The organism is Pseudomonas sp. Irchel 3E19 (assembly GCF_900187585.1).
Lineage (GTDB): Bacteria > Pseudomonadota > Gammaproteobacteria > Pseudomonadales > Pseudomonadaceae > Aquipseudomonas > Aquipseudomonas baetica.
Window position 1 is genome coordinate 1 of the sequence record NZ_FYDT01000029.1, and the last position, 88,189, is coordinate 88,189.

48 protein-coding genes and 3 pseudogenes are annotated in these 88,189 nt (G+C 60.6%); 30 read left to right on the top strand and 21 right to left on the bottom strand.

All coding sequences use genetic code 11. The annotated features are described in order from the left end of the window. Positions 1 to 497 precede the first annotated feature (497 nt). The 6 genes from CKW18_RS18420 to CKW18_RS18445 all read left to right on the top strand — a co-directional run bounded on the left by CKW18_RS18420 (position 498) and on the right by CKW18_RS18445 (position 6,652). Positions 498 to 704, top strand: a complete 207-nt coding sequence (locus tag CKW18_RS18420; RefSeq protein WP_095190111.1) for a 4-oxalocrotonate tautomerase family protein — start codon at positions 498 to 500, stop codon at positions 702 to 704. A gap of 94 nt (positions 705 to 798) precedes the next feature. Next, positions 799 to 1,509, top strand: coding sequence for an SDR family NAD(P)-dependent oxidoreductase (locus CKW18_RS18425; RefSeq protein WP_095190112.1), 711 nt, complete (start codon positions 799 to 801; stop codon positions 1,507 to 1,509). A gap of 113 nt (positions 1,510 to 1,622) precedes the next feature. Beyond that, the gene (locus CKW18_RS18430) at positions 1,623 to 2,546 is read left to right on the top strand and encodes a LysR family transcriptional regulator (protein WP_095190113.1); all 924 of its coding nucleotides are present in this window, start codon (positions 1,623 to 1,625) and stop codon (positions 2,544 to 2,546) included. 96 nt (positions 2,547 to 2,642) lie between these two features. Then, the gene (locus CKW18_RS18435) at positions 2,643 to 3,149 is read left to right on the top strand and encodes a sigma-70 family RNA polymerase sigma factor (protein ID WP_095190114.1); all 507 of its coding nucleotides are present in this window, start codon (positions 2,643 to 2,645) and stop codon (positions 3,147 to 3,149) included. Continuing rightward, positions 3,146 to 4,114 (top strand): FecR domain-containing protein, encoded by a 969-nt coding sequence (locus CKW18_RS18440; RefSeq protein ID WP_095190115.1) that lies wholly within the window; start codon positions 3,146 to 3,148, stop codon positions 4,112 to 4,114. Before CKW18_RS18435 ends, CKW18_RS18440 begins: the two co-directional genes overlap by 4 nt. A gap of 99 nt (positions 4,115 to 4,213) precedes the next feature. Continuing rightward, positions 4,214 to 6,652: a TonB-dependent receptor gene (locus tag CKW18_RS18445; RefSeq protein WP_095190116.1), complete on the top strand. Its 2,439-nt coding sequence runs from the start codon at positions 4,214 to 4,216 to the stop codon at positions 6,650 to 6,652. Positions 6,653 to 6,709: 57 nt separating this feature from the next. Here the strand turns inward: CKW18_RS18445 and CKW18_RS18450 are convergent, their stop codons facing one another. After that, positions 6,710 to 7,294, bottom strand: a complete 585-nt coding sequence (locus tag CKW18_RS18450) for a TetR/AcrR family transcriptional regulator (protein ID WP_095190117.1) — start codon at positions 7,292 to 7,294, stop codon at positions 6,710 to 6,712. A 210-nt stretch (positions 7,295 to 7,504) separates the two neighbouring features. Between CKW18_RS18450 and CKW18_RS18455 the strand changes: the two genes are divergently transcribed. The 12 genes and pseudogenes from CKW18_RS18455 (at position 7,505) to CKW18_RS18510 (ending at position 18,322) form a co-directional block, all read left to right on the top strand. After that, a complete protein-coding gene (locus CKW18_RS18455; RefSeq protein WP_095190118.1) occupies positions 7,505 to 8,182 on the top strand; it encodes a type 1 glutamine amidotransferase domain-containing protein in 678 nt (225 codons plus the stop codon). 118 nt (positions 8,183 to 8,300) lie between these two features. After that, complete coding sequence (locus CKW18_RS18460) at positions 8,301 to 9,425, top strand: alkene reductase (protein ID WP_095190119.1); 1,125 nt, start codon at positions 8,301 to 8,303, stop codon at positions 9,423 to 9,425. 186 nt (positions 9,426 to 9,611) lie between these two features. Beyond that, a pseudogene (locus CKW18_RS31085) lies at positions 9,612 to 9,695 on the top strand (DUF393 domain-containing protein); the annotation flags it as partial. Positions 9,696 to 9,779: 84 nt separating this feature from the next. After that, positions 9,780 to 10,334 (top strand): GTP cyclohydrolase I FolE, encoded by a 555-nt coding sequence (gene folE, locus CKW18_RS18470; protein WP_095190120.1) that lies wholly within the window; start codon positions 9,780 to 9,782, stop codon positions 10,332 to 10,334. Between the two features lie 125 nt (positions 10,335 to 10,459). Next, positions 10,460 to 11,002, top strand: a complete 543-nt coding sequence (locus CKW18_RS18475; protein ID WP_095190121.1) for a DUF3833 domain-containing protein — start codon at positions 10,460 to 10,462, stop codon at positions 11,000 to 11,002. Next, positions 10,999 to 11,707 (top strand): annotated as a pseudogene (locus CKW18_RS18480) (SDR family oxidoreductase). Before CKW18_RS18475 ends, CKW18_RS18480 begins: the two are co-directional and overlap by 4 nt. Before the next feature lie 14 nt (positions 11,708 to 11,721). Continuing rightward, the gene (locus CKW18_RS18485; protein WP_095190122.1) at positions 11,722 to 12,024 is read left to right on the top strand and encodes a DUF6482 family protein; all 303 of its coding nucleotides are present in this window, start codon (positions 11,722 to 11,724) and stop codon (positions 12,022 to 12,024) included. Positions 12,025 to 12,052: 28 nt separating this feature from the next. Further along, positions 12,053 to 13,591: a cryptochrome/photolyase family protein gene (locus CKW18_RS18490; protein WP_095190123.1), complete on the top strand. Its 1,539-nt coding sequence runs from the start codon at positions 12,053 to 12,055 to the stop codon at positions 13,589 to 13,591. 124 nt (positions 13,592 to 13,715) lie between these two features. Then, entirely contained in the window at positions 13,716 to 15,887 is a 2,172-nt protein-coding gene (locus CKW18_RS18495; protein ID WP_095190155.1) for a hybrid sensor histidine kinase/response regulator, read from the top strand. 7 nt (positions 15,888 to 15,894) lie between these two features. Continuing rightward, entirely contained in the window at positions 15,895 to 17,139 is a 1,245-nt protein-coding gene (locus tag CKW18_RS18500; protein ID WP_095190124.1) for an MFS transporter, read from the top strand. 185 nt (positions 17,140 to 17,324) lie between these two features. Next, positions 17,325 to 17,588: a hypothetical protein gene (locus tag CKW18_RS18505; RefSeq protein WP_095190125.1), complete on the top strand. Its 264-nt coding sequence runs from the start codon at positions 17,325 to 17,327 to the stop codon at positions 17,586 to 17,588. Beyond that, entirely contained in the window at positions 17,585 to 18,322 is a 738-nt protein-coding gene (locus CKW18_RS18510; RefSeq protein ID WP_095190126.1) for a Fic family protein, read from the top strand. The genes CKW18_RS18505 and CKW18_RS18510 overlap by 4 nt, the downstream gene beginning before the upstream one ends. A gap of 96 nt (positions 18,323 to 18,418) precedes the next feature. Here the strand turns inward: CKW18_RS18510 and ycaC are convergent, their stop codons facing one another. After that, positions 18,419 to 19,051, bottom strand: a complete 633-nt coding sequence (gene ycaC / locus CKW18_RS18515) for an isochorismate family cysteine hydrolase YcaC (protein WP_095190127.1) — start codon at positions 19,049 to 19,051, stop codon at positions 18,419 to 18,421. A 370-nt stretch (positions 19,052 to 19,421) separates the two neighbouring features. Between ycaC and CKW18_RS18520 the strand changes: the two genes are divergently transcribed. After that, complete coding sequence (locus CKW18_RS18520) at positions 19,422 to 20,171, top strand: LuxR C-terminal-related transcriptional regulator (protein ID WP_095190128.1); 750 nt, start codon at positions 19,422 to 19,424, stop codon at positions 20,169 to 20,171. Between the two features lie 114 nt (positions 20,172 to 20,285). Here CKW18_RS18520 and CKW18_RS18525 read toward each other — a convergent pair whose 3' ends face one another. From CKW18_RS18525 to CKW18_RS18545, 5 genes are all read right to left on the bottom strand, one after another. Beyond that, entirely contained in the window at positions 20,286 to 22,244 is a 1,959-nt protein-coding gene (locus CKW18_RS18525) for a MacB family efflux pump subunit (protein WP_095190156.1), read from the bottom strand. Positions 22,245 to 22,246: 2 nt separating this feature from the next. Further along, positions 22,247 to 23,395 (bottom strand): macrolide transporter subunit MacA, encoded by a 1,149-nt coding sequence (gene macA / locus CKW18_RS18530; protein ID WP_095190129.1) that lies wholly within the window; start codon positions 23,393 to 23,395, stop codon positions 22,247 to 22,249. 65 nt (positions 23,396 to 23,460) lie between these two features. Then, positions 23,461 to 41,322: a non-ribosomal peptide synthase/polyketide synthase gene (locus CKW18_RS18535; RefSeq protein WP_095190130.1), complete on the bottom strand. Its 17,862-nt coding sequence runs from the start codon at positions 41,320 to 41,322 to the stop codon at positions 23,461 to 23,463. Then, complete coding sequence (locus tag CKW18_RS18540) at positions 41,319 to 54,335, bottom strand: non-ribosomal peptide synthetase (protein WP_095190131.1); 13,017 nt, start codon at positions 54,333 to 54,335, stop codon at positions 41,319 to 41,321. The genes CKW18_RS18535 and CKW18_RS18540 overlap by 4 nt, the downstream gene beginning before the upstream one ends. Before the next feature lie 169 nt (positions 54,336 to 54,504). Next, positions 54,505 to 60,915 carry a non-ribosomal peptide synthetase gene (locus tag CKW18_RS18545; protein ID WP_095190132.1) on the bottom strand — a complete coding sequence of 2,137 codons (6,411 nt, stop codon included), beginning with the start codon at positions 60,913 to 60,915 and terminating at the stop codon, positions 54,505 to 54,507. Between the two features lie 477 nt (positions 60,916 to 61,392). Here CKW18_RS18545 and CKW18_RS18550 point away from each other — a divergent pair, with 477 nt between their 5' ends. The 7 genes from CKW18_RS18550 to CKW18_RS18580 all read left to right on the top strand — a co-directional run bounded on the left by CKW18_RS18550 (position 61,393) and on the right by CKW18_RS18580 (position 68,066). Then, positions 61,393 to 62,187, top strand: coding sequence for a helix-turn-helix transcriptional regulator (locus tag CKW18_RS18550; protein WP_095190133.1), 795 nt, complete (start codon positions 61,393 to 61,395; stop codon positions 62,185 to 62,187). Between the two features lie 60 nt (positions 62,188 to 62,247). Further along, positions 62,248 to 63,642, top strand: coding sequence for an efflux transporter outer membrane subunit (locus CKW18_RS18555; RefSeq protein WP_095190134.1), 1,395 nt, complete (start codon positions 62,248 to 62,250; stop codon positions 63,640 to 63,642). Positions 63,643 to 63,798: 156 nt separating this feature from the next. After that, positions 63,799 to 64,404: an SCO family protein gene (locus CKW18_RS18560; RefSeq protein ID WP_095190135.1), complete on the top strand. Its 606-nt coding sequence runs from the start codon at positions 63,799 to 63,801 to the stop codon at positions 64,402 to 64,404. Next, the gene (locus CKW18_RS18565; RefSeq protein ID WP_095190136.1) at positions 64,404 to 64,883 is read left to right on the top strand and encodes a copper chaperone PCu(A)C; all 480 of its coding nucleotides are present in this window, start codon (positions 64,404 to 64,406) and stop codon (positions 64,881 to 64,883) included. Before CKW18_RS18560 ends, CKW18_RS18565 begins: the two co-directional genes overlap by 1 nt. A 151-nt stretch (positions 64,884 to 65,034) precedes the next feature. After that, positions 65,035 to 65,409, top strand: coding sequence for a hypothetical protein (locus CKW18_RS18570; protein ID WP_095190137.1), 375 nt, complete (start codon positions 65,035 to 65,037; stop codon positions 65,407 to 65,409). Beyond that, the gene (locus tag CKW18_RS18575) at positions 65,406 to 65,603 is read left to right on the top strand and encodes a helix-turn-helix transcriptional regulator (RefSeq protein WP_095190138.1); all 198 of its coding nucleotides are present in this window, start codon (positions 65,406 to 65,408) and stop codon (positions 65,601 to 65,603) included. Before CKW18_RS18570 ends, CKW18_RS18575 begins: the two co-directional genes overlap by 4 nt. Positions 65,604 to 65,855: 252 nt before the next feature. After that, the gene (locus tag CKW18_RS18580; protein ID WP_095190139.1) at positions 65,856 to 68,066 is read left to right on the top strand and encodes an LTA synthase family protein; all 2,211 of its coding nucleotides are present in this window, start codon (positions 65,856 to 65,858) and stop codon (positions 68,064 to 68,066) included. Positions 68,067 to 68,127: 61 nt separating this feature from the next. On the opposite strand, the gene CKW18_RS18585 is transcribed toward CKW18_RS18580, so the two are convergent. The 3 genes from CKW18_RS18585 to CKW18_RS18595 form a co-directional block, all read right to left on the bottom strand. After that, positions 68,128 to 68,532 (bottom strand): hypothetical protein, encoded by a 405-nt coding sequence (locus CKW18_RS18585; protein ID WP_095190140.1) that lies wholly within the window; start codon positions 68,530 to 68,532, stop codon positions 68,128 to 68,130. A 197-nt stretch (positions 68,533 to 68,729) separates the two neighbouring features. Then, complete coding sequence (locus CKW18_RS18590; protein ID WP_141233118.1) at positions 68,730 to 69,110, bottom strand: hypothetical protein; 381 nt, start codon at positions 69,108 to 69,110, stop codon at positions 68,730 to 68,732. Positions 69,111 to 69,145: 35 nt separating this feature from the next. Then, positions 69,146 to 69,529 (bottom strand): hypothetical protein, encoded by a 384-nt coding sequence (locus tag CKW18_RS18595; RefSeq protein ID WP_095190142.1) that lies wholly within the window; start codon positions 69,527 to 69,529, stop codon positions 69,146 to 69,148. Positions 69,530 to 70,093: 564 nt separating this feature from the next. On the opposite strand from CKW18_RS18595, the gene katG reads away from it, so the two are divergent. After that, positions 70,094 to 72,364 carry a catalase/peroxidase HPI gene (gene katG, locus CKW18_RS18600; RefSeq protein ID WP_095190143.1) on the top strand — a complete coding sequence of 757 codons (2,271 nt, stop codon included), beginning with the start codon at positions 70,094 to 70,096 and terminating at the stop codon, positions 72,362 to 72,364. 1,478 nt (positions 72,365 to 73,842) lie between these two features. Here katG and pepN read toward each other — a convergent pair. The 6 genes from pepN to CKW18_RS18630 are packed head-to-tail and all read right to left on the bottom strand — an operon-like array spanning position 73,843 to position 80,359. Then, on the bottom strand, positions 73,843 to 76,500 hold the full coding sequence (gene pepN, locus CKW18_RS18605; protein WP_095190144.1) for an aminopeptidase N: 2,658 nt from the start codon (positions 76,498 to 76,500) through the stop codon (positions 73,843 to 73,845). Positions 76,501 to 76,510: 10 nt separating this feature from the next. After that, positions 76,511 to 77,341 carry a DUF2797 domain-containing protein gene (locus CKW18_RS18610; RefSeq protein ID WP_095190145.1) on the bottom strand — a complete coding sequence of 277 codons (831 nt, stop codon included), beginning with the start codon at positions 77,339 to 77,341 and terminating at the stop codon, positions 76,511 to 76,513. Next, positions 77,338 to 77,598 carry a YeaC family protein gene (locus tag CKW18_RS18615; protein WP_060540507.1) on the bottom strand — a complete coding sequence of 87 codons (261 nt, stop codon included), beginning with the start codon at positions 77,596 to 77,598 and terminating at the stop codon, positions 77,338 to 77,340. The genes CKW18_RS18610 and CKW18_RS18615 overlap by 4 nt, the downstream gene beginning before the upstream one ends. 33 nt (positions 77,599 to 77,631) lie before the next feature. Further along, positions 77,632 to 78,501 carry a rhomboid family intramembrane serine protease gene (locus tag CKW18_RS18620; protein WP_095190146.1) on the bottom strand — a complete coding sequence of 290 codons (870 nt, stop codon included), beginning with the start codon at positions 78,499 to 78,501 and terminating at the stop codon, positions 77,632 to 77,634. Next, positions 78,498 to 79,472, bottom strand: a complete 975-nt coding sequence (locus tag CKW18_RS18625; protein ID WP_370872657.1) for a metallophosphoesterase — start codon at positions 79,470 to 79,472, stop codon at positions 78,498 to 78,500. Before CKW18_RS18625 ends, CKW18_RS18620 begins: the two co-directional genes overlap by 4 nt. Further along, complete coding sequence (locus tag CKW18_RS18630) at positions 79,469 to 80,359, bottom strand: NAD(+) kinase (RefSeq protein WP_003224174.1); 891 nt, start codon at positions 80,357 to 80,359, stop codon at positions 79,469 to 79,471. The genes CKW18_RS18625 and CKW18_RS18630 overlap by 4 nt, the downstream gene beginning before the upstream one ends. 115 nt (positions 80,360 to 80,474) lie before the next feature. On the opposite strand from CKW18_RS18630, the gene CKW18_RS18635 reads away from it, so the two are divergent. After that, positions 80,475 to 81,425 (top strand): DUF1853 family protein, encoded by a 951-nt coding sequence (locus tag CKW18_RS18635; protein ID WP_095190148.1) that lies wholly within the window; start codon positions 80,475 to 80,477, stop codon positions 81,423 to 81,425. A 130-nt stretch (positions 81,426 to 81,555) separates the two neighbouring features. On the opposite strand, the gene CKW18_RS18640 is transcribed toward CKW18_RS18635, so the two are convergent. Further along, complete coding sequence (locus CKW18_RS18640) at positions 81,556 to 82,839, bottom strand: arsenic transporter (RefSeq protein ID WP_095190149.1); 1,284 nt, start codon at positions 82,837 to 82,839, stop codon at positions 81,556 to 81,558. 170 nt (positions 82,840 to 83,009) lie between these two features. After that, positions 83,010 to 83,567: an NADPH-dependent FMN reductase gene (locus tag CKW18_RS18645; RefSeq protein ID WP_095190150.1), complete on the bottom strand. Its 558-nt coding sequence runs from the start codon at positions 83,565 to 83,567 to the stop codon at positions 83,010 to 83,012. A gap of 182 nt (positions 83,568 to 83,749) precedes the next feature. Between CKW18_RS18645 and CKW18_RS18650 the strand changes: the two genes are divergently transcribed. Beyond that, positions 83,750 to 83,986 (top strand): hypothetical protein, encoded by a 237-nt coding sequence (locus tag CKW18_RS18650; RefSeq protein WP_095190151.1) that lies wholly within the window; start codon positions 83,750 to 83,752, stop codon positions 83,984 to 83,986. 85 nt (positions 83,987 to 84,071) lie between these two features. After that, positions 84,072 to 84,965: a LysR substrate-binding domain-containing protein gene (locus CKW18_RS18655; protein ID WP_095190152.1), complete on the top strand. Its 894-nt coding sequence runs from the start codon at positions 84,072 to 84,074 to the stop codon at positions 84,963 to 84,965. Here the strand turns inward: CKW18_RS18655 and CKW18_RS18660 are convergent. The 3 genes and pseudogenes from CKW18_RS18660 to CKW18_RS18670 form a co-directional block, all read right to left on the bottom strand. Continuing rightward, entirely contained in the window at positions 84,931 to 85,545 is a 615-nt protein-coding gene (locus tag CKW18_RS18660) for a GNAT family N-acetyltransferase (protein WP_095190153.1), read from the bottom strand. The two genes, CKW18_RS18655 and CKW18_RS18660, sit on opposite strands and share 35 nt — an antisense overlap. 14 nt (positions 85,546 to 85,559) lie before the next feature. Beyond that, positions 85,560 to 87,815: an Orn/Lys/Arg decarboxylase N-terminal domain-containing protein gene (locus tag CKW18_RS18665; protein ID WP_095190154.1), complete on the bottom strand. Its 2,256-nt coding sequence runs from the start codon at positions 87,813 to 87,815 to the stop codon at positions 85,560 to 85,562. Positions 87,816 to 87,986: 171 nt separating this feature from the next. After that, a pseudogene (locus CKW18_RS18670) lies at positions 87,987 to 88,189 on the bottom strand (IS110 family transposase); the annotation flags it as partial.

Genomic DNA, 88,189 nt, shown 5'->3' on the forward strand with positions numbered 1-88,189 from the left:
TGGAAAAACGCTATGAATCAGTTTGCGATTTTGTACGGAGATCGATTCATCAGGTCAAACTGGTGAAATGAAGGCCTGCCTAACGGCAGGCCATTACCAGCCCGCACACAAAAAATCTGACACTCTCTCAGGTATCAAACTCCGTGCCAGACTCTCAAAAGCCCTTTCCCATCAAAGTGTTAAACAAACGTCTGCCGCGATCGCCAAAATTCAACCACGTCAAACCACGAAAAGTGCGCAACTTCTTGCGCAGTACTGTGCAAGAAGTTGCGCACTTGGCTGGAAGCCACGCATCACAAGGCCTGCAACGATTTTGACTGATAAAAACACCGAGGGCACTGCGCAACTTCTTGCGCACTTCGCCGAATACTCCCATTTGATACACCGCATCACAAATGAAGTACCTCAAGCCCTATTTATCAATCGTCAGCCACTTCTTAAAGTTCTCTCCAACAGCAGCCCATCATCCCGACAGGCCTGCGACTGGAGATATCCCAATGCCTTTCATCAGCGTACGCATAACCCGTGATGGCGTCACTCGGGAGCAGAAAGCCCAGGTGATCAAGGAAATCACCGAAACAATGCAAAGGGTGCTGAACAAGGATCCGCAACTCACGCACATCGTCATCGAAGAAGTCGACACGGACAACTGGGGTTATGCCGGCATGACCACCACGGAGTACCGCAAAACCCGCATCGATTAACGCCAGCCGTTCCGTCAGGCAGCACCGTTATCGCCCACGTCTGGCGTTCGAAAATCTGTTCACTCAATTCATTTCGATTACATGAGGAATCATCATGAGCACGTCCAATAAAGTCGTAGTGATTACCGGCGCATCGCAAGGCATCGGCGCTGGCCTGGTCAAGGGTTTCCGTGATCGCGGTTATCAAGTGGTCGCCACTTCCCGCTCCATCAAACCGTCTACCGACCCGGATATCCTGACCGTGGCTGGCGACATCGCTGATCCTGAAACCGCCGAGCGTGTTATCCGCGAAGCCGTCGCCCGCTTCGGTCGGATCGACACGCTGGTCAACAATGCGGGCATCTTTGTCGCGAAGCCGTTTACCGCTTACAGCAAAGAAGATTACGCCCAGGTCGTGGCCACCAACATGAGCGGCTTCTTCCACATCTCGCAACGGGCGATTGCCGAAATGGAAAAGCACAGCAGCGGCCACATTGTCAGCGTGACCACCAGCCTGGTGGATCATGCCATCGACGGCGTACCGTCGGTGCTGGCCTCGCTGACCAAGGGCGGCATCAACGCGGCAACCAAATCGCTGGCCATCGAGTACGCCAAGCGCGGCATTCGGGTCAACGCCGTGTCGCCCGGCATCATCAAGACGCCGATGCATGGCGTGGAGACTCACGCAGCGCTCGGCAGCCTGCACCCGGTTGGCCATATGGGTGAGATCGATGACATCGTGCAAGCGATCCTCTATCTGGACAGTGCGAATTTCGTGACCGGTGAGATTCTGCACGTCGATGGCGGTCAGAGCGCGGGGCATTGATTGCGCTATTGTCCCTGCAACAAGGAAACGGCGCCGTCGGTGTATACCGGCGGCGCCGTTTCATGTAGTAAACACCGGGATGAAATGTCTGTTGAGACTCGGTGTCCTCCCTTATGAAACGCCACTTTGATGACTTGCAATTGGGCAGTATCGAACTGTTTTGCCTCGCCGCTGAAGCGGGTAGCTTCACCGCGGCCGCGCAGCTTGCCGGGGTGACGCCGGCAGCGGTGAGTCGGTCGATTTTGCGTCTGGAACAACGGTTAGGCTCTCGGCTGTTTACCAGAACCACGCGCAGCATCCGCTTGACCGATGCAGGTCGAAACTTTTTCGTCCAGTGCAGCCAGGCGCTGACGCAATTGGTCGAAGCCCAACAGCAAGTCATGGGCGCGCAGACCACCGCGTCAGGGCGGTTGCGCATCAGCCTTCCGACCACTTACGGGCATCACCGCATCCTGCCGCTGCTGCCGAAGTTTCGCGCGCTGTATCCCGAAGTGACCGTGGATATTCACTTGGGTAATCGCAACATCGACTTCGTCGCGGAGGGCTACGATCTGGCGATCCGCGTCCGGGCACAACCAGACTCGACGATGATTGCGCGCCTGCTGGAGGACGCGCAACTGGTGGTGGTTGCCTCCCCGGACTATCTGCACAAGGCGGGTACGCCGCTGACGCTCGAAGACCTGGATCAGCATGAGTGCATCCAGTTCGAACTGCCCAGCAGCGGGCGACGGATCTCCTGGCTGTTTCAGGAAAAGGGTCAGGATCGTGAGGTGTTTTCCAACGGTGGTTACGCCTGCTCAGACGATGTGCTCGGCGGCGTCACGCTGGCCAAACATGGTGCGGGGCTGTTTCAGACCTACCGATTCATTGTCGAACAGGAACTGGCGGACGGCCGCCTCGTCGAGGTGCTTCAGCCCTATGGCGGTCGCTCAAGGCCTTACACCTTGCTCTACCCGCACGGTCGCTATGTGCCGCAACACGTACGGGCCTTCGTCGATTTCCTCCTGCAATACCGGGATCAATGGGCGGCGCTTTAGCAACAAATACGCCGGACACCAGAGAGCGATTGCACTGGCTCTGGCCACGCAGGTAGTATTGAGAGAGATTCTCACTAACATCTGGAAAGCCCACCAGTGCACCCTTCTTCGTCCAGCAAGCTGGGATTCTTTTTCAGCGATCATCATCGATGGCTGCTGCAGCACATCAACCGGCAGGTGCGCAATCACGCGGACGCCGAAGACACCGCCGCCGATACGTTTTGCCAGTTGCTGGCGACGCGTGTCGACCCCGACAGCATCGAGCAACCCCGCGCTTATCTGTCGACCATTGCGCGCCGATTGATCTTCGACCGCCATCGCCGGCGCAAGCTGGAACTGGCTTATCTTGAGCGTCTGTCGGCCCTGCCCGAAGCATTGGCGCCCTCCCCTGAAGAACAACTGCAATTGATCGAAGCGCTGGTGGCCATCGACCGCGCCATCGACGGCTTGCCGTTGATCGTCAAGGCCACGTTCCTCTACAGCCAGCTGGATGGGCTGAGCTACGTGGCGATTGCGCAGAAACTGGGGCTGTCGGAACGCACCGTCAGTCGCTACATGAAACAGGCCTTGCGCCAGTGTTATTTGTGCGAAGTGGCGCCATGAGCCCGCCACGCCTGGACCCGGTCAGCGAACAGGCCATCGACTGGATGGTCAAGCTTCGCGCCGGCACGCCCGACGCTGCATTGCAACAGCGCTTCGACGCCTGGCTGGCCAAGGATCGGGCGCACAGCCAGGCGTGGGAAACCTTGCAGGAGCGCCTCGGCGGCTCGTTCAACACGGTTCGCGCGCTGGATCGACGCTTGCCCGGTCAGGCGGGTGAGGCTCGTCAGGTGTTATTGCAGCCACAGGCTTCGCGCCGCGACGCCTTGCGGGTGATTGCAGGCCTCGGTCTGCTGGGTGGCAGTCTGTTTCTGGGTAGCAAAACCCGCTTGGGTGAAACGCTGCTGGCTGATCTGCACACCCGGCGCGGCCAGCGGCAGACGTTCAATCTGGCCGATGGCAGCCGCCTGAGCCTGAACGCCGACAGCGCGGTGGATTTGCGTTTCGATGATGCACAACGCGTGGTCATCCTGCGTCACGGCGAATTGGTGATCGATGTCGCGCCTGACTCGCGCCGCCCGCTGATCGTGCGTACTGCCGAAGGCGAAATGCGAGCACTGGGCACACGTTTTCTGGTCTCCCAGGAACCGGACGCCAGCCGCCTCGTGGTGTTGCAGCATTCGGTCCAGGCGCGCTTGTTCGATGACACCACGCAAGTGGTTCGTGAAGGTCAGGCGGTCGTCCTTACCTCGCGCACGATCACTTTTGCCAGCGACGACGAACGCCGGCGCGCCGACTGGTTGAACGGAAAGTTGAATGTGCTGGATGAATCACTGGAGCGCGTGGTCGATGCGCTGCGCCCTTACAGTCGCGGCTTCGTGCGCGTGGCCCCCGAGGTTCGGAGCTTGCGTGTTCAGGGCGTGTTCCCGCTGGATGACGCCGATCGCACCTTGAGCGCGCTGGCCGAAACCCTGCCGATTCGCGTCAATCGCTACAGCCCGTGGCTGACCTTGATCAGTAAAAAGTGAGGGATGAAAAGTTTTTTTGAAAATCGTTCTTGTTTGTGTCCGGTTTTCATTTCTCATCCCTCCTATCTCCTGACACTTTCATAAAAACAGGAGATTGTTGTGCTCAACACGTGGCCCCGTACCCTTTCCGTCGCCGTTGCTCTGACAACGCTGGCGAGCTCAGCACTGGCGCAAGACCTGAGCTTCAACCTGCCGGCTGGCCCCCTCGCCAATACGCTCAATGCGATTGCCGGCCAGAGCGGGCAAATCATTTCGCTGGAACCATCGCTGGTACAGGGCAAACAGGCACCGGCGGTGATCGGCCAGATGCCGGCCGAACAAGCGCTGCAAAAGGCGCTGTCGGGCAGTGGTTTGCAGCTACGCGTCACGGGGCAAGGCAACTTCAGCGTCGAGCCGGCCAGCGCCAGCAACGCGGTGCTGCAACTGGGAGCCACCAACATCGTTGAGCGCAGCTTCGATGCCACCACTGAAGGTTCCGGTTCCTATGCCGCACGGGCTGTGACCATCGGCAAAGGCACGCACACGCTCAAGGAAATCCCGCAGTCGGTCACTGTAATGACCCGCAAGCAAATGGATGATCAGGGTCTCACCGACCTCAAAGACGCCGCCAACAAGACCACCGGTCTGGTCGGCGTCCAGGGCGTCGGCAAAGGCATGATCCTCACCTCACGTGGATTTCAGATTGACGACTGGCAGTACGACGGCGTGCCGATCCCGCGCAACACCTACGCGCTGGGCAACTGGGCGACCCAGGACCTGATCTTCTTCGATCGTCTGGAAGTGCTGCGCGGCGCATCCGGCCTGCTGCAAGGCGCCGGCAGCCCCGGCGGCGCGGTCAACCTGGTGCGCAAACGCGGCCAGAACGCCCCGACCGTGACCATCACTGGCAAGGCCGGCTCTTGGGATCACTATGGTTTGCAACTGGATGCCGGTGGGCCACTGAATGCCACCGGCACGGTGCGTGGGCGTTTCGTCGCCGACGAAGACCAGAGCCAGTCGTTCGTCGATTACGAATGGAGCAAGACTCACTCGCTGTACGGCGCACTGGATTTCGACCTGAGCGACGACACCACGCTGGGCGTGGCGGTCAGCCACTCCGACGGCGAGTCGCGACCGATGATCCGCGGCCTGCCGCGCTACACCGACGGCAAACCGCTGAATGTGCCGCGTTCCACCTACGGGGGCGCACGCTGGAACCATTTGGACATCGACGTCACCACGCTTTATACCGATCTGGAGCACCGCTTCAACGACGACTGGGCGTTCAAGGCCGGCGCCGTGCGCATGAGTGAAACCAACAAAGGCAAAAGTCAGCGGCTGCAAACCAGTGGCGACGGAATCAAGCCCGATGGCAGTGGTATTCAATACGCCGACTTCGTGACCGATTTCGACGCGACCAAGCTCGGTCTGGATACCAACATCACCGGCCACTTCGAAGCCTTGTCGATGGAGCACGAAGTCATGCTGGGCGGCAATTACGCCAAGTACACCTCCGACGATAAAATCGCCCGAACCTTCAACAACAATGCCACCGACACGATCTTCGGCATCGACCACGACCGTCAGCAAATCAGCTACGAAGGCTTGCTCAATACGCCGGGCGGCCGTGCCACGCCGAGCAAATACGAGATCAGCCAAAAAGGTCTGTATGGCAGTTGGCGAGTCAAACCGATCGAACCGTTGACCCTGGTGCTTGGCTCGCGGGTGAGCTGGTATGACTACAACTACCAGTCCGCGGCCCAAGTGGCTTTCAGCGACGTCGTTACGCCCTTCCCGGATAGCACCGCCAAGGAAACCGGTGTCGTCACGCCCTACGCCGGCATCATTTACGACCTGAGCCGCGAATGGGCGGTGTATGCCAGCTACACCGATGTGTTCGAACCGCAAACCAACCGCGACGCCAGTGGCCAGACGCTCAAACCGGTGGTGGGCAGCAACTACGAGGTCGGCCTCAAGGGCGAATTGATGGATGGCCGGGTCAACACGTCGTTGGCGCTGTTCCGCTATGACCAGGAGAACCGTGCCGTCAACGACCTCGCGTCAGGGATGATCTGCGACGGCTGGTATTGCTCCTCGCCGGCCGGCAAAGTCCGCAGCCAGGGGATCGAAGCCGAGATCAGCGGCGAAGTCCTGACCAATCTGCAACTGTTTGCCGGCTATACCTACAACACTACCAAGTACCTGGATGATCCCGATAACGAGGGCAAAGTCTTCAGTACCTGGACGCCGAAACACATGCTGCGGGTCTGGGGTGCCTACCAGTTCAGCGGCGACTGGGAGCGTGTCAGCACCGGCCTGGGTTTCACCACCCAAAGCCATACGCTGGGTTATGAACACACCTACGACGTCGCCGGTTACACCGTGTGGAGTGCGCGGCTCGGTTACCAGTTGAGCAAGGAAATCGGTCTGGCAGTGAACGCCAACAACCTGTTCGACAAGCGCTACTACACCGCTGCCTACAACCAGCTCAACGGCAACAACAACTTCGGCGACCCGCGCAATGTGATGTTCAGCGTGAAGTACACGCCGCAGTTCTGAGGCCTTTTTGCCACATCTATCCGCCGGATGTTGGTCTTCGGCGGATCAACCTGAACATCAGACAGCCAGCAGTTGCCGAGTGGTCGCCATCGACGTATTGAGCGACTGCCCCGTGCGTTGCAGCTTGTTCAACAAGCTGGCACCCAGCCACAGCTGATACAGGGTTTCCGCCAAGTGCCGCGCGTCCCCCGCAGGCAGACTCTGTTCAGCCTGGCCCTGCTCGATGCACAAGGTGATGCGAGCCACCACTCGTTCGGCGCCATCACGCAAGGTGAGGCGCATGGACTCGGACAGGTCGGCCACTTCGGCGCTGAGTTTCACCACCAGACACTCATCGCCATGCCCTTCAAGGGTGCAACGGTTCTGCCAGCCCTGCCAGTAATTCATCAGCCGCTCATAAGCCGTCAGCCCGGGCAACGTCAGACGCCGCTCCATGTCAGCCAGATAACCGACAAAGTAATCCTCGAGCAAGGCCTGGCCGTAAAGCTCCTTGGACTTGAAGTAGTGATAGAACGAGCCCTTGGGCACGCCGGCGGTTTGCAGGATTTCATTGAGGCCGACACTGGTGAAGCCCTTCTCGGCCATCATCCGGTGGCCGGTGTCGAGCAAGTGTTGGCGGGTATCGTCGTAGGTCGGTTTCATGGGGCGCAAAGTACCAGACAATAGACCAGTCGTATATTTCAAAGGAACGCAAGTTTGCCACACCTGTCACTGAAAAAGCTTCGGATAAAAAATTACTAGACGACTGGTCTAATTGGACTCTATGCTGCGCTCCGACAACTCATCTTCCGGTGTCGCCACTGCGCAAATCCGTTGCGCAGCGACGCCACCCGATCAACCCCAGGGTGCTCTATGAAAATCTTGATGGTTCTGACTTCGCACGATCAACTCGGCAGCACCGGCAAGAAAACCGGTTTCTGGCTGGAAGAGTTCGCCGCCCCCTACTTCGCCTTCAAGGACGCCGGTGCCGACGTCACGCTGGTGTCCCCGGCCGGTGGCCAGCCGCCGCTGGATCCGAAAAGCGACGAGCCCGACGCGCAGACCGCCGAAACCGATCGCTTTCGCAATGACCCGGCGGCGCAACAGGCGCTGGCCAACACCGGTCGCCTGGCGGATGTCAACGCAGACGATTTCGATGCCGTGTTCTACCCAGGTGGCCACGGCCCACTGTGGGATCTGGCCGAAGACCAGCAGTCGATCGCGTTGATCGAAGCCTTCGACCGCGCCAACAAGCCCCACGGTTTTGTCTGCCATGCGCCGGGCGTGTTGCGTCACGTCGTCAAGGCAGACGGCAAGCCGCTGGTTCAGGGTCGCGAAGTCACCGGTTTCACCAATTCCGAAGAAGCGGCTGTCGGCCTGACGGATGTGGTGCCTTTCCTGATCGAAGACGAGTTCCAGCGCCTCGGTGGCCGTTACTCCAAAGTCGCTGACTGGCAGGTGCATGTGGTGGCCGATGGGCAACTCGTTACCGGCCAGAACCCGGCCAGCTCCGCCGCCGTTGCCGAGAAACTGTTGAAAATGCTCGGCTGATGCCAGCCGCCCTGCTCTGCTCATAAAGAGCCGCCCGAACGCCGTGTACGTGTCACACGGCGTTCTTTTTAACCCGATTAATAGTCGACTGGTCTAATAAACCGTCACAAGGTCATCCATGAACAACAGCGTTTACTTCAATCCCGCCAAACTGGGTCTGCACACCCTGAAAAACCGCATCGTCCTGCCGCCCCTCACCCGCCAGCGCAGTACTCAACCGGGCAACATTGCCAATGAGCTGATGGCCGAGTATTACCAGCAGCGGGCCGGCGCCGGTTTGCTCGTCACCGAAGGCACGCAGATCGAACCCCGTGGCCAGGGTTATGCGTGGACACCGGGCATTCACACGCCCGAGCAAATTGCCGGATGGCGCAAAGTCACCAAGGCCGTGCATGCCGTCGACGGCGTGATCTTCGCCCAGCTCTGGCACGTCGGCCGTGTGTCCCACACCGCGCTGCAACCTGACGGCGCAGCGCCGGTGTCGGCTTCCGCCGTGGCCACTGATCGAGTCAGCGTGTTCATCGAAACCGCACCTGGCACCGGCGAACTGGTACCGCCGTCCGCTCCTCGCGCACTGAGCACCGATGAGGTTCAGGCACTCGTTCAGCTGTATATCCAGGCTGCGCGCAATGCGATGGAGGCCGGATTCGACGGCATCGAACTGCACTGCGCCAATGGCTACCTGGTGAACCAGTTCATTTCCGCCCACAGCAACCTGCGCACCGATCAGTACGGTGGTTCGCTGCACAACCGCCTGCGTTTTCTGCGCGAAGTGGTAGCCGGTGTCGCCGAGTGCATCGGCAAGGAAAAAGTCGGCGTGCGTTTCGCGCCGCTGTTCAGCACCACCGATGAAGCGCGGACTTACCTGGGCATGGTCGAGGAAGATCCGCACACTACTTACATCGAAGCGATCAAAGTGCTGGAAGAGGTGGGCATTGCCTATCTGTCGATTGCCGAAGCTGACTGGGAGAATGCGCCCGCGATGCCAAAGTCATTTCGCCAGGCGGTGCGCGCCACCTTCAGCGGCGCGATCATTTACGCCGGGCGCTACAACGCCGAGTCTGGCGCGCAGTTGCTCGATTCTGGCCTCGCTGACTTTGTCGCCTTCGGACGACCGTTCATGGCCAACCCGGACCTGCCCGCGCGAATCGCCAATGACTGGCCGCTGAACGCACTGAACCCGGCCACGGTGTATGGCGGCAATGCCGAGGGTTATGTGGATTACCCTGCTTACCCCGCCTGACGCAAAGATCTCGACAAAGTGCTCCCGCTCCTGCGGGAGCACTGCTTTACGTCGTCCAATCCGTCTCCCGTTCTGAGAGGCGACTGGATGTAACGCCTTCCCATCTTCACAAAAAGAAAGACGCGCCATTGTCAGCTCGATTATTTCGGCCTATCTTTATTAAAAACCTATACAAGGCATGCCGCAATGTATAACTCAGAGCCGTGGCCGCTGACGCTTTATTTTGACGGTGAATGCCCGCTCGCTGCGCGAGAAATCAAGCAGTTGCGCCAACCCTGACGGCAGCCGTCGTTGTCACGCCAGCCACAACTGTTGTCGCACTCCTGTCCTGTCGCAACGCCGCGAGAAATCCGAATGACTCAATCATTAGCCAATCAGTACCGTGAAATTCTTCTCGGCGTCGGTGAAAACCCCGACCGCGAAGGACTGCGGGACACGCCCAAGCGTGCCGCCAAAGCCATGCAGTTCCTGTGCGACGGCTACACGATGAACCTGGAAGGCATCATCAATGGCGCGTTGTTCGAGTCACAGAACGATGAAATGGTCATCGTTCGCGACATCGAACTTTATTCATTGTGCGAACACCACATGCTGCCCTTCATCGGCAAGGCCCATGTGGCCTACATCCCCACTGGCCGGGTGTTGGGGCTGTCGAAAGTGGCCCGGGTGGTCGACATGTTCGCGCGCCGTTTGCAGATCCAGGAAAACCTGACCAGACAGATCGCCGACGCGATCCAGCAAATTACCGATGCCGCCGGTGTGGCCGTGGTCATTGAAGCCAGGCACATGTGCATGATGATGCGCGGTGTGGAAAAGCAGAATTCGATCATGACGTCATCGGTCATGCTCGGCGCCTTTCGAGAGTCCTCCTGCACGCGTCAGGAGTTTCTCCAACTGATCAGCCGATGAGGTTGATTTCGTTGCGGGTTTGTCGAGTCAAATACGCCGGTAAACCTGTACAAGCATAGATAGCTGTACAAGCAATTTTATGGAATGTCCTCCACCTTGACCTGTGTATTCAGGGAGTAAAAACAATGACCCGTTTTTTGGTTTTACTGGCTCTGGTACTCAGCCTTTCGAGCTGTGGCAGCGTCGATGTCGGCCACTATGCCGACCAGCAACCAGCCTTCAACCTGGAGAAGTTCTTCAGCAAACCGGTGAAAGCCTGGGGAATGTTTCAAAAACGCTCTGGCGAAGTCGTCAAGCGCTTCGAGGTCAACATCGAGAGTCGCCGCGAGGGCAATAACCTGATTCTCGACGAGCGTTTCCTCTACAGCGATGGCACTCGCGAACGCCGCGTCTGGACCCTGACCCCGGAGGGTGCGGGCAAATGGCGCGGTCGCGCTGGCGATGTGGTCGGCGAGGCAGAAGGTCAAGTGGCCGGCAACGCCTTGCGTTGGCGCTACATCCTGAGCCTGCCGGTCGATGGCTCCGTTTATGAGGTGAGCATGGACGACTGGATGTACCTGATGGACGAGGACACCTTGATCAACCGCACCACCATGTCCAAGTTCGGTGTCGAGATCGGCCAGGTGACCTTGTTCTTCCGTCGCCAGAGTGCGGGAGACAATCAATGACTGATTCGCTCAGCATGAACTCCCTGGGCGACGGCTACCGCGCCTTGGTGATCGGCGCCAGCGGTGCGCTCGGCACGGCATTCTGTGACTGGCTGAAGCAGGACCCTCGGTGCGCAGCAGTTCGCGAGCTGGGGCGTAAAACAATTCCCGCACTTGATCTCGAACACCCGGAGACGATCGCCAGCGCCGCCGCCGAATTGGCGACAGAAGCGCCGTATCAGTTGATCGTGCACGCCGCCGGCCTGCTCCACCGCGACGCGATCAAACCGGAAAAAAGCTACAGCGCGCTGGAAGACGCAGCGCTCCAGGCCGTCTTTCAAGTGAACACGCTGGGGCCGGCGATGGTCTTGCGCCACTTCCTGCCACTGCTCGATCCCCAAGGTGCGATGGCGATGCTCTCGGCCAAGGTCGGCAGCATCGGCGATAATCTTGGGCGGCTGGTACACCTATCGCGCCTCCAAGGCTGCGCTGAACATGCTGATCAAAACCGCGGCCATCGAACTGGCCCGCACTCGCCCGCACAGCCGCTTGCTGAGCCTGCATCCTGGCACGGTCGTTTCGGCGCTGTCGCAACCTTTTCGCGGTGCATCGGCGGCCCGCCCCGCCAGCGTTGCCAGCCATGAACTCTTGACCCTGATCGACCGGCTGACGCCAGCCGACAGCGGCCATTTCTTTGCCTACGACGGAGAACGCCTACCCTGGTAGGCAAGGAGTTATCGATGAATCTGCAAACGCTCACCGAACGCGCCGCCAACAGCGAAATACGTGAACTGGAACTGCTGTCGCTGGAAGGTGGTTTTTATCTGGCGCGCATCCGCATGGATGACGGCCAGTTCACCTTGCTCGACGATGCCGCCAAACCCATGCGCCTGCGTTCAATCAGTCATCTGCGGGACTTGCTGCAAACCGTTCCGGCATTTCCCTGCGTGTTGGTGCAGCAATGTGTCCACGACGAAATGTGCGGTCGGGATTCAGGCCCGGTCGAAGAGTTGCGGCTGCCTTTTTCGCTGACAGCAACTTGATGAACCGCACGCTGCCGGAATGTTGCCAATGAGCAAGGTCAATCGCTTGTGCCTGATCCTCGGTGATCAGCTGTCGTTTGACCTGGCTTCACTGCAGGGGCTCGACCCCGAACAGGATGCGGTGCTTATGGTCGAGGTGATGGAGGAAGCCAGCCATGTGCCTCATCACCCGCAAAAGATCGCCCTGATCTTCAGTGCCATGCGTCACTTTGCCAAGGCGCTGCAAGCCCGAGGCATGCGTGTGGAGTACGTCACGCTTGATGACCCGCTCAATAGCGGATCAGTGCCAGGCGAATTAGGTCGCTGGCAGACACGCCTGCAACCGGAAGAACTGCACGTAACTGAATGCGGCGACTGGCGCCTGGAGCAGTCTCTGCAGGACTGTGAGCTAGCCATTCATTGGCATGCCGATACGCGTTTTCTGTGCAGTCGCAGCGAATTCAGCACGTGGGCGTCGGGTAAAAAACAGCTGCGCATGGAGTACTTCTACCGCGAGATGCGCCGCAAGAGCGGCCTGTTGATCAATGGCGACGGCACGCCGGTCGGCGGCGCCTGGAACTTTGATGCCGAAAACCGCAAAGCCTTGCCCAAAGGGGTGAAAGCCCCCTATCCGACTGGTTTCGCCAACGACGCCATCACCCTCGAAGTCCTCGCACTGGTCAAGGAACGCTTCAGCCAACACTACGGTTCTCTGGATGACTTCAACTATCCCGTGACCCATGCCGACGCTCAATCGCTGTGGCATTACTTCCTCGATTATGGCCTGGCCGGGTTCGGCGATTACCAGGACGCCATGGCCAGCGATGAACCCTTTCTGTTCCATGCGCGGATCAGCGCGGCGCTCAATATCGGTCTGCTGGATTTGCGCCAGTTGTGCAGTGACGTGGAGTCGGCTTACTGGTCAGGCGGTATTGCGCTCAATGCCGCCGAGGGATTCATTCGGCAATTGATCGGCTGGCGCGAATACGTGCGCGGAGTTTACTGGCTGAAGATGCCTGACTATGCCCAAGGCAATTCATTCGGTAACCAACGGCCCTTACCGGAGTTCTACTGGACGGGCGAAACGCAGATGAACTGCATGCGTCAGACGATCGGGCAAAGCCTGAAACACGCCTATGCTCACCATATCCAGCGGTTGATGGTGACGGGGAACTTTGCCTTGCTCGCCGGCATTGCACCGAGCCAGATCTGCGAATGGTATCTGGCCATTTACATGGATGCCTTCGATTGGGTGGAGTTGCCCAACACCCTGGGGATGGTCATGCACGCCGATGGTGGCTATCTCGGTTCCAAGCCTTACTGCGCCAGCGGCCAGTACATCAACCGGATGTCTGACTACTGTCGCGATTGTGCTTACAAGGTCAGCGAAAGCACCGCTGACAACGCCTGCCCTTTCAATGCGCTGTACTGGCATTTCCTGATGCGCCATGGCGATCTTCTGCGCAGCAACCAGCGCATGGGGATGATGTACAAAAATCTCGATCGCATGCCTGAAGCCAAACAACAGGCACTTTGGCAACGAGGCCAAAAGTTGCTTGCCACACTGGATAACGGCGAGTCGTTATAAAACGGCGCGTCTGCGCCACTACGGGTGCAACTTAACCGTCAGGCGGCGTGTCAATGTGAGGATTCCCGGTGTTCGATTGAACCGAGTTGAATGAACTCAAACAACAATCAAGAAGGCTCGATTGGTGGAAATTCTGAAGCATCTTACCCGCGAGGAGCTTGAGGCAGAGGTGATGCGCCTGCGCCTGGCTCTGGAGAGTGGCGCGGCTGCAACCCCGGATATGGCCGCACAGCTTGCCGCCAGTCGAGTGGCGCTCGCCAATAGCGAGGCGCGCTTCAGTACCATTCTGGAAACCATCGAGGCCGCATTCGCCATCGTCAAAGTCAAATTCGACGCCGACGATCGCCCCGTGGATTACTACTTCGTCGAGGCCAATCCGGCGTTCGAACGTCAGTGCGGCGTCAACTTGCGGGGCAAATGGGTCACCGAGTTTGCGCCTAACCTTGAGCGTTTCTGGTTCGAGACCTATGGCCACGTGGCCAAGACCGGCGAGCCGGCAAACTTCGAAAACTACGCCAATACCTTTGAGCGCTGGTTCGATGTGCGTGCGGTGCGGGTCGGCGATCCTGCCGACCGACAGATCGCGATCTTCTTCAGCGACGTCACCGCCCGCCGGGATGCCGAGGAGCGGCTGCGTATCAGCGAGGCGGTCGCGCGGGAAAACGTCGAGCGCGTGCAACTCGCCCTCGCGGCCGGCGCCATTATTGGCACCTGGCACTGGGATCTGCCGACCGATCGCTTCACCGTGGACGAATCCTTTGCGAAGATTTTTGACCTTGACCCCAAGCTGGGCCGCCATGGCCTGAGCCTGGAACAAGTGGTGATGTCCGTACACCCCGAAGACCGGGATGGACTCACCTGTGCAATCAATGAAGCAATTGCCCGCGGTGGCGCCTATTCGCATCAATACCGGGTTCGCCGCGCGGATGGAAAATACAACTGGATCGAGGCCAACGGACGCGTCGAATGCGCAACTGACGGTACCCCGCTGCGCTTTCCCGGCGTGCTCATCGATGTTGAGCACCGGCGCAATGTCGAGGAGGAACGCGACCGCGCCAACGCCGCGTTACGTGCACTCAACGACACTCTGGAGCAGCGGGTATTGGCACGCACGGCCGATCTCATGCAGGCCGAAGAGAAACTGCGCCAGTCACAGAAAATGGAAGCGGTCGGCCAACTGACCGGAGGCCTGGCCCATGATTTCAACAATCTTCTGGCCGGCATCTCGGCCGCCCTGGAACTGATGCACAAGCGCATTGCTCAAGGCCGTTTCAAGGATGTCGACAAGTACATGGTGACCGCGCAAGGCGCGACCAAACGTGCGGCGGCCCTGACGCATCGCCTGCTGGCCTTCTCCCGTCGCCAGACCCTCGACCCACGGCCGACTGACGTAAACAGCCTGATCGTCGGAATGACCGAGTTGATCCAGCGCACCGTCGGCCCGAGCATTCGTTTGAATACGGTGGCTGCACCCGGCCTCTGGAACGCGCTCGTGGACGCCAGCCAACTGGAAAACGCCCTGCTGAATCTGTGCATCAACGCCCGCGATGCGATGCCCGATGGCGGACGCATCACGGTGGAAACCGCCAATCGTTCGATTGAGAGCGAATCAGCCCGCGCCCTGGATATGCCCGCTGGCGAATACCTTTGCCTGTGTGTCACGGACACCGGCACCGGCATGAGCGCTGATGTCATCGCCAAGGCATTCGACCCGTTTTTCACCACCAAGCCGCTCGGCCAAGGCACGGGGCTGGGGCTGTCGATGATCTACGGGTTCACCAAGCAATCTGGCGGTCAGGTGCGGGTGCATTCGCAAGTGGGCCAAGGCACAGAGATGTGCATCTACCTCCCTAGGTATCGCGGCCATGCTCTACAACAGCAGGATCCTATGGGCAGCACTACAACGCCGCTGGCCAAAACAGGTGAAACCATCCTGATTGTCGACGACGAACCGACGGTGCGGATGCTACTCAAAGACGTGCTCAGCGAACTCGGCTACAACCTGCTGGAAGCGGCCGACAGCATCGAAGGGCTCGAAGCGTTACGCTCCAGCGCCCACATCGACTTGCTCATCACCGATGTCGGTTTGCCCGGCGGCATGAACGGGCGGCAGATGGCCGATGCGGGCAAACAGATCAGGCCGAGATTAAAAACCCTGTTCATCACCGGCTATGCCGAAAACGCCGTGATCGGCAGCGGCCAACTGGGGCCCGGAATGCAAGTGCTGACCAAGCCGTTTGCCGTCGATACCCTGATTACCCGCGTGAGCAACTTGATGTCCGCCAAACTGGAATGAGGCTGCCGTGAGCAATCATCTGGATCGCCGCAATAACCTGTCGCTGGACAGCCTCAATTTTTTCCTCGCGGATGTGCGCGACGGCCTCGGGCCCTATCTGGCGATTTACCTGTTGGCGGTGCATCACTGGGACCCGGCCAGCATCGGCGTAGTGATGACGATTGCCGGGGTCGCGGCGCTCATCACCCAGACGCCCGCCGGCGCGCTGGTCGACAGTACCCGAGCCAAACGCGCATTGATTGCGATCGCAGCGCTGCTGGTGACGGGAAGTTGCCTCGCGTTGCCCTTCGTGACCTCCTTCAGCCTCGTAGCGCTGACCCAGGCCCTGAGCGCTGCAGCGGCTTCGATCTTCGCCCCGGCCATTTCCGCCATCACCCTGGGCATGACGGGACCACGGGCGTTCACGCGACGAACCGGGCGCAATGAAACCTTCAACCATGCCGGCAATGCCTGCGCCGCACTGCTTGCCGGCCTGTTCGCTTATCTGTTCGGCCCCGTCGCGGTGTTCTATTTGATGGCGGCCATGGCGCTGGCCAGCGTCATCGCCATCAACTTCGTGTCGGCACAAGCCATCGACCATGAACTGGCCCGCGGCCTCGAACCGGCGAACGCAGGCCACGGCCAGCCTTCCGGGTTTTCCGTGCTGCTGACCAACAAATCGCTGCTGCTGTTTGCCGTGTGCTGCGCGCTGTTTCACCTGGCGAACGCGGCGATGCTGCCATTGGTGAGTCAGAAACTCGCGCAAACCAATTTGCAGATGGCCACACCGCTGACCTCCGCCTGCATCGTTGCGGCTCAACTGGTCATGGTTCCGGCGGCGTTACTGGTCGGCGCCAAAGCCGACGTGTGGGGACGCAAGCCACTGCTGCTGGCAGGCTTTGTGATCCTGCCGATACGCGGCGTGCTCTACACGTTGTCCGACGATCCGTATTGGCTGGTCGCGGTGCAAATGCTCGATGGCGTTGGCGCGGGTCTGTTCGGCGCGTTGTTCCCTGTAATGGTCAAAGACCTCACCCACGGCACCGGGCATTTCAACATCAGCCTCGGCGCACTGACCACCGTGTTCGGCCTGGGCGCGGCGCTAAGCAATGGCCTCGCCGGGTTTGTCGTGCAAGGGGCTGGCTACAGCGCCGCGTTTCTGACATTGGCCGCGATTGCGGCTCTGGCGGTAATCCTGCTTTGGGTGGGGGTACCGGAAACGTTGCGTGAAAGGGAGCGTCACTCACAAAACCCTGTAGGCACTGTCGAGTAAAACGAGGCTGCGATCTGTTGATCTTGATAAAACCAAGATCAACAGATCGCAGCGTATTGCAGCGCGAAACGCTACGCACAAACCGTTACTAGATCGGCGATAATGATCTGCTTGCGACCGGCCGCCACAATGCTTACGAAAATGACGCCATGCTATGCTCTGAAAGAGAACATAAGGGGTTCCCAATGACCAGATCAGCCACTGGCAGCGTTGCGACTGAAGTTCGCCAACTCGCCAAAGAAAATGAGATTACCGCCGAGCGCGACAGCCTAAGCCGTATGGCCGCTACGATTACGCGCTTGGCCGGTGATGCCGTGGAACTGGATAGCATTGAGCAACTGCTCGTCAACCTCAAAAGAAAAGGTGTTCTGAGCAAGACAGAAATCATGGCTCTGCAAGGCCGCTATCTGCAGGAAAAGAGGCGTTGCGAAAAGCAGATCAGCGCATGACTTTCGACCCTTTCGGCGATTTTGAAACTGAAGGCTATCTTCAAAACTCGCTCAAACTCAAAGACCCCATTGAAGTAAAGGAATCGGAGCACCTCGCCTTCGAAGCCAGCATCGACGACGCTCTTGCCTATCTCGCCAAGAAAAAGCCAATCGACTACAACGCCGTCCTCAAAACACACGAAATCCTTTTCTCCGGTTTTTACCCTTGGGCAGGGAAAGACAGAAATGAACTGGTCCCCCATTTGGCAGTTTTCAAGGGCACGAAGGATGACCCGCATCACACGATATTTGAGCGTCCCGAACTTATCAAAAGGTCCATCGAATATGCCCTTGAACTGGCGGCAAATCAAAAACGCTTCCGGACCCGTCCTGGCGAGGTGATGGGACAACTGGCATCTGCGCACCCTTTTCTCGATGGTAATGGCCGCACCATCCTGCTCGTTTACATGGAACTGTGCTTTCGGACCAAATTCGCTATCAACTGGTCAAAGACGAGCAAGGATGACTATTTGCGGGCACTCAGCGACGAAATCAGAGATCCTTTTCAAGGCCATCTGGATAGTTACCTGAAACCTTTCATCACCGATATCTTTAGCCGCGACGAATGGCCGGAAATGATTGGCGGCATAAAGGGGTTGGATGGACTGGATAAAGAAGGCATCACTTACGAGAGTCTGGACGATCCAGAGGTTCAGCAGCTTTATAAAACGTATCGTGCGATGCCTCTCGAATAGCCCATACTCCCGATAAATCTGCGCAGAATGTAAATTCCGACGTCAACGAACAAAAGCCTGCTTTTCAGGGCAGGCTTTTCGATTGGCGGCTTCGGCTTATTTTTGCTGAGCCGTGAGCGCCGCATAGCCATTCATCAAGTTGCGGTAGTTCGGGATGCGCTGCGACAGCAAGTTGCCCAAGCCTTCAATGTCGTTGCGCCAGTCGCGGTGCAGCTCACAGGCAACCGAGAACCAGTTCATCATCTGTGCGCCGGCCTGGGTCATGCGATTCCATGCGGCTTGTTGCACGGTGGTGTTGAAGGTGCCGGAAGCATCGGTCACCACGAACACATCAAAGCCTTCCGCCAGCGCCGACAGGGTCGGGAACGCTACGCAGACATCCGTCACCACACCGGCAATGATGATCTGCTTGCGACCGGTCGCCTTGATTGCATTGACGAAGTCTTCGTTGTCCCAGGCGTTGATCTGGCCTGGGCGAGCGATGTACGGCGCATCCGGGAACATCTCTTTCAACTCCGGCACCAGCGGGCCGTTCGGGCCTTGTTCGAAACTGGTGGTGAGGATGGTCGGCAGTTCGAAGAACTTGGCCAGATCGGCCAGCGCCAGCACATTGTTCTTGAACTCGTTCGGCGAGAAGTCCTGCACCAGAGAAATCAGACCGGTCTGGTGGTCGACCAGCAGAACCACGGCGTCGTCTTTGTTGAGGCGGTTGTAGGTTGGAGTGTTCATCTGTGCATCCCTTTATAGTTGTGGAAGTTCGTTTGCGTTCAAGATGGGCACAGATTACGGGTACTCCGGTGAGGGATAAATCGGCTGAAAAGCGTTTCACCGTCAACTGATACAGGACAATCCAGCGCTCATGAATGTTGATTCCGACCCCACCCCGAGCGTCCCTGCGATCCTCGTCATATCGTTGCCTGGCGTGACGGCTGAAACGGCAGGCGAAGCCATTCGGTTATGAGTTAATAACGCCTTCATTAAACGGTCGCTCAAACGTTGTACTAGCATAGGATCCAATGCTGCGATTTTTCGTCGTTCAAGGACACCGTCGACGACGCCGCAATAGCTTTATACCCAAGTAAATTCATGGATGACGTAGATGAATTCATATCTGTTCCCGCACATCGGCAAGGTTATCGCGAGCACCGGCAGCCGGCATTTCCCGCGCATGCTGCATGACCTGATCCTCACCCAACTGGCGGTCGACGCCACGCACATCCGGCAGGTGCGCCTCGAACCGGTCGGCCGCTCGGTCAATCGCAGTGAGCACGAGCCGATGCAAGACCCGGCACTGCTGGCCGAAACGGTGTATTCCGACCGCAGTGTCGCGACGGCCGACAATCTGCCGAACGCAGAATCATCGACTACTGCCGATGCCTCGCAACTGCACCTGACCCGGCGCAAGGACGGTTATCGCTATGTGATCTCGGTGTACCGCAACGGCCATTCGCAACGTTTTTCCGCACAGGAACGCAGCCTGTTGCAGGACATCTCCCCGGTGTTGTTGCCGATGGTGGAAAAGCACATCGATGCCCTCCAACCGGCCAGCCCTGGTGCAGAAAGCCCGGCCGAGCCTCGCGAAGGCACAGGGCTGGAAACCCTGCGAATGCGCTTTACCGAACGCTTGCAGCAATTGGGGCTGAGCCTGTCGAATCGCGAAACCGAAGTGTGCATCGGCCTGCTCGCCGGGCGCACGGCACCGGAACTGGCCGGGCATTTGCAGTTGAAGGTCAATACGGTGGAGAGCTATCTCAAGCGGGCGGCGATCAAGTTGGGGATCAGCGGGCGGCATTCGTTGATGCGCTGGATGTATTCGCCGCAGGAGGCTGCGACCTCGACGGCGGCCTGATATATCACCCCTGTAGGAGCTGCCGCAGGCTGCGATCTTTTGATCTTGTTTTTAAAAGCCAAAGTCAAAAGATCGCAGCCTTCGGCAGCTCCTACAGGGGATCGGTGAGCACCATCAGTCGCGAGCCAGGGCCTGGATCGGATCCAGCCGCGAAGCATTCCGTGCCGGCACGAATCCAAACACGATGCCGATCAATGTCGAGCAGACCACCGCAGTCAGTACAGAGGCCAGCGAGAACACCATCTCCCACTCTTTGATAAACACTGAAAACAGATGGCCGATGGCGTAGGACAGCGAAATCCCGATGGCCCCGCCCAACAGACAGACCATCACCGCCTCCACCAGAAACTGCTGACGAATATCTGACTGGCGCGCGCCAACCGCCATGCGAATGCCGATCTCGCGAGTACGCTCGGTGACCGAGACCAGCATGATGTTCATCACCCCGATACCGCCGACCACCAGCGAAATCACCGCAATCAACGACAACAACAACGCCAGCGAGCGACTGGTTTTCTGCACCGTCTGCAAGACGCTGTCGAGGTTGTTGGTGAAGAAGTCCTTGGTGCCATGGCGTTGTAACAGCAACTGGGTGACGTGATCTTCCACAACCTTGCTCGGCTGACCGTCCTTCATCCGCACACTGATACTGTCCAGATAGCGCTGGCCCAACACCCGCCCGGCAGCGGTCTCATACGGCACCCAGACGTTGAGGGTCTTGCCCGACGCGAAGAGGTTTTTGTTCTCCGCCGCCACGCCGATCACCGTACAAGGCAGATTGCCGATCAGGATGACCTGTCCCAGCGGATCAACGCCTGCGCCGAATAATCGCTGGCGGGTGTTGTGATCGATCACTACCACCTGGGCCTGGCGCCGTGCATCGCTTTCGCTGAACGCGATACCCTCGGCCATTTTGATCCCGCGTACCTGGAAATACTGGTGACTGACGCCGTTGACCTGAGCGTCCAGGTCGATATTGCGATAGCGCAGCAACAGACTGCGGCCGATCATCGGCGTAGCACTGTCGACGTAATACAGTTGATTCAGCGCCGTGACATCGGCGGGTGACAGGGTTTCGATCGTCGCGGCACGCTTGTCGCCAAAACTGCTGCCGGGGTAGATATCGATGGTGTTGCTGCCAATCGCCGCGATGTCCTTGAGCACGTAGTTCTTGGCGCCCTCGCCCACCGCCGAGATCGACACCACCGAAGTAATGCCGATGACGATGCCGAGCATGGTCAGCAAGGTGCGCATGCGATGCGATACCAGCGCGACCCAGGCCATGCTGAACGCCTCTTTGAACAAGCCGAGGCTGGCCACCATCCGGCGTGAGGCGGTGGCTTTGGGCGTCACCGAGGCTTCATCGGGCAGTTGGGCCGTGTCACGCACGTTGCTGCGGTCGCTGAGGATTTCACCGTCGCTGACCTCGATGATGCGCTCGGCATTGGCCGCGACTTTCGGGTCGTGGGTCACCAGAATCACCGTGTGCCCAGCGGCGTGCAGCTCCAGCAGGATGTTCATCACTTCCTTGCCGCTGGCAGTGTCGAGCGCGCCGGTCGGCTCGTCGGCGAGAATCACTTCACCGCCGTTCATCAAGGCCCGGGCGATACTGACCCGCTGCTGCTGACCGCCTGACAACTGGCTCGGCCGATGAGCCAAGTGCCCTTCCAGCCCCAGTCGAACCAATAGCTCACGCGCCCGGGCATGCCGTTGCGCCTGCGGAGTCCCCGAATAAATCGCCGGAATCTCGACGTTGTGCATCGCGCTCAGGTGCGGCAGCAAGTGATAACGCTGGAAGATGAAACCGAAGTAGTCGCGACGCAATTCAGCCAGCGCCTGATTGTCCAGGTCGCGGGTTTCCTGGCCGTTGATCCTGTAGCTGCCGGCGGTGGCGTAATCGAGGCAGCCGAGGATGTTCATCAAGGTCGATTTACCGGAGCCCGACGCGCCGATGATCGCAACCATTTCGCCGGCATTGATTGTCAGGTTGATGTTTTTCAGCGCCAGAAATTCACGGTCACCGGCGGTGAAACTACGGGTGATGCCGGTGAGCTGGAGCAGTGGTTGAGTCATGCTCATGCCCCCGCCACGTTGGCCACTGGATCACCAATCACTACGCGATCCCCCTCGGCCAGCCCCACATTGATCTGCACCTTGACGTTGTTGTTGATCCCGGTATGCACATTGCGCGACTGCGCGTGGCCCTTGGCGTCCAGCACCCGTACCGGAAAACTGCCATCGGCATTGCGCGGCCCGAGCGCCGCCGCCGGCACGGTCAGCACCGACTTGGCGGTGTCGAGGATAATGCGCACCTGCGCGGTCATCGATATGCGCAAACGATGGTCGGGGTTCGGCACCTCGAACAAGGCGTTGTAGAACACCGCGCTGCTTTGCTTCGGCGTACCGGCGGGCGGCGTTTCAAGAAAGTTCTGTGGCGCCGGGTCCGTGCCGCGCAGTTTCGCGTAGTAACGTTTGTCCTCGCCGAGAATGGTGAAATACACCTCCTGCCCCGGGGCGATGTGAATCACATCGGCCTCGGAGACCTGCGCCTTGACCGTCATGGTGTCCAGATCCGCCAGTTTCAGCAGGACCGGCGCCAGTTGGCTGGCGATGACCGTTTGCCCTTCCTGCGTCACCACGCCGACCACATCGCCATCGATCGGCGCAACAATCCGTGTGTACGCCAGATTGACCTTGGCCGTGTCGATCTGGATATGCGCACTTTTGATCTGCGCATCCAGCGACATCAGATTGGCCTGCTGCACCTGATAGTCAGACTCGGCGGTTTCAAAATCCTGGCGCGAGATCGACGCGTCGTCCTGCAAGTTCTTGTAGCGCTCGTAAATCGCTTTAGTCTGCCTCAGTTGGGCCTGGGTGGCGCGTTTCTGCGCTTGCAGGTTTTCCTCATCGACCTGGGCCTGACGCAGCGTGTTCTGCAACACCAGCGGATCAATTTCCGCCAGCCACTGCCCTTTCTTCACCTTGTCGCCAACCTTGACCTTTAGCGACTTCAATTGCCCAGACACCTGCGCACCGACGTCCACTTGTTTGATGCCTTCGAGCAATCCGGTGGCCAGCACCGCGTTTTCAATATCACTGCGTTCAACCGGAGCGGTCAGGTATTGCGGCGCCTCGGCCGGCGCCTGCACCGTGTAGAACGCCAATCCCGCTACCACCACCAACGCCAAACCCATACCGACTTTGCGCAACTTCGACTTTTCCATAAATGACCACAAGTCCGTTCAGGGGTGAGCCCGGCTTAACGCCGGGCTCCAATTGAAAACAACATTCACGACAACACTTGGCCGGCCGGCACTTTCAGGCCGTCATGCCACCACGCCGCGAGACTGAAGACATTGGGTGCCTTGAGAATCGTGAAGTGGTTGCCCGGCCCGTACCACACCGCCAGATCCGCAACCTGGCGTTGCCAGCCCTCGACCATCGCCGCTTGCTCGCGCTGATTGCCCCAGGCATCCAGCGTCGGGTCGTCGACCAGCGCCAGCCGCACCGGCCCGGTGTAGGCCCGTTGCGGTTGATAGACCGTGCGCAGCGCGGTGGCGAAGGTGCGGACCGGGCCGTGCATGGCCTGCGCTGACGAACGCGCAGACAACACACCGGCGCGCACCATGCCCTCGTGCAACAGGCGCATTTGCGTGGTGTCGTCAGCCTCGGCGAACACCAGCGGATCGATGCCCAACGACTTGCCGCTGGACAGTTGCAGCGTCTCGATCAAGCGTTCCAGCGCGGCAGTCGTTGTGTACGGTTTGCCCGCTGTGCCGTTGCCGCCTGGGGATTCGCTGTCGATCAGGGTCAACGACGCCACCTCCCGCCCAGCCGCCTGCAACAGCGCGGCCATGGCATGCGCGACCCAACCGCCGAACGAATGGCCGATCAGGTGCACCGAGCCTTGCGGATACAACTGTTCAACGGCTTGCAGATAACACCTCGCCGCCGCTTCCACCTGACTGTGCGGCACGCCCTGGCCATCGAGTCCGCGCGGTTGCAGACCGTAGATCGGCCATTCCGGGCCAAGCGCTTCGGTCAAGTGAATGAACCCGGTGACACTGTCGCCCGCCCCCGGCACGCAAAAGATCGGCGCATGCCCGGCGTGCCCGCTCTGGATCGTCAACACGGGCTGATACGCCTGTGGTTGCGGGGCCTGCGCAGCGGCCATCGCCTGACTCAAGGCCTGGCCGAGTGCCTGGACATCCGGGTTTTTCATCATGCTGCGGTGATCCCCCGGCACATCGATGCAGCGCAGCAAACCTGTACCGACCTTGTTCTCCCAGCCACGAGTCGGATTCGGTTGTGCCTGCCCCGGCATCAGTGCCTGAGCGCGGAACAAGTGCACCGGCTGGCTGGCCGGACTGACCCGATATTGCGCCAGCGCCAGACCATGAGCGGCCTCACGATCAAAGTAACTCCAGGCCTGCGCCGGCGTCAGTGCGGCCAGTTCCGGGTCGGGCAATTGCTGTTCGCAGCAGCGCTGGAACAGCTCGTCGAAGGCGATCAGTTCGACTTCAGCCTCAAGCTTCTCTACGTCGGCCAACTCTGGCAGCCCTTCTGCCCCCCGCATCTGCGAACGCGCGCGGCAGTGTTCAAGCAATTGACGCTTGTCGCGATGCTCACCGCTCCAGCGGGTTTTATCCTGGCTGGCCGGATGTGGCGCGTAGGTATCGAGCAGGCCGACAAACGCCACGGCCTCATCGAGACCGAGCAATTGCTGCGCGATTTCATACGCGAGCAAGCCGCCGAACGACCACCCGGCCAGACGATACGGCCCATGCGGCTGCACCGAGCGGATGATCCCGACCATCCGCGTGGCCATACATTCAAGGGTATGCAGTTGCGGCTGCCCCAACGGCACACCGGGCAAACCGTAAATCGGAAACTGCCCCTCGATGTGCATCCCCAATGCCGGGAAATACACGTCCCGACCGCTGAATTCATGGATCAGGAACAGCGCATTGCCGCCCTCGCCCGGTCGCACCACGACCAGTCCTTGCGGATGTTCGGGCAATGCGCTGCGCTGACTGAGCAGTGCCGCCAGCGACTCGACACTCGGACGCTGGAACAGCTCCGCCAGCGTCACCTGCTGCCCCGCACGTTGCAGCAGGTTGACCAGACGAATCGCCAGCAACGAATGGCCGCCCAATTCGAAAAAGTTGTCGTGGCGGCCGAGCTGCTCGACCTTGAGCACCTCGCCCCACACCTGCGCGAGCAAGCTTTCGACCTCGCCTTGCGGAGCTTCGTAGTGTCGGCTGAGCACGGCGTCGATGCCCGGCGCCGGCAGCGCCTGACGGTCGATCTTGCCATTGGGACTCAAGGGCAAGGCGTCAAGCACAACAAACGCGCCCGGCACCATGTACTCGGGTAATTGTTCTAGGATGAACGCGCGCAGCGTGTCGATCGCGGGCGCTGCACTGCCCTCGCGCACCGTGAAATACGCGACCAGACGCTCGTCGCGCATCAGCACGACCACCTCGCGCACATCCGGGTGCTGGATCAACCGCGCTTCGATTTCACCGAGTTCCAGACGCAAGCCATGCAGCTTGACCTGGAAGTCGTCGCGCCCGAGGAATTCGAGGTTGCCGTCGGCGCGGTAACGCACCAGATCGCCGGTGCGGTACAAGCGATCACCGGCCACGAACGGGCTGTCGATAAAGCGCTCGGCCTGCATCTGCGGCAGTCCCATGTAACCACGCGCCACGCCGATGCCGCCAATGTGCAACTGGCCAATGACGCCCAACGGCACCGGTTGGTCATGCACATCGAGCACATACAGACGCGTGTTGCAGATGGCTTTGCCGATCGGCAATTGCGACGTTGGCACCGGCATGTGCGGTTCCAGTGTCCATGCCGTGCTGTCGACCGTGGCTTCGGTCGGGCCATATACGTTATGCAGGCGCACCCACGGCAGGTGCTGGCGCACGGCAGCGGCCAGCGCCGCCGTGAGTTCGCCGCCACCGCAGAAAATGTCGGTGAGGCTGGTGCATTCACTGACCTTCTGCAGTTCAACAAACTGCTGTAACAGCGCCGGCACAAACTTGACCACGGTAATCCGTTGCTGACGAATCAGTTGTGCCAGATACGCCGGTTCCCGATGGCCGCCCGGCCGTGCCAGCACCAGGCGCACACCGGCCGTCAGCGGCCAGAAGAACTCCCACACCGAGCCATCGAAACTGAACGGCGCTTTCTGCAACAACGCGCTCTCCGGAGTCGGTGGGCAGATCTGCGATCCCCAATGCATCAGATTGCACAAGCCACGATGTTCCAGCATCACGCCTTTTGGCGTACCGGTCGAACCTGAGGTGTAGATCATGTACGCCAGATTCGCAGGGTTCAGGCCAGGCACCTGCGGATTGCCCTCCGATTGCGCGTGCCAGCTGCATTGGTCAAAGTCGATCACAGCTACGTCGGTCCCGGCAAACAGCGATCGGGTGGCCGTGTGAACCAGCACTGCCACCGGCGCGCAGTCCTTGAGCATAAAGTCGAGGCGCTCTGCCGGATAAGCCGGATCCAGCGGTACGTAGGCACCACCGGCCTTGAGAATGCCAAGCAGCCCCACCACCAGATCGAGTCCGCGTTCGACGCACAGCGCCACCCGCGCATCCGGCCCCACGCCCTGCTCGCGCAGGTGATGCGCGAGGCGGTTGGCACGGGCATTCAGCTCGCGATAGGTCAGGCTGTGTTCGCCCGACTGCACGGCGATGGCGTCCGGCTGACGCTGCACCTGCGCTTCGAACAGGCTCTGGATCGGTTGCTCGACCGGGCAATCAACTGCCGTCGCGTTGAAATCGCCGAGCAAGCGCTGCTGTTCATCCGCCGCAAGCAGATTGACCTGCGCCAACACCGCTTGGTCATCGGTGACCAGCGCCGTCAGCAAGCGCTGCAAGTAACCGCTAAAACGCCGCACGGTCGACTCATCGAACAACGCCGTGGCATAGCGCAGTGCGCCACGGATGCCTTGCGGGTTTTCGCCGAGGCTCAGCGACAGGTCGAACTTCACAAAGTGATTTTCCCCGGCCAGACCTTCCAGCGTCAGACCGCCCAACGCCAGGGCGGGCGCGACGCTGCTGTCCCAACTCACCAGGGTCTGGAACAACGGGGTGTGGGAAAGGCTGCGCAGCGGTCGGGTGATTTCCACCACGTGTTCGAACGGCAGATCCTGATGCGCCTGTGCCGCCAACGTCTGCGCCTTGACCCGCGCCAGCAGCGCCGCAACGGTCAGATCGCCGGAGGTATCGATGCGCAGCGCAAGGGTGTTGACGAACATGCCGATCAACCCTTCGATTTCGGCGCGGGTACGGTTGGCCACCGGCGAGCCAATGACCACATCGGACTGCCCGGACAGGCGCGCGAGCAACAGCGCCCACGCGCTCATGAGCACCATGTATGGCGTCACTGCGTGGCGCTGACACAACGCCTTGAGACCGGTGCTGGTCTGCGCGTCAAGCACGATCTCGACACTGCCGCCGTGGTGATCCTGTTGTGCCGGACGCGGGCGGTCGGTTGGCAGGCTCAACAATGCCGGGGCACCGGCCAGGGTCTGCTGCCAGTAATCGCTCTGGCGCTGCAACACCTCGCCGCTGAGCCAGCGCCGTTGCCATACCGCGTAGTCGGTGTATTGCAGGGCCAGCGGCGGCAGCGGGTCGTCCTCACCGTGACTGAACGCTTGATACAGCGCCATCAATTCACGGGTCAGCACACCCATCGACCAGCCGTCGGAAATGATGTGGTGCATCGTCAACAAGAGCACATGGTGCTCATCGGCCAGACGCACCACCCGACCGCGAATCAAAGGATCGTCCTGCAAATTGAACGGTCCGCGCGCTTCAGTTTCGACCAGCGTGCGCAAGGCCTCGTGGGTCTGCGGTTGTTGCCGCCAATCTTCCACAATCAGCGGCAGGCCAGTGTCGACCGGGGCAATCAGCACCTGCGCTTCATCGTTCAATTGCGCGAAACGACTGCGCAGGCTTTCGTGACGCGCGACGATCCGCGCCAATGCCCGTTGCAGGGCCACAGCGTCGAGTCGGCCGCGCAAATGCAGGCCCAAAGGAATGTTGTAGGCGGTGTTGCCGCCGTCCATCTGCGCGAGGAACCACAAGCGTTGCTGGGCGAACGACAATGGCAGCGCCTGATCGCGCGGCGCCGGCAGAATCTCCGGCAAGCGGCTGCGTTCGGCCTGACTCAACACCTCGGCGACTGCCGCCAGTTCCGGGTTGGCAAACAGATCGGCCAGTGCCAGCTCCACATCCAATTGCTGGCGCACCTGGGAGAGCATGCGCATGGCCAGCAATGAATGGCCGCCGAGTTCGAAGAAGTTGTCATGGCGCCCAACCTGTTCGACCTGCAACACCTCGGCCCAGACCTGCGCCAGACTTGCTTCCAGTGGATTGGCCGGTGCCTCGTAGATCCGACTGAGCAGCGCCTCCTGAGTCGGTGCTGGCAGCGCCTTGCGGTCAACCTTGCCGTTGTTGTTCAGCGGCAATACCTCGAGCTGCACCCACGCCGTCGGCAGCATGTATTCCGGCAGACGGGCATGCAATTGCGCGTGCAGTCCGGCGCTGTCCAACAGTCCCGCGTGCGCCGTGTAGTATGCCACCAGACGCGGGCTGTCCTGACCGTCACGGCGCGCCAGCACCACTGCTTCCTTGATGCCCGGGCAGTTCAGCAAACGGTTTTCGATTTCTCCCAGCTCGATGCGGAAACCACGGATTTTCACCTGATCGTCGTTGCGACCGATGCAATCGAGTTGCCCCGGCGCCAGCCAGCGCGCGAGGTCACCGGTGCGATAGAGCAACGCGCCCGGCGTCTCGCTGAATGGATCGCGGAGGAATTTCTCGGCGGTCAGATCCGGCCGGTTCAAGTAACCCAGCGCCACGCCCTGCCCGCCGATGTACAACTCGCCGGTGACGCCCATCGGCACCGGTTGCTGATACGCGTCGAGCACGTACACCTGCGTGTTGCCGATGGGGCCGCCAATAGGCACGCTTTCGGCGTCGTCTGCCACTTCCTGCACTTCGAACGTGGTGGCATAGGTGGTGGTTTCGGTCGGGCCGTAGCAATGCACGATGCGCAAAGCCGGAGCCTCGGCCAGTAGCCGGCGGAACGCCGCCGGATCACCACGTTCACCGCCACACAAGAGGATGCGCAAGCCCTTGAGCGCCTGCGGAATCAGTTGCACGTACTGGTTGAACAGCGCGGTGGTGACGAACAGGATTGTCGCGCCACTGGCACGCAGTTCGCGGCCGAAGGCATTCGAATCGAGCAAGGTTTGATGGTCGATGATCACCACACGACCGCCATTGAGCAACGGCCCCCAGATGTCCATGGTGCTGGCATCGAATGCCGGGTTCGAGGCGAAGACCACCCGATCCTGCGCATTGAAATCAGCGTAACCGTTGTTGATCACCAAGCGGCCGATGCCCCGGTGCGGCACCATCACCCCTTTCGGCGTGCCGGTGGAACCCGAGGTGTACATGATGTACGCCAGCGACTCGGACGACTGCAGCAGGTTTGGATTGTGCGTCGGCTGGCCGCTAAGGGTCAGCGTGTCGAGGTCGATACGCGGTGCGGCGTAGTCGATGACTTCGCCGCTGAGGGTCAACAGCGCCACCGCCTGACAGTCCTCGACCATGAACGCCTGGCGCTCGCTCGGTGCATTAATGTCCAGCGGCACATAGGCCGCCGCGCATTTGGCAATGGCCAGTTGCGCCACCAGCAACTCCAGCGAACGCGGCAGCAGGATCGCCACGTGATCGCCCGGCTGTACGCCCTCTTCGGCGATCAGGTGATGGGCCAGACGGTTGGCCTGAGCGTTCAGCTCAAAGTAGCTCAGCGAATGTGCGCCATGCACCGCCGCCACAGCCTTGGGATGCGCGGCGGCCTGATGTTGGAAAATCCCGTGCACGGTCAGCGTTTGCGGGTAGTCACGCGCGGTGGCGTTGAAGTCGCCGAGCAAGCGCTGACGCTCATCCGCCGCCAGCAACGGCACGCTATCCAGCACCACTTGATCACTGGCAATCATTGCTTCGAGCAGGCGTTCGAAGTAACCGATGTAACGCACAATCGTCGGTGCATCGAACAGTGCCGTGGCGTAGTTCAGCGCGCCACGAATCACCCCGTTGACCTCACCCAGTGTCAGCGTCAGATCAAACTTGGCGACCTCGCCCGGCCCGGCAACGCCCTCCAGGGTCAAATCGCCCAACGCCAGTTGCGGGCCAACGCTGCTGTCCCAGTTCAGCGTGGTCTGGAACAGCGGGCTATGGGCCAGGCTGCGCACCGGCCGGGTGATTTCCACCACCTGCTCGAAAGGCAGATCCTGGTGCGCCTGCGCCTCAAGTGTCCGCGCCTTGACCTGTGCCAACAGCGCTTCGACGCTCGGTGCGCCCGAGGTGTCGATGCGCACGGCCAGCGTATTGACGAACATGCCGATCAGGCCTTCGACTTCAGCGCGGCTGCGGTTGGCCACCGGCGCGCCGATCACCACATCGGATTGCCCGGACAGGCGACTCATCAGCATCGCCCAGGCACTCATCAGGGTCATGAACAGGGTCGCGCCGTGACGCTGGCTCAGCGCTTTGAGGCCGGTACTCAGACGCTCGTCCAACCGCACTTCGACGTGGCTGCCGGCATAGTCCTGTTGTACCGGTCGCGGGCGATCGGTGGGCAGGGTCAACAAGGCCGGCGCGCCGTCGAGGGTCTGCTGCCAGTAGTCGCTTTGCCGCTGCAGCACGTCACCGCTGAGCCACTGACGTTGCCACACGGCGTAGTCGCCGTATTGCAGGGTCAGTGGCGGCAGCGGATCAGGCTGACCGTGGCTGAACGCTTGATACAACGCCATCAACTCAGCGGTCAGCACGCCCATCGACCAGCCATCGGCAACGATGTGATGCACGGTCAACAGCAGCACATGATGATCGTCGGCCAGACGTACCAGTTGTCCGCGAATCAATGGATCGTTCTGCAGATCAAAAGCAGTCGAGGTTTCCTGCGCTATCAATGTCTGCAAAGTCTGTTCGGCATGCAGCTGTTGACGCAGGTCGTCAACGCGCAACAGCAAACCGCTATCGACCGGGGCAATCGATACGTGTGCGCTGTCGGCGAGGCTGATGAAACGGCTGCGCAGGGTTTCGTGACGGGCAACGATCCGTGCCAGCGCCGCTTGCAGGGCATCAACGTCGAGGTGGCCGCGCAGGCGCAAGCCGAGGGGAATGTTGTACGCCGAGTTGCCACCCGTCATCTGCGCCAGGAACCACAGGCGCTGTTGGGCGAAGGACATCGGCAACGCTTGATCACGCGGTGCCGGCACAATGTCCACAAGCGCACTGCGTGCGGCGTGGTTCAATACTTCAGCGACGGCGCTCAATTGTGCGTCGGCAAACAGATCACTCAATGCCAGTTCGACGCCGAGGCGCTGACGGATCAGCGAGACCATGCGCATCGCCAACAGGGAATGGCCGCCGAGTTCGAAGAAGTGATCGTGACGGCCGACCTGCCCGACCTGCAGCACTTCGGCCCAGATCTGCGCCAGAGCGATTTCCAGCTCGCCTTGCGGCGCGGCATATTCGCGGGCCGGCAGCGCGGTAAGGTCCGGCTTCGGCAAGGCTTTGCGGTCGACCTTGCCATTGGCCGTCAGTGGCAAGGCATCAAGCCGGACGAACGCTGCCGGGACCATGTAGTCCGGCAGTTGCGTCAGCAACTGGGCACGCAACTCGCCCACTGCCAAGGGTTCGACGGCATCTTGTTCGGTGAAATACGCCACCAGTCGCGGTTCACCGGGCTCGTCCTCGCGAGCCAGCAACACTGCTTCGTTGATACCGGGGAGCCGACTGAGCCGGGTCTCGATTTCACCCAATTCAATGCGCATGCCACGGATTTTCACCTGATCGTCGTTACGCCCCAGATAGTCGATGGCGCCGTCGTCACGCCAGCGTGCAAGATCGCCGGTGCGGTACATGCGCGCATTCGGCGCGCTGCTGAACGGGTCATGCAGGAAGCGTTCGGCGGTCAACTCGGCACGGTTCAGATAACCGCGAGCCACCCCCGCGCCGCCAACGTACAACTCACCCATGACGCCCATCGGCACCGGGCGCTGCTGCTCGTCGAGCACGTAGACAGAGGCGTTCGCCACCGGTTTGCCGATGTGCAACGCCGCGCCGACATCGACACGCCCCGAAGTGGCGACCACAGTGGCCTCGGTCGGACCGTAGTTGTTGATCACTGCGAACGACGGCTGGCGATTGAACTGGCGCAAACGGTCGCCGCCGATCAGCAGCGTGCGCAGCGTCGGGTGATCAAGATTCTGGCTGAAGGCGTATTCGGCAATCGGTGTCGGCAGGAAACTCACGTCCAGCGGTTGCCCGCGCCACCAGTCGAGCAGCGCGTCGATGTCTTCGCTGCCGTCGTGTACCGGCGCCAGATGCAGAGTCGCACCCACACACAACGCCGGCCAGACTTCCCAGGCCATGGCATCGAAGCCGAATCCGGCAAGGCTTGAGGTGTGCCCTTCGGCGCGCAGATCGAACGTTTCGCAGTGCCAGTCGACCAGATTCGACAACGTCTGATGCTCGACCATCACGCCTTTTGGCAAGCCGGTCGAACCCGAGGTGTAAATCACGTAGGCCAGATGCGCCGCGCTCAGCTCCGGCACCACGGGGTTTTGCTGCGCCTGCGCCGGCCATGCGCACAGGTCGAGATCGATTGTCGGCACGGCCAAGGCCGGCAGGCGCTCGCGCAGATCGCTGTGGGTCAGGATCGCGACCGGCTCGCAGTCATTCAGCAAATAGCTGATCCGCTCGGCAGGGTGCGCGGGATCGACCGGTACATAGCCGGCGCCAGCCTTGAGGATGGCGACCAACCCGACCAAGGTGTCCAGACCACGGCGGGCAACGATGGCCACGCGGTCATCAGGTTTAACACCCAGTTCGATCAGGTGATGCGCCAAGGCATTCGCCTGGCGATTGAGTTGCAAGTACGTCAGTGGCTGATCGGCAAATATCGCGGCCACTGACTGCGGACGTTCGGCGACCTGCGTTTCGAAACGCTGGGCAATCGTCAGCCCACTTGGGTAGTCAGCCTCGGTCGCATTGAAGCGCACCAGCAACTGTTCACGTTCTTGCGCCGGCACGACCGACAACCGGTCAAAACCCATGTGCGGCGTATGCTCCAGCGCATCGAGCAGTACGCTCAACGCACTGCGCATGTAGGCGCAAATGCGTTGCGCATCGATGCCGGTATCGGCCAATACCTTCAGGCTGAAATCTTCACCGAGATCGTCAACGCTAAGGGTCAGGCGATAGTTGGTGTGCTCCTCGGCCTTAAGTAATTGCATACCCTGCCACGCCGCTTGCACCTCGGCCGATACCGGGCCGGCCGGTGCACTGTGACGATAGTTGAGCAATGTGCTGAACAGCGGCGTGCCCGATGGCATCGCACTGCACTGTTGCACTTGCGCCAATTGCGCATGTTCGTGGGCCAGCAGCTGACTGAGGCGTTCATGAGTCGCCAGCGCCGCGCCTTTTACGCTGTGTGCATTCAGTTCGATGCACAGCGGCAGGGTATTGATGAATACCCCGAGCGCCCGCTCAGCCCCTTCACCACCGTGCAGTCTGCCGAGCAAAACCGTGCCGAACACCACGGCTTCGCGCCCTGACAACTGCGCCAACACTTGCGCCCACGCGAGGTGCATCAGACTTGCAGCGCTGACGCCCAGACGCCGTGCCTGCTGACGGATGCTATGGCTCAGAGTGCTTTCCAGGGTCAGTTGCGCCTGTTGCGCAGGTGCTTCTGGCGAAGAGCCTTTGTCCGCCAGATTCTGGCCATACGGTAACGTCGGTTCACTGATATCGCCGAGCATCTCGCGAAAGAACTTTTCGTGCTCTTGCTCACTCAGCCCGGAACGGGTGTGCGCCACGTAATTGCGGTACGGCACCGGATTGCTCAAACACTGCGGCTGATCAAGCAGAAACGCCTGCATCTCGTGTTGCAATACTTCCAGTGCGACGTGATCCATTACCAGATGATGGAACAGCAGCAAGGCCACCACGCGTTGATTGACCGCATCCCGAGCGTGCACCACACGCATCAGCGGTGCTTCGGTGACCGGCATGCGGTAGTTGTCGACGGTGAATCGTGCGCGCAACTGGCTCAGGACATCGCCCGAATCAGCGTCTAGCGCCAGCGCCTCGCAAGCAAGCGAAGCCTGACGCCAGACCACTTGCACCGGGTCTTCCAGCCCCTCCCAGAACAGCGCTGTCCGCAGAACGTCATGCCGTTCGATCACGCTTTGCAGGGCATCGACAAAGGCCTTTAACCGTTGCTCATCGGCAAAGGCAAACTGCGCCTGCAAGACATACGGATCGCCCTGAGCGGCCGACACGTGATGGAACAGAATGCCGGTCTGCAACGGCGCCAGCGGATAAATATCCTGAACGTTGAGGGCTCCGCCGGGAACACTGGCAACGACTCTGTCGATCGTCGCTTGATCCAGTGCCACCAACGGCAGCAGATCGGGCGTGATGCGCGTGCAGTTGCGCGGGATGAGGTTCGAAGCAACCACGGCTTCAGGCGCACCGCCCACTGCGGCAGCCAACGCGGCCAGCGTCGGTTGGCCAAACAACACACGAATATCTGCCGACAGACCGGCCCGGCGCATACGCGCAACCAGATTGACCGCCATCAACGAGTGACCGCCCAGTTCGAAGAAATGGTCGTGACGCCCTACCCGCTCGACCTTCAACAACTCGGCCCAGAGACCGGCAATGACCGTTTCGACTTCACCGACCGGGGCTTCGTATTCGCGGCTCAACAGCGCTGTCTGGCCAGGCGCCGGCAAGGCCTTGCGATCCAGTTTGCCGTTGGGGCTCAACGGCAAACTGTCCAGGTGTACAAACACGGCGGGCACCATGTAGTCCGGCAGATGCTTGAGTAATTCGGCGCGTAACTGATCGACCTGCAGAGGTTCGCCGCTGTAGTACGCCACCAGGCGCTGATCGCCCGGCACGTCTTCGCGGGCCAGCACTGCCGCTTCGCGCACGCCGTTGATGTGCACCAGATGCGCCTGAATCTCACCCAGTTCGATACGCAAACCACGGATTTTGACCTGATCGTCGTTGCGCCCCAGGTACTCGATATTGCCGTCGGCCCGATACCGCGCGACGTCGCCGGTGCGGTACAAGCGTGCGTGCGGTTGATCACTGAACGGATCGCTGAGGAAGCGTTCGGCGGTCAGCTGCGGCCGATTCAGATAACCCCGCGTCACTTGCATGCCGCCGAGATACATCTCGCCGACGACACCGAATGGCACCGGTTGCTGATAAGCATCAAGGATGTACACGCGGGTGTTGCACAGCGGTTTGCCGATCGGCGGCGTGCCTTGCGGTACCGGCGAATTCGCCTCCAGCGTCCATACGGTGCTGTCGACGGTGGCTTCGGTCGGGCCATACACGTTGTGCAGTCGCACCCGCGGCAGACGCTCGCGGGCGCTGCGCACCAACGCGGCGGTCAGCTCACCGCCACCACAGAACACATCGCTCAGGCTGCTGCATTCACCGACTTCTTCCACTTCAAGAAATTGCTGCAACAGCGCCGGTACGAACTGGATGACATTGACCTGTTGCTCACGAATCAGTTGCACCAGCGCGGCTGGATCGCGGTGGTCATTCGGGCCGGCGAGAACCAGGCGCATGCCGCAGCTCAACGGCCAGAACAGCTCCCACACCGAGGCGTCGAAACTGAACGGGGTTTTCTGCAGCAGCGCGGCGCCGGTAGAAAGCGGGCACAGCCCGGCGCTCCAGTGCAGCAGATTGCCCAGGTTACGGTGCTCGACCATTACGCCTTTCGGCGTGCCGGTGGAGCCGGAGGTGTAAATCACATAGGCCAGATTTGCCGCGCTCAATTCCGGCACCTGCGGATTGCTCTGCGCAAGGTCTTGCCAGGTGCACTGGTCGAAATCGACCCGCACGCCCGCCCACTCGCCGATCAGCGCACGCGTCGGTGCATGCACCAGCACCGCCACGGGCGCGCTGTCCTCAAGCATGTAGGCCAGACGTTCGGCGGGATAACCCGGGTCGAGCGGCACATAAGCGCCGCCAGCCTTGAGAATCGCCAGCAGACCGACCAACAACTCCGGCCCACGCTCGACGCAGATCGCCACCCGCGAATCGCGATCGACACCGCACTGGCGCAAGTGATGAGCGAGTTGGTTAGCGCGGCGGTTCAACTCGGCGTAGCTCAAACGCAGCTCACCGGCCACCACGGCATCAGCGTCAGGCGTGCGCAACACCTGCGCCTCGAAGCGACCATGAACGGTCTGCTCGAGATCGTGGGCGACGGCGGTTGCGTTCAGATCGAACAGCAGATGCTGACGCTCGTCATCTGCCAACAGCGCCACCTGCTCCAGTACCGCTTGATCGTTGTTGACCATTACCTGCAACAGTCGCTGGAAGTAACCGACATAACGCTCAATGGTCGATTCGTCGAACAGGGCAACGGCGTACTCCAGCACACCGCGAATCCCGCCCGGCGCGTCTGCCAGCGTCAGCGACAAATCGAATTTGGCAAAGTGGCTCGGCTCGGCGACGCTTTCCAGCGTCAGCTCGCCCAGGCTCAGGCTGGCGCCGTGGCCGCTGTCCCAACTGAACATCGCTTGAAACAACGGACTGTGCGCCATGCTGCGCAGCGGCCGGGTGATTTCCACCACTTGCTCGAACGGCAAATCCTGATGCGCCTGCGCTTGCAGCGTGCGCGCCTTGACCCTTGCCAGTAGCGCCTCAGTGCTCAACTCGCCAGAGGTGTCGATGCGCAGGGCCAGCGTGTTGACGAACATGCCGATCAGGCCTTCGATCTCGGCGCGGGTACGGTTAGCCACCGGTGAACCGATGACCACTTCCGATTGCCCGGACAAACGACACAACAGGCTCGCCCAGGCACTGAGCATGAGCATGTACATCGTCACGCCATGTCGCTGAGCCAAGGCCTTGAGTGCGGCGCTCAAGCGTTCGTCGAGCACCACCTCGACGGTGTTGCCGGCGTAATCCTGCTGTGCCGGGCGCACGCGGTCAGTCGGCAGGGTCAGCAGCGCTGGCGCGCCGGCCAAGGTCTGTTGCCAGTATTCACTTTGGCGCTGCAACACCTCACCACTGAGCCAGCGTCGCTGCCACACCGCGTAATCGCTGTATTGCAGCGCCAGCGGTGGCAGCGGATCCGGCTGACCGTGGCTGAACGCCTGATACAAAGCCATCAGCTCACGGGTCAGAACCCCCATCGACCAGCCATCGGAGATGATGTGGTGCAAGGTCAGCAACAGCACGTGATGATCGTCGGCGAGGCGCACCAACCGACCGCGAATCAGTGCATCGTCCTGCAAATCGAACGGCCCCGAGGCTTCGCCCTGAATCAGCGCCGCTAAGGTTTCGTCGGGTTGCGGGTGCTGGCGCAAATCTTCAACGCGCAACAGTAGACCGCTGTCGACCGGGGCGATCAGCACTTGCGCCTCGTCATTGAACTGGGCAAAACGGCTGCGCAGGGTTTCATGCCGCGCGACGATGCGCGCCAAGGCTTGTTGCAGGGCCGGTTCATTCAACTGCCCACGCAGGCGCAGGCCGATGGGAATGTTGTACGCGGTATTGGCGCCTTCCATTTGTGCGAGAAACCACAAGCGCTGCTGAGCGAACGACAACGGCAAGGCGCCGTCACGGGCCACCGCAACTATTTCCGGTTGCGTGCTGCGCCCGGCCTGCGCCACCGCCTCGGCAACCGCTGCCAGTTCGGCATTGGCAAACAGATCGCCCAGTGCCAGCTCCACGCCAAGGCGCTGGCGAACCTGGGACACCATGCGCATGGCCAACAGCGAATGGCCGCCGAGCTCGAAGAAGTGATCCTGACGTCCTACTCGCTCGACCTGCAGCACCTGTGCCCAGATCTGCGCCAAGGCGCTTTCCAGTTCGTTGTGCGGTGCCTCGTATTCGCGGGTGAACAGCGCCGCACGCTCAGGTTTTGGCAGGGCCTTGCGGTCGACCTTGCCGTTGGCGGTCAACGGCAGTGTGTCGAGTTTGACGAAGGCCACCGGCACCATGTACTCCGGCAACTGAGTCAACAGGTGCGCGCGCAACTCGGCCACGGCCAGCGGTTCGACCTGACTCTGCTCGGTGAAATACGCCACCAGGCGCGGCTGGCCGGGTTCATCTTCGCGCGCCAGCAACACGGCTTCCTGAATGCCGGGCAACTGATTGAGGCGAGTTTCGATTTCGCCGAGCTCGATGCGCACGCCGCGGATTTTCACCTGATCGTCGTTACGCCCCAGGTACTCGATCGTGCCGTCCGCACGCCAGCGTGCGAGGTCACCGGTGCGGTACATGCGCGCATTCGGCATGGAGCTGAACGGGTCATGAAGGAAGCGCTCGGCACTCAGATCGGCACGGTTCAAATAGCCGCGAGCGACCCCGGCGCCGCCAACATACAACTCGCCCATGACGCCAATCGGCACCGGACGCTGCTGTTCATCCAGCAGGTACACCGTGGCATTGGCCACCGGTTTGCCGATATGCAAGGCATCGCCTGCCTCGATTCGTCCAGAGGTGGCGACCACGGTGGCTTCGGTCGGGCCGTAGTTGTTGATCACATCGAATTGCTGGTTGCGGCTGAACTGGCGCAAGCGGTCGCCACCGATCAGCAGCGTGCGCAGCGTCGGGTGTTCAAGGTTCTGGCTGAACGCGTATTCGGCGACCGGTGTCGGCAGGAAACTCACGTCCAGTGGCTGCGCGCGCCACCAGTCGAGCAGCGCATCGATGTCCTCGCTGCCCTCGTGCGTCGGTGCCAGATGCAGGGTCGCGCCGGCACACAACGCCGGCCAGACTTCCCAGGCCATCGCGTCGAATCCGAACCCGGCAAGGCTGGAGGTGTGGCGACCGGCGCACAGATCAAACGCGCTGCAATGCCAATCGACCAGATTCGACAAGGTGCGGTGTTCGACCATCACCCCTTTGGGCAGGCCGGTGGAACCGGAGGTGTAGATCACGTAGGCCAGATGTGCGGCCGTCAGGCCCGGCACCTGCGGATCAAAGGTCTCGCTCAGCGGCCAGGTGCGCGGGTCAAGATCGATCACCGGCACCGCCAGCGCCGGCAAGCGCTCCCGCAGATTGTTTTGGGTCAGCACAGCGACGGGGCCGCTGTCGCTGAGCAAGTAATGCAGACGCTCGGCCGGGTGCGCCGGGTCAACCGGCACATAACCGGCGCCCGCCTTGAGAATCGCCACTAGCCCGACCAGCGTATCGAGGCCACGACGGGCGACGATGGCGACGCGATCATCGGGCTTGACCCCCAGTGCGATCAGATGATGGGCCAAGGCATTGGCATGCCGGTTGAGCTCGGCATAACTCAGTTGCTCACCGAGGTATTGCGCGGCCACGGCTTCGGGCCGCTGCGCCACTTGCGCTTCGAAACGTTGGGCAATGGTCAACGTTGCCGGGTAGTCAGCGTGAGTGGCATTGAACGCCAACAGCACCTGCTCGCGCTCGGCCGCCGGCAGAATCGGCAACTGGTTGAGTGCGGTATCGGGCGCCTGCTCCAGCGCCAACACCAGACTTTCCAGGGCGCAATGCAGGTAAGCGCAGATGCGTTGTGGATCGACCTCGGTGGTGGCCAGCAAGGTCAGGCTGAAGGCATCGCCGAAATCATCGACGCTCAGGGTTAGCGGATAATTGGTGCGTTCTTCGGAACTGATCGTGCTGATGCCTTCCCAGGCGGCAAGCGTCTCGGCGCTGGCCGTTGCCGCCGTGTGGCTGTGCCGGTAATTGAGCAAGGCACTGAACAACGGCGTCGGCGCGACCACGCCACTGCAACGCTGGGCCAATGCCAGCGGCGCGTGCTCGTGGCGCATCAGCGTGGTCAGGCGTTTGTGCGTCGCCTCCACCGCCGCACGCACGCCCTGCGCATCGACATCGACCCGCAGCGGCAAGGTGTTGATGAAAATCCCCAGCGCCCGTTCGGTGGCTTCGGCGCCTTGCATACGGCCCATCAGCACCGTACCGAACACGACGTTTTGTTTACCGGTGAGCACCGCCAGTACCTGCGCCCAGCCCAGATGAAACAGGCTCGCGGCACTCACGCCGAGCTGCCGCGCCTGCGCCCGCAGACGCTGGCCGAGCAACGGGTTGATCGGCAGGCTCAGCTCGGTGATGCCGAGGCCGTCACCCTGCACATCCTGCAACCCGTAGGGCAGCGTCGGCTCGGCAATGTCAGCGAGCATCTCGCGGAAAAAAACCTCGTGTTCGGCTTCGCTGATGCCCAGCCGCGCTTGCGCGACGTAATTGCGAAACGGCACCGGGCGCCCGAGCGATTGATCGTCGCCGGTGAGGCAGGCGAGCAGTTCGTGACGCACCACGTCGAGCGCCGAGTGGTCCAGGGCCATGTGATGGAACAACAACGTCGCGACCACGCGCTGACCGTCCTCGTCCCACGCGTAGGCCAGACGCATCATCGGCGCACACCGGACGTCCAGTCGGAAATGCCGTGCATCGAAACGTTCGTGCAGTTGCTGCAGCGCATCACTTTCGCCGTCTGCCAGCACGACCTCTTCCATCGGCAACTGTGCCTGACGCCAGACCACTTGCAGCGGCACGTCCAGCCCCTCCCAATGCACCGCTGTGCGCAGGATATCGTGGCGATCAATAACCTTTTGCAACGCCTGGGCGAAATCCTGCAGACGCTCGCGACTGCTGAACGCAAAATACGATTGCATGACGTACGGATCGCCCTGCTCGTTGCTGGCGTGGTGATAGAGAATGCCTTCCTGCAACGGCGCCAGTGGGTAGATGTCCTGCGCATTGGCGGCGCCGCCCGGTACCTCGGCGATCAAGCGGTCAAGGGTCGGCTGATCCACCTCGGCCAGGGTCACCATCGCTGGCGTGATGTACGTGCTGCCGGGGAGAATGCCGTTAGCCGGAACGTCGATCTGGCCGACACGGGTGGCTGAGTATTGGCCGGCCTTGATCAGTTCGATCAGCGCTGGTTTGTGCTCGCGCAACGCGGCCAGCAGCGCCGGGTCGCTCAACGCCTGTTTGTTGCCATTGACGCGCAATTGCTCATCGGTCACCGCCAACTGAATGTCTTTTGCCTTCAGGGTTGCCAATAGTTCGAGCACATTCACAGGACGATCTCCATTCTTTCCGTAATTGCGGCGTAGCCGGCCAGGGTCGGTTGTTCGAACAACGCCCTGACATCGGCTTCCATGCCTTCCTGACGTAACCGGCCGATCAGACTGACCGCCAGTAATGAGTGACCACCCAGTTCAAAGAAGTGGTCGTGGCGCCCTACCCGTTCGACGTTGAGCAGCTCGGCCCAGAGCCGTGCGAGGGTGATTTCGACTTCGCCCACCGGGGCTTCGTATTCGCGGGTTTTCAGCGACTGCTGATCCGGCGCCGGAAGCGCCTTGCGGTCGAGCTTGCCGTTGGGGCTCAGCGGCAAGGCGTCGAGATGCACGAACACGGCTGGCACCATGTAGTCCGGCAAGTGCTCCAGCAGTTGACTGCGCAGCAGGTCGATTTCCAGGCGTTCGCCGGTGTAGTACGCGACCAGACGTTTGTCGCCCGGCACGTCTTCACGGGCGACCACCACGACTTCTAGCACACCTTCGATCTGGGCCAGGCGCGCCTGAATTTCGCCCAGTTCAATACGCAGACCGCGAATCTTCACCTGATCATCGTTACGCCCCAGGTACTCGATATTGCCGTCCGGCCGATACCGCGCAACGTCGCCGGTGCGATACATGCGCCCGCCAGACTGGAACGGATCGTTGAGGAAGCGCTCGGCACTCAGCTCAGGCCGGTTCAGATAACCGCGCGCCACCTGCACGCCAGCGATATACAACTCGCCGATCACGCCTTGTGGCACCGGCTGTTGTTGCGCATCGAGGATGTACATGCGGGTGTTGGCGATCGGTTTGCCGATCGGCGTGTTATCCGGGGTCTGCTCGATGGACCCGGCGCAATCCCACGCCGTCACGTCGACGGCCGCTTCGGTTGGGCCATACAGGTTGTGCAAACCGCTACCCGGTAATTGCAGTTTGAAACGCCGCACCAGACTGCCCGGCAACGCCTCACCGCTGCACATCACCTGACGCAGGCTGTCGCAGCGTGTGGTGTCACTGTTGGCGAGGAACACATCGAGCATCGACGGCACAAAGTGCAGCGTGGTGATGTGTTCGCGCTCGATTACATCGCTGAGGTATTGCGGATCCTTGTGCCCGTCGGGCCGCGCCATGACTAGGCGTGCGCCGGTCATCAGCGGCCAGAAGAACTCCCACACCGACACGTCGAAGCTGAACGGGGTTTTCTGCAACACCGAATCGGCAGCGCTCAGGCGATAGGCGTCCTGCATCCACAGCAAGCGGTTGACCACACCTGCGTGTTCGTTGACCACGCCTTTCGGTTGGCCGGTCGAGCCGGAGGTGTAGATCACGTAGGCGCTGTGTTGTGGCGTCAGCGCCGGGATCTGCGGATTGTCGGTAGACAGGGATTGCCAAGTGTTTTGGTCAAGATCGACCACTGCCGCTTTGACATCCCCCAGCAACCCGCTGGTAGCACCGTGCACCAGCACCACGGCCGGTGCGCTGTCCTCGAGCATGTAGGCCAGGCGCTCTGGCGGATAAGCCGGGTCGAGCGGTACATAAGCGGCACCGGCCTTGTTGATCGCCAGCAGACCGATGACCATTTCCAGGCTGCGTTCGACACAGATCGCCACCCGCGAATCCACCTGCACACCGAGACTGATCAAGTGCCGGGCCAAGCGGTTGGCGCGCCCATTCAACTGCGCGTAGCTCAATGCCTGCTCACCGGCGACTACGGCCACAGCCTGTGGCGTACGCCGCACCTGCGCTTCGAACAAGCCGTGCAGCGTCTGCTGCAAATCGTAATCGACGTTGGTGTCGTTGAAGTCATACAGCAGAGTCCTGCGCTCCTCCTCCGGCAGGATCGGCAGACTGTTCAATGCTGAGTGTGGGTTTTGCTCCAGCGCCGTCACCAATCCCTGCAGAGTCGTCAGCATCATGTTGCAAATCCGCGATGCCCCCACCCCAGGGTCAGTCAATGCCATCACGCTGAAAGCGTCACCCAGATCATCGACATTCAACGTCAACGGGTAGTTGGTGCGGCCGTCATGATTTAGCGTCTCTATACCTTGCCAGGCCTGCTCAAGCAGTTGCTGTTGCGCGCGCCGGTCGCTGTGGCGGAAGTTGAGCATCGAGCTGAACAACGGCAACGGCGCCGCCACGCCACTGCAACGTTGTGCCAACGCCAGCGAGGCGTGCTCATGCCCGAGCAATACGCTCAACCGCTTATGAGTGTTGCGCACGGCGGCGCGCGCCCCCTGATCATCGACATCGACCCGCAACGGTAATGTATTGATGAACACGCCTAACGCCCGGTCTGCCCCCTCGCCGCCCTGCAAGCGCCCGACCAATACGGTGCCGAAGACCACATTGTGGCGACCGGTCGTGGCGGCGAGCAGTTGTGCCCAGCCGAGGTGAAACAGGCTGGCCGCACTGACACCGAGCGTGCGCGCCTGTGCGCGCAGCCGTCGGCTCAATTCATCCGGCAACAGCAGCCGATGCTCTTCGATAGCGCTGCCATCCCCCTGCACGTCCTGTAAGCCGAACGGTAGGGTCGGCTCGTCGATGTCAGCCAGCATGTCGCGGAAAAACGCTTCGTGTTCCTGCTCGCTGACTCCCAGCCGCGCCTGCGCGACGTAATTGCGGTACGGCATCGCCACGCTCGGCGGAGCTATCTGTCCGAGCAAGTACGCCTGCATTTCCTGACGCACCACATCAAATGCCGTGTGATCCAGCGCGATGTGGTGAAACAGCAACACCGCCACCACGCGCTGGTGCAACGGATCCTGCGCATACATCAACTGGATCAGCGGCGCCTGGCTGATGTCGATCCGGTATTGCCGGGCATCGAAACGGTCCTGCAAACGCGCTCTGGCATCGCCCTCCATCGGATCCAGCAAAACCTCCTGCACAGCCAGTTGTGCCTGACGCCAGACCACCTGCACCGGCTGATTCAAGCCTTCCCAGATCACGCCAGTACGCAAAATGTCGTGACGCTCGATCACCCGTTGAAAGGCCTCGGCGAAGCGTTGCAATCGCTCAACACTGTCGAACGCCAACTGCGAGTGCAGCAAGTACGGATCGCCTCGCTCGGCGGTGATGTGGTGATACAGAATCCCCTCCTGCAACGGCGCCAGCGGATAAATATCCTGCACGTTGGCCGCGCCACCCGGCACCGTGGCGACGATGCGTTCGAGGCTGGCTTGGTCCAGTTGCACCAGCGGCAGCATGTCAGGGGTGATGTGCGTGCAATCGGCCGCAATCAGATTGTCCGGCACTGCGACCTCGCGGCCACTGCCCACCGCTGCCGCCAGCGCGGCCAGAGTCGGCTGGCTGAACAGCACGCGCACGTCGGTGCTCAGATCGACCTGACGCATGCGTTCGATCAGCGTCACCGCCAGCAATGAATGCCCGCCCAGTTCGAAGAAGTTGTCGTGACGGCCGACCTGTTCAACGTTCAAGACGTCCGACCAGATCTGCGCCAGCGCGATTTCCACCGAACCTTGCGGCGCGGCATATTCGCGGCTCAGCCAAGCAGTCTGATCAGGCTCCGGCAACGCCTTGCGGTCGAGTTTGCCGTTGGCGGTCAGTGGCAGTGCTGGCAGGCGCACGTAAGCGGCGGGCACCAGCGCTTGCGGCAAATGCGTTTGCAGATGACTGCGCAAATCCTCGATCTCGACGCTCAGGCGCTCGGTAAACCACGCCAGCAACTGGCCGTCGCGCACCAGTACCACGCAATCCTGCACGGCCGCGTGACCGCTCAACGCCGCTTCGATTTCGCCCAACTCGATACGCACACCGCGCAATTTCACCTGATCGTCGTTGCGCCCCAGGTATTCGATAGTGCCGTCGGCCAGCCAGCGTGCAAGGTCGCCGGTGCGGTACATGCGCGCCTGCGGTTCGTCGCTGAACGGGTCTTCGAGGAAGCGTTCGGCGCTCAGCTCGGGCCGGTTCAGATAACCGCGCGCCACGCCGGCGCCGCCCACGAACAACTCACCCGCAACGCCGACCGGCACCGGCCGCTGTTGCTCGTCGAGCAGATACACCTTGGCGTTGGCCATCGGTCGACCGATATGCAACGTCTGCCCGGCCTCGACCGCGCCAGACGTGGCGACCACCGTCGCCTCGGTCGGGCCATAGTTGTTGATCACCGCGAAGGTCTGATTGCGAGGCAATTGCCGCAACTTGTCACCACCGATCAACAGCGTGCGCAAGGTCGGGTGACCGAGGTCGCGACTGAAGGCATATTCGGCCACCGGCGTCGGCAGGAAACTCACCTGCAACGGCTGCGCGCGCCACCAGTCGAGCAAGTCATCGAGGTGTTCGTTGCTGATCGACTGCGGCGGCAGGTGCAGGGTCGCACCCACACACAGCGCCGGCCAGATTTCCCAGGCCATCGCGTCGAAACCGAATCCGGCGACACTCGCGGTGTGGCTGCCGGCCTGTAGATCGAACGCCTCGCAGTGCCAGTGCACAAGGTTTTCCAAGGTCGCATGCTCGACCATGACGCCTTTCGGCTCACCGGTTGAGCCGGAGGTGTAGATCACATAGGCCAGATGCGCAGGGGTCAGCGTCGGCAGTGACGGGTTGGTCCCGGACAAGTGCTGCCAGGTGGCGTTGTCCAGATCGATCACCGGCATCCGCCCCAGCAGATCGCGGGTCGAAGCCTGTGCGAGCACCGCCACGGGATCGCTGTCCTGCAACAGATAGGCAATGCGCTGCGCGGGATACGCCGGATCGACCGGCACATAACCTGCCCCGGCCTTGAGGATCGCCAGCAACGCTACGAGCATGTCCGGGCTGCGGCGCAGGCACACGGCGATGCGGTCATCGGGCTGCACGCCGAGACCGAGCAAGTGATGGGCCAGGCGATTGGCGCGCTGATTGAGCTGAGCGTAGGTCAACTGCTGCGCGCCCTGAACCACTGCCATTGCATCTGGCTGCTGCTCGGCCTGCGCCTCCACCAATAGATGGATCGTCGCGCCACGCGGATACGCCGCTGAATGCTGATTGAAGCCGACCAGCAGGTGCTCGTATTCCGCGACCGAGAGAATCGGTAAACGGTTCAGCGGACGTTGCGGCGCCTGCTCGAGCGCTGTCACCAGATGTTCGAGCGCGGTGTGCATGTAGCTGCAAATCCGTTGCGCGCCGATCTCTGCGACCGCCAGCACGTCGAGGGCAAAACCTTCGCCCAGATCATCCACGGATAGCGTCAATGGATAATTGCTGCGTTCCTCGCCACCGAGCATGCGCACGCCCTGCCAGATACCCTGGCCGTCGCGCGGCTGCTGCTCGACGGCGCTGTGCCGGTAATTCAGCAACGCACTGAACAACGGTGCGGAACCGGCCATGGCGCTGCAACGCTGGGCCAGAGCCAGCGACGCGTGCTCATGGCCGAGCAGCGCCGTCAGCCGTGCATGGGTGGATTTCACCCCGGCGCGCACGCTTTCACCCAGATCAACGCGCAGCGGCAAGGTGTTGATGAACACCCCCAGCGTACGGTCGGCGCCCTCGCCGCCCTGCATCCGTCCCATCAGCACGGTGCCGAAGACCACGTCGCGACGTCCGGACAACACGCCCAGCACCTGCGCCCAGGCCAGGTGCATCAGGCTCGCCGGGCTGACGCCCAGTTGTCGCGCCTGTTCGCGCAGGCGCAGATTCAGACCGGCATCCACTGGCTGCAGCGCTTCTTCAATGCCGCGACCGTCGCCCTGAACATCCTGCAAACCGAAGGGCAAGGTCGGCTCGTCGATATCGCCGAGCATCTCGCGAAAGAATGCCTCATGCGCTTGCTCATCCGCGCCCAAACGCGCCTGCGCCACATAGTTGCGGTATGGCATCGGCGGCGTCAGCGTGTCGAATTGATCGAACATCAGCGCGTGCATTTCGCGGCCGATCACGTCCATGGCGGTATGGTCGAGAATCGAGTGATGGAACAGCACGATCGCCACCACTTGCTGCTGCAACGGGTCCTCGGCGTAGACCATGCGGATCAACGGTGCCTGATTCAGGTCGAGGCGGTAATGCCGCGCATCGAAGCGTTCATGCAACTGCGCGAGTATGTCGCCGTCCTGTGCCGCCAGAGGCACGTGTTGCACGACCAGTTGCGCCTGGCGCCAGACCACTTGCTGCGGGCTGGGCAGGCCTTCCCAGACCACGCTGGTGCGCAGAATGTCGTGGCGTGCGATGACTTGCTGCAAGTGCTCGGCGAAGGCCTGCAAACGTTCGAGGTTGTCGAAGGCCAGACGCGATTGCAGTAGATAAGGGTCGCCCTGTTCGGCGCTCAGGTGGTGATAAAGAATGCCTTCCTGCAACGGTGCCAGCGGGTAAATATCCTGCACATTCGCCGCGCCGCCCGGCACCGTGGCGACGATACGCTCGATGCTGGCCTGATCCAGTGTGGTCAGGGTCAGCATGTCCGGGGTGATGTGCGTGCAACCGGGCGCAATCAGGTTGGCCGGCACTTCAATTTCACGCCCGCTGCCCAAGGCACGCGCCAGCGCCGCCAGGCTCGGCTGGTTGAACAGTACGCGCACATCGGCGCTCAAACCGATCTGGCGCATGCGCTCAATCAGGCTCACCGCCAATAGCGAGTGCCCACCCAGTTCGAAGAAATTGTCGTGGCGGCCGATGTGTTCGATCTTCAGCACGTCGGCCCAAATCTGCGCCAAGGCGATTTCGACCGCACCCTGCGGTGCCTCGTATTCGCGGCTGAGCCAGGCCTGCTGGTCAGGCTCGGGCAAGGCCTTGCGATCAAGTTTGCCGTGGGCAGTCAGCGGCAAACTGTGCAGTCTTACATACGCCGCCGGGACCAAGGTGTCCGGCAGGCGGCTTTGCAAGTGATGGTGCAAGTCGCCGGTCTCAACGCTTGCGACTTCGGTGAACCAGGCAACCAGACGCCCGTCACGCACCAGCACCACGCAATCCTGTACGCCGGGGTGAGTGCTCAGCGCCGCTTCGATTTCACCGAGTTCAATACGCACACCGCGCAATTTGACCTGGTCATCGTTGCGCCCCAGGTATTCGATATTGCCGTCGGCGAGCCATCGCGCAAGGTCGCCAGTTCGGTACATCCGCGCGTGCGGATCATCACTGAACGGGTCGTCGAGAAAGTGTGCGGCGGTCAGTTCCGGGCGATTCAGATAGCCACGCGCCACTCCGGCGCCACCGACATACAACTCACCTTGTACACCTGCCGGCACCGGTTGTTGCTGGCGATCGAGCAGGTAGATTCTGGCGTTGGCGATGGGCCGACCGATGTGCAGAATCCGTCCGGGTTCGATCAGGCCGGAGGTCGCCACTACTGTAGCCTCGGTTGGCCCATAGTTATTGATCACGGCAAACGTCTGCTCACGCGGGAATTGCCGCAACTTGTCGCCACCGATCAGCAGCGTGCGCAGGGTCGGATGCCCCAACCCACGGCTGAAGGCATATTCGGCCACCGGGGTCGGCAAGAAGCTCACTTGCAACGGCTGCGCGCGCCACCATTCCAGCAGCTCATCGAGGTGTTCATTACGGATCGACGGCGGCGGCAGGTACACGGTGGCGCCGACGCTCAGCGCCGGCCAGACTTCCCACGCCATGGCATCAAAACCGCAACCGGCAACGCTGGCGGTGTGACTGCCTGCGTGCAGATCAAAGGCTTCGGCGTGCCAGTGCACGAGATTTTCCAGGGTCCGGTGCTCGACCATCACGCCTTTCGGCTGGCCGGTAGAGCCCGAGGTGTAGATCACGTAGGCCAGATTCGCCGGGGTCAGCCTCGCCAGTTGTGGATTGGTGTCCGGCAGGTGCTGCCAATCACTGGCGTCCAGATTGATCACCGGCACGGCGCCGAGCAGATCCTGCGTCGACGCTTGTGCGAGCACCGCTATCGGGTCGCTGTCCTGAATCAAGTAGGTGATACGCTCCGCCGGATAATCCGGGTCAATCGGCACGTAACCGGCGCCAGACTTGAGCACGGCCAACAATGCCACGAGCATCTCCGGCCCGCGACGCAGGCATACGGCGACGCGATCATCAGCCTGCACACCAAGGCCGATCAAGTGATGGGCCAGGCGATTGGCGCGTTGATTCAGTTCGCCGTAGCTCAGCTCCAGATCGCCCTGCACCAGCGCCAACGCTTCGGGACGCATCACCACTTGCGCTTCGAACAAGCGCTGCACGGTCTGCGCCACCGGGTATTCACGACCGCTGATATTGAAACCGACCAGCACCCGCTGGCGCTCGCCCGGTGACACGATCGACAAGTGCTGCAATGGCACCGCCGGCGTGTACTCCAGCCCCGCGACCAGACTGTGCAACGCAGTTTGCAGGTAATCACAAACCCGCGCGCCGTCCACTTGCGGCACAGCTTGCACGCTCAATCGGAAACCTTCGCCGAGGTCGTCGACACTGACCACCAACGGATAATTGCTGCGCTCGCGGGAGCTGAGAATCTGCACGCCCTCCCACGTGACCGCAGGCGATTGCGGGGCACTGTGACGGTAGTTGAGCAAGGTACTGAACAACGCCTGCGAACCCGCAACACCGCTGCAACGCTGGGCCAACGCCAGCGAGGCTTGTTCATGACCCAGCAACTGCGCCAGACGCGCATGGGTGGCACGCAAGCCGTCCTGCACCGAGCCGGCACCAACGCTGATGCGCAAAGGCAAAGTATTGATGAACATGCCCAGTGCCCGGTCAGCGCCTTCGCCGCCCTGCATGCGCCCCAGCAACACGGTGCCGAACACCACGTCTTGCTGGCCGGAAACCTGTGCCAGCACTTGCGCCCAGGCCTGATGCACCAGGCTGGCGACGCTGACGCCGAGTCGACGCGACTGCTCACGCAAGCGTTCGCCGAGGCCGGGGTCCAACTCAGCATGACTGTCGACAATGTCGCTGCCGTCACCGTGCACATCCTGCAAACCGAACGCCACGGTCGGCTCGTCGATGTCGCCGAGCATCTCGCGGAAAAAAGCCTCGTGCGCCTGCTCATCAACGCCGAGCCGCGCCTGCGCCACATAGTTGCGGTATTGCACTGGCGTCGGCAGATCGACGCTTTGGTCAAGCATCACGTCGTTCATTTCCGCGACCAGCCCGTCCAGTGCAGTGTGATCGAGGACGATATGGTGCAGCAGGAGCATACCGATCCAGCGCTGGTTCGGCTGATCCTCGGTGTAGGCAAAACGCATCAGCGGCGCGCGTCTGAGATCGAGGCGATAGTGACGCGGATCGAAGCGCGCCTGCATTTGCTCCAGCACATCGCCGTCGAGTTCATCGGCGTCGACCCGCTCCAGCGCCAGCGGCGCCTCGCGCCAGACCACTTGCACCGGCTCTTCAAGGCCTTCCCACACCACGCCGGAGCGCAAAATATCGTGACGGGCAATCACTGCATTCAACGCACGGACGAACGCCTTGATCTGCGGCAAACCATCGAAGGCGAACTGCGCCTGCAACACATAAGGATCACCGGCGCTGGTCGCCAGATGGTGATAGAGAATCCCTGCCTGCAACGGCGCCAGGCCATAAATGTCCTGCACATTGGCGATGCCGCCCGGCACGCTGGCAATAACACGATCAATCTCTGCTTGATCGAGATCAGCCAACGGCAACATGGCCGGAGTGATGCGCGAGCAACCGGGTTCGATCAGGTTGCCTGGAACGAGAATGGCACCCGCGCTGCTCAAGGTCGCCGCCAGCGCCGCCACGCTTGGCTGACCGAACAGAACCCGTACATCGCAATGCAAATCCTGTTGGCGCATGCGCTCGATCAGCTTCACCGCCAACAGCGAATGCCCACCCAGTTCGAAGAAATTGTCATGCCGGCCGACCTGTTCGACACCCAGCAAGGTTTCCCAGAGCCCGGCGATCAGCGTTTCCACGGCCCCGACCGGAGCCTCGAAACCGCGATGGGCGAAGGCCTCGCTGTCGGGTTGTGGCAAGGCTTTACGATCGAGTTTGCCGTTGGCGGTCAGCGGCAATGCCTCCAGACGCACGAACGCGTTTGGGACCATGTACTCGGCCAGTGAAACCAGCAGTTGATCGCGCAAGTGCGCAACGTCAGGTGCAACGCCGTCGTCGGCCAGCCAGTACGCCACCAGACGCTGATCGCCGGGGCTGTCTTCACGGGCAATGACCACCGCTTCGCGCACACCCTCACAGGCAGACAGGCGGGCTTCGATCTCGCCTAACTCGATGCGGAAACCGCGAATTTTCACCTGATCGTCATTGCGGCCCAGGTAGTCGAGGCTGCCGTCGGCGGCCCAGCGCGCCAGGTCGCCGGTTTTGTACAGTCGCGCATCGCCGCGCCGGCTGAACGGATCAGCGATAAAGCGCTCGGCTGTCAGTGCTTCGCGATTCAGATAGCCGCGCGCCACACCGGCGCCGCCAACGTACAACTCGCCAATCACCCCGGCCGGTACCGGCTCACGCTGAGCATCGAGAACATACAGTTGCAGGTCAGGAATGCGCACGCCAATCGGGCTGACGCCAATCAGTTGCGCGTCGGCGGCATGCAGCGGCCGATAGGTGACGTGCACGGTGGTTTCAGTGATGCCGTACATGTTCACCAGCCGCGTACCGGCGTTACCGACTCGCGCATACCACGGTTTAAGCAACCCCGGTTCCAACGCTTCGCCACCGAAAATCACTTCCCGCAGCGAGTGCTGCAACGTGCTGCGACCCTGGGCGGCGATCAGTTGACGAAAGGCACTCGGCGTCTGGTTGAGAACGGTCACGCCGGTGTTGCACAGCAGCGCATAGCAATCATCTGGCGAGCGGCTGACCGCTTGCGGCACCAACAGCAGTTGCCCGCCGAACGCCAGCGCCCCCCAGATTTCCCACACTGAAAAGTCGAATGCGAAGGAATGGAACAACGCCCAGATGTCTTGTTGATTGAATTGAAACCACTCGTGGGTGGCCGAAAACAGCCGCGCAACGTTGCGATGCTCGACCATCACGCCCTTGGGCAAACCGGTGGAACCCGAGGTGTAGATCACGTACGCCAGATGCGCCGCCGTCAGCTCGGGAATCTGCGGGTTCACGTCGAGTTCTGCCTTGAGGTGGCCGCTGTCGAGGTCCACCTGCGGGAGGTCGAGACCGGCAACGCACTCTTGTGTTGCCGCGTGCACCAGCACCGCCACCGGGGCACTGTCTTGCAAGGTGAAGCGGATTCTGTCGAGCGGATAGGCCGGATCGATCGGCACATAGCCGGCGCCGGCCTTGAGCACGCCGAGCAGACCAATGATCATTTGCGGCCCGCGCTCGACGCAGATGGCGACGCGATCGTCAGGGTGGATGTTCAGCGCGAGTAAATGGTGGGCGACCTGGTTGGCGCGGCGATTGAGCTCGCCGTAACTGAGCGTCTGCCCCTCGAAAATCAACGCCGCCGCGTCAGGTCGAGCCTGCGCATGGGCTTCAAATTGCTGGTGAATCAGCGGGGTGTCGAGGAACTGCGTCAGCGGTAAATTGCTGCCGCGCAGCAGGTGTTCACGTTCGCTGGCCGGGAGGATTTGCAGCGTTTGCAGCGGCACATCGGTGCTGATTTGCAGCGCCGCGACCAGACTCTCCAGCGCCGTGTTCAGGTAAGCGGCCATGCGCTCGGCCCCCAGCGCTGCATCCGCCAGCGCGGTGATGCGCAGGTCCACGCTGAGGTCATCGATGTTGATGGTCAACGGATAATTGGTGCGCTCGCGGGCGCCGAGCACCTGCACACCGGGGGCAATGTCGACCACGTCAGCGACTTCTTCGACGCTGCTGTGCCGGTAGTTGAGGATCGCGCTGAAGAGCGGCGTCGGCACCGCGACGGCGCTGCAGCGTTGTGCCAGGGCCAGTGACGCTTGCTCGTGCGCCAGCAGCGCGGTCAGTCGCCGATGCGTTGCCAGCACGCCGGCGCGCACGCTGTCTTCACCGACATCGACTCGCAGCGGCAAGGTGTTGATGAACATGCCCAACGCCTGCTCGCCGCCCTCGCCCGCGTCCATCCGCCCCAGCAGCACGGTGCCGAACACGACCGCCGTGCGCCCGGACAGTTGCCCCAATACGCGCGCCAGCGCCAGATGCATCAGGCTCGCAACGCTCACGCCGAGCTGCCGTGCCTGTTCGCGCAACTGCCGGCTCAAGCGGCTGTCGAGCATTACCGAGGCTTCCTCGATGGCGTGGCCGTCACCCTGCACATCCTGCAAGCCACACGGCAGCGTCGGCTCTTCGATGTCGGCGAGCATGTCGCGGAAGAACGCTTCTTGCGCCTGTTCGTTGCCGGCCATGCGCGCCATGGCCAAATGATCGCGATACGGCACGGGCGCAGCGACCTGCGCAGTCTGCCCGAGCAGGCAGGCCTGAATTTCCCGGCGCAGCACATCGAGCGCGACGTGATCCATGATCATGTGATGAAACAGCAGCAACGCCACCACACGGCCCTGCGCCGGATCCTGCGCGTAGACCATGCGCAGCAACGGCGCCTGCTGCATATCCAGGCGGAAATGCTCCGGGGTGTGCTGTTCAAGCAGTTGCGTCAGGACATCGCTACGGTGATCGACAGTGATCTCGTGGCAAACCAGCGGCGCCTCGCGCCAGACCACCTGCACGGCTTCATCGAGGTATTCCCAGACGAACGAGGTGCGCAGAATGTCGTGACGTTTGACCACCCAACGCAACGCGTCGGCGAACGCGTCCAGTCGCTCCTGGCTGTCAAAGACGAAGCGCGCCTGGGAGATGTAGGGATCGCCGGCAGCGGCCGAGAGATGGTGATAAAGCATGCCCTCCTGCAACGCGGACAGCGGATAAATGTCCTGCACATTGGCCGCGCCACCCGGCACGGTGGCGACGATACGGTCGATGGTTTCCTGACTCAGTTGCACCAGCGGCAACATGTCCGGCGTGATGCGGTACGCCGGGCTCAACCAGTCGCCGCCGTGTTCGGCGACCAGCTCCAGTAGCTGCGACTTATGTTCGGCGAGGCTGTCCCACAACGCATCATCCAGCGCGTCGTCGCTGCCCAGAATGACCAAGTCTTCATCTTCCTGTTGAAGGCGGATCGCATGGGTCGAAATAACAGCCATCAGTTCGCTGAAATGCATGAGATAACCTGCTGTAAATACGAGAAAAAGGAGCGCGCAACAGCGAGTCCGTGCATGTGGCGCGCAGCCTGGAAAAACTAAAACATCGGGGCATGGGTGTCTGACATGGGAAGCGGGGACAAGCCGCTGGCTTGAGCACCGCAGCCCCTACAGGGTTTGCGTCCAGCGGTCAGAGGCGGCGTTTGCGGTTGAGGTTGGGGATGGTGGTCCGGGCGATTTCCAGCTGTTTTGCCTGGCGTGTGGTTTGCGCTGCCAGCGCTGCCAGCGTCGGTTGGCTGAACAGCGTCCGTGCATCGACATGCAGCCCGGCCTGACGCAAGCGTGCCACCAGGCTCACCGCCAGCAGCGAATGCCCACCCAGCTCGAAGAAGTTGTCATGGCGCCCGACCTGCTCGACCTTGAGCACTTGCGCCCAGATCTGCGCCATCATGTTCTCGACTTCGCCTTGCGGCGCCGCATAAGGCCGATTGAGCAACGCCTCCGCCCCCGGCTCAGGCAGTGCCTTGCGGTCGATTTTGTCGTTGGGCGTCAACGGCAGCGCCGCGAGCAGCACGTAGGCGCCGGGCACCATGAATTCCGGCAGGCGCTCCAGCACGTGCGCGCGCAATGCATCAAGACTCGGCGCCGCTACCCCTGCCCGCACGCTGTAATACGCCACCAGACGCTCGTCGCGCACCAGCACCACCGCTTCGCGAATGGCCGGATGTTCCAGCAGCCTTGCCTCGATCTCACCGAGTTCAAGACGTACCCCGCGCAATTTGACCTGAAAGTCATTACGACCGAGGAACTGCAGATTGCCATCGACGTCGTAACGCACCAGATCACCAGTGCGATACAAGCGGTCGCCAGCCACGAACGGACTGTCGATAAAGCGCTCGGCCTGCAATTGCGGCAGCCCCAGATAACCCCGCGCCACACCGACACCGCCAATGTGCAAGTGACCGCTGACGCCGAACGGCACCGGTTGATCGCAGGCATCGAGGACATACAGCCGGGTATTGCTCAAGGCCTTGCCGATCGGCACCAGCGTTTCCGGTACAGGCACGTGCGGCTCCAGCGTCCAGCCACTGCTGTCGACCGTGGTTTCGGTTGGCCCGTAGACGTTATGCAGGCGCACCCACGGCAGGCGCTCGCGTACTTGCTGCGCCAACGCGACGGTCAACTCGCCGCCACCATTGAGCACATCGGTGAGACTGGTGCACTGACTGACATCGTCCTGCTCGATGAACTGTTGCAACAGCGCCGGCACAAACTTGACCACGGTGATTTTCTGCTCGCGAATCATCTGCGTCACATAAGCCGAATCACGGTTACCATCGGGGCGCGCCAGCACCAGACGCATGCCCGAGCACAGCGGCCAGAAGATCTCCCACACCGAACTGTCGAAACTGTAGGGAGCCTTTTGCAGCAGCGCACCGTGTTCGGTGGGCGGTGACAGCTGCGAGCCCCAGTGCAGCATGTTGCAGGCGCTGCGGTGTTCGATCATGACGCCTTTGGGCGTGCCGGTGGAGCCGGAGGTGTAGATCATGTAGGCCAGATTCGAAGCGCCAAGGCCCGGAACCTGAGGATTTTCGTGGGGATGGTCGCGCCATGCGCCGAGATCGAAATCAACCAGCGGCACGTCAGGATCGCCGAGCAAATCGCGCGTCGCGCCATGCACCAGCAGCGCCACCGGCGCGCTGTCCTGCAGCATGTAGTTGAGGCGTTGCAGCGGATAATCAGGATCGAGCGGGACGTAAGCGCCACCTGCCTTGAGAATCCCTAGCAGTCCAATCACCAGCGCCGGCCCACGCTCGACACAGATCGCCACGCGTGAATCCGCCTGCACACCCAATTCGCGTAGATGATGCGCCAAGCGGTTGGCCTGCTCGTTCAGCTCGCGATAGGTCAGCCGCTGCTCGGCGAACTGCACGGCGATGGCGTCCGGTCTGTACCGGACCTGTGCTTCGAACAAGGCCTGAATCGGCTGGTCCAGCGGGCAATCGGCTTCAGTGGCGTTGAACTCGATCAGGAGCCGATGCAACTCCGCTTCTGGCACGATCGGCAGACAATTCAGCGGCCGTTGCGGCGTGTTCTCCAGCGCCTCGACCAAGCCACTCAACGCCAACTGCACATAGGCGCAAATCCGTAGCGCGCCAACGCTTGCCAGGGTTCTGCTGATCACGCGCGCGCCCGTGCCGAAATCATCGACACTCAAGGTGAACGGGTAATTGGTGCGTTCCTCGTTGGCCAGGGTTTCGATACCCTGCCAGGTTTGCCGAGAGCCTTTTTGCTCGACATCATCACTGTGACGATAATTGAGCAAGGCACTGAACAGCGGTGCCGGCGCGGCAACGCCACTGCAACGCTGGGCCAGCGCCAGCGACGCGTGCTCATGGCCGAGCAAGGCCGTCAGTCGTGCATGGGTGGACTTCACGCCCGCGCGGGCGCCCTCGCCGACATCAACCCGCAGCGGCAAGGTGTTGATAAACACCCCCAGCGCCCGATCCGCCCCGACGCCGCCCTGCATGCGGCCCATCAGCACCGTGCCGAACACCACACTTTGCTGTCCCGAGGTTGCCGCCAACACTTGCGCCCAGGCAAGGTGAATCAGGCTGGCGACACTGACCCCGGCCTGACGTGCCTGCTGCTGCATGCGCTGGTACAACTCGGGTGCCAGCGTTTGCTCAGCCTCTTCGATATCGCTACCGTCGCCCTGCACGTTCTGCAACGCGAATGGCAAGGTCGGCTCGTCGATGTCGCCGAGCATCTGCCGGAAGAACGCTTCATGCTCCTGCTCGCTGACGCCGAATCGCGTTTGCGCCACATAGTTGCGGTATGGCACCGGTGCCGCCAGCGGTTCGGCGCTCCCGGACAGGCTGGCGTGGATTTCTTCACGCATCGCCTCCAGCGCAATGTGATCCATGGCCAGATGATGGAATAACAGGATGCCAACCACTCGATCATGCGCCGGGTCGCGGGCATACATCAGGCGCAACAGCGGTGCCTGACTGACGTCGAGGCGATAGCGCCGCGCGTCGAAGCGCTGATGCAGTTGATCGATGATTGCGCCTCGGGCGGGATCGAATTCGACTGCCTGCACCGGCAGAATCGCCTCGCGCCACACCACCTGCACCGGTGAGGTCAGGCCTTCCCAGACCACTGCCGTGCGCAGGATGTCATGCCGTGCCATGACCTGCCGCAACGCAGCGGCGAAGGCCTCGACGCGCTCGATGCTGTCGAACGCCAGAAGCGATTGCAGCAAGTACGGATCGCCCTGCGCGGCGGTGATGTGGTGATAGAGAATGCCTTCCTGCAACGGCGCCAAAGGATAAATGTCCTGCACATTGGCGGCACCACCGGGTACCGTCGCAACGATACGCTCGATCATCGCTTGATCCAGTTGCACCAGTGGCAGCAGGTCAGGCGTGATGTGCGTGCAATCGGCCGGAATACGATTGGCCGGCACCGCAACTTCGCGACCGCTACCCTCCGCCGCCGCCAGTGCGGCCAGTGTCGGTTGGCTGAACAGCACGCGAACATCGCTGCTCATGCCAATCTGGCGCATGCGTTCGATCAGGCCGACGGCGAGCAAAGAGTGGCCGCCCAGCTCGAAGAAATGGTCGTGACGCCCTACCCGTTCGACCTGCAAGACCTCGGCCCAGATCTGCGCCAAGGCGATTTCGACGTCACCTTGTGGCGCCTCGTAATGCCGACGAATCAGCGCTTCCGGCCCCGGTGCCGGCAAGGCCTGGCGATCGAGCTTGCCGTTGGCCGTCAGCGGCAACGTCGCCAGGCGTATGTAAGCGGCGGGCAGCATCGCGACTGGCAAACGCGAAGTCAGGTGCGTGTGCAGTTGCAGGATGTCCAGCGCTTCGCGCTCGGTGAACCATGCCAGCAGTTGACCGTCGCGCACTAGCACCACGGCTTCTTGCACCGCGTCATGGCTGACGAGAGCGGCTTCGATTTCGCCCAGTTCGACACGCAAACCGCGAACCTTCACTTGGTCATCATTACGCCCGATGTACTCAAGATTGCCGTCAGCACGCCAACGGGCAAGGTCGCCGGTCCGGTACATGCGCGCATCCGGCTGCGCACTGAACGGGTCGTCGAGAAAGCGTTCGGCGGTCAATTCCGGGCGATTCAGATAACCCCGGGCGACCCCGGCGCCGCCGACATACAACTCACCGATGATGCCGATCGGCACCGGGCGCTGCTGATCATCGAGCAGATAAGCCGTGGCATTGCTCACCGGTTTGCCGATGTGCAACGGCTGCCCCGGCGTGATCAGCCCCGAGGTGGCAACCACCGTGGCTTCGGTCGGGCCGTAGTTGTTGACCACCGCAAAAGATTGCGCGCGGTTGAACTGGCGCAGGCGATCGCCGCCGATCAGCAAGGTGCGCAAGGTCGGGTGATCGAGTTGTTTGCTGAAGGCATATTCGGCAATCGGCGTTGGCAGGAAGCTGACGTCCAGCGGCTGCGTACGCCACCAGGCCAGCAGCGCATCGATGTCTTCATTGCCTTCACTTGCGGGCGACAAATGCAGCGTTGCCCCGGCACACAGCGCCGGCCAGACCTCCCACGCCATCGCGTCAAAACCGAAGCCGGCCAGGCTCGAGGTGTGCTGCCCAGGACCGATTCCGAATGCCGCGCAATGCCAGTCGAGCAAATTGCCCAAGGTGCGGTGTTCAACCATCACGCCTTTGGGCAACCCCGTTGAGCCGGAGGTGTAAATCACATAAGCGAGGTGGCAGGTGTTCAACCCCGGCACGTCGGGATCGGTCAAGTTGTCGAGCGACCATTCGCGCCGATCAAGCTCGATCACTGGCAGCGCTGTGGCGGGTAAGCGCTCGCGCAAATCACTTTGCGTCAGCAGGGCCACCGGAGCACTGTCGCTGAGCAGATAACTCAAGCGCTCGGGTGGATGCGCCGGGTCAATCGGCACATAAGCGGCGCCAGCCTTGAGAATCGCCAGCAGCCCGATCAATGTCTCCAGGCTTCTGCGCGAAACGATCGCCACCCGATCATCAGGGCGCACGCCGAGGCCGATCAGATGGTGGGCCAGCGTATTGGCTTGCTGGTTCAGCTCGGTGTAACTCAGTGACCGCCCCTGATAAGTGGCGACCATTGCGTCCGGCTGCTCGGCCACCCGGGATTCGAATCGCTGATGAATCAGCTGCCCCTGCGGATAACTGACGCGGGTGTCGTTCCACTCCTTGAGCAGGGCCAGCTCTGCCGGGCTATTGAGGTTGAAATCGGCGATGGGCAGCTGCGGACGTTCCAGACCTTGTTCCAGAATCAGCAACAAGCGCTCGGTGAATGCCGCAATCTCCTGCGCTGCGAAATAGGCCGGCGAGTACACCAGATGCAACCAGGCCTTGTCGTTGTAACGATTGCTGCGCAGGTGGATGGCTAGCGGTGTCGCCTCGTGCTGGTTGGAAACTTTGACCACGTGCCCCGGCGCCTCAGCGTAACGGTAGTCATGGTCGTCCTGCTCGTAGGACACCGACAGCTCGAACAGTTGCGAGCGATCTTCGCGCAATAGACCCAGCGCACGGTTCATCTCGCTCAGCGGATAGCGTTGATGGCGGAAGTCCTGTTTGAGGCCATCGCCGACCGCCTTGATCAAGTCAGCGAATGACAACTCACGGCCAAAGCCCATGCGCATCGCACTGACCTGGGTGAACAAGCCCAAGGTGCTTTTGAAACGGGCACCGGAGCGATTGAGAATCGGCAAGCCGACAACCCACTCATCACGCTGGGCGGTACGACTGAAATACACGTGCAGCGCCGCCAACAATACGTGAAAGGCTGAACCGCCGAGGTGCCGCGCGGTGTCTTTCATGCGCTCGTGCAGCAGGGCCGGAAAAGCCTCGACGTGAATGCGACTGGGCGCCGTTTCAGGGTCAAGGGGTTCGCGATGACGGGGAATCAACAAGGGTTCGGGAAGGCTGCGGTACTTGTCCAGCCAGTAGCACTGATCAAGCTCATAGCGTGGTGACTGGTGATAGCGAGCGTCATCTTCGATGAAACCGATATAGGACGGTGCCGGCACATCTGGACGCTCGCCACGGGACAGCGCGCTGTAGATGTCGCCCACCGATTTGAACAGCAGACCAAACCCCCAACCATCGATAATCAAATGGTGGGCCTGCGCCGCCAGCCAGTGGCGGTGCTGATCGAGGCGAATCAGACAGAAGCGGAACAGCGCTTGTCCGCTCATCACGTACGCCTGCGCCATTTGCTCTTCGACCAGCGCCCGTGCCGCTGACTGTGGATCGGGGTGTCCGCTGAAATCAAACAGCGGCATGGCCACCGGCAGCGTCTGTGCGAATCCTTGCAACGGCAGCCCGTCGTGGCCGACGTCCGCCAGCAGCACGATGCGCAAGGCGTCGTTCGCTGAGACCACGCATTCGAGTGCCGATTGCATCAATGCCGGATCCAGCGGCCCGCTCAGTTCGACGTAACCGCCAATGTTATACAGCGGCGAATCACCGCGGCTCAGTTGGTCCAGCCAGATATCCCGTTGGGCGGCAGTCAGCGCGAATGTCTCGACAGGCACGGACAGATCGCCCGCCACGTTGGCAGAAGTAGGCTGCATAAGATCCTTCTCATGAAATTTTGCCGGTATTCAAGCATCGGCCCCGCCACCGACATGACACCTGAAACCCGGACAACCACTCCCCTGATACGCGCCATGGGCGTGCTCATCACAGGCGAGGTCTAAAAAATCGGAGAGGAAATACTGAAAAGTTTGTAGGAAAAGAACCACATACCAGCGCCGCCATTTGCCCGAGTGCTGCCGATCAAAAATCAGCATCTGCCGGTTTACCGGGCCTGCGACGTGACTGAACAGTCACTTATGACGAGACTTCTGACATTTATGCCGTCAGAACCCCGGCGCCAACATTCAGAAATAGTGGCAATTTGTGTCCCCGATTTCCCCTACAGACGTAGGACAAATCCATAGGCTTAAATCCTGCTCCAGATCATGTTCAAGGAGAAATGGCTGGGTGGGTGGCTTTTACATAGAAGGCAGACGATTCAGTGATGGCTCTGTACCGGGGATGACAAGGATATGAATCTGACTGGCAGTATTCGCAATATGGAAAACCCGCACTTCTACTGGCAACTCGGAGAGTTGATCGCAAGCACGGGCGATGATCACTTCGCCACGAACATGTTCCAGTTGGTCGACACGCTGGTGCCGGTCAACCGGGTCGATCTCAGCGAGTGGACGCTGGATGAGCGTCAGGCCAGTGTGGTCGAGATCAAGCCGCTGGGCAGTGCCGGTCTACCGCAGACGTTCCCCCCGCCCGATCCGCTGGAGCGTCCTGACGATCATCCGTTGTTGCAGAAAATGATCGAGATGAATGACTCGCTGTTGATTCAACTCAAAGCCTCGCTACTGCCCCGACATCCGCAGCACAGCGTTCACCAATGCAATCTGGTGTCGCGCACGTCCAACCGCCGCTGTGTCATTTCGTTCTACCGCCCGCACACCCAGCGGGTGTTTTCGCTGCCGGAGCTGTCGTTTCTCAAGAGCCTGTCCGACACCCTGCTGCCGCTGATCGAACGCCATGCGCAGATCAGTCGGCAAACCCTTTCCAAACAACCGCGCTTGCCCTCGGTCGATCTCGATAAAGCCCCCCTTGCACTGGTTTTCGATGAACGCCTGATGTTGAGCGGCGTGGTTCTATCGGCGCGAGAGAAAGAAGTCTGCCTGGGCCTTTTGACCGGCGGCACGGTGCCGCACATGGCGCAGAAGCTGCAGGTCAAGAACAGCTCGATCGAGACCTACCTCAAACGCGCCACGGCCAAGCTTGGGGTCAGTGGCCGGCATGGTTTGGCGAAGTGGATGGCCGGAACCTGATCTGGACTGAGCGTGTGAACGCCCTTTTTGAGGCTCCTCTTTCACGTATGAGGCTGTTCGATGTCCACCCTGCGAATTTCACTGCTGACCATGGCCATGCTGATGGGCGGCTGTTCTTTGATTCCCGACTACCAGCGCCCCGCTTCGCCCAGTGCCGCGCAATACCCGCAAGGCCCACAGGCTGCAACGACCAACGAAGACTGGCGCACGCTGTTCAACGACCCGGCCCTGCAACAGTTGATCGAGAGTGCGCTGGTCAACAACCGCGACCTGCGTGTAGCTGCGCTAAATGTCGAAGCGTTCCAGGCGCAATACCGCATTCAGCGCGCCGATTTGCTGCCGGCGGTGTCGGCCAATGCCAGCGAATCGCGGCAACGCCTGCCGCCGAGCGTGACCAAAAGCAAAGCGCTGATCAACTCGACTTACGCGGTCAATCTCGGCGTCAGCGCCTATGAGCTGGATTTCTTCGGTCGCGTACGCAGCCTCAGCGAGCAGGCGTTGCAGACTTGGCTGTCAACCGAAGAAGCACGGCGCAGCGCGCAGTTGAGCCTGGTGGCCAACGTCGCCAACGCCTACCTGACCTGGCGCGCCGATCAGGAGTTGCTGGCACTGACCCGCGAGACCCTCGCCGCCGATCAACAGAGCCTGCGCCTGACCACGCGCAACCGTGAGGCCGGTAAGTCGTCGGCACTTGAGCAGGCCCAAGCGAAAACCAGCGTCGACACCTCTCGAGCCAATCTGGCGCGCTATCAACGTCAGGTCGCGCAGGACTTGAACAGCCTGACCCTGCTGGTCGGCGCGCCAGTGCCCGAGTCCCTGCCCGCGCGGCCGCTGGCCAGTGATATGGTGCAACAACTGCCGGCAGGTCTGCCGTCAGACCTGCTGCAACGGCGGCCGGACATTCTTCAGGCCGAGTACAAACTCAAAGCCGCCAACGCCAATATCGGCGCGGCGCGGGCGGCGTTTTTTCCCAGTGTCAGCCTGACTGCCAATGCCGGTACCTCCAGTCGTGATCTGGCTGGCTTGTTTGGCGCAGGCTCCGGTGCCTGGACGTTCCAGCCACAGATCAGTCTGCCGATTTTCAATGCCGGCAGCCTGCGCGCGAGTCTGGATTATTCGAAGTTGCAAAAAGACGTAGCGATCGCTGAGTACGAAAAATCGATTCAGACGGCGTTTCAGGAAGTCGCCGACGGCTTGGCCGCGCGCAGCACTTATCAGCAACAACTGCAGGCGCAGCGCGATCTGGTGCAAGCTACGCAGGACTATTACAACCTGGCACAAAACCGTTACCAGAACGGCGTCGACAGCAGTCTGGTGTTCCTCGATGCCCAGCGTTCGCTGTTCAGTTCGCAGCAAGGTCTGATCACGGATCGTTTGGCGCAACTGGTCGCCGAGGTGAACCTGTACACCGCGCTGGGCGGTGGCTGGCGTGCTGCGCAGGAGGCTGTTCAGTAAGCACTCGTCACTTTTTCTTACACCTTTTGTCGCCCTGCGACACCCTGTCAGCCGATCGAAAACCGACTCGCCGGTTCAGTTTGGTATCATGCGCCGCTTTTACGGTTAACCCCTCGCCAGTCCTGTCGACTGACGGGCTGCAAAAGGCGGTATTAGATGACGGCTTTGTTGACTCGCCGCAAGGTACTTGCGGGAATGGGCGTACTCGGGCTCGGCCTGCTCGCCGGCTGCGACACCCGCGGCCAATTGTCGTACAAGTACGGCAAGGATCTGAGTAACAAGATCATGGGGCGCACCTTCAAACTGAAGAACACCGACGGCGAAACCATGACCCTGTCGAGCTTTCGCGGTTTGATGCCGATGGTGTTCTTCGGTTTCACCCAGTGCCCGGCAGTCTGCCCGACCACCCTGGCCCGCGCGGCCAAAATCAAGAAACTGATGGGCAAGGACGGCGATCGCTTGCAGGTGATCTTCATCAGCCTAGACCCCGAGCGCGACACGCCAGAAATCCTCGACGCCTACATGAAAGCCTTCGACCCGACGTTCGTCGCGCTGTACGGCACGCTTGAGGAAACCAAGGCCACCGCCAAGGAATTCGACGTGTTCTTCGAGAAGGTGCCGGCCGGCGACACCTACACCATCTCGCACACCGCCACCAGTTACGTCTTCGACTCGCGCGGCGAACTGCGCCTGGGTCTGTCCACCTCACTTTCGGCAGAAGAATGCACGGAAGATTTGCTTACTGTTATGGAGGTTTGCTGATGCACCCCGTTCTGAACAACATCAAACGCGCCGTATTCGCTCTGTCCCTGCTCGGCCTCGCCTCCCAAGTCTCGGCACAGACCAAAGTCGACGACGCCTGGGTACGTGCGACCGTGCCGACCCAGTCCGCCAGCGGCGCATTCATGACCCTCACCGCCGACACCGACAGCAAGCTGCTCAGCGTCGCGACCCCGGTAGCCAAGGACGTGCAGATCCACGAAATGAGCATGAAGAACGACGTCATGACCATGGGCCCGGTGAAGTTCGTCGAGCTGCCGGCCGGCAAAGCCGTCAAGCTTGATCCGAACGGCTACCACGTCATGCTGATGGGCCTGAACGGTCAGTTGAAAGAAGGCGAAAGCGTGCCATTGACCCTGACGGTGGAAAACGCCAAGGGCGAGAAAGAAACCGTTGAAGTGAAGGCCGCCGTGCGTTCGCTGACCAACATGGAAGGTCACGATCACAGCAAGATGCATTGATCTGACTGAGCGGCAATAAAAAAGGGGCGGCCTGATCGATGATCAGGCCGCCCCTTTTTGGGTTTGGGAAATCGGTTTTTGTGGAAAGCAGGCTTTACATTAAGAAAATCTTTCGCAATTATGTAAAGGGTATTTTACATAGGAAGTAAGCATGAACCGGTATTACCTGGAAATGGGCGCAGCACTGATCCTTTACACGGTGGCGTTGGTCGCCTCACTGGTTGCCTCGCAATACCTGATGGATGCCAACATTATTCTGCGCTCAGCTGTCGCGCTGATGCCGATCCTCCCGGCAGGTTTGATGTGCTGGGCCATCGTGCGCAACATGCGCCGCATGGATGAAATGCATCTGCGCATCCAGTTCGAAGCGCTGGGCTTCGCGTTTGCCGCTTCAGCGCTGCTGACCTTCAGCTACGGTTTTCTGGAAAACGTCGGCGCGCCGCACATTCCATGGACTTGCGTGTGGCCAGTAATGGGCTTGATGTGGATCCTCGGCCTGCAAATCGCCCGACGTCGCTACCAATGAAAAACCGCCTCAAGGCACTGCGCGCCGAGCGCAAATGGTCACAGGTCGATCTGGCTGAAAGGCTCAACGTGTCACGCCAGACGATCAACGCCATCGAAAACGAACGCTACGATCCGAGCCTGCCGCTGGCGTTTCAGATTGCCCGGGCGTTTGAGTTGCCGATTGAAAGCATTTTTGATGATGGCTTGAACTGAGCAAAAGTCGGTGCAGGCGGATTCCAGTTTCGGTTAAACAGCCTGAAACAAAAAAACGCCTGCACCGATTCGCCTGCCGTATCCCGGTTAATTGTCAAACACCCCCCCTGACTGGGCCCTAGCCCAGTGCCCACGCTTACAAGTCCGCCCGACATCGGATCACCTTCAAGTTTAAAAGGCGATCAGACCGCTGACCCTTGGTATCATCGCCCACACTTTTTTGACGATTTAATGACTGGAAGGTCTTTTTTTGTGAGCGCTCTTTTTCGCTGGTTGCGGCAGCCGCATGCCCGCCTGTTCTCTCTGATTCTGCTGGTACTGATAGTGCCGGTGTGCCTGCGCGCGACGCTGGGCTGGTCGACACCGCTGGGCTATTTGTCGGATCTGGCCATTGGCAGTGCGCTGGTGGTTTTGCTGCATCGCCGGGCATGGTGGCTGGCGATGCCGGTGCTGGTGTTCTGGGCGCTGTTGGCGGTGGCAACGGCTGAGTTGGTCAGCGCCGTTGGCCGTTTGCCGAGTCCTTCCGATCTGCATTACCTGATTGATCCGCAATTTGTCGAAAACTCCACCGGTGGCGGTTTGGCGCACCCGGCGCTGGGCACCACGTTGCTGCTGGCCTTGGCGTTCTGGCTGCTGACGCAGTTCACCGGTCGCGGTATTGTCCCCCCACCCCTGCCCCGCGCGTTCTGGAGCGCGCCATTGGTGCTATTTGCCGCGCACTGGGGCGCGCAAAACCTGTGGCCGAGCGAGGACGATCCGTGGCGGGCGTACAACTTGCCGCATCAGTTGCTGGCCACGCAGGTTGCTGATTTGCAGATCCAGGCCGAGGAATGGCTGGACGGCGATGTCGAAGAAGCCACGCCAGCGATGGCCGGGTTGACCGACGTCGATCTCAATGGCCACAAACTGCTGAGCGCCCCGGGTCAGGCGCGCAACGTGCTGGTCATCGCCCTGGAAGGCATTCCCGGCGCCTACATCCGCGCCAACCGCGAAGCCATCGGCAGCCATTATCAGGAAGACCTGATGCCCAACCTCAGCCGTTGGGCCGAGCGCGGCATGAACACGCCGGATTACGTACTGCACACCCACCAGACCATTCGCGGTCTGTACGCCATGCTCTGCGGCGATTACGACAAGCTCAACAACGGTACGCCCAAAGGCGTGGAAATGCTCACTCAGCAGGAGCGCAATCAGGCTTGCCTGCCGGCGCAACTGCGCGAACATGGCTTCAGCACCCACTACCTGCAAGGCGCCGGCCTGCGCTTCATGGCCAAAGACAAGATCATGCCGCACATCGGCTTCGATGCGACCCATGGTCTGGAATGGTTCAGCAACGCCAACTATCTGGAGTTCCCGTGGGGCAAGGATGACAAGGCATTCTTCGAAGGCGCGCTGGATTATGTCGGCCAATTGAAGAAGCACAAGCAACCGTGGATGCTGACGTTGCTGACCGTGGGCACGCATCAGCCCTACTCCGCACCGGAAGATTATCTGCAGCGCTACGAAACACCGAAACAGGCCGCGGTCGGTTATCTGGACGATGCGCTGGATCAGTTCCTCAGCGGGCTTGAACGCCAGGGTGTGTTGAAAGACACCCTCGTGGTAATCACCTCGGATGAATCCCACGGTATCGACGGCGTGCGTCTGGCCTCCTCCTGGGGCTTCAACCTGACGCTGGCACCCGAGCATGAACAACTGCCGCGCCTCAACGCCGGGGTCTATGGCCACGTCGATCTGAGTACTTCAATCCTCGATTACTTCGACCTGCCGGTGCCGACCGCGCTGAGCGGTCGCTCGCTGTTTCGCGATTACGATTCCGGTCGCGAAATCATGTCGTTCACCAACGGCAAACTGCGCTATCACGACGGCAAGGGCATCTTTTCCGAATGCGACATGCCGCGCCGCTGCCGCTACTACGAAAGCGCCGGCTTCATCGCCGAAAGCGCCACGTTCAAGGGCTCCTACAGCGGTCAACGAGCCCGGCAGATTGCCGCCCGCGCCAATGCTCTGGATCTGTCGCTGCTGCGCACCCCGCTCAATCAGCGCTATCAGTTCGGCAGTAACAATGTCATCGCGCTGCAAGCGCAGATCAATGACGACTGGGCCGACAACCTGATCGGCGCGCAATACCTGGAAATGCCCAAGGGCTCACACACCCGCGTACGCCTGACCGTGCGCTCGGTCGATCCGCAGCAGGCGGCGTACATCCAGCTCAAGGCCAAGGAGTTTGAACAGGACGTGCAGCTGGGATTGCCATCGGAAATGGTTGCCACAGCGGATCAACCGCTGGAGATGGATTTCAGCTTTGAAAATCCGCAGCAGCGCAAGGCGTTCTCGTTCCATTTGTTGGGTTATGGCTTGGGCGCGGTTGAGGTCACGGATTTCAGTGTGATCACCGAAGTGCCGGGGCAAGAGGACATTGTCGACGACGTGCTTGAGGACGAGGCCGCGCAGTCGAGTTGACTGCGCAACTCCTGCAGAGCAATCCCTGACCGTGGGGACGTATCAAATAAATCCGTCCCCATCAAACTAGCGGATTGCTGATATCAAATGAAACGAACGCGTTCCGGCCATCCGGCAATGTAAGATCAGCAGTTCCTTTCACGCCGAATCGATGTTCGCCATCTCTTTTAAAAGTAACGATTGCAAAACCTGACGCGACGGTACAATGGTTACTATCGATCAGCACTTCCCAAAACTGATGCCCTTGATAACAGGCCACTTTGTGCGGGCCGTCACCTTCCAGAGCTGTGGGAACTGTGAGCAATATCCCGTTTTTGCGTTCACCCCCAAAAACAAGATATTCCTCATCTGCCTTATGAAATAAAACGAAGTTGCTCTGAAAAAATGGCTGTCTATCGAGAGTGGCACTCAATGTACCGGTTGAGGACTTTTTTTCAGCCAAAAACTTGCTGATTTGCGGGTTCATCGTTTTTGCTCCTTCCATTATTTAAGTTTTAAACTTTTTACTCCACCGTTGGCAAGCCAAGCGATGAACGAACATTCCATTTTTCGTGATAGGGGTTGGACGCGTTTGAAGTCACGGATTACAGTGTGATTGCAGAGGCGCAGGGGCAAGACGATCTGCTGGACGAAGTGCCTGCATATCAACTAAATCCATCCCCATCAAGCCACTTGCTTAGTAATATCAAACTCCCCGACAACTTGCCTTTTATCTTCCAAACTAAAATCAAAATTTCCACGCACACTGATGCGATGCTTGTCAAAAGTAACTGTGACGGTGCCTGAAGCGACAACATGATTGACACCGTCGATATTAACGGCCCACGTAAGCCCGTCAGCATAGTGGTTCACTACATGCGGCCCCTCGCCCACCAGAGAGCTGGGCACAGAAAAAACTACCCAATGATCATTACCGTCGTACCCCCCAATCAAATAATGTTTGTTCGCATCGTGAAAAGTAACACTGGTACTGTTCAGAAAACCCCTGTCATCAACAGAGGCAGTAAGCGTGCCCGACCCAAGTCTTCTTTCATTTAAAGCCATAATGTTTTCCTCCGCATCAAATAAATCCGCCCCCATTAAGCTGCTTGCTTGTTAGCAATATCAAATTCCCCGACAACTCGCCTTTTATCTTCCAAACTAAAATCAAAAGTTCCGCGCACACTGATGCGATACTTGTCAAAGGTAATCGTGGCGGTGCCTGACGCGACAAAATTATTGACACCGTCGACATTAACGGTCCACGTAAGCCCGTCGTCATAGTGGTTCACTACATGCGGCCCCTCGCCCACCAGAGAGCTGGGCACAGAAAAAACCACCCAATGATCATTACCGTCGTACCCCGCAATTAAATAATGTTTGTTCGCATCGTGAAAAGTAACGCTGGTACTGTTCAGAAAACCTCTGCCATCAACAGAGGCAGTAAGCGTGCCTGACCCAGGCCTTCTTTCGTTTAAAGCCATAATGTTTTCCTCCATGAGAGTTTCAAAGCAATTTACGAGGCACCACCCAAGTCAAAAGTACGTTAACAACAACCGCTGTCATATATGACAGTCCTTTAATCGTATTTGATATAAAAACAACTTTAGATATTCCCAATACTAAAATCGAGAGCCCGCAAGGGCCGGTGGAAGTATCGGGTTATCAGCTGACGCGTCCGTGACGCAAAAACCTTGTTCCTGCGACCATTCATCCGAATGACTGCAGCACCTGTAATTTCTGACAGTATCCCTCCCGGCATCATTTTGTCGTGTACAGCCGTGGCAGTGTGGAAGCACATGTGGTGGTCAAAAATGCGCCGGGCTCGGCCACTTCGTTCAAGAAGAGGGTGAACTGCGATGTCAAGAAACCCGGAGATACCACCTGCCCCGAAGGATGAAGTGGCGAAGCTGACGGGGAGTCGGTGAAAGGTTCTGCCTATCAGCCTCCAATAGCCGGGCTATTAGCCGACTCGCCAAGTCGGGTCTAGCCTTACAAGTCCGAAGTCGGCACGAGCCGGCCGTACAAGACCTGATAAGGACTCGAACATGGCAAACGAATCGAAATGCCCGTTCAACCACGCCGCCGGTGGTGGTACGACGAACCGTGACTGGTGGCCGAATCAACTCAACCTGAAAATCCTCAGCCAGCATTCGCCCAAGTCCGATCCGCTGGGCAGGGACTTCGACTACGCCAAAGCCTTCAAAAGCCTGGACTTCCAGGCCCTGAAACAAGACCTGCGCGCCCTGATGACCGACTCCCAGGACTGGTGGCCGGCAGACTTCGGCCATTACGGCCCGCTCTTTATCCGCATGGCCTGGCACAGCGCCGGCACCTATCGCACCGCGGATGGCCGCGGTGGCGCCGGCTCCGGGCAGCAACGGTTTGCCCCGCTCAATAGCTGGCCCGACAACGTCAGCCTCGACAAGGCCCGCCGCCTGCTGTGGCCGATCAAACAGAAATATGGCCGCAACATCTCCTGGGCCGACCTGATCGTCCTCACCGGTAACGTCGCCCTGGAATCCATGGGCTTCAAGACCTTCGGCTTCTCCGGCGGACGCCCTGATGTGTGGGAGCCAGACGAAGACGTCTACTGGGGTTCGGAACACGAATGGCTGGGCGGCGACAGCCGTTACGGCAAGGACAAGTCTGCCATGCAGGAACCCGGTGACGGCACATTGGTGGCTGAACCTGACTTGCACGGTAAAGAGGAAAGCCGCACCGATCAGGGCGAACGCAATCTGGAAAACCCGCTCGCCGCCGTACAGATGGGCCTGATCTATGTGAACCCGGAAGGCCCCGAAGGCAACCCCGATCCGGTGGCCTCGGCCCGCGACATCCGCGAAACCTTCGGCCGCATGGCCATGAACGATGAAGAAACCGTGGCACTGATTGCCGGCGGTCACGCCTTTGGCAAAACCCACGGCGCCGGCCCTGCCGATAACGTCGGCCCCGAACCGGAAGCCGCCGGACTGGAAGAGCAAGGCCTCGGCTGGCGCAACGCCTTTGGCACCGGCAAGGGTGGCGACACCATCACCAGCGGCCTCGAAGTGACCTGGACCACCACGCCGACCCAATGGAGCAACAACTATCTGGAAAACCTGTTCGGTTTCGAGTGGGAACTGACCAAAAGCCCGGCCGGCGCGCACCAGTGGCAACCGAAGAACGGCGCGGGGGCCGGCACCGTTCCGCATGCCCACGACCCGAGCAAAAAACTCTCGCCGACCATGCTCACCTCCGACCTGGCGCTGCGCTTCGACCCGGCCTACGAACAGATCTCCCGGCGCTTCCTGGCCAATCCCGATCAGTTGGCCGACGCTTTCGCCCGCGCCTGGTACAAACTGATCCACCGCGACATGGGCCCGCTGTCGCGCTACCTCGGCCCGGAACTGCCCAACGAAGAGCTGCTGTGGCAAGACCCGATTCCTGCGGTCACTCATGCGCTGATCGACGACAACGATGTGTCCTCGCTGAAAAGCAAAGTGCTGGCCTCGGGGCTTTCTGTCTCGGAGCTGGTTTCGACCGCTTGGGCAGCGGCTTCGACCTTCCGTGGTTCGGACAAACGTGGCGGCGCCAACGGTGGCCGTCTGCGTCTGGCACCGCAGAAGTTCTGGCAGGCCAACCAGCCAGAGCAATTGGACAAGATGCTGAAGACCCTTGAGGGGATTCAAAACGAGTTCAATGGTGGCGCATCGGGCAAGAAAGTCTCGCTGGCGGACCTGATCGTGCTGGCGGGCAATGCCGGGGTCGAGCAAGCGGCGAAGAATGCCGGGCATTCGCTCAGCGTACCTTTCACACCAGGGCGCGCGGACGCGACCCAAGAGCAAACCGATGTTGACTCGTTCGGCTTCCTTGAACCGATTGCCGATGGTTTCCGCAACTACAGCAAAGGCAAATACCGGGTTTCAGCCGAAGCACTGCTGATCGACAAGGCACAACTGCTTACCCTCTCCGCCCCGGAGATGACTGTGCTGCTGGGTGGTTTACGGGTGTTGAACACCAACGTCGGTGGAACCCGTCATGGTGTGTTCACCAGCCAGGCCGAAGCGCTGACCAACGACTTCTTCACCAACCTGCTGGACATGGGTGTGGAGTGGAAGCCGACCTCGCGGGATGCGGACGAGTTCGAAGGGCGCGACCGCAAAACCGGCAGCGTGAAGTGGACGGCAACGCGGGTTGACCTGGTGTTTGGGTCGAATGCGATATTGCGGGCGTTGGCGGAGGTGTATGCCAGTGCGGATGCGAAGGAGCAGTTCGTCAAAGACTTCGTCGCTGCCTGGACGAAAGTCATGAACCTGGATCGCTTTGACCTGAAGTAACTGAAAACGCAAAAACCTGTGGGAGCTGGCTTGCCAGCGATTGCGGAAGATCATTCAACTTTGATGTTGGATCTGACGCCGCCATCGCGGGCAAGCCCGCTCCCACATGGGAATGACGGTAAGGACGAAATTTGTGTCTGGCCACAGTCCGAGTGGGAGTGGGAGTGGGAGTGGGCTTGCTCACGAAGCTGGCAGCACATTCAACATCGGTGTTGCCTGATCTGGGGCCTTCGCGAGCAAGCCCGCTCCCACATGGGAATGATGTTGGGGACTAGATTTGTGTCTGGCTACAGTCAGGGTGGGAGTGGGCTTGCTCACGAAGGGGGCGGCACATTCAACATCGGTGTTGCCTGACCTGGGGCCTTCGCGAGCAAGCCCGCTCCCACATGGGAATGATGTTGGGGACTAGATTTGTGTCTGGACACAGTCAGGGTGGGAGTGGGCTTGCTCACGAAGGGGGCGATACATTCAACATCAGTATTGCCTGACATGACGCCTTCGCGAGCAAGCCCGCGCCCACAAGGGAATGATGTTGGGGACTAGATTTGTGTCTGGCTACAGTCAGGGTGGGAGTGGGCTTGCTCACGAAGCTGGCAGCACATTCAACATCAGTATTGCCTGACACGACGCCTTCGCGAGCAAGCCCGCTCCCACATGGGAATGATGCTGGGGACTAGATTTGTGTCTGGACACAGTCAGGGTAGGAGTGGGCTTGCTCACGAAGGGGGCAGCACATTCAACATCGGTGTTGCCTGATCTGGGGCCTTCGCGAGCAAGCCCGCTCCCACATGGGAATGATGCTGGGGACTAGATTTGTGTCTGGACACAGTCAGGGTAGGAGTGGGCTTGCTCACGAAGGGGGCAGCACATTCAACATCGGTGTTGCCTGATCTGGGGCCTTCGCGAGCAAGCCCGCTCCCACATGGGAATGATGCTGGGGACGAGATTTGTGTCTGGCCACAGTCAGGGTGGGAGTGGGCTTGCTCACGAAGGGGGCGATACATTCAACATCAGTATTGCCTGACATGACGCCTTCGCGAGCAAGCCCGCTCCCACTAGGGAATGACGGTGGGGACTAGAGTTGCGTCTGGCCACAGTCAGGGTGGGAGTGGGTTTGCTCACGAAGGGGGCGATACATTCAACATCAGTATTGCCTGACATGACGCCTTCGCGAGCAAGCCCGCTCCCACATGGAATGATGTTGGGGACTAGATTTGTGTCTGGCTACAGTCAGGGTGGGAGTGGGCTTGCTCACGAAGCTGGCAGCACATTCAACATCAGTATTGCCTGACACGACGCCTTCGCGAGCAAGCCCGCTCCCACATGGGAATGACGGTAAGGACGAGATTAGTGTCTGGCCACAGTCCGAGTGGGAGTGGGCTTGCTCACGAAGCTGGCAGCCCATTCAACATCGGTGTTGCCTGACCTGACGCCTTCGCGAGCAAGCCCGCTTCCACAGGTTCCAGTGTGCTCCCGGCTTACGCCAGGCTTTTGCTCACCACTTCGTAGACATCACTCGACAACTGCCCAGAAGCCCGAATCCGCTCCAGCTCGCCTTTCATCAACGCCTGCCGCGCAACGTCGTATTTGCGCCAGCGAGTCAACGGGGCCAATTGCCGCGAGGCGATCTGCGGATTAAACCCGTTCAGCTCAATCACCAGATCCGCCAGGAAGCGATAACCCGAACCGTCCGCCGCATGGAAGTTGATCAGGTTCTGCCCGGCAAACGCGCCGACCAGTGCGCGCACCTTGTTCGGGTTCTTGATGTTGAACGCCGGGTGCTGCATCAACGCTTTCACCCGCTCCAGACCGCCTGGCAACGTGCTGCCTGCCTGCACGCTGAACCACTGGTCCATGACCAGCGGGTTGTCCTTGAAGTGCTCGGCGAAACTGGCCAGTGCCAAGGCTTTTTGCTCCTCGAACGGCGAGTTGACAAGTACCGCCAGCGCGGTCAGGCGCTCGGTCATGTTGTCGGCTGTTTCAAATTGCTCCAGCGCCGCCGCCAGTACTTCCGGCTTGCCGCTGAGCATCAGGTACGACAGCGCAATGTTCTGCAGGGCACGACGAGCGAAGTGTTCGGCCTCGGCCACGTACGGGGTGTTCTTCGACAGGTCACGGTTGGCCTGATAACGCAGCCACAGTCCTTCGAACAGATTGTCCGCCAGTTGCTTGCGGGCAAATTCGCGGGCGATGTGGATCGCGTCCACGTCAGCCACTTCGCTGATTTCGGTGAGGTACGCCTCACCCGGCAGCGAGAGCATTTCCGCGACCATCGCCTGATCCAGCGACTCATCGGACAGCACCGTGCGCAGCGCCGTGATCAGGCGCGGGTCGAGCACCAGGCTTTCGCCCTTCTGCTGCTGGCCGATCAGCTCTTGCAGCACTTGCACCGACAGTTGCTGACCGGCATCCCAGCGATTGAAGCCGTCGCTGTCGTGCTGCATCAGGAACATCAGTTGATCGCGGTTGTACGGGAAGCTCAGTTTCACCGGCGCCGAGAAGCCACGCAGCAGCGACGGCAACGGTTGTTCGGCGACATCGACGAAGGTGAAGGTCTGCTCGGCTTCAGTCACGGAAATGACGCGAGTGGTGCCTTGGGCAGCGGCTTCGCCAGCCAGACGCAGGGCGATTTCTTTGCCCTGGCTGTCGAGCAGGCCCAGCTCCACGGGAATCACGAACGGCAGTTTTTCCACCTTGTCCGGGGTTTCCGGGCAGCTCTGGCGGAAGGTCAGGCTGTAGGTTTTCGCCGCAGCATCGTAAGACTCGCTCACTGCCAGACGCGGCGTGCCGGCCTGGCTGTACCAGCGCTTGAACTGGGTCAGGTCGACGCCATTGGCATCTTCCATGGCCTTGATGAAGTCGTCGCAAGTCACGGCCTGGCCGTCGTGGCGGTCGAAGTACAGATCGCTGCCCTTACGGAAGCCTTCGGCGCCGAGCAAGGTGTGGATCATGCCGACCACTTCCGAGCCCTTTTCGTACACGGTCAGGGTGTAGAAGTTGGAAATTTCGATGAAGCTGTCCGGGCGCACAGCGTGGGCCATGGGACCTGCATCTTCGGCGAACTGGTGGGTACGCAGGTACGCCACGTCCTGAATGCGCTTGACCGTGGCCGAGTTCATGTCGGCCGAGAAGCCGGAGTCGCGGAATACGGTGAAGCCTTCCTTGAGCGACAACTGGAACCAGTCGCGGCAGGTCACGCGGTTGCCCGACCAGTTGTGGAAGTATTCGTGGGCAACAATGGCTTCGACCCGCTGGTGCGCGGCGTCGGTAGCGGTTTCGGCGCGGGCCAGCACGGCGCTGGAGTTGAAGATGTTGAGGCCCTTGTTCTCCATCGCGCCCATGTTGAAGTCATTGACCGCGACGATCATGAAGATGTCCAGATCGTACTCGCGACCGTAGACCTCTTCGTCCCAGCGCATCGACTTCTTCAGGCTGTTCATCGCGTGCTGGCACTTGTCGATGTTTTCCGGCTCGACATAAATGCGCAGCGCCACGGTGCGTTCGGTCATGGTGGTGAAGGTGTCTTCAACGCACCACAAATCACCGGCCACCAGCGCGAACAGGTACGCCGGTTTCATGAACGGGTCTTCCCAGGTCGCCCAGTGCCGGCCGTCTTCGCCGGGGCCGGAAGCGATCGGGTTGCCGTTGGACAGCAACACCGGATAGCTGTGCTGTTCGGCCACCACCGTGGTGGTGAACTTGCTCATCACGTCCGGGCGGTCGAGGTAATAGGTGATCTTGCGGAAGCCTTCGGCTTCGCACTGGGTGCAGAACATCGTGCCGGACTTGTACAGGCCTTCCAGCGCGGTGTTGGTTTCCGGGTGGATCTTGACGCTGGTGTCGACCGTGAACGTATCGCTGGTCGGGTGCAGGGTCAGGTGGTTTTCGCTGAGCTGGTAATCATCAGCGCTCAGTTCCTGGTCCGCCAGGGTCACCGAGAGCAATTCCAGTTGCTGGCCATCGAGCACCAGCGGCGGCAGGCCCGCGCCACGGGCCGGATTGCGGCGCATCACCAGTTGCGCGTGAACCAGGCTGTGGTCCTCGAACAACTCGAAGGTCAGGTGCGTTTCGTCGATCAGGTACTCAGGCGCCTGATAGTCCTTCAGGTAAATCATCTTCGGTTGTTCGGTGCGCATGCTGGAATCCTTATTGATGCACGGCGAGCTGATAAGCCGTGTACTTGCGAATGTTGATCACGCCGGTGTCGAAGATCAGGTACTGGCCCTTGATCCCGAGCAGCGTGCCTTCGGCAATCGGGTTCTTGTCCAGGTTGAAGCTGACGATTTTGGCCGGGTATTGCTCGACCGGATAGCGGATTTCGAGAGGTTCTACATCGGCAATCGTCTGAATAGCTTGTAGGCCGAATCGCTCTTGCAAACTTTGCAGGCCTTCGGCGCAGCTTTCGAACAACTGATCGCGCACTTGCGCCAGATCGACCGCCACCGCATCGCCCTTGAGCAGTGCACGCCAGTTGGTCTTGTCCGCCACCTGGCTACGGAACAGGTCTTCGACGAAGCCCGACTGCTGCCGCGTTGACACACGCATGATCGGCAACGCCTGACTCGCGCCCTGATCGAGCCAGCGGGTCGGCAACTGAGTTGCACGGGTGATACCAACCTTGATCCCCGACGAGTTGGCCAGGTAAACCACATGGTCAGTCATGCAGAACTGTTCGCCCCACGCCGGATCCCGGCAGGTGCCGGCGTCAAAGTGACAGCGCTCCGGGCTCATGATGCAGAGGTCGCACTGGGCCAGTTTGGTCATGCAAGGGTAGCAATAACCCTGACTGAAACTGGTTTTGGTCTTGCGTCCGCAATGGGTGCAGTGAATCGCCCCCAGGTATTCCAGACGCACGGTGGTGCCGATCATTGGATTGACCGGCACCTCGACGTCGTCCAGACGAAATGCGTATTGCACGTTCGGCCCGTCCAGGCGCGCCGACATTTTGCTGATTGCACCGCGGCCAATCTCGATCAATGGATGGCATCCGACTTGAACAGGATGTTCGGCACTTCGATCGACTTCGACGCACATTCTTGCGGGCCCATGTAACCGGTGCGCTGGTCTTCAGGCAGGTTCTGGATTTCCCAGGCGATCATCGCCTGCAACGACAGCTCGCGCTGTTCGGCGGTGAGCTTGCCACCGTCCGACCACTTGCCGATTTCCACGGCCAGCTTCAGGCTCTCGTAGATGTCCGGGGTGATGTTCTTGATCATTTCGTTAAAAGAGGACATCAGGGTCTCCGTGCTCTTTATTCACTGAAAATTTTAGGCGGCCAGTTTACGGCGGTTATACAAACCGCCCAACAAACCGGTGAAGCATCCGATGAGTAACCCGCCGACATGGGCGGCGTTGGCAATTTCGCCGAAACCGATCATCGAGATCAGCCCGGACATGCACACCAACAACCACACCAGCATCATCAGCAACACGCCGCGCGGCAAACGATAGGCCGGGTTCGGTGACAACAACTGGAAGATCCAGCAGTGACCGAGCAAACCGTAAAGCACGCCGGACAGGCCGCCAAACAAGGTCGCGCCGCTCCAGGCGAACTGCGCATAGTTGGAAACGAGGCTGAACAGCAACGTCAGGCCGATCAGATTGATACTGCCCTGACGCGACTCGATGCGCCGGCCCAGTTCCCAGTACCACATACCGTTCATGGCCAGGTGCAGGATGCCGAAGTGGATCAGCATCGGCGTGACCAGACGCCACCACTGCCCCGCCGCCAGGCTGTCGGCCAACGGAGTGAAGTGGATGTATTCGCCGATCACACGGAAATCGAGGAAGGTCAGCCAGCGCAGGGTTTCCAGGTTTTCACCCAGAAAGGTCAGGCCGCCGACGATCAGGCACAACAGCAGAATGAAGCCAGTGGCCTTGGCGTATTTCAGTTGCTCGGCAAAGCTCGGGCGCTTGAAGGTCGGGGCAACCGGGACGTCCAGTTGCTGATCGGGATCACCGGCCGGGAAGCGCTCGTACAGCGAGCGCACGTCTTCGCTGATCTCCGCAGGCGCCCACAACACTTGTCCGCCCGCCTCTTCGCTGACCCGATGTGGCACTTGCATACGTTGCAACAACTGGACGAAACCACTCAGATCCACCGCCAGTGGCAGACGCAATACCGCTACCGCACTCATTGCAGCACCTCCGGCCGCTCAACATCGACCCAGACAAATTTATGCGGATCGAGGCGGGTTTCCTGATCCAGACGATAGGCGACGAGTTTGCCGTAGAGCACCGCGCTGTAGTCCAGGCAGGCGAGATTCGGGCGGATCGGCGCCGGTTTGCCGCTGCGCCAGTAATGACCGACGAACAGTAACGGCTCATCAACGCCGTAGCGCAGCAGGGAATTCTTTTCGGTTGAAGTCAGCGGCGTTTGCGCGACTGGCTCGGGCAGTGCGTCGGGCTGAAAGACGATGTCGCCGTAGGTTTTCGGGTCGTCTTCCCAGAACTTGGTGCGGAAGAACGAACGCACCAGACCGTCGCCGCTGGTCATGGTCTGGCCGTCGGGCAGGCGCATGTCGGTGCCACGCAGCAGGCGATCGAACACGGTGCAGGCAAAGCTGCCGGGCACGGCCGAGGCCTGGAGGAAATGCTCATCGATGCGCGCATCGGGAAACAGGCCGCGCAGCGGTTCGATCAGGCCGGCGTCCCAGCAGGCATGCACCACACGGAAACGCCCGGCATCCACCACCAGCGGCAGTTCATAGAACCACTGTTGAAAGTCGTGCCAGTCGCCGGGATGGTCTTCGAACTGTGTCAGGGTTTCATGGAGCAAACGCGCGTGACGCGGCGTGTGTTCGCGCACGAACTGCTTGCCGCTGCCCGGCGGCGCCGGCGTGCTCCAGCCCAAGGCGTTGAATTCGTGGTTGCCCATGATGCACAAGGCCTGACCGGCCTCGACCATGTCGTGAACGATGTGCAGCGCCTCGCGAATGCGCGGGCCACGGTCGATGATGTCGCCGACAAACACGGCCATGCGCGATGGATGCCGCCAGACCCCGCCCTGCTTGTGATAACCGAGACGGTCAAGCAGGTGTTCCAGGGTCAGGGCGCATCCGTGCACGTCGCCAATCAGGTCATAACTGCGCGCGGGATCGAGCATCAGTCGCCTCCACCACCCAGCTTGCTGCCCCAGCCGAGCTTGGTGCGGCAGACTTCGTAATAGTTGTGGTCGAGCGGGTGAATCAGGCGCAGCTTCTGCGCTTTTTTGCTGACGGTGATGGTATCGCCCGGTGCACAGGTGAAGTGGTTCTGCCCGTCGCAGGAGACCTGCGGGTAAATCTGCATGTTTTTCGACACGACGATTTTCAGCTCACTGTTGCCATCGACCACAATTGGCCTGCTCGACAACATATGGGGGTACATCGGCACGATCACAATGGCATCGAGCTTGGGATGCATGATCGGCCCGCCGGCGGACAGCGCATACGCGGTGGAACCGGTCGGGGTGGCGACGATCAGACCGTCGGCCTTCTGGCTGCAGACGAACTGGCCGTCGATATACAGCTCGAACTCGATCATCCGCGTCGACTTGCCGGGGTGCAGCACCACATCGTTGAGCGCATCGCCCTGACCGATGGCCTCGGCATGGCGGCGAACTTCGGCTTGCAGCAAGAAGCGGTTTTCTACCAGGTAATGGCCGTCGAGCACCTTGGCCACTTCGACTTCCAGCTCGTCCGGGCGAATATCGGTGAGGAAACCAAGGCTACCGCGGTTGATCCCCAGCACCGGAATATTGTGCTTGGCCAGCGCCCGTGCGGCGCCGAGCAGGCTGCCGTCACCGCCGACGACGATGACCATGTCGCAGACTTCGCCAAGCATCTTGCGCGACGAGGTTTGCAGCCCGTGGCCCGGCAGCACTTCGGCGATGGTGTCTTCGAGGATCACATGCAGGTGACGATCGAGCAGAAAGCGTTTCAGTCGGCGGACGGTATCCAGCACCTGGGAACTGCCCAGGCGACCGATGATGCCGATATTACGAAATTGCTCCATGGGACCTCTGCGGACAATCGAAAACGCGAAAAACCCGATTATGGGCGAAAGCCGCCGTTAGACAAAATCCTTTCAGCCTCAAGGGTGGGCTTGTGTTTAAGGCTATGCTCGCAAGATGATCCTATTTCCCGACCTGCTCCAGTTACCCCACCAATTGCGCCATCCCGAAGTGCGCGATCTGGCGTGGGTGATCCTCGCCCCGCCGATGCTCGCCACCACGCCGTGGCCGCAGCGCCACCCCTTGGCCGGTAGTGACTGGGTGGCCGATCCCCAGCGCCTGGAGCAATGGCTGCGCCAGCTTGATCACGACAGCTACGAATTGCTGCACTGGTTGTCCCAGGCGCGCACCCGCCGTCTGGGCCTGTATTACGAGCGCTTGTGGCAGTTTGCCGTGAAGCATGCGCCGGGCATCGAGCTGATCGCGGCGAATCTGCCGATCCGTCGCGAGGGCCACACCCTGGGTGAACTGGACATGCTGTTGCGTGACCGCGATGGCGTGCATCATCTGGAACTGGCGATCAAGCTCTACCTCGGCCCGCAAGAAGGTGATGGGCATGACCCGGCGCAATGGCTGGGGCCGGGTTGCCATGATCGACTGGATCGCAAACTGGCGCATCTGGCCGAGCATCAACTGCCGATTTCGGCGCGCCCGGAAAGCCGCGAGGTCCTGGCGGCGCTGGATATCGAAGTGTTCAGTGCGCAGCTGTGGCTGGGCGGTTATCTGCTGTATCCATGGCCCGGCACGGCGGCATCACCGAGCGGCGCGCATCCGCAACATTTACGCGGCAGTTGGCTGCATCAGAAGGATTGGCCGGCATTTGTCGACCAACGTCCGGCCGGGCGCTGGCAACCCCTGCCCCGCCACGCCTGGCTGGCGCCGGCGCATTACCCGGCGGATCAGACCTGGGCTGCGGAGCATTTGCAGATGTGGCTGGAGGATCTGGAACCGCTGGCCCCGGCGCAGCTCATGGTGCGCCTGATCGAGAATGCACAGGGCGAATGGGAAGAGGCGGAACGCTTGTTTCTGGTGTCCGATCTTTGGCCGAATGTGCCCGGCCAGGCCTGAAAATTTCAGTGCCTGACCCGGCCTCTTCGCGAGCAGGCTCGCTCCCACATTTGGACTGCATTTCAAATGTAGGGAGAGGCGATACATCCCCCTGTGGGAGCGAGCCTGCTCGCGAAGGGGGCGACTCGGTTTAAAGGGATAAACGCACAGCCAAAGCCGCCAACGTCACCAACAACACCGGCACCGTCAGCACAATCCCGACCCTGAAGTAATACCCCCAGCCAATATGGATCCCCTTGCGCTCCAGCACGTGCAGCCACAGCAACGTCGCCAGACTGCCAATCGGGGTGATCTTTGGCCCCAAATCGCTGCCAATCACGTTGGCGTAGATCATCGCCTCCTTGACCACCCCGCAGGCCTGACTGGCATCAATCGACAGCAGGCCAATCAACACCGTCGGCAAATTGTTCATGATCGACGACAGCAGCGCCGTCAGCACGCCGGTGCCCATGGCCGCGCCCCACACGCCGCCACCTGCGAAAACGTCCAGCCAACCGGAGAGGTACCCGGTCAACCCGGCATTGCGCAGGCCGTACACCACCAGATACATGCCCAGCGAGAAAATCACGATCTGCCACGGCGCTTCTTTCATCACCTTTCGCGTGGAAATCTTGTGGCCACGAGCGGCGATGCCCAGCAGCAACGCCGCACAGACCGCGGAAATCGCGCTGATCGGGATGCCCAGCGGCTCGAGGGCAAAACAGCCCACCAACAAGATCGCCAACACCGCCCAACCGGCATAAAACGTGGCTTTGTCGTGAATCGCGGTTTGCGGGTGTTCGAGCTGTTCGGGGTCGTAGGCCTTGGGAATGTCGCGACGGAAAAACCACAGCAGCATGCCCAGTGTCGCCGCCACGCTGACGAAGTTGACCGGCACCATCACCGCCGCGTAGCGGTTGAAGCCGATGTGAAAGAAGTCCGCCGAGACGATATTGACCAGGTTCGACACCACCAGCGGCAGGCTCGCGGTATCGGCGATAAACCCTGCACCCATGACGAAGGCCAGGGTCGCCGCCGGCGAGAAACGCAGGGCCAGCAGCATCGAAATCACAATGGGCGTGAGGATCAACGCCGCGCCGTCATTGGCGAACAGTGCCGAGACCAGCGCACCGAGCAGCACCATGAAGGCAAACAGCTTGCGCCCGCTACCCCGTCCCCATCGCGCCACGTGCAGCGCAGCCCAGTTAAAGAAGCCGGCCTCGTCGAGCAACAGACTGATGATGATCAGCGCCACGAAGGTGCCGGTGGCGTTCCAGATGATTTGCCACACCAGCGGGATGTCGCTCAGGTGTACCACGCCGAAGATCAGCGCCAGCACCGCGCCCAATGTCGCGCTCCAGCCGACGCCGAGGCCTTTGGGTTGCCAGATCACGAGGGTAATGGTCAGCAGGAAAATCAGTGACGCAGCGAGCATCCGTAACAGCCTTCATAGAGTGAGGTAAAAAGGCCACGACGAGTGCCGAGCCAAAAAGATGACCTGTGGGAGCAAGCCTGCTCGCGAAAGCGCACTGTCAGTCGCCATTGATGCAACGGCTGACGACGACTTCGCGAGCAGGCTCGCTCCCACAGGGGATTTCGCTGAAGTTACTTTTTGTGTTGCTCTACGAATTGACCATAAGCATCAATGAATTTTTGCAGGAACGGCTTGACCGTTTCGCTCAATTTTCCTGCCTCATCGAACGCCGAACCTGCCCCGCCCAGATAGGCCTCTGGCTGCTGCATGCACGGCACATCAAGAAAGACAAACGATTGGCGCAAGTGCTGGTTGGCACCAAAACCACCAATGGCACCGGGCGATACGCTGATCACCGCACCCGGCTTGCCACTCCAGACAGCTTTGCCATAAGGCCGCGAACCGACGTCGATGGCATTCTTCAACGGTGCGGGTACCGAACGGTTGTATTCCGGCGTGACAAACAGCACCGCGTCGGATGAACCCACTTTTTGCCGAAAAGTGCTGTAGGCTGCCGGCGGTGAATCACCGTCGATGTCTTCGTTGTAGAGTGGCAGATCGCCGATTTCGACAATCTCGAGCTTGAGATTCGCCGGGGCCAGTTCAGCCAGGGCCAGGGCAACTTTGCGGTTGATCGAAGCTTTACGCAGGCTACCGACCACTACGGCGACGTTGTAGACATTGCTCATGGAAGACTCTCGATGTCCGTGGGAGGAGCCACAAGTTATAGATGATCCGGTGCCGGTTCCACCAGCAGGCGAAGCAAATTCACGCCCGTTGATTATTTTTTTCCTGTAGGAAAACTTACAGGCCTTGATGACGGTCTACCAAGCCGCAAATCAAGCGTTTTATCTCCAGAGGTTCTAAGCAGATGGCAGCAGTACTCGTCGGTCAGTTCCATGCAAGAGATGCGGAAGGCCGCGTTTATTCCGTGCATGAATTCCAGGAATCCACTCCGTCGGCAGACGGTCTCGCTGGCATGGAGCCTGTCACCACCTACAAGCTGGCCATTGGCGATCGTGTCAACAAGATTGATGACAACCAGTTTGAACTGGTTCAGTCGGGTGTCATGTTGACCCGCGAACCTGAGCCAATCGTCGCTCAATAACCGTGTGTTATGAGCAGAAGTCATATGCGCAGACTTGGGGTAGGATTCAGCCTCTGACCCCACCTGCTGAACATGGACTTCACGCATGCGTTTACGTCATATCGAAGTGATTCAGGCGCTCTTGCAGACCGGTCACCTGGGCACCGCTGCCGAATGGCTGGAGTTGCCGCTGGCCGAGGTCGAAGAGCGTTTGCGTGAAGCCGAGAGTCAGTTGGGTTTCATGCTGTTCGCCAGCGTGCGCGGGCGCCTGCAATCGACGCCCGAGGCGCGGGCATTGCAGGCACAAATCGCGCACGTTTATGCAGCGCTGGAGCCGGTGCAACGCCTGGCCAGCAGCCTCAAGCAATACCTCGCCCCGCCCGTGCGCATCATCGGCACCCCGCCACTGACCCAGCAATTATTGCCACAAAGCCTCGCCGCCCTGCGCCGACGCCTGCCGGATGCACCGTGTAGCCTGCTCAGTGCGCCAACACGCGACATCGTTCGCAGCCTGTTGCTGCGCGAAAGTGATCTGGGCTTGAGCCTGCACGATCCGGAACATCCCGACATTCATTGCCAGCCATTGGCCTTGGGCAAGCTGCAATTACTCGCGCCCCACGGCTGGCTGCAACCGAAGCAGAAATACATTTCCCTGCAGGATCTGGCCGGGCAAGCGATGGTCGGCCTCGAAGGCCAGGACCCACTGAGCCCGGCGCTGGAAAACAAACTACAGGCCTTGCGCCCGGCGCCCAGCATTCAGACCCGGGTCCAGACCCACCAGATGATGCGCAGCATGGTCGAAGCCGGTGAAGGCCTGGCGATCGTCGATCCGTTCACCGCGCTGGGCGCACGTGCCGCAGGCCTTGATGTGTGCCCGCTGTCACCGGCCGTTCCCGTCAGCCTGTATGCGCTGACCTTCAAGCACGCGCCAACACCGGCTTCGATTCAGACCTTGCTGGCGATCCTCACGGAACAAGCCGAGGCGATGCTGTCGAACTGAGCGATTTTTCCAGCGGATTATCGAACAATCGATACCAGAACAACGCCACTTCGGCGGTGTTCGGATCTATGCCGCGATAACGCAAATGGTCGACACCGCCAATCACATACCCGCAACGTTCATACAAACGACAGGCGCCGAGGTTATTGTTCTGGGTTTCCAGCATGATCCCCGGGAGCTTTTTCTTGCGGCTCCAGAATTGCGCGACATCCAGCAACGCCTTGGCCACGCCATGGCGACGGGCCGGTGCGTGCACCGCCAGTTCGTCGATATGGGCAAAGCCGTTCCAGTTGGTGCTGATCACCAGATGGCCAACCGGCTCGTCATCGAGGTAGGCCATGAAAATCGCGCTGTCCGGGGCGTCGCGAAAGCTGCTGAACTCTTCGGGATCGATGCCATAACATTTGCGGTACGGCACAATCGGCGTCACCGGCCATTGCTCCACCGGTTTGCCGATCACCGCCGTACCGTACGCGGCGACCTCAAAACTGAAGTCACAGCCCCAGATGTAAGGCGCGAAGCCTTCATCGGCGACCCGCACCGACAGGCCTGGGTATTTTGGATTCATCACCGGTTGCATGCTTGCAAAACTCCTCATTCCTTGACGCAATCGACGGTGTACTGCCGCCCACTGCCTTCATCTTCATGTTGCAGTCCATGCACATCGGCGACAAAACCGGGAAAACTGCTATCGAACGTGCGGGCAAATTTCAGGTAATCAATGATCGAGCGGGTCGATTCGGTAAAGCGCTCACCGGGCATGATCAACGGGATCCCCGGCGGATACGGCACCAGCATCACCGCCGCAATCCTGCCTTCCAACTCATCGATCGGCACCGCCTCGACTTCACCGCGCACCAGATGATCATAGGCGTGAGCGGGGTTCATGGCGATTTCCGGTAGCACTGTGTACATGCGTTTCAGGTGTTTGGCGGTGGCATTGCTGCGGTAGCAGGCGTGCAATTGGTCGCACAGATCCCGCAGGCCCATGCCGCGATAACGCGCCGTGTCTTCCTGAGCGACACACGGCAGGCACGTCGCCAGACTGACGTTGGCGTCGTAACTGCGTTTGAACTCCAGCAACTCGGTGAGCAGCGTGCTCCATTTGCCTTTGGTGATGCCCATGGAGAACAGCACCAGAAACGAATACAGCCCGGTCTTTTCAACCACCAGCCCGCGCTCCCAGAGGAACTTGCTGACCACCGCCGCCGGAATGCCCTTCTCGCTTAACGCACCACCCGCGTTCAGCCCCGGCATCACCAGCGTGACTTTGATGGGGTCGAGCAGTACGTAGTCGTCGGCAACTTCGCCGAAACCGTGCCAGTCGGCATCCGGTTGCAGCAGCCAGTCAGCGGTTTGCACACGGTCGATGCCCTCGACACCCGGCGGCTGCCAGATCGAAAACCACCAGTCATCTGCCGCGATGTGCTGGCGCAGATTGGCCAGCGCCCGGCGGAAGCTCAGGGCTTCGTCGAAGGTTTCCTGCAACAGCGAGCGTCCGGCCGGGCCTTCCATCATCGCTGAGGCCACATCCAGCGAGGCGATGATGCTGTATTGCGGCGAAGTGGAGATGTGCATCATGAACGCTTCGTTGAAACGATCTCGATCCAGTTGCCGCGCGCCGCCGTCCTGCACATGAATCATCGAGGCCTGACTGAAAGCAGCGAGCAGCTTGTGTGTGGAGTGGGTGGTGAACACCAGCGGGCTGTCTGCGCTGCGCGAAGTGGCCATGCCGTAGCGCCCGGTGAAGAACTCGTGGAACGCCGCGTAGGCATACCAGGCTTCGTCGAAATGCAGCACCTCGACGCTATTGCCCAGGTGTTGCTTGATCAGTTCGGCGTTGTAACAGAGCCCGTCGTAGGTCGAGTTGGTGACCACCGCCAGTTTGACCTTCGGCGCGCGCCCCTTGGTCAGCGGGCTCGCGTCGATCTTGGCCTGGATCGATTCGCGGCTGAATTCGCTCAGCGGAATCGGCCCGATAATCCCCAGCTCATTGCGCTCGGGGCACAGGTACAACGGGATTGCGCCGGTCATGATGATCGCGTGCAACACCGACTTGTGGCAGTTGCGATCGACCAGCACCAGATCGTCGCGAGCGACCATGGAGTGCCAGACGATCTTGTTGGCGGTCGAGGTGCCGTTGATCACGAAAAAGGTGTGATCGGCGCCGAAATTACGCGCTGCCCGCGCCTCGGCCTCAGCAAGCGGGCCAGTGTGATCGAGCAGCGACCCCAACTCCGGCACCGACACTGACAAGTCCGAACGCAAGGTGTTTTCACCGAAGAACTGATGAAACGCCTGCCCCACCGGACTTTTGTGATACGCCACACCGCCACCATGACCGGGGGTGTGCCAGGAATAATTGGAGTCGGCGGTGTGCTGCACCAAGGCCTTGAAAAACGGCGGCAGCAACCCGTCCAGATACTTGCGCGCCGCCCGCGCCACTTGCCGGGCGAGGAACGGCACGGTGTCTTCGAAAAGATAGAGAATGCCGCGCAATTGATTGAGTTCGGCCATGGCATCGGCCGGGGCGTTTTCCAGGGTGACTTGCTCGCCCAGGGCAAAGATCGGCAGATCCGGCGCACGCACCCGCGCCAGGCCGATCAGTTCGGCCATGTTCTGCAACAGATGGGAGTTCGTGCTGGCGTCCTCGGCGGCGATCAGCATGCACGCGAGGCCATGATGGGTCGAAGCCACCAGACGCCCTTCGGCGTAATCGGTGGCCGAAACGATACTGAAACCTTCCTGCTCCAACTCCCGGGCGATGCCACGGATACGGTCACCGGCGACCGTGTCGGCCTTGATGTCGCGATGGACGATCAGCACCGGAAACTTCAAATCTTTGTACATGGGGCTCAGTGTCCTGAGGCGGCGGATTCGAATCTACCAATGCACTCAGGGTAGAGGGTTGCAGCGAAAGTCGCGAGTGTGGCCACTTGTCAGTACTGCCAAAAGCAAAAAATCGCAGCCTGCGGCAGCTGCTACAGAAGAATGCGATCTCTGTAGATACCGTCTTGCCCCTCATCGGGCAAGGGCAATTTTCGGGTCGAATGGCTGGCCCGATTTAAGAACGGCGTAGACAAAATGTAGGAGTTTGCGCATCGCTGCACAGATGATTTGCTTGGGGGCCTTGCCGTTGGCCTTCAAGCGGTCCTTCATGGCGATGATTGCTTTGTTGTGCTTCAGTGCAACCAATCCAGGCATGTATAGACCCGCCCGAACGC

Excerpts from the sequence above, each read along its gene's own strand:
- CKW18_RS18420 (WP_095190111.1), top strand. The coding sequence starts at position 498 with ATGCCTTTCATCAGCGTACGCATAACCCGTGATGGCGTCACTCGGGAG.
- CKW18_RS18425 (WP_095190112.1), top strand. The coding sequence starts at position 799 with ATGAGCACGTCCAATAAAGTCGTAGTGATTACCGGCGCATCGCAAGGC.
- CKW18_RS18430 (WP_095190113.1), top strand. The coding sequence starts at position 1,623 with ATGAAACGCCACTTTGATGACTTGCAATTGGGCAGTATCGAACTGTTT.
- CKW18_RS18440 (WP_095190115.1), top strand. The coding sequence starts at position 3,146 with ATGAGCCCGCCACGCCTGGACCCGGTCAGCGAACAGGCCATCGACTGG.
- CKW18_RS18450 (WP_095190117.1), bottom strand. The coding sequence starts at position 7,294 with ATGAAACCGACCTACGACGATACCCGCCAACACTTGCTCGACACCGGC.
- CKW18_RS18455 (WP_095190118.1), top strand. The coding sequence starts at position 7,505 with ATGAAAATCTTGATGGTTCTGACTTCGCACGATCAACTCGGCAGCACC.
- CKW18_RS18460 (WP_095190119.1), top strand. The coding sequence starts at position 8,301 with ATGAACAACAGCGTTTACTTCAATCCCGCCAAACTGGGTCTGCACACC.
- folE (WP_095190120.1), top strand. The coding sequence starts at position 9,780 with ATGACTCAATCATTAGCCAATCAGTACCGTGAAATTCTTCTCGGCGTC.
- CKW18_RS18475 (WP_095190121.1), top strand. The coding sequence starts at position 10,460 with ATGACCCGTTTTTTGGTTTTACTGGCTCTGGTACTCAGCCTTTCGAGC.
- CKW18_RS18485 (WP_095190122.1), top strand. The coding sequence starts at position 11,722 with ATGAATCTGCAAACGCTCACCGAACGCGCCGCCAACAGCGAAATACGT.
- CKW18_RS18490 (WP_095190123.1), top strand. The coding sequence starts at position 12,053 with ATGAGCAAGGTCAATCGCTTGTGCCTGATCCTCGGTGATCAGCTGTCG.
- CKW18_RS18505 (WP_095190125.1), top strand. The coding sequence starts at position 17,325 with ATGACCAGATCAGCCACTGGCAGCGTTGCGACTGAAGTTCGCCAACTC.
- CKW18_RS18510 (WP_095190126.1), top strand. The coding sequence starts at position 17,585 with ATGACTTTCGACCCTTTCGGCGATTTTGAAACTGAAGGCTATCTTCAA.
- ycaC (WP_095190127.1), bottom strand. The coding sequence starts at position 19,051 with ATGAACACTCCAACCTACAACCGCCTCAACAAAGACGACGCCGTGGTT.
- CKW18_RS18520 (WP_095190128.1), top strand. The coding sequence starts at position 19,422 with ATGAATTCATATCTGTTCCCGCACATCGGCAAGGTTATCGCGAGCACC.
- CKW18_RS18525 (WP_095190156.1), bottom strand. The coding sequence starts at position 22,244 with ATGACTCAACCACTGCTCCAGCTCACCGGCATCACCCGTAGTTTCACC.
- macA (WP_095190129.1), bottom strand. The coding sequence starts at position 23,395 with ATGGAAAAGTCGAAGTTGCGCAAAGTCGGTATGGGTTTGGCGTTGGTG.
- CKW18_RS18540 (WP_095190131.1), bottom strand. The coding sequence starts at position 54,335 with ATGCATTTCAGCGAACTGATGGCTGTTATTTCGACCCATGCGATCCGC.
- CKW18_RS18545 (WP_095190132.1), bottom strand. The coding sequence starts at position 60,915 with ATGCAGCCTACTTCTGCCAACGTGGCGGGCGATCTGTCCGTGCCTGTC.
- CKW18_RS18550 (WP_095190133.1), top strand. The coding sequence starts at position 61,393 with ATGAATCTGACTGGCAGTATTCGCAATATGGAAAACCCGCACTTCTAC.
- CKW18_RS18555 (WP_095190134.1), top strand. The coding sequence starts at position 62,248 with ATGTCCACCCTGCGAATTTCACTGCTGACCATGGCCATGCTGATGGGC.
- CKW18_RS18560 (WP_095190135.1), top strand. The coding sequence starts at position 63,799 with ATGACGGCTTTGTTGACTCGCCGCAAGGTACTTGCGGGAATGGGCGTA.
- CKW18_RS18565 (WP_095190136.1), top strand. The coding sequence starts at position 64,404 with ATGCACCCCGTTCTGAACAACATCAAACGCGCCGTATTCGCTCTGTCC.
- CKW18_RS18570 (WP_095190137.1), top strand. The coding sequence starts at position 65,035 with ATGAACCGGTATTACCTGGAAATGGGCGCAGCACTGATCCTTTACACG.
- CKW18_RS18575 (WP_095190138.1), top strand. The coding sequence starts at position 65,406 with ATGAAAAACCGCCTCAAGGCACTGCGCGCCGAGCGCAAATGGTCACAG.
- CKW18_RS18585 (WP_095190140.1), bottom strand. The coding sequence starts at position 68,532 with ATGAACCCGCAAATCAGCAAGTTTTTGGCTGAAAAAAAGTCCTCAACC.
- CKW18_RS18590 (WP_141233118.1), bottom strand. The coding sequence starts at position 69,110 with ATGGCTTTAAATGAAAGAAGACTTGGGTCGGGCACGCTTACTGCCTCT.
- CKW18_RS18595 (WP_095190142.1), bottom strand. The coding sequence starts at position 69,529 with ATGGCTTTAAACGAAAGAAGGCCTGGGTCAGGCACGCTTACTGCCTCT.
- katG (WP_095190143.1), top strand. The coding sequence starts at position 70,094 with ATGGCAAACGAATCGAAATGCCCGTTCAACCACGCCGCCGGTGGTGGT.
- pepN (WP_095190144.1), bottom strand. The coding sequence starts at position 76,500 with ATGCGCACCGAACAACCGAAGATGATTTACCTGAAGGACTATCAGGCG.
- CKW18_RS18615 (WP_060540507.1), bottom strand. The coding sequence starts at position 77,598 with ATGTCCTCTTTTAACGAAATGATCAAGAACATCACCCCGGACATCTAC.
- CKW18_RS18620 (WP_095190146.1), bottom strand. The coding sequence starts at position 78,501 with ATGAGTGCGGTAGCGGTATTGCGTCTGCCACTGGCGGTGGATCTGAGT.
- CKW18_RS18630 (WP_003224174.1), bottom strand. The coding sequence starts at position 80,359 with ATGGAGCAATTTCGTAATATCGGCATCATCGGTCGCCTGGGCAGTTCC.
- CKW18_RS18635 (WP_095190148.1), top strand. The coding sequence starts at position 80,475 with ATGATCCTATTTCCCGACCTGCTCCAGTTACCCCACCAATTGCGCCAT.
- CKW18_RS18640 (WP_095190149.1), bottom strand. The coding sequence starts at position 82,839 with ATGCTCGCTGCGTCACTGATTTTCCTGCTGACCATTACCCTCGTGATC.
- CKW18_RS18645 (WP_095190150.1), bottom strand. The coding sequence starts at position 83,567 with ATGAGCAATGTCTACAACGTCGCCGTAGTGGTCGGTAGCCTGCGTAAA.
- CKW18_RS18650 (WP_095190151.1), top strand. The coding sequence starts at position 83,750 with ATGGCAGCAGTACTCGTCGGTCAGTTCCATGCAAGAGATGCGGAAGGC.
- CKW18_RS18655 (WP_095190152.1), top strand. The coding sequence starts at position 84,072 with ATGCGTTTACGTCATATCGAAGTGATTCAGGCGCTCTTGCAGACCGGT.
- CKW18_RS18660 (WP_095190153.1), bottom strand. The coding sequence starts at position 85,545 with ATGCAACCGGTGATGAATCCAAAATACCCAGGCCTGTCGGTGCGGGTC.
- CKW18_RS18665 (WP_095190154.1), bottom strand. The coding sequence starts at position 87,815 with ATGTACAAAGATTTGAAGTTTCCGGTGCTGATCGTCCATCGCGACATC.